This window comes from Gemmatimonadaceae bacterium, from assembly GCA_036273715.1.
Lineage (GTDB): Bacteria > Gemmatimonadota > Gemmatimonadetes > Gemmatimonadales > Gemmatimonadaceae > JADGGM01.
Map to the genome: position 1 here is coordinate 114,535 of DASUHB010000072.1, position 100,097 is coordinate 214,631.

A 100,097-nucleotide genomic window follows, 5' to 3' on the forward strand; every position below is an offset into this window, starting at 1 on the left:
CGACTTGAACCTGTGCGCGATTCGAGGTCGACAGCGAGCGATCGACCGCGTACAAGCCAGCAAGCGCAAAGATGAGCGCGAGTGACAACGCGATCGACGACGCGCGAAGACGAACGGCTCGAGTCGACAGGTACATGAGAAGCGCGCCAGAAGAGCGAAGTCGCTCGCGGCGCAGTGTTCTCGCACGTCGATTGACGTCGAAGATACGCGCCGGTAAGCTACGGCCATGACCGACCAAGAACGACTGGTTGCTCTGCTCGCGACACGATCGGCGAGACGTGGGCAGTTCGTTCTTGCTTCGGGCCGCTCGTCAACACTGTATATCGACGCCCGGCTGACGACAATGAGCCCGGAGGGTTTGGTGCTCATCGGGTCGCTTGGGCTTGCCTTGCTCGACGACCGCGGTTGGGATGTCGACAGCATCGGTGGCTTGACGCTTGGCGCTGATCCGATTTCATACGCGATCAGCTATGCAAGCGCGTGCTCCGCGCATCCTCGACGCGCTTTCTCTGTGCGCAAGGAAGCCAAAGCGCATGGCACCGGGAAGCTCATCGAGGGGCCGTTTGCATCGGGGGATCGCGTTGCCGTCATCGAGGACGTGATCACGACCGGTAGCTCTGCGCTGCGCGCAATCGATGCGGTGCAGGCCGCAGGAGGGACCGTGGTTGGCGTGTTGGCGTTGGTCGATCGTGAGGAAGGCGGACGCGAGACGATCGAAGCGCGCGGCGTGCCGGTTGCTCCACTCGTTCGTGCTCACGACATCGTAGCGCGACTGGGCCCCGTTTCGCCGTAGTCGTCCGACGAGTTTGCTCGTTCCTGCTGCGCGCCCGCGGGCACGAGCGCGCGCGAGGCGAGCGGGTCGAACGTTCTCAGCGTCGCCAAATGCGGTCGCACGAGCTCATCGCGAAACCGCAGCAGCATGCCTTCACCGTTGTATCGCTCGCGGAACTCGAGTGCGGTGAGTCCGATGAGCATGCGCACATGTCGACCGAAGCTCTGCGGCGACGAGTAGTCCATCCGATCTGACACGCTCGCCACGGACAGTCCGGGATTCTCGAAAGCTCGGGCGGCGCGCACCAAGCGCGCCATGGCCAGGTATCGTTTTGGTGATGGGAGGCCGGCGCGGAAGAAGCGGCTCATGAGGGTGGTGGGCAGTACGAGTAGACGCGTCGCAAGCGCGCGGACACTCGAGGTGCTCGTAGCGCCATCGAACAGCGACGCAAAGAATCGCCAGCATCCGTCGGGCACACCGATGAGATCGAGCGAGAGCTGACCGATAGCGAGTTGATCGATGTCACTGAAGAATTGGTTAGACAGCAAGTCCCGCAGTTGGCCCCAGCCTTCGGGTTGTCGAACGTCGACCAACGACTTGACTCCTGAGTGACCGAGTCCGAGGACGGCGCGCGGAGTGTCGCGATGCTCGAGGGAGAGGAGCGCGACGGCGGTGATGCGCGGGAACTCGCGGACGAGCCGAGCGACGGCGCACAATTCTTCTTCACCGCAACGGGCAACGGAGAGCACCACGGCGCCGGCACGCTGATCGCGAAGGTCCTCGAACACGTCATCGAGCGAATCGCGGTGTAGCGCTCGGTAGCGGCCCTCGCCTGCAGCGTCGACTCGCGTGCGTTCGACCGGGAGCAAGACGGTCGTGACGGGTTCCAATGGCGTCGGCGTGAAGGCGGTGGGATGCACGGCAACCTCCGGTGGCGAATCGTGGTGTGTGCGAATGAGGCACGGGCACACGATCGTTCCCCGCGTCAGCGAGGCGTCACATGGTCAATGGCGTGGTCATTCGGGGGACGGTATCTTTCGTGAGGTGCGAGGCCGGCCGGACGGTCGCGCGGGGCGTGAGCTTCGCGAGGAAAGTCCGGGCTCCGTAGGGCGGACCGCCAGCTAACGGCTGGGCGCTGCGCAGCAGCGACGGAAAGTGCCACAGAAAACAGACCGCCGGCGGATGATTGCCGGTAAGGGTGAAACGGCGGGGTAAGAGCCCACCGCGCATCTGGCAACAGGTGCGGCACGGTAAACCCCGGTCGGAGCAAGGCCGAATAGGCGGCGAGAGATGGCCCGTCTCGTCAAAGACGCCGCGGGTAGGCTGCTCGAGGTCGTGAGCGATCACGATCCTAGAGGAATGACCGTCCGGACGACATCGTCCGACAGAACCCGGCTTACAGGCCGGTCTCGCTCCATGCAGCCTCTCGTGAGTTCGTCGGCGCGGGAGGCTGCGTTTTTTTTGGCGAACGACGAGGGTTGAACGTGGCCGCGTGTCACATCGGGGGGTCCGTGGAACGTCAGATCGGATTGGCGGGCGGCGCGCTGGCTGTGATGTGCGTCGCGTGCTCGACGACGCCTAACGTGGCCAAGGCACCCGCGCCGGCTCCGACGCCGGCGAAGCGTGAATCAACCACCGTTCGACCGGCGGTGCGCGAATGGACGATTCGGCGCGCGACGGGCACCTGGCGGTACAGGCTCGAGGGAAACGCGACGGTGGTGTTGGCGAGCGACTCTTCGACTCCGGCGGCGCCGATTCACACGATGGCGGAGTATTCGTTGACGGTCGATTCGACCGGCGGCGGATCGGCGTACAGCATCACGGGTCGGGTCGACTCGTCGACACTGACCGCGGGCGGGCGCGTCCCCCCGCGGCCGGCCGACTCCACGCTCACCACGTTCTCAGCGCGGCTCGATTCGGCGACCGGCCTAACGGACGTCGCACTGGGCGGCGGTGCGCGCGCGACGTGTGCTGGAGGCGTGACGCCGACGGTGGCAGCGGGGTTGACGCTGCTCGTGTCCACGCCATCGCATCTGCAACAGGGCACGGTCTGGCACGACTCGACGTCGACGACGACGTGTCGCGGAACCGTGGCGGTGGTGTCGAAAGTGTCGCGAACGTTTCAGTTGGTCGACACGGCCACGTGGAACGGGCAGTCGGTGCTACGTGTGAACGTGACGTCGACGTCGACCGTCGACGGACAAGGTCTTGCCTCCGCGGCGGGCGACAGCATCTGGGTGACCGGCACCGGCACATCGTCGGGCACGCTGCTGCTCGATCCGTTGGGGATGATGCCGGTGTGGTCGACGATGACGGGCAACTCCGGGATTGCCGTGCGAAGTCACGAGACCACGCTGCCGTTCAAGCAGCAGGTGACCGATACGACGACGATGCTCGATTATCGGCCGGGCACCGGCCGGCCATGACGCGCGTTTGCGTTAGTCAATGAGACGCAGCGGCATGATGAGGCACATGTACTGTGCCGGGTCATTCCAGCCGACGGGTTCGACGGTTGCGGCTCTTTCTGGTGCTTTGAACGTCAGTCGCACTTCATCGGTCGGCATGTTGCGCAGGATTTCGAGCAGATAGCTGGCATTGAAGCCGATGTCGAGCGCGTCACCTTCGTAGGTGACGGGCAGCTCGTCTTGCGCTTCTCCCAAGTCCGGCGTCTGGACGCTGAATTTGGCCATTCCTGCGTTGAACGACATGCGGATCCGATGCGTCTGATCGGAGGCAACCACCGACATGCGCTTGAGCGCTTGTGAGAGCGCGTTCTTGTCGGCAAGCGCGATGCGGTCGTTATCGCGCGGAATCACCTGCTCGTACGGCGGGTACGGGCCTTCGATGAGGCGGGTGAAGACCGCGGTGAGCGGCGATCGGAATCCGAGATGGTTCTCTCCGCGCGCGATCTCCAGATCTTCTTCTGCGGGAAAGAGTCGTCGCAGCTGCTCGAGCGCTTTGGGCGGAATGATCAGATCTTCGGAGTGGCCATTTTGCCCCGCGACAGGGACGTCGATTTTCGCGAGGCGGTGACCGTTGGTCGCGACCATGCGCATGCGGTCTCCGCGCAATTCCCACAGCACGCCATTGAGAATCGGTCTGCTCTCTTCGGTGGAGACGGCGAACGCGGTGTGCGCGATGAGCTTTTGGAGCTCTCCGGATTTGATTCTCCAGCTTTCCGAGAACTTGACTGCCGGAAAGGTCGGGAATTCGTCGCGGGGCAAGCCGAGTAGACGGAAGCGAGACCGTCCGCACTCGAGCGTGATTTTCTGTTCGCCGACTGCGCTGATCTTCACCGGCGCAGAGGGAAGCTCGCGCACGATTTCGGCGAGTTTCTTGGCGGGAACGGTGATGGCTCCCTGGCTTTCGACGTCGGCGATGACTTCGGTGGAGACGGCCATGTCGAGATCCGTGCCGGACAAGCGGATCCCGCGCTCGTTGGTCTCGAGCAAGATGTTGGACAAAACCGGCAGTGTTGTTTTCGCCGGCACTGTCGCAATCACTGCCGACAATCCGTCCTGAAGTTTTTCGCGCGCGATAGTGAAGCGCATTCCGATCCTCTGGTCCCGGATGTTCGCGGGGCTTGGAGTGAAAACGTGAACTCGCGGTGTTTTTTCTACTACTTCTTTACTGTTGGATCAAGAGTAGTAGAAGTAGTAGGGGGTGTGGAACTTGGGAAAACCAGGCGAAAGCATGAAGCGCGCAGCAGTTATCGTACTGAGAAAGCTGTGGGAAACCAAGTTGCTTTCCTGGGAGCGTTGGAAAACGTGCGATGCGATGTGGAGACGCCATCGATTTCCCACGGCGTGCACATCACGTGTGAAGATCCGAAATGCTTTTCCGCAGTGATTCCACACGAGCATTGAACGGAGCGTCGCCGGCCAGCAGCGATTGGACCCGCTCGAGGCTATGGATAACGGTGGAGTGATCGCGTCCACCGAAGGCGTTGCCGATTTCGACGAGTTGGAGGCCGAGGAATTCGCGGATGAGGAACATCGCGACCTGGCGCGGCACGGTGAGCTGTTTGGTGCGGCTCTTGGAGCGCAGGCCTTCGACGTTGATGCTGAACTCTCGAGCAACCAGGTGCTGGATGGACTGAACGCTCAGCGCGTGTTTTTCATCGGCTGTGTTGTCGCCATTTAGCCGCAGTTTGTCACGAAGTGCTTCTCGCGCCAGGCTGACCGACACGTCGCGGTGTTTGAGCGAGGCGTAGGCGAGGAGTCGGATGAGCGAGCCTTCGAGCTCGCGGACGCTGGAGCGGACGTGTTCGGCAATGAAGCGGATGACATCTTCCGGAATGGTGAGCTCGAGGTGATCGAGGCGCGCCTTGTTCTGGAGGATGGCGATGCGGTGTTCGAGGTCGGGCTGTTCGATATCGGCGACCATGCCCCATTGGAACCGGCTGACGAGGCGTGCCTCGAGTCCCGGGATTTCGGATGGTGGGCGGTCGCTGGTGAGGATGATTTGTCGTCCCGCTTCGTAGAGCGCGTTGAACGTGTGGAAGAACTCTTCCTGGGTGGCTTCGGTGCGTTTGAGAAAGTGGACGTCGTCGAGCAGGAGGAGATCCGTTTCGCGGTAGCGCCGGCGGAATTCGGGGGTGGACCGTTTTTGGATGGCGGTGACGAGCTCGTTGGTGAACTGTTCGGTGCCGACGAAGCAGACGCGCGTTGACGGTGCGCGCTGCATGATCTCGTGGGCAACGGCTTGCATGAGGTGCGTTTTGCCCAGCCCGGTATCGCCGTAGATGAAGAGCGGGTTGTAGACTTTTCCTGGCGCGGCGGCGACGGCTTGTGCGGCAGCGGCGGCGAGCTCGTTGGATTTTCCGATGACGAAATTGTGGAACGTGTAGCGAGCGCTGAGTTGGACGCCGGGCGCATCGCCAGGCGCTGTTTGGCGAGCCTGGTCGGGCGGCGGGGCGACGAACAAGTCCATTTGGGGCCGAGTCTTTCGTTCTTCGTCGACGCGAAAGACGATGGTGATGGGGTGGCCTAACGCCAGTGGCGCGAGACTGGCGAGATACTGCGAGTGCTTGGATTCATTCCAATCGGCGGCGAATCGATCGGGTGCCGCGACGACGATCGTATCGCCTTCCAGTTCCAGTGCTTCGGTCGGCTCCAGCCATGTTCGGTACGTTTGCTCGGGCAGCTCGAGGCGAGCGCGATCGAGCAAGCGGGACCATGTTTCTGTTGCCGTAAGCGTCATGCTGGGGAACAACTCGGAAGGGGACGCGAAGCTAGATTCGGCGTGTGGAAAAGTCAATCCGATGAAAACACGGCAGTAGCGTGAGTGGCGGCAACTCGAATTGCGGAGCGGCGCGCGAAAAGTGTGGCGTTGACCGGTGTGCGTGTGGTTGGTAGGTTTCATGTTCTGTCTGTTGTGAACGGAACACGCATTGGAGTAAGGACATGGGCAAGCCAACGTATCGTCCTCGGAACAAACGCCGCATTCGCACGCACGGATTTATGGAGCGGATGTCGACGCGTTGGGGGCGTGAGGTATTGAGTCGGCGTCGCAAGAAGGGTCGGAAGCGGTTGACCGTTCGGCTTCCGTCGAAGTACGCAGGCGCCTGAGCGTCGGCGGTTCACGCGCCCGCATCGGTTGACGCGGCGCGCGGAGTTGGAGCGAGTTACGCGCGAGGGGAAGCGCATCCGAACCGACAGCCTCGAGCTGCGGTGGATCGCTTCCCCTCTTGGACATCCGGGTGGGACGGGCGGGGGTGGGGGTGGGGGTGGGGGACGCGTCGGATTCATTGTGCCGAGGTATGCGGAGACTGCTGTGGCGCGCAATCGGCTCAAGCGGCGGCTGCGAGAGATCGCGCGCGTGGAGATTCTGCCTCGGATGGGCTCGTTGGACGCCATCATTCGAGCGCGGCCGGTAGCATATCGTGTCACGTTTGCCGAACTTCGGCGCGAGATGACACGTATGGGCGATGGATTGGTCGCCGAAGCGGAGCGCGAGTGATGCGGTGGGTGTTGATTTTTCTGGTGCGCGGCTATCAGGTCGCGCTCTCGCCGCTTCTGCCGTCGGCGTGCCGGTTCATGCCGAGTTGTTCGGCGTACGCCGTGGAGGCTTTGGAACGACATGGAGCGCTGCGCGGCGGATGGCTAACCATCCGCAGACTTGCGCGTTGCCACCCATTCTGTGTGGGCGGCTATGATCCGGTGCCTTGAGCCCGGCTGCGAATTGAAATGGAAAAACGATTCTGGATTTTTCTCGCGGTGGCGTTTGTCGTGTTGTACGGGACAATGCTGCTATTTCCGTCACCGCAGCAACCGAAACCGCAGGCAGGAGACTCGTCGGCGGTGCGCGATACCACGCACCGTGCGGTTGAGCCATCGAGGGTCGCGACGTCCGCGCCTGTTGTGCCGAGCCCCGCGAGAGTCGATACCACTGCGGTGTCGAACGCGCGGGTCGATACCATCGTGGTACACACATCGAACGCGACGTACCGAATCAGCACGCGCGGTGCGGCGCCGATCGGCGCCCGCATGGACGAGTTCCGTGCCTACTCGAAGGGCGATGGCAAGGTAGAGTTGGCGCGAAGCGGCTCGCCTCTGCTGTCGTATGCCGTGGTCTCGGAGAGTCGGGACACGATCTCGCTGGACCGCACTTCGTTCACCGTGGATTCATCGGCGCGCGGCGCGGGCGGGCTGCCAATCCTGCGGTTCCGCGGTGCGTTAGGCGCCGACACGGCGATGATCTCGTACACGTTCTCGCCGGACAGCTATCTGGTGCGGGTGAGCGGGTCCGTGCATTCCACCGGGGCCGCTTCGGGCGCACCGCGGGTGCTGGTCGTTTCGCTGCCCTCGTGGTTTCGATCATCGGAGGCGGACTCGGCCGAGGATGACCGGCACCTCGCGTTCGTGGTGAAGACGATGCGGGACGACCCCGAGAGCATCGACTTCTCGAAGCTCGACTCGACGGCCGCCCGGGTCCAGAACGGACCGCTCAACTGGGTGGCGAGCAAGAACAAGTACTTTCTGGTCGCGATGATGTCCGACACGGCGCGGTCACCGTTTGCGGGCGCCGTGTTCGAGGGCGTGCCGCGTCCGGCGAAGACGATGGCCGTTCGCGCATCCGGGCGCGTCATTCAGCAGCTGCCGGCGGATGGCACGTTCGCGTTCACGCTCTACATCGGGCCGCAGGAATGGCGGCGACTGCTCGCGTTAGGCCGCGAGATGCAGAACGTGAATCCGCACGGTTGGATTTTCCGGCCGATCGTCCAGCCGTTCATCACGCTGCTCATGCGGCTGTTGCTGTGGGCGCACGACATATCGCGGATCAACTACGGCTGGCTCGTCGTGATCTTCGGTGTCGCCATCCGCCTGCTGCTCTGGCCTCTGAACCAGAGCGCCATGCGCGCGCAGCTCAAGCTGCAGCGCATTCAGCCCGAGCTGCAGGTGATTCAGAAGAAGTTCAAGAATACGCCGGACAAGCTGAACGCGGAGATGATGAAGCTGTACCGCGAGCACGACATGAGTCCGTTCAGTCCGTTGGCGGGCTGCGTGCCGATGCTGATTCCGATGCCGGTGCTGTATGCGCTGTACTTCGTGTTCCAGGACACGATCGAATTTCGCGGCGTGTCGTTCTTGTGGATGGCGGACATCTCGCAGCGGGATCCGTACTACATCCTGCCGATTCTGATGGCCGTGTCGATGTTCTTCCTCTCGTGGATCGGCTTGCGGGCGTCGCCGCAGAACTCGCAGGCGAAGATGATGGCGTACACGATGCCGGTCGTCATGGGCGTGTTCTTCTATCGCTTGGCGGCGGGGCTCAATCTGTACTATGCGGTGCAGAACCTGGCGGCGATTCCGCAGCAGTGGTTGATTGCGCGCGAGCGAGCGAAGGCGGGGGTGCCGGCGACGTCGGCGGGGCCGGCCGGGGCGCGAGCCACGTAGCGTCGATGCGCATCGACGCCCGTTAGGCAGTGAGCGCGGTGCTTCCCGGCGCTGAAGACACGATCGCGGCGCTGGCGACACCGCCGGGGCGGAGCGCGATCGCTGTTGTGCGCCTCAGCGGTCCACTGGCCCACGACATCGCGAGGCGCCTCCTCGAACCGTGGCGGGCGACGCCCCGCGCGGCGTATCGCGCGACGCTCCGGGATCCATCGACGGGCCGCGTCATCGAGCGGCCGGTGGTGACGGTCTATCGCGCGCCACGCTCCTACACGGGCGACGACCTCGTCGAGCTGAGCGTGCACGGCGGGCACGTGGGGCCGGCGCGCGCGTTAGGCGCCTGCTTGGCGGCCGGCGCGCGCCTCGCGCTCCCGGGCGAGTTCACGCGCCGGGCGGTGGCAGCCGGCAAACTCGACGTGCTCCAGGCGGAAGCGATCGGGGACCTCATCGACGCCGAGTCGCAGGCGATGCACGATTCGGCTCTCGAGCAGCTGGAGGGGCGGCTGTCGCGCCGGGTCGCGGAGCTGCGCGAGTCGGTTCTGCGGGTGGAAGCGATGATCGCGTACGACATCGACTTCCCCGAGGAGGACAGCGGGCCGATCGAGCCCGCGCGCGTCGCGGAAGCGATCGCGGCGCTCGAGGACGCGCTCGAGCGTCTCCTCGGCACCGCGGCGGCGGGCGAGATGGTGCGGCGCGGCGCGCGGGTTGTATTGGCCGGCGCGCCGAACGTGGGCAAGTCGTCGTTGTTCAATGCGCTCGTGGGTCGGGAGCGGGCGATCGTGACGCCGATCCCGGGAACGACGCGGGATGCGATCGAGGCTGTCGTGGACCTGGGTGCGTGGCCGATCCGGTTGATCGATACGGCGGGTCTCCGCGCGTCGGCGGATCCGATCGAGCAGTTAGGCGTGGCGATGACCGAGCGAGCGCTGGCCGAGGCCGACGTGGTGCTGGCGTGCGGCGATAGCGCCTCGTCGTTAGGCGCGGCGGGCGCGGCGGCGCGCGCCCGGACGGCGGCGCCGGTGGTGCCGGTGCGGACGAAGGCCGATCTCCTGGCCCCGGCCGATTTAGTATCTGTGCGATACCAAAGCGAGTCGACGGTGGCGGTGAGTGCCGTCACCGGCGCCGGCCTGGCCGAGCTCAGGGAGCGGCTCGAGGCGATGATCGCGGGGCGTGTCGGCGAGGAGTGGCGCGACGCGCCGCTCTTGACGCGCGAGCGGCACCGCGCCGCGATCGCGTTGGCGCGCGCGGAGGTCGCCGCGTTCAAGCAGGCGTGGAGCGACGGCGAGGTCGGCGTGCCCATCGTGGTGGCCGCGGTTCACCTGCGAGCCGCGGCGATGGCGCTGGAATCGCTCATCGGCGCGATCGACGTCGAAGACGTGCTGGATCGCGTCTTCAGCACGTTCTGCGTGGGGAAATGAGCCGGCGCCGAGCCGGGGCCGCCCCGCGACTCCGTTAGGCGGTGGCCGCCGTCTCGTCGCCGGCGAGCATCTCCGTCGCCTCGGCGCGGAGACACCAGGGGAGGCCGCGCGCCGACACGGCGTTCTCCACCATCCTGCTCCCCACGTAATACCCCGACCGCTCGGGCAACACGTAGCCACCCGGCATCGTCCGCGCGTCGACCGGGAGTCCGTCGGCGAGGTATCGCAGGCGAAGGCCGAGCGCAGCCCGATCGAGTTCAGCGGCGACGTCGGCGGTGATCGTGTGCTCGAGGTCGCGGATGCGGGCATACTGGCGACGGTCGTAGCCGAAGTATTCCCATTCGGCGTGACCCGGGCTCACGGCGCGCGCGGCTTCGACAGCGAGTCCTTCGTTCACGAGCAGCTCGCGCAGCGATGCTCGACGGGCGGTGTCCCAGTACGAGTAATAGCCGCCGGCGGCATGCACGAGCCGACGCAATTCACTGCGTCCGTGCGGCGACGTGTAGCGGATCACATGCGCGACCTCGTGTGCGAGCCACGGACGAATGAGCTCGGGATCTAGTCCGAGCCCGTGCGTTTCTTCGCTTGCGACTGCAGTGAAATGTTCCAAGCAAATGACCGCGATGCCTTTACCATCGGTGACAAGCTCGCCGGCGTTCGCAGCGCCTACGCCAACCATGAGGACGACGTCGATGTCAACGTCTATGTCAAGCAGTTTGGAGCAGGCGGAGATTGTGTCTCGCGCGAGCGACAGGACGTCGGTGCGCTCCAACATCCCCACGAGGTCGTGCCGATTGGCCAGCACGGTGTTTCGTACCACCTCGTAGAAGTGTTCGCTCTCTGGATCGAGCACGTAGTTATGCCAATACGGTTCCAACACTCGGCGATTGGCATTGAAGTAGTTCTGGTAGGCAGCGATGGGATCGCTGTTGTCGACAACGGCAAAGAAATCGGGAACCAGGTCAATCAGCATGGCACCGGAGGAGGGAACCGGACTGGACGTGTGCGACCGATGTCGTCAGGACGCGGGAAGATACCGGCGAGCGGAAACTGCTACAAGAGGAAACACATCTGTGGCACGCAACTTTCCTTGATCATTCGGGCGAGAGGAGGCAGGAGCGAGAGGATGACCACGCTGAAGCAAATTGACCTGACGTGTCCCATCTGCGAGACCCGCTTTACGTCGCACGCGGTGCTGTCGACGAATTCGTTCGGCGGCAAGCGTACCGACTTTCATGAGCGGGCCGCGGGCGCCCAACCGTTGCCGTATCTGATTCACATTTGCGGGCGGTGCGGATACGCCGGTGGCGAGCGCGACTTCAGCGATGAAGCGGACGTCAGTCCCGTGTTGCGCGAGCACGTGTTGGACGAGCTCGCGCCCAGGCTGCCGGAAGTGGGCGGCACGATTCCGGGTTCGGCAAAGTACGAGTTTGCGGCGAAGGTCGCGGCGTGGCAGGGCGCGGAACCGCGGCGCATTGCCGATCTGTATTTGCGCGCGGCGTGGTGCTGCGTGGATGAGGGCGACGTCGAGGCGGAGCGATACTTCCGCCGACACGCGGCGTGGCAGTTCGAGGCGGCGCTCTCGAGCTACGATGGCGCAGAGCGAGAGGAGCGGGCGGTGCTCACGTATCTTGTCGGTGAGCTCTGGCGCCGCATCGGCGACCTCGCGTTAGCCGGCGAGTGGTTCGATCGCGTGGAATCCGAAGTCATGGATCCCGCTGCCCAACGCTGGGTGTTGGACGCCGCATGGCAACAGCGGAGCTGCCCCCGCGATTGGTTCGAGTGAGCGCGACTCGGCGCGCACCGGGCGGCTGTCAGCGCGTTCCAAAAATGCGATCGCCGGCGTCGCCGAGGCCCGGCAGAATGTATCCCTGCGCGTTGAGCTCGCGGTCGAGCGCGGCTGCGTAGATCGGAACGTCGGGGTGCGCACGCTGCATGCGCTCGATACCTGGGGGCGCCGCGACGATGCAGAGAAACCGGACGCGCGTGGCGCCGGCTCGTTTGAGCGATGACACTGCGGCAACGGCGCTTCCTCCCGTCGCCAACATCGGATCGAGCACGAAAAAGTGCCGTTCGGCCACGTCGCCGGGCACCTTGAAATAGTAGTCCACCGGTTCGAGTGTATCGTGATCGCGATACATTCCGATGTGCCCAACACGTGCCGATGGAACCAGCCGCAACACACCTTCCACCATGCCGAGTCCTGCGCGCAGCACCGGGACGAGCGTGAGCTTCTTTCCGCTCACACGGCGTCCGCGCATCGACTCGAGCGGTGTATTGACGTCCACCGTCTCGAGCGAGAGATCGCTCGTCGCCTCGTAGGCCATGAGCATCGCGATCTCCTCGACCAGCTCCTTGAACAACTTCGTCGTCGTCGTGCGGTCTCGCGCGATCGAGAGCTTGTGCTCGATCAGCGGGTGGCGGCTGACGATCAAGTTGCCCAGCGCAGGGGTGGTGTGCATGGGCCGCAAACTAGTATCTTCGGCCGAATGAAAGAATATCAGGCGGTGATCCTTCGGCTCACGCGACGATCGCAGGAGGACGAAGATGCGCTCACCGATTTGCTCAACGAGCGAAGCCGTGGTGGATGGGAGCCCGCGCTGATGACGCAGGACGGCCAGCGGCTGACGGTCGTGTTCCAACGGACATCGCCGGGAGAGTCGCGTGTCGCCGGCTGACGGGGCAGAATTCAGAGTGACGAACACGGAACACCGGCCGCGTCTCGAGGCGGCCGAACGGATTTTGCGCGCTGCCGTGCGGTGCATCGTGTCATCGGGCGCTGCGGCGCTCACGATGCACGACGTGGCCGAAGAAGCAGAAGTGAGCAAGGGGCTCATTCACTATCATTTTCACGACAAGGACACGCTGCTCGCGCGCGTCGTGGAATGGATGGGCCAGAACCTGGTGTCACGAGAGCGCGCAGCGCTCGAGAACTCCACACCGCGCCACGCAATCGATGATCTGTGGGCGTGGCTTGCCGCCGAGCTGGATCGCGGACATCTGCGGGTGCTGCTCGAGCTGGCGCAGTGGCGAAATCCGCTCGTGCGGAGAGCGATTCACTCGGCGAACCTCGCTCGCCGCGAGGCGTCCGCCTCTTCGATCGAACGACTCTTCGCCTTACTGGCGCTGCGCCCCCGCATCCCGGCGAGACTTCTGGCCGATGTGGTCGTGCCGTTCGTCGATGGACTGGCGATGACCATGGGCGTGGATGCGGAGTTCAATCCGCGCGCGGCATTCGATGTTCTCTGGCTCTCGCTGCTGACGCTCACGGACTAACGCGACCGCCACGCGCAGGACAGTGCGGTCTCTTGCCACAACCGGTCGCTTGCGGCCAGGTTCGCCGCCATGAAGCGCCGAAGATCTCTGAAAGCGCGCATCCTCGGCGCGGTCGCAGTCGCCGTGTTTCTGGGTTGGGTCGCGATGGTGATCGCCGTGATCGTGGTGGGCGCGCGCGATCAAGCGGCTCCGGCGAACGCGATCGTCGTGTTGGGCGCGGCCCAATACGAAGGGCATCCATCGCCGGTGCTCCGCGCACGGTTAGACCATGCGCTGGACTTGTATCAGCGATCGCTGGCGCCACTCGTGATCGTGACAGGAGGAACCGGCGCCCGCGACACGACGAGCGAAGCGCAGGTGAGCCGGCGGTTCCTGCTCGAGCGGGGCGTTCCGGACAGCTCGATCGTGATGGAGACCCACGGACTGACCACGAGCCAGTCCATCCATGCGGTTGCTGCGATCGTGTCGGCACTGCCGGGGCAGCGGGTGATTCTCGTGAGCGACCCATTTCACATGTTGCGTCTCTCGATTCTCGCGCACGCATTAGGTCTGACGCCGTTGACGTCACCGACCCGGACGAGTCCGATTTCGAATCGGGCGAGCGCGCGTTGGAAGTATGTGTTTGCGGAATCGCTCAAGGCGCCGCTGGCATTTGTGATCGAGCGAATCTCGGACTAACAGGCCGCGCTGGCGCAAATAAGAGTCGTTACTGTCGGAAGCCTGGCGCGACTTTATGCGCTCCAACCGGGCGCGAACACGCGGCGCGAGTCGACTAACGGCTCTCTGCGAGGCGTCTCCGAAGCCGGCTGTCTGGTGCCATACTCTGGCGGGAGGCGCGGAGGATGGGGCCTTTTCTGCCCCGTGGGACGGGACCAGGGACGATGCATTGAACTGCCTTACGTAAGCGTGTAGGTGGCGTAGCCTCTTGCGTATCTGCCAAGAAACACATCACATTGTCGCCGCCGGCTGTCTTTACACCAGCGCGGCATCTTTTCGCCGCGGGAGATCCCTGATGGCGAGGGGAGCTCCGGACCGGTAGGCCCCAGTCGCGGCGTCGGGCCGCAGGCGGCTACCTATTTTGTCGTACCGTTTGAGCTCTTGTCGTCGAGTGTTTTCTCCTCGTGAGGCGCTGTGCGGTGCTGACGGTTTCGCACCCGCCCTACAGCATTTGTTTCCGCTTTCGCATCGGAGCCATTTTTTCGTGGGCTACTATCGGTGCGTGTCTCATCGGTCGCATCCTGTCGACGAATATTTTCTCGCCGCAACGGGTCGAGAGCTGGTTGGCGTGTAAGGGGTCGGCTCTGGTCGGGTCGCTGTCGCTCGAGCGCGGGCTGTTGTCGGGTGCGGAGCGGCCGGGTGGGTGGTGTGGCGGGTCGAGAGGCGATGAATGGAGCTCGCAGTTGGCCGGTTATTGAAGCGTCGCAGTAACTCTCTCATGGGAGGTTCGTGCATGCGAATCCCAAGGCTACTCGTCGCCGTCGCCGCTGCGGCGCTGTGTGTCGGACGCGTCGCCGCGCAGGAGCAAGTGGAGACGACGAAGGGGAAGGCGTCGCAGGAGCCGAGCTTTACCAGCGTGACCGACCAGATGCTGCTGGATGCGCGGCAGCATCCCAACAGCTGGGTGACGTACGGGCACGACTACTGGAATCAGCGTTGGTCGACGCTCAATCAAATCAACACGTCTAACGTTGGGACGTTGCACGTGGCGTGGATGTACCAGACCGGGATATCGCGGTTAGGCTCTTTCGAGACGAGTCCGATCGTGATCGACGGCGTGATGTATCTGACGACGCCGTACAACACCGCCATGGCGGTGAACGCGCGGACGGGGAAGGAGATCTGGCGGTACGAGCACAAGCAGAGCATCGCGTCGCCGATCTACTGCTGCGGTCCGAACAATCGCGGGGTTGCGATTTCCGAGGGCACGGTGTTCATGGCGACGCTCGACGCGCATCTGGTGGCGCTCGATGCGAAGACGGGGGCCGTGCAGTGGGATGTGCAGGTGGAGGATCCCGAAGCGGGGTACAGCGAGACGATGGCGCCGCTGATCGTGGGCGACAAAGTGATCGTCGGCATCTCCGGCGGGGAGTACGGCATTCGCGGATTCGTTCGCGCGTACAACAAGAGCAACGGCCAGCCGCTGTGGACGGCGTACACGGTGTTCGACAAGGGATGGGAAGGAAAATTTACGCCGACGACTAACGAGGGCGAGCCGTTGCATCGCAACATCGACGCGGAAAAGGCGGCGATGGCGCAATACGGCGACGCGTGGCAGCGGGGCGGGGGCGGCGTGTGGATGACGCCGACCTATGATCCGGCATCGCATCTTCTATTCTTCGCGGTGGGAAATCCCTCGCCGGATCTCGACGGGTCGGTACGGCCGGGCGATAATCTCTGTACTGACTGTATCATGGCGGTGGACGCCAACGACGGCACGGTGAAGTGGTACTACCAGGAAGTGCCGCACGACGTTTGGGATCTGGATGCGGTGAGTCCGCCGGTGCTGGTCAAGCTGAAGGATGGGACGACGGCGGTGGCGCAGGCGGGGAAGACGGCGTGGGTCTACGTGTTGAACGCGGCGACGGGGAAGCTGATCCGGAAGTCGGCGCCGTTCAACCGGCTGGAGAACATGTTCGCGCAGCCGACGCCCGAGGGGACGCGGATGCTGCCGGGCGCGAACGGCGGCTCGGAGTGGTCGGCGCCGGCGGTGGATCCAACGTTAGGTTACATGTACGTGTTAGGCATCGAGCAGCCGATGCACTACATCACGCACAGCGCGCCGTTCGAGAAGGGCAAGCTGTGGCTGGGCTCGGCGTTCAAGGCGGTGCCGGGCGAGCGGCAGTACGGGACGTTCAGCGCGGTGAATCTGAATACGGGGAAGATCGCCTGGCAGGTGGAGACGGAGCAGCCGATGATCGGCGGGGCGATGGCGACGGCGGGGAACCTGGTGTTCGTCGGCGAGGGCAACGGGCACTTCAACGCCTTCGATGCGCGCACGGGCAAGAAGTTATGGATGTTCCAGGCGGGCGCGGGCTGCAATGCGCCGCCCGTGACCTACATGCAGGATGGCAAGCAGTACATCGCGGTCGCGTGCGGCGGAAACTTTCAAATGGGCTATCCGTTAGGCGATGCGGTCATGGTGTTCACCCTCCCGGGGGCGGCGCCCAAGTCGTCGAAGTAGCCGAGGGGGGCAGGCCGGTGCGGGCGGGGCGAAGGATGCCGCCCGCGCGGGCGCGAGGTGGATGCGGCCGTCACGGAGGGCACGCGATGCGGCGATTGGCGGTTGGCCTGACCGGCGGGTTGATCTGTGTGCTGGGGGCGTTTGCCGCGGGTCGTCGGAGTGACGGGGCGGCGATGCAGCCGCGGCGTGCGGCGCTGCTGAACGGCGCCGATTGGGCGGCGTATGGCCCGAAGGAGAAGGATGCGTACCTGAGTGGATTCATCGCGGGGGCGGGGGCGGAGCAAGCTCGCGCGCTTGCGGCCTTGGCTGGTGACTCGCTCGACAGCAGCGCGGTCTCGAGCAGTGCGATCACGCGGCTCGCGGACGAGAAGCAGCTTCGATTTTCGTATGCGCCGTCGGTGTATGCGGCACAGGTCGACGACTTCTACTGGTGGGTTGACCATCGGGAGATTCCGATCGTGGACGTGATGGTCACGATCAATCGTCAGATGAAGGATCGATAGCGATCCACGGCCGGTGACGGCACTACGATCACGTTCACCGTATTGGGAGGTGGGGCCACAGAGGTGATTTCTCTTCGCGCCGCTACGCCCGCAGCGGCGGGGCCTTTGAGCAAAAAAAGGTAGGTCGACGATTCAGCGATTCCGTGGATGCGAGCTCTTCACGGTTTGGTTGGACACTCAAACTCGACTGGGAGAAGTAACCATGAAACGATCCGCACTCTGGTGTATCGCCCTGATGCTGGCCGGCGTTAGCACGGCACGGGCGCAGGGTCTCACGATGCAGATGAGTAACGGATGGTCGTTTACCTTCACGGGCAACGTCAATGCGTTTCTCGTGTACACGAATGGAAGCGTGGATTCGGCGCTCGGTCCGATCGACGGTGGTCTGGTTGGTCCGGAGCGCGTGACCCGCATTCGCACGGGCTTGCTGCCGGGCTTCGCGAATTTCGAGGCCGCCGGCAAGGAAGGCGACCTGGATCTCAAGGTGCACTTTGGATTCGCGCCGCAGATCAACAGCAACAGCCTGCACGACAACTTCGGCGCGCAGATCGACATGCGCGAGGTGTATCTCACGTTAGGCGGCTCGTGGGGCACCATTCTCGCCGGCCGCGAGCTGGGACTCTTCCAGCGGCAGAACATCCTGACCGACATGACGTTGTTCGGAACGGGGGCCAGCGGCGGCACGTTAGGCGCGGGCGGCACGACGTTGGGCCGCATCGGGTTCGGGTACGTCTATCCGAACTTCAACGCGCAGATCACGTACAGCACGCCGGCGGGCCGGCCGACGCAGTTCGCGATCGGACTGTTCGATCCGAGCGTGGTGTGCGGACCGAGCCCGTGCGCGGCCGCAACCGATGCATCGTATCAAGGCACACGGCTGCCGCGCGTCGAAGCGGAGCTGAGCTGGACCGGCAACATGGGCGCGAGCAGCGCGAGCGGTCAGATGGCCAGCGCCAACAAGATCATGTTGTGGGTGAACGGCACGTGGCAAAACACGAATCTCTCGGCTGTCTCGACGCCTGATTCGAATCCGAGCATCAATTCGGCGGGTGTCGGCGGCGGCGCGAAGATCGATGTGAACGGGTTCTCGCTCGTTGGATCCGGGTACTACGGAAGCGGGATCGGAACCACGTTGATGTTCGGTCAGTTGGATGGAAGCGCAATCGATCCGGCGCTCCAGGCGCGCAAGTCATGGGGCTACCTCGGTCAGGTGCAATACAGCCAGCCCGGCACGCACTGGACGATTGGTGGAAGCTGGGGTGAGAGCCATCTCGATGAGAGCGACGGCGACAAGGCCTTCCTGGATGGCGATCCTGATCCGCTCGTGAAGTACAACCGCGCTGCGGACGTCATGCTGACGTACCAGTGGACGAAGTCGCTCCGCTGGGTGCTCGAGTACACGTGGGCGCGTGCGGCGTCGTACGCCGGCTCGCAGAACACGTCGAACCAGGGCGCAACGGGATTCATGCTGTTCTTTTAAAGGCGGACAAGTCCGGACAAGACGGACAAGGCCGGACGGTTTAAAGGCGGACAAGTCCGGACAAGACGGACAAGGCCGGACGGTTTAAAGGCGGACAAAGCCGGACAAGCCTGACAAGGCCGGACGGTTTAAAGGCGGACAAGGCCGGACAAGCCTGACAAGGCCGGACGGTTTAAAGGCGGACAGGCTACAAGTCTGACAAAGCCGGACGAGGCCGGTCTGAAGGCGGGAGAAGTAAGAGAGCGCGGGCGGGTCCTCGGGGATCCGTCCGCGTTGTCATCTGTGCGCCTGGTCAGTCGCGAGCGCAATTGCGGCACGGGAAGCGAGCGCGGCCTGCTTGACACGCTCTCCGGTGGTCTTCAGTTTCTTGCTCCGCCGAGGGACGGCTGATCGCGTTGTGGGAGAGAACCAGGAGTGAGGGGTTGCCGATTGCTCAGGCGCTGTGCAGGATATGTCGGATGGGTGTTCGGATGGGTGTAATGATTTGATTTGTCACACCACCGACACGAGGGACGCATCGGCGGGCAGCACCCGTGAGCCCGCCGGCATGACAGAGTGAGCGCGCGAGCACTGCGCGCGGCGTGACGAAATAGATCGCACAAGTTCGAGCGAAGACCGTTTTCAACTCACGTAGTGGTACGCGTCAGTGTGAGGTGCGATGGTCTGCAGCGAGAGAAGTCCTCCTCGATGTGGCACGCTGTTCCGCTGTTGCCCCAGCGGAACTAGCCCCAGTGCGGCCCCAACCGCGAGGCCTGGCGGCACAGCGTGCGGATGCGCGGTCATGCTCAATCCTCACTCTCCACAAGGGGCAGCATCATGAATCGCTTTACCCGCTTCTCTTCTTGGGCGGTCCTCGCAGGCACGTTGGCCGTTGGCGCATCAGCCGCCAGCGCCCAGCAACAGCTGATCGAGGCCTCCAAGAATCCGGGCCAGTGGGTCATGCCGGGGAGGACGTATGATCTGCAGCGGCATAGTCCGCTCAAGCAGATCACCACGGCGAACGTCAAAGACCTGCAGGTTGCCTGGACGTTCTCGACCGGCGTGCTTCGCGGGCACGAAGGTAATCCGTTAGTCATAGGCCATGTGATGTACGTGCACTCGGCGTTCCCGAACAAAGTGTTCGCGCTCGATCTTGCGAAGGCTGGCGCACCGCAGATCTGGCAGTTCACACCGGAACAGCCGGCCGACGTGATTCCGATCGCATGTTGCGACGTCGTGAATCGCGGTCTTGCGTACAGCCCGAAGTACGATCGCCTCTACATCGAATTGTTGTCCGGCGATCTGCTCGCGCTCGATGCGAAGACCGGCAAGCAGGTGTATCGGGTGAAGAGCGCGGACTACAAGAAGGGCGAGACGATGACTAACGCGCCGCTCGTGGTCGGCGACGTCGTCGTGACGGGCATCTCGGGCGGCGAGTTCGGTGTTCGTGGTCGTGTGACCGCGTTCAGCGCGGTGGACGGCAAGGAGCTGTGGCGGGGCTACAGCACGGGCCCCGACAAGGACGTGCTGATCACGGCGAACACCCTCAAGTCGCCGTATCCGAGCGACCAGGGCACCGACCTTGGCGTGTCGACGTGGCAGGGCGATCAATGGGAGCGCGGTGGCGGTACGACGTGGGGTTGGTACTCGTACGATCCCGATCTCAACCTGTTCTACTACGGCAGCGGAAATCCGGGCGTATGGAATCCGGATCAGCGTCCCGGCGACAACAAGTGGTCGATGTCGATTTGGGCGCGCAATCCGCAGACGGGTGAGGTGAAGTGGGTCTACCAGATGACGCCGCACGACGCGTGGGACTATGACGGCGTGAACGAGATGGTGCTGTTCGACAAGGACGGGAAGAAGCTGTTGGCGCACTTCGACCGCAACGGCTTCGGATACACGCTCGATCGCACCACCGGCAAAGTGCTCGTAGCGGAGCCTTACGGCCCGGTGAATTGGGCGACCAAGATCGACTTGACGACAGGTCGTCCCGTCGAGGATCCTGCAAAGCGCACGAACGCGAAGGGCAACACGCAGGGCATCTGCCCCGCCGCGATCGGGTTCAAGGATCAGCAGCCGTCGTCGTACGATCCTGAAACTGGTTTGTTCTTCGTGCCGACCAACAACATCTGCATGGACTACGAGGGCGTCGAGGTGAAGTACTCGGCCGGACAGCCGTACGTGGGAGCCATCGTGCGGATGTTCCCCGGTCCCGGCGGCAACCGTGGCGCCGTGATCGCGTGGGATCCGATGAAGGGCAAGATCGTGTGGAAGGACAAGGAGAATCTGGCGGCGTATGGTGGCACGATGAACACCGCCGGCGGCGTGGTCTTCTACGGCACGATGGAAGGCTGGCTCAAGGCGGTCGACGCCAAGACCGGCAAGCTGCTGTGGGAGTTCAAGACGCCTTCGGGAATCATCGGCAGCCCGATGACGTATGTCGGTCCTGATGGCAAGCAGTATGTGGCGGTGCTGTCGGGTATCGGCGGCTGGGCGGGCATCGGCGTGGCCGCGGGCATCGGCGCAGAGGATCCGACGGCTGGTCTCGGAGCACTCGGCGCATTTGGCGATGCCGGACACTATTCGAACCAGGGTGGTGTATTGACGGTGTTCGCACTGCCTGGCGCCGCAAAGCCGTAAGCGAACGAGACGTGCAGGAAGTGATCGAACCCGGTGTCGGAGCGATCGTGCTCCGGCACCGGGTTGATCGCGTTAGGCAGTGGCAGTCACTCTTTCGAAAGAAGGACACCATGCAGTACTTGCATCGCAGCTGGGTTCGTGGCGCCGCTGTCGCGCTGATCGGCATTCTGGCCGGCGCCGGGTCGAGCGCGCGGGCGCAGGGGGAGAAGGTCAAGCCCCAGGGGGCGGAGCCGCCGAGCGATTTTCCGATCACGCAGGCGTGGAAGGATTTCAAGATGCTGCGCGTGTGCGGCGATCCGGAGAACATGCCCTTCTCGGACCGGCAGCAACAGGGTTTCGAAAACAAGATCGCCGATGTCCTCGCCAGTGCGTTAGGCGACTCGGTGGTGTACACCTGGTGGCCGCATCGGCGCGGGTTCGTGCGCAACACGCTGAGCGCATCGGAGTGCGACGTGGTGATGGGCGTCCCGGCCGGATACGACCCGGTGCTGACCACGAGTCCGTACTACCGGTCGACGTACTACATCGTGACGCGCGCCGATCGCCATTTGAACATCCGGTCGCTGGACGATCCGCGGCTCAAGTCGTTGAAAGTCGGCGTCGGTCTGATCGGCGACGACTACACGAACACGCCGCCGGCGCAGGCGTTGGGCACTCATGGCGTGACGCAGAACGTGCGCGGATTCAGTCTGTTTTACGATGAAGACACCCATCCGCAGGACATCGTGAACGCGGTGGCGAATGGGACGATCGACGTGGCGCTGGTGTGGGGGCCGGTGGCTGGGTATTTCGCCAATGCGTCATCGGTGCCGCTGAGCCTGGCCGCGCTCCCGGACTCCGACAGCGCGAGCGGTGTGCGGTTTGCGTACGACGTTGCGATCGGGGTCCGTCACTCGGATCGCGAATTCAAGGCAACGCTCGACTCGTTGCTAACGGAGAAGCGGGATACGATTCAAGGGATCCTGCGGGCCTATCACGTGCCGACGCTGGAGCTCAAGCCCTGAGGCGGCCGGTCGGGCCAACCATTCACCTCAAGTCGGTTGAAACCACTCGAACCCGACGCCGACGCGATACAGAATCAATGAACCTGCCGAACGAACACTCTCCGATGCGTGGCCGGCGTACCTTCAGTCACCGGGCCGGCGGCCTGTGTTTCTTTGCCGTGTGCCTGGTGGCGGTGGCGGCCTTCGCGTGCTCGAAGGACAGCGCAACGGCGCGGGCATCGACCGCGACACCCGCCGGCTCGACCGCGACCGTCGCGGCAGCGAAGCCGGGGGACACGGTGACGGTGCCCACGGGGACGTACTGCGACAAGCCTAACGATTCGGCCGAGGTGTGGAACGAGGCGAATCATCATCGGTCGGATCCGCTGGCGGTCTCGCAGCAGGAGTACGATGGCTGGAAGATGTTCCACGTCTACTGCTATCGGTGCCACGGGACGGACGCGTTGGGCAGCGACATCGCGCCCAATCTTCGTCACTCGTTAGGCCCGGAAGGCGGCGTGAACAAGGCGTGTTTCATCACGACCGTCTGGAACGGGCGGCCGCCGAAGGGCATGCCGACGTGGAGCACGCTCCTCGATTCGACGCAGATCAACAACCTGTACGCCTACGTGACGGCCCGCAGCATGGGCGGGTTGGCGCCGGGGCGGCCCCACCTCGGGCAGGTATCGAAGTAGACCAACGGTCGGAGACGGGGAACGAGGGGAAGAGGGTGCGGTGCAGCACCCTCTTCGCGTTTGCCGGCTATGCGATGCGAGGTGTGCGGATGCGGAGACTCGCTGTGATGCTGGCCGGCGCGGCCGCGATGGCCGTGGCGTCGACGGTTGCGTTAGGCTGCGACCGGCCGGGCCGGTCCGGCGCGGCGCCAGAGACGGCGGGGACGGCGGTCGCCGACGCGGGGCGGCGGTTGACGCGCGATCAAGTGATCGCCGCGCTCGCGCGGGCGACGGACCAGCGGCCGGCGAATTTTGCGGGAGATGATCTCTCGGGCCTGGATCTGTCCGGCGTCGACTTCAAAGAGGCGAACCTCAGTCGCGCCCGGCTCGTGGGGACGCGCTTCGTGCACGCGAGAATGTTCGGCGTGACGCTGAGCGGCGCGGTGGCCCAGGGAGCGGACTTCTCGAACGCCGTGTTGGACGTATCGGTAATGCGCGGCACCGATCTCAGTCGCGCGTCGTTCCGCGACGCGAGCCTATACGCGGCGATCATGATCGGCGCCAACCTCACCGATGCGGATCTCACGCGGGCGCGTGTGATCGCCGCGCTCAACAACGCGACGTTGGTGCGGGCGAAGCTCGACAGCGCGAACCTCGGTGCGGACCGCGGCAATCAGCCGATGGGCCTCATGTTCACGAATCTCACCGACGCGGATCTTTCCGGCGCCGACCTCTCTCATGCGAATTTGCAGAAGGCGTCGTTGGTGCGGGCCACGCTGACTGGCGCGAATCTCGCCGGCGCCGACGTCTCGTACGCGGACTTCGATCAGGCCATCGTGACACGGGTGCGCGGCACGAGCGAGCTCGTCGGCCTGTCGAGAGCGCTCCATGTGCCTAACACATGGTGATCAGCCGAGCTTGGCCCACCAGCGATGGGGCCAGCGGGCGCGGATCGCGCCATCGAGGCCGAAGCAGCGGCCGGCGTGGCCGGCGACGAAGGAGATCATCATGGCGAGCAGCATGACGTGAAAGCCTTGCTGGCCCGAGCTCATGTGCTGCACGGCGAGCCCGTAGAAGATCACCTGGACCATCCCGCACACGGCGCCTACCGATGTGAACAGGCCGAGGGTGAGCGAGAGGCCGACCGCGGCTTCGCCGAGTCCGGTGAGGGGGGCGAAGATGTGTGCGTTAGGAATGACGGTGTGCAGGAGGAAATCGCGGTACCCGCCGAACGGATTGTCGGCGGCGTATTTGGAGAGCAGTTTCGGCATCACCGCGATCCAGCGGTGGTTGGCCGTTGGAACCGGCAGGAAGCCCCAGGCGAGCGCGATGGTCAGCTTGGTGAACAAGCTCCTGACGAACCAGATGCCGACGACAATCCGGGTGAATGCGAGCGCGCATTGCGGCGTACGCATGCCGGAACTGGATTCAACACTGGACGTCATCGCAGGTTCTCGGTGAGGGAAGTCCTTCGGATGTGAGCGATCTTCGTATGCGAGCGATGGCGGAAATGGTGGTGGCAGCGTTGTGCGCATCCGCGGTGTCTGCGAGCGCGCAGGGCGGTGGTTCGTCCGCGCCGAAGGCGCCGGTGAGCGACAGCGCGTTCCGGTTTGCGCCCGAAGCGCGGGGCCCGCTGCACGACTTGTGGGTCAAGAGTCTTGCGGTGAAGCAAGAGCGCGTGGCATGCCTGGGCGGCTATGTCGTTCATGACGTAGTCTACATCACGCACATCGAGGAGTTGGCGCCGTCGCGCGCCGATTCGGCGAACATCTCGGCGATAGCTTCGCTTCGTGAGTGCTCGGCGCCGGCGTGGCTCGGGACGGTGCACACCCACATCGCGCGATTTCATGGGCTGCCATACAGGATTTTCTCGGCGCCGGACCGTTACGTGATGATGTTGTGGCACGAGCGGTGGAAGGCGCCGGGCGTCTTCTGCATCTTGTATTCCGACGTGGATGCGACGTGCGAGCTGGGCAATTCGGTGAGCGGTCACGTGCAGTACGAGCATGCGAAGGGCAACGCAGTCGGTTCCTAACGGAGTGCGCGATCGGCGTCGGAGGGCGGCTCGCGCCATACACGGGCGGCAGCATTGGCGAACGGGCCGCAGAAGACCGCGGCGTCTGGAGCGTGTTCGCGAACGTGCGCGGCGAGCTGCGTTGCGGCGTTGTCGCCGTCGACGATGCCGTACACGGCTGGTCCCCAGGAGCTCTGCCCAACGCCGGCGGCGCCCCACTCCGTCATCTGTTCGATGAGTGCGGCCCCGGGTCCGGGGGAGAATGCCCCGCCCTGCGCCGGTGCGAACCAGCGGCCGTTGATGCACTGAATTTCGGTGAGGGCGTGGCCGAACGTGCGGAGATCGCCTTCGGCGAGCGCGGGCAGCAGCGCCATGAGCACCAGGTGCGAGACGCGCATCACGCTGCGCTCGGGCGGCGGCGGCAAATGCGCGAACGCCGCGTTTTCGGCCGTTCCGCTCATGCCGGCCTTTCCGGGTGGAATGGCGACGACACAGCGCCACGTTTCCGGCAGATCGAAGCGAGCGAGTCGAGGCGCGGGATCTTTGCTCCCGGTGCGGCGACCGCCCTCGAGTACGAACCCGCCCTCGGCGAACAGCCACGTGCCGATGGCCGAGCGTTGGGCGCGGCCCGTGATGCGGGCGAGATGATCGACGTCGGTGGGCAGCGCGTACAACTCGGCAAGCGCACGGGCGACCGCCAGCGCGAGCTGAGTGCCGGAGCCTAACCCTGAATGCGCGGGGATCGCGCTGTGGATGCGGATGTGCGCGCCGGTCTCGATGCCATGGTGCGCGAGCACGCGACGGCCGAACTGCACCGCGCGGTTTGCGGCCGGCGACGGGCCCTCGGCGGTGAGTGATGGCGCGGGCGCTGCTTCGAGGCGAAGCGACGGGTTCGGTACCGCGGCGCCGATGCCGCCGAATCGGCGGCCTAACGCGCCGCGAAGATCGAGCATGCCGAAGTGGAGGCGCGCCGGCGCCTCGACGAACACGGCGGCCGCCGGCGGCGACTCAGCGCGCACGGGACGCCGGCGCATGCAGCGTGTCGCGCACGTAGGTGTCGAGCAGTGCCATCGCTTCGCGCTCTCGCGGGCCGGCGGTTTTGTCGACGATCACCTGGAGCCGCTCGAAGCCGGCGAGGATCTCCTCGGCGGGCAGGAGGTGGGTGCGGGTCGACAGGATTGCCGCTTCGAGCACGGCGCCGCGGGCGCGGTTGAAGCCGATGAATTCGCGCTGGGTGCCGTGGTGCACGACGCGCGACTCGATGCGCGAGCGCGGCGGCGTGGCGTCGATGGACACGACTTCGATTTCGCGCCAGGAGCACGCGGCATCGAGGACGACTCCCCGGACGCGCGTCGCAGGGTGTGTCGGAAACTCCGCGGTGCCGATGGCGGTTCGCGCGAAGATCACGACATCATCGGTGGTGTTGATCACGGCGACTCGCGTCGCGCTGACGTTGTGGAACGTGGTCGTTTCGAGGAACGGCTTGAGGACCAGGTGTTCGTCGCCCCATTCGACGCCCATCGGGGCGATATTGACACGGCCTGCTTCATCGAGCGTGGTGAGGATCGATTCGATGATCATTGCCGGCACTCGCGGGCCACGAGGTCGTCGAGGGCCGCGGCGAGGCGCGCGGTAACGGGCCCGGGCGCTCCGTTAGGCAGTGATCGATCGTCGGCGCTCGCTATCGGCGCGATGCCGCGAATGGCGCTGGTGAGAAACGCTTCGTCCGCGTCCGCGAGGTCCCGCGTCTCGAGCACTTCTTCGCGGGCCGCGAGCTGGAGCGCGGCGGCGAGCTCGAGCACCGCGGCGCGGGTGACGCCCGGCAAGATGCCGCAGCTGCGCGGCGGGGTGCGAAGCATCGAGCCGCTGACGAGAAAAATGTTGCTGGCGGTCGCCTCCGAGAGGTGGCCTGCGGTGTCGAGGAAGAGGGCGTCGTCGGCGCCGGCGGCCCGCGCCTGGCTGAGCGCGACGATGTTATCGGCATACGACAGCGTTTTCACACCGGCGGTTGGCGCGAACTCGTTGCGGCGGCCCTCGGCGACGCGAACGCGGACTGCGCGAGCGGCGATCGGTGCCGCAGGCGGCATGTCGTGCACGGTGAGCACGGTGACCGGCTCGGAGGCGACGGGCGGCGCGACGCCGCGCGCACCGGCGCCGCGGGTGAGCGTAAGGCGGAGGGCCGCGTCGGCCCAACCGAGATCGAACGCGGTGTTCGCAGCTGCGGCGATGGTGTCGGGCACATCCTCCGGGATGGCCAGTCCCATGATCTTCGCGCCGGCGGCGAGCCGTTCGAGATGGCGATCGAGGCGGAACACGGCGCCGTGCGCGATGCGCATCGTCTCGAAGACGCCATCGCCGAGTGTGAAGCCGCGGTCGAACGCGGAAATCGCCGCGCGGGAGGGATCGGCGCGGCGGCCGTCCACCCAGAGGAGCGGGGCGGGATTTCCGTTAGGCGTCGCTTGCGCCGCGCCTGGGTCGTGCGCGCGACCCGGCGCCGTGCGCGCCGCCGTCATCGGACGAGCTCCACGGGAGGCGGCACGAATGCGTCGGGTTCGGGCGCGGCGAACGCGAGGTCGGCGCGATCGGGAAGCGATTCGCCCCGCGCCTGGTCGCCGTGGAGAAACCGGTCGAGCAGGCGATAGCCGTGTTCGGTGAGCGCCGACTCGGGGTGAAACTGCACGCCGACCACGAGATGCTCGCGGTGCTCGACGGCCATGATCTCGCCATCATCGGACGTCGCCGTCACCCGAAGGCTCGACGGCAGCGAGGCGGGCGCGATGACTAACGAATGATATCGCGTCGCGATGAACGGCGACGGCAGATCGGTAAAGACGCCGCTGCCATCGTGGTGGATGCGCGACGTCTTGCCGTGCATCGGGACGCGGGCCCGCACGATCTCGGCGCCGTAGGCGGCGCCGATGCATTGGTGTCCCAAGCAAACGCCGAGGATCGGAACGCGGCCGCCAAAGCAGCGGATCAGGTCGGTGGACATGCCGGCCTCGGCGGGCGAGCAGGGGCCTGGCGAGATGATGATCCGCTGCGGCGCGAGCGCCGCGACCTCATCGAGGGAAATGGCGTCGTTTCGACGAACGAGCGGCTCGCTGCCCAACTCGCGCACGTAGCGGGCGAGGTTGTAGACGAACGAGTCGTAGTTGTCGATGAGCAGAATCATGAGGACGCCGGGTGCGTTGGCTCGCGGGCTCAGCGGTGCGCCGGGGCAGTGAGCGCCAGGGCATCGATGAGTGCGCGCGCCTTGTCGAGAGTCTCGCGGTACTCCTGTTCGGGATCGGAGTCGGCGACGATGCCGCCACCTACACTAAAGTACACCGTGTCGCCGAGCGCCTGATAGGTGCGGATGACGATGCTCGTGTCCATGACGCCGGTGGTGGAGATGTAGCCGATGGAGCCGCAATAGACGCCGCGGCGCGACGGCTCGAGCTCGGCGATGATCTCCATGGCGCGGACTTTGGGTGCGCCGGTGATGGAACCACCGGGGAAGGTTGCAGTGAGCAGGTCCACGGCGTCGCGTCCGTCCTCGAGCTCACCGGTGATGGTGGACACGAGGTGGTGCACGGTTGAATAGTGTTCCAGTGCGAATAATTCAGGCACGCGCACGGTGCGCGGCGCGCACACGCGGGACAGGTCGTTGCGGAGCAGGTCGACGATCATGAGGTTTTCGGCGCGGTCCTTTGCGCTGTCGGCGAGGGCGCGGCCCAACGCGGCGTCGTGGGCCGGGTGGATGCCGCGGGGGCGTGTGCCTTTGATGGGGCGTGCTTCCACGCGGCGTGCCGCATCGAGGCGCAGAAAGCGCTCGGGCGATGCGCTGAGCACGTGGAGTTCCTCGAAGGCGAGGTACGCCGAGAACGGCGCGGGATTGAGCGCGCGCAGTCGTTGGTACAGCGACCACGTGGATTCGCGCAGCGGCGCCTCGAGGCGTTGCGAGACATTGGCCTGGAAGATGTCGCCGGCCACGATGTACTCGCGCACGCGTGTGACCGCGTCGAGGTAGCCGCGGTGTGTGAAGGAGGATCGAAGGCCGATGGTCTGCGGCGCGGCGACGTCGGTGACCGGGTACGCCGGCGCGCGGGCCGCTTCATGCCTAACTGGCATCCGGCCGCCGCGCGATACCTCGGGCTGCGCCAGGCGGCGCGCCAGTTCTGTTAGGCGGGCGCGCGCGCGGGCGGCGCGGGCCGGCCCCTCGTCTGGTAGGCCGGACGACATGATCCAGGCCCGGTGTTCGTCGTGGTCCCAGGCGACGACGCAGTCGTAGAGGGCGATGACGATATCGGGAATCGCCAGATCATCGTAGCGCGGCGCCGGGAGACGTTCGAGCACTGCGCCCCAGTCGTAGGCGATGTAGCCGGCCGCGCCTCCCTGAAACGGCGGCAGGCCGGGCACCGGCTCCGATTCGAAGGGCTGTAGCAGACGTCGGACTTCCGCGAGGCCATGGCCGGGCACCGCCGTGCGCGAACCATCGCGATAGTCAATGCGCTCGGCGCGGCCCGCTTTGCATCGCACGACGATCGCCGGATCGGCGGCGAGAAACGAGTATCGGTCGCGGGCGCCGGCGTCGCGGGCGCTGGTGTGGGCCGTAGCGCTGTCGAGGAACAACACGTACGGCAGTGCGGCGAGGGCGGCGCACGCGGATTCGGGGTCCGGCGGCGGGAGGAGCTCCTCGGCGAGCGGGAGGGTCATTCGGGCTCGGATCCGGTGTCGGGCGGCTCCCTTCCCTCGCGCGCGCGGGCAGCGCGCTCGGCGCGGCGCGACCGTTGCGTTAGGCGGACGTGCTCGGCGACCGCGTCGTCGGCGGGTGTGAGGTAGCCCCAGTCGAGCTGGCCTTCCTGCCGGTACGTCTTGCCGAGCGTGATGGCGAGCTTCGCTTTCGCCAGCTCCTTGCCGAGGTAGAAAGCATGGGCGGCCTCGGTCACGCCTAACTGTGAGAAGATCTGCTGGATGTCCGTGCCGCGCACGAACAGCTCGCGGTTGAGCACGACGATCGATTCGCGATCGGTGAAGATCCGGAAGTTGGGATCGGTAATGTGCGACTGCAGCTCGCGGAGCTCGTCGTCGCCGTACGACAGAATGCGCTGATCCTTGACCGTGACGAGCCGGTCATCGATGTGCTTCGGCGCGACCTTGTTGCGGATCGCGTAGTGCATGAGGCGTCGCGCGATGTCCACCTCCCGAACGGCGCCCCGCGCCCAGCCGATGACCTCCGTCGTCAGGACCATGCGCACGCCGAGCTCCTCGCACATTGCAATGAGGATCGCGTTGACGCCGGTAGTGTCGGCGGCGGTGAGCTCGGTGAGGTTGCCGATGCCCATCATCATCGGCGCCTCGGGATGGCGGCGCCGGGTGTCGATGAAGCGCTCGAGCGACGCGACGAAGCCGAAGCCGATCGGATCGATGACAGGATCGATGAGATACGGGATGCCTAACGATGACAGCTCGCGGATGGTCGGCTCGAGTGTGTCGAGCGAGGCGCCGAAGTCGGGCACGGCGACGACGCGTACGCCGCGGCCGGCGAGCTGCCGCGCGACTGCGAGGTTGGAGCCGTTGATGCTGAGGACGAGCGACGCGCCGGCGTCGACCGCTGTCATGATTTCGCCGGCGTCGAAGCTGTCGACGCTGACGTGCATGCCGGCCGCCACGAGCTCGCGCACGACGGGTGCCAGCTCGGGGAACGCGAGTCCGGGCGTGCAGCCGATGTCGATGACATCGGCGCCCGTCTCGTGCAGCCGGTGCGCTTCGGCGAGCAGCGCGTCGCGCGACCAGCGCGGCGCGTTGTTGATCTCGGCGAGGATCTCGATGTCGTAGTCGCCGTAGTCGCGCTGCAGCGCTTCCTGGCCGAAGTACTCGGGAATCTCGCGCAGGTCCTTCGGTCCCTTGGCGACGCGGACGCCCATGCGCTCGGCGATGACACCCGTGTCGCCCTCGCAGAGGCCGGGGATGAGGACGAGATCGGTATGGGATGCCGGCGGCGCAGGAAGGAAGCGCGCGATCCACGGTGTGGTCATGAGCGCGGCGACGGTGATGTGCATGACGGCGACGTCGAACGCGAACGGAGGCGTCATGCGATCGAGCGTGCGCCGGAGCGCCGGTTCTGCCAGCCGCCCAGTGACGAACAGCACGCGGGTGGGTGTGACCGCTCGGTCGCTCACGGCGTTAGGCGGCTACTTGGGATCGCCGCCGCGCACGAACTTGTTGGGTGTCCCCTCGAGCGGTGATCCCGACGGTCGCCAGAGCGAGCACTCCTCGATGCGTTTCGCGAGCGCGAAGTCCTTGTCGGTGATGCCGCCCGCGCTGTGCGTCTTGAGCTTGACCCACACCTTGGCCCACGTGACGGAGAGATCCGGGTGGTGGTATGCGGCCTCGGCGACGTAGCCGATGGCGTTGACGAGCATGAGGGTGGTCGGCCAGCCGTCGGTCTTGTACTGGCGGCGGATCCATCCGTCTTCGTAGTACCATCCCGGAAGATCGCGGAGCTTCTCGGCGATCTGGTCATCGGTGTAGGTGGTGTCTTTCGCGACCATTGTCGTGCTCCTTGCCGATTGAACGAGCCGCCACCGCGGCGTGTGGTCTGCCTAACTGAAAGCCGAGCTACATCACGGCGCCGCCGCCGATCAAGAGCGTCTGGCCCGTCAAATACGCGCTGTCGGGCGAGGCGAGAAACACGGCAGCGCGCGCGACGTCGGCCGGCGTGCCCCAGCGCGCGAGCGGAATCGTCCGCGCGATCTTGCGTCGCCTAACGGCGTCGAGCCCGCCGCCGAACTCCGTGTCGATCCATCCCGGAGCGAGGACGTTGACCCGGATGTGCGGCGCCACCGTGCGGGCGAGCGACTTGCTGAATGCCATCACGCCGCCTTTGACCGCCGAGAACATCTCCGGATTGCGTCCCGACATGCCGGTGAGGACGTGGTCCCAGCTCATGTTCAGAATAACGCCGCCGGACGATTGTTCGCGCATCACCCGCGTGGCTTCCCAGGACGCGAGGATGGTGCCCCGAAGGTCGACTGACAGAAGCAGGTCGAGCTTCTTCGCGTCGGGAAGATTGGCGGTGCGACCGGTAAGGATGTCGGCGCCGGCGTTGTTGACCCACACGTCGAGGCGGCCGAGGGCCCGCTGCGCGTCCGCGGCCAGATCGGTAATCGACGCGGCGTCGGCCAGGTCGAGCTTGAACACATGCGCCTGACGTCCCAGGCGCCCGATTTCGGCCGCCGTGGATCTGGCTTCGCGTTCTTCGCTGCGATAGGTGATCGCGACATCTGCACCGGCCTGGGCGACGGCAAGCGCGATGGCGCGGCCGATCCCTGTCGAGGCGCCGGTCACGACCACGCTGGTACCTGCCAGCGCCTGGCCGGCGCTGCCGGATCGCGTGGCGCCAGCGTGTCGATCGGTCAACCGGTTGCCTCCGTACCGCGGGTTCCGTAGAGTAGCCGGGAGCGCAAACATGACCGGCGCGGCGACGCGTCACAAGGGGACTCGAGGGCGAGGGCAAGGGAGAACATCGATGCGGCTTCTCATCAGTGTGTCGAGCGGGGCCGAGGCGGAGGCGGCGCTCGAGGGCGGGGCGGACATCATCGACGCGAAGGATCCTGCCGCGGGTCCGCTCGGCGCCGTGAGTGGGCGCGCATTGGGCGAAATCGTGAGGGCCGTGGATGGCCGGCTGCCAGTGAGCGCGGCGCTTGGCGACGCGAGCGACGAGGTGGCGGTCGCGTTGGCCGCACGACGGGTGGCCACTCACCGCCTGGCGTACTTGAAGATCGGCTTTGCGGGTATTTCAGATCAGGAGCGGGTGGAGTCGCTGGTCGCGGCTGCAGTGCATGGCGCGTGTTTGGTCAGCGCGAGCATCGGGGTCATTGCGGTGGGATACGCGGACTATTTGCATCCGGATGTTGCTAGTCTGTCGCCATGGTGGCTCGTTGAAGCTGCAGAACGTGCCGGCGCGTTAGGCGTTCTCCTCGACACCGCCGTGAAGCATACGGACCGCGCGGCTCGCGGGGTGTTCGGAGCGATGTCGGAGACGCAACTGGCGGCATGGGTGCGCCACGCTCACGGTGCCGAGTTGACGGTGGCAGTGGCAGGTGGTCTCGCCGGGTCGCAGCTCTCGGAATTGCGCGCCCTCGGCGTGGATGTCGCGGGCGTCCGCGGCGCTGCGTGCGAGGATGGCGACCGGCTTGGACGGGTGTCACGCGCTCGAGTCGCCGCGCTGGCCCGGTGCGCCGGCCGGCGGAGCTGGGCGCAGGGGCCGGCGCCGGCTTCGCGACTGCGGCGCGGCGGCGAGGAGCGGCTCGAGCCGTCTACGTCGCCCGCAGCGCTTCAGTGAGTCCGGCGGCATCGGCGATGACGACTTCCAATCCGTTAGGCAGGGCCCGCTCGAAGTAGGCATCGACGAGCGCGGACTGCTCGTCGACCACCGGTTTGACGAGCACGAGGCGCCGTGCGCCTAACTCGCCCGCGACCCACGCGGCGATCGAGTCGCTCGTGACGTCCCAGCTGTGCGGCAGCGGATCGCGGGCGCGCAGCCAGCGGTAGGGCGCGAGCACTGGGAGCCGGCCATGCACGAGCGCGCCGGTGATTTCGGCCGGGTGTTCGACGAGCCGGGCGCGCGTCGTGCGCGAGGCGATGAGCAAGGCATGCTGGTCCATGGCGAGGACCGCCATCCAGTGGGAGGCATCGGCGCCGATGCGCAGCTTCGTGTCGACGTTCCGGACGACATCGGCGAATGGTCCGCCGCCTGGGACGACGGCCAAACCGTCGGCGTGGGCGATGGCGCTCTCGAGCGCGCGCACGACTGCATCGAGTGGTCCTGGCGTCGCGAGCAGGGCACCGCCCACCTTTACGACGGTATCCACTCGCGAGGTCATGCCTGGATGCGTGCGCGGAGGACGGCGACGGCGGCGGCGGGCGCCGCGCGCGAGGCGGCGCTGCCTAACGTTTCGGCGAGGCTCACGCAGGAGACCATGAGCCGTCGCGCCGCGCGCTCGGCGATGAAGGCGCCGAGTCCTGCGGCGACCACGGGAGCCTCCGGTGCGGTGTCCGCGCGGACGCGCGCGAGCGCGGCCGACGTGCGCGCGATCTGGGCGTCGGCGACGTGAGCCGCAATGTGGTCGACGGCGCGATCGTCGAGGCTCTCGCGGTCGGCGCACACGATGCGGGCGAGTCGTTCTCGCACGAACTCGCGCGCGACGGGCCGGCCGTCGGACGTGCCGGTATCGTAGTCGGCGGGCAGGAGGTCACCGTTCCACACATGCACATCGCCGGACAGGGCGAACGCTTCGGCAGACACGCCGGCCGCCGAGCCGCCGAGCGGCACTTCGTGGACGATGGCTTCAACGGGCGTCCGCAGGACGCCAAGATAGAGCAGCTCTCCGTTAGACAGGCGCTCGGCGTCGGTGCGGCCGGCCGCGACGACCGCGCCGGCGGCGATGGGAATGATGTCGGTGGTCGTGGACCCGATATCGACGAGCGTTGCGTCAGGCCACGTGAGCGCGATGACGGATGCCGTGGCGCGCCAGTTTGCGGCGGCGGCCCGAAGCGGGGTGTGGCGCGCTTCGTCCGGGCTCACAAAGCATCCGTCCACCGTGTAAACCGAGATTTCGTCGTTGCGGAACGCCGCGGAGAAGGCGTCGAGAACGAAGGTCACGCCCTCGCGCTTGGTGCGGAAGAGCTGCGAGAGCTCGGCCGTCATGGTGAGCGCGTGGGGGCAGCCGGGCGGCAGCGCCGCCGCGCGCGCCGCGGCGTGGAGCGCGTCGACGAGCTCCGCTGGTGTCCGTTGGATCTCGAACGGGCGCGTGCGCGCATGCACGACGCGTCCGTCCTCGACGACGGCGATTTTGAGGTTGACGCCGCCGATGTCCCACCCGGCCACGACCGTCGGCGTCACAAGGCTCTTCCGTTAGGCGGTGGATGCAGCTGATTCCGGTGCTCGATCTGCAAGGCGGGCGCGCGGTGCACGCTCGGGGCGGCGACCGGTCGCGTTACGCGCCTCTCATCTCGCGCGCCGCGCCCGATGCGGCGCCCGGCGACGCCGTCGCGATCACGGCGGCTTTCGCCGCGTTGGGCGCGCGACGCATCTACGTCGCGGATCTGGATGCGATCGAAGGACGCGCGCCGCAGGAATCGCTGGTGCACGAGTGCGCACGCGCGGGCCTCGACCACGGCGGCGCGCAGATCTGGCTCGACGCCGGTATCGCGCGGAGTGCAGACGCGGCGCGCTGGGGATCGGTCCCGGGCGTGGAGCGGATCATCGTGGGACTGGAGAGCATCGCGGGCATGGACGTCGTCGCCGATGTCGTGCGGTTGGTTCGACCACTGCGCGTCGCGTTCAGCCTGGATCTTCGGAATGGCGCGCCTCAGGCGCGGTCGACGACGCTGGCTCGCGAAGCGCCGCTCGCGCTGCAGCAGGCGGCGGTGCGTGCCGGAGTGAGCGCGGTGCTGCTGCTCGATCTCGCCCGCGTGGGCAGCGGCGCCGGTGTCGACGAAGCGCTGGCGGGGCGCATGGTCGCGAGGGCTGGGCCCGCGGAGTTGATCGTGGGGGGCGGCGTTGGGGATCTCGACGCCGTGCGCCGACTGGCGGTGTTGGGCGTACACGGTGTCCTCATCGGAAGCGCGCTGCACGACGGCCGGATCGATCCGCGTTTGCTCGCCGCCTTCGCCGCGTCCCCGGCGCCGGCCTAACGGGCCGGCGCACCGAGCGCTCGTGTCAGGGCGTGTGATCTGACCCCGTCGAGTCGGCCTTCGGCTGCGAGGGGCGGCCGGCCGGCATGTTGGGCATGTCGCTCATCGGCATGTCGCGCATCTTGGCGTCCCCCGACGCGCGCGCGTCATGTCCGGCGGCGCCTTTGTGTTGTTGCGATGCGGTTCCGGCCGGGTGCTCGTTCATGTCGGTCATGATCGGCAGCGTGGCGATATCGCGTTTCACCAGCGGGTCGTTGAGATCGAGCTTGGGCCAGGTTGCGCCATCGTCGGGGACGAAGGCCCCGTTGATGTGTCCCATGCCTCCGTCCTTGAACGTTTCGCTGGTCGGGTTGTCGTACTCGGCGACGACCCGGTATGGATGGTGCGCCTTGAGGGCGAGCGCGTCGCTGTTGAAGCCGAAGATGAAGCGGCCGACGCCCTGCACGTGGCCGTCGTGGTCGCGGCGCGCCTTGAGGCGGGCGAGCACCTTTCCGTTAGTCGCGTCCTGGAGCTCGAGGGTGCTGCCGTAGTCGTGCAGATGTCCGCCGATGCCGACGAGCTTTCCGCCGATCGGGAGCTCGAATTCATAGCTGTGGGTCGATTTTCCCGGTGGCACATCGAATGTGGTAACGCCGCCGATGTGGTTATTCACATCGACGTAGAACGGCATCACGGACAGCACGTCGTGTCCCGCGGCCGGCGTGTAGAGCAGCGTGACCTCGAGGTAGGCCGCATCGATGTCCTTGCCGGTTTCGTTGTGGAACATGGCGTACATACCGAGCTTTTCGCCTAACCGCATCGGGACGCCCATGGAGGCGGGGAGCTCGACGGGGTCGGTTTCGGCGCCCCAGCCGAAGAGGCGCTCGACGGCCGGGTAGACCAGCTGGCGGCGGTCGAAGTTGACGCCGATGAGATGGTGCAGGATCTCTCGGGGCAGCGCCTTACCGGCGGCATCGCGCATCCGGACGCTGAAGCCGCGCAGGTATCCATCGACGGGCCAGGTGAACGGCATCACATCGTTCGGCGTCATGTTCGACATGTCCATCTGCGCATTCATCGCCGGCAGACGGAACGGTCCCGCGGTGACGATGATACGGGAGTGCGCCGAGTCGACGCGGACTTCGATCTTGGGCGGCGTGACCGGAAGCACGGCCGCGGGATGCGGGGCCGGGCCGGCGAGCAGCGTCGTGACAGCAAGCAGTAAAGTCACCATGATGTCTATCCTTGACCGTTAGGCATTGAGCAAGCTCAGCCGAGCGTTCCGCGATACGTGGCGGATTGGCCGAAACTTTCTTCCACTTCCATCTCGATGGCCGTGAGATGCGCCACGGTGCCTGCGCCTAACTCGGTAAGGAACCGGGTGGCCAGGTGGCGCGCGAGCATCTCGACGGTGGTATTCGGGATGGGCAGCAGCGCGCAGTCCCGCGCCGGGAACACGTAGCGCAGCGCGCCCTCGTAATCGACGGACACCGTTTGGTCCCTGGTGACGATGCCCAGCTTCGGGTTCTCGAGCGGCAGCAGCACTTTATGGTCGATCTCGTCGCAGAGTTGGCGCATGAGCCGTTTGACCAACGAAAAATCGAGCACGTACCAACCGTCTTCATCGATCGCACCGTCGAGCGCCACGCCGACGCGATAATTGTGGCCGTGCAGCGACTCACAGCGGTGGCCGGCGAACGTGATGAAGTGCGCCGACGAGAAAACGGTGTAGTCCTTCTTGACCCGTATCCTAAACTCGCCGTGGGTTCGCATCTGTTCCATCCGGAGCGCTAGCTCCAGCCTCCCTCGAGAAGAACGGCGAAAATTGCGGCGGCGGTAAGATCGGCGGTGGTCCCGGGGTTCCGGGAATTGGATGGGTCGCGGAGCGCGCGATCGAACGCAGCCGCCCGCAGGCGGCCGGCTGCGCTCCGCACGCCGCCGGCAGCGAGCACCGCGCGGCTGCGCCGAGAGATGGCAGCCGCTTCCGCGTTGCCCACCTTGCGAGCCACGTGCGTGTCGGGCGCCGCGGCCAGCAGCGTCAGGTAGGTCTCGACAATGGCGTCGTCCCATGAAAGTCCATCGCCTCGCGCGCGTCGCAACGTGGGCGCGCCCAACTCGAACGTGACGGCAAAGTCCGTGGCGTACTCGCGCGCGATACCGTCGTGATCCGCGGCGAGCACCATGACGGCGCGCAGGCCGCGGGTTGGCGCAGCCGCGACATCCTGCGACGTCGCGCGGCCGAGTCCCCCGGGATGCGCGAGGCGAATGGCGGCATACACATGGGCCGCATCGCGCACCGTGGTTCGCCGCAACACGCGCGCCACGCGGCCGCGCAGCGTCCCGCCGCGCGGATCGAGAGCGGCCCGCGCAAGCGGCGCGAGCAGCAGGATGATACCGAGATTCGTATTGGCGCGCGTCCAACCCGCGGTCGCGAGGCAGGCTCCGTAGATGGTGGCACCGAGCGTGCGGCGTCGCGCGAGCAGGAACGCAGGCCCAATCGCGGCGGCGCTGGCGAGGAAGTGCTCGTAGCGCGTGTCGTGAAAATGCGTGCGGGCGGGTGGCGCAACGTTACCGGGTTTTTGTGCGCTGGCCTCGAGCAAGCACGCCAGTTGGGCAGCGCTCGCGACATCTGCGGCCGTGGCTGGTCGTACGGGCGTGCGACGGTTTGGCGTCAGCGTCTGGCGCGATACGCGTCGAGCAAATGATCGACGATCGCTTGGGCGACGTCGATGGAGGTAGCTGTCTGAAGCCCGTGCCATCCAGGGATGCCGTTCACCTCGAGTACATAGACTGATCCGTCTCGAGCGGGCAGGAGATCGACGCCGGCGTACGCCGCGCCGACGGTGCGTGCGGCACACAGCGCCATGGCGTGCCACTCGGCGGGCAGTGTGATCGCGCGTGCGTGTCCGCCACGAGCCAGATTGGTGCGCCAACCCGCCGCCGAGCGTTCGATGGCGCCCACGACACGGTCGCCGACGACGAAGACGCGGACGTCGCGACCTTCGTGCTCGATCGTGCGCTGAAGATAATACACCCCGTGAATGGCTTCCAGCGCGCGAAACACGCGCCACGCGATTTCCTCGTCATTCACGCGCACCATGCCGAGCCCCATGGAGCCGACGAGCGGTTTGACGATGACATCGCGCAGTGCATGGAACGCATCCATCGCCTGGTCGGAACGCTCGCACACGATCGTTTCCGGCGTGGGAAGACCAGCCCGCGCGAGCAGCGCCGACGTGTAGAACTTGTCGACGGTTCGCTCGATCGCGCGCGGCGGGTTCATGACGGGGACACCGGCGTCCTCGAGGGCGTGGAGCGCATCGACACGAAACACGATCTGCTCGAGCGACCCATTGGGGATGATGCGCGCGAGGACCGCGTCGGCCGAGAGGAGGTCGGTGTCCTGCGCCTGCATGCGCGTGCGACTGCCGAGGGATGCGACGAGGGTCTCGTACGGGAACACGGCTGCGCGCGCGCCGCGGACCGCCAGCGCGCGCGCGAGCTCTTCGGTGTGCCATCCGGTGCGCGCGGCGAGGATGGCGACGAACATGATCTCAGCCTTCCTGGCCGGTGAGCGCGGTGAACCCGCCGGTGGCGAAGTTAGGCAAGTCGCCGGCAACGGCGCCGAATCCCGGCGTGGCCGTGCCGCGCGTGAGCGCCGCTTCCGAATCGAACCAGAGTTCGGCCTTGCGATAGAACGAAGGCTTCGAGCCGTCGAGGTTGCGGGGAAATTTCATGAGCACCGCGCGCGAGAATCCGATTTCCTTGGCGTGCTTGTTCACGAGCGGGAGGTGGGTGGCGGCGTAGTACTTCTCGAATGCCGCCGGGTCCTTCGGATGGTTGTAGATGACGACGACGCACCACATGGGGAACCTCGGGGAATGGGAATCGGGGAAACGCGGCGTGCGCGCGTTAGGCGCACAGGGACGGTCACTGCATCAGCGATGTGCGCAGCACTTCGGGATCCAGCTTGCCGCCGTGGAACGTGCGTCCGGAGGTGTCGCTGGTGAGCCAGACTTCGCCCGGGCTGAAGAGCATTTTATCGATCTTGTAGAAATCGCCACCGTAGCGCTTGAAGATGTCATAGAACGGTGTGCCGTAGTCGTGCGATGCGGAGGCGGGGAGTCGGCTGGCGAGCTGCGAGAGCTCATCGTCGTCGGCGCGAACGGTGAAGTGCGCCTGTCCGCCGTAGAGCACGCAGTCGTTGGTGCGGCCGATGGCGTGCAGGTCGTCGTGCGCCACGGGCGGGAGCGGGGCGACGCCGATCCCGCTGACCACGCGCCGGACGTCGAAGCCTAACGACTCCATCTTGTGGAGCGCCGTCTCGAGGATGCGGGCCACGACCTGCACGCCGCCGGCGAGCGACGCCGTCGGCGCGATGGCGATCGTGACCTGGCGCGGATCGAGTTTGGCGCGCGAGGCGATGTAATGGGCAACTTCGTCGGTGGGCGGCGTTCGTCCCTCGAGGACGAGCACGCCGCGCGTGGCCTGCTCGGCGTAGCCCAACCTGGTGAAGAGCTCGGTCTCGACGCGGGCATGCGCGCGCAGCGGGCCGGATGCCATCGCGAAATACTTGCCGACCTGGATCGACCAGCCGGCGTACTGCGATGCCATGCAGGCGAGCGCGGGATGATCGGTCCACAGGCGGACACCGGGGTACGAGTCGCTGCCAATTCGTAACCAAGTGAGACTAATGTCGGCCAATCCACTCGTGCAGAGCTGCGCGAGCGCGATGCCGGCGCCGAGACCGCCGGCGGCTTCGATGCCCGCATCCAGCAGGCGCGTGCCCGACGGCAGCAGGCTGCTCGCGACGCGGAGTTGGCTCGCGCGCGCGACCATGTCGTCCGCCAGCTCCCAGGCGCGCTCGTTCAAGTGGAGGGCGCTCACCGGCCGGCCCGCGTGAGAATTTCGCCGCGTCCCGTCTCGGACATGTCGCCGCTGTAACGCAAAAAGGCGGCGCCGCGGGCGTCATCGCCGAGCGAGAGATCGCGGCGGGAGCGCAGATGCACGAGGGTGACGGCGATGTGCGGCGGCACGTACGTACAATCGTAGAGGTAGGTGGGCGGGACGTCGACGCCGCCGAAGACGACGATGCTGCCGCGTTTGTTGAACCGGCCGGGATCGTGCCCTGCACTGCCGAAGACGATCACGTTGCCGGCGATCATGCCCACGCCGGCGCGCGGACCGGCGTTGCCGGCGACGACCACGGTGCCGCGCCGCATGGACGCGCCGATTTCAGCGCCGGCGTTGCCGCGCACGATGATCTCGCCGCCGGACATGCCGCGCGCCGCGGCCAGGCGGCCCGCGCCTAACCGATCGCCGGCATTGCCGGCGACGTCGAGCAGGCCGCCGGACATCTCGAGGCCCGCGCCGTAGCCGGCATCGCCGCCGACGCGCAGCGTGCCGCCGGACATGCGGGTGCCCACATAGCGCCCCACGGCGCCGTCCACGTGCAGGTCGCCGGTCGACATGCCGGCGCCGATGGCGTCGACGAGCGCCAGGTCGCCGGCGAGGCGCACGGTGCTCGACCGGCCGCCGCGCACCTGGAACACGTCGCCTAACGGAACGACGCATGCGCCATCCCACAGCGGCAGCCGCGCGATGCCGGCCTCGTCGAGGGCCGCGAACGCATCGGGCAGGATGGACTCCGCCTCGAGGCGGCGCCCGATCGCGCCGCGCAGCGTGAGCGTGACGGCGTCGCTCATGCCGCGGCGCCCGCGCCCATGATCTCGCGGAGATAAAAGTGGTGTGGTCCGAGCTTGCCGCCGTAATTGCCGGCGGAGATGCTGTGGATGCCGCTGCGGCAGGCGGCGTCGATCCCCGCGCGCATGGCGGCCGCGATCGAGGGCGCGTCCAGGCCGTCGAGCACGATCTCGAGCGCGGCGTTGACTCCGTTAGGCAACGACGATGGCGACCGCGAGCGAATGGTGGGCGAGAACGCGTCGTTGGTCGTCGCGATCATCGACGGATAGCGTTTGCTGCCCACCTTGCTGCCGCTGCGCACGATGCCGCCGGGAAACGGAAGCGCCACCCCCGGCGTTCCGCGCATGGCCTCGACTGCGGCCTCGGCTGCGTCGAGGGCAGCCGCATCGCTCTCGGCGAGGATGAGAAAGTTGCCGCCGCCGACACCCTTGATCCGTCCGAACGTCTCCTGCACCAGGAACTCGCCTTCCATCACCGGGATGCGCCAGTAGCGTTGGCCCCCGATCACCTTGCTGGATTGAAATCCGTCGCCGAACACGCGCAGGGATCGTCCGATCGGCATCCGGTCGGTCGCATCGAGGAGGCCGTCGAAGCACGCGGTGGTGACGCACGTGAGCACCGTCTGCCCGATGCGCTCGATCATGCGCTTGACGAGACTGTCCGAATCCATCGTGAAGAGCAGCACGCTGACGCCGGGACGACCATCGGGCGTCTCGGACGGCGAGAGCTCCCGTTCGATGCCTGCTTCGACCTTGCAGGCGATGACGGACGTCGCGAAGCCCGTCATCTCGCGTGCGGCTTCGGTCGCCCAACGCCGATCGCGCGCGGTGATGATGACCCGCGCCGCGCGCATGCCGAACGCTTCGGCGAACGTGTTTTCGATGGCCACACCGCGAATGTTCACGTTAGGCACCCGCGCCGACGGGAACCGGCGCGTCGCGCGGCGGCGCGACCGGATAGTTGGCGAGCGCGATCGTCGCGTAGCGCTCGAACCACGCCGAGAGGTCGCGCATCACCGCGTCGTCGTACGGCGGCCGCACGTACAGACGACGGGACGGCGGCGCCCGGCGCAGCTGCCCTTCCTCGACGACGAGCTCGCCCGCCTTGATGACGTATCGGGGCGTCGAGAACATCGCGGCGATGTTCGCGTCGCGCGCGTAAATCGTGATGTCGGCGTCCGCGCCCGCGCCCAGATGTCCCTTGTTCGCCAGGCCTAGCTGCCGCGCCGGACCGGCGCGCGTGATGATCGCGATCTCCCGCAGGGTGTACTCGCGCGCGAGCCCGTCGGCGAGCGCGCTCCCGGCGAGCAGCTTCTGATTCACGGCCTTGAGCCGGTCGTCCCGATAGGCGCGATCCATCAGCAGCCGAATCAATTCGGGGTAGCTCGTGAACGCGCCGCCGTTGGGATGGTCGGTGGACAGCACGACCCGCCACGGATCCTCGGAGAGCAGGAACAGCTCGAGACCGACGACCCACTGCAGCGCGGCGACGGCTGCGGCGTCCCGGTACTCGTACGGCACAATGCCGCATCCGGTCTCGAGTTCGACGTCCACGTTGACCCACCGCCGTCCGCTGCTCGCGTGCAGCAAATACTCCACGGCGCCATCGGCAGTGACCGTCGTCGCGTGTCCGAGCATCACCTGCCCAACGTCGATCGAGACCTCGTCGTGCGCATTGATGTAGGCAATGAGCTGCTTGGCACCGGACGCCCACGGCTTGCCGTTTCCTCCGGCATACGCATGGAACTGGGCGTGCGCGAAGTGCGCCCGGCGCCCGGACAGCGCCCGCATGCTGTCGAGGGTCGTGGAGACGTTGCCAGGGAGACCGAGGTTGTTGCAGTGGATGTGCACGGGGTGCGGAAGCGCCAGCGTCGCGGCGGCGTCCGCCAGCGTCTCCATGATCGCGCGTGGCGTGGCGCCCGGGACACCGCTCGTGTCATCGATGCTTTTCACCGTGCGGATGTTGCGCTTCCAGAGCTCGACCCCGCCCGGATTCACGATCTTGATCGCATAGGCGCCGGTCGCGCCTAACAGCCAGGCGGTATAATCGCGGGCGCGGTCGCGTTCACCGGCGGCCACCTGCTGGAGCAGATAGGCATCGTTGCCCATGAGGGCGAAGAAGCCGGCGTCGATGATGGGCGTATCGTCGAGCTGCGCGTGCGTGTCGCGCGCGCTCACGGGCGCCACCGCGGCGTCGAACACCGTGGTGTAGCCGAGCCCCGCGTAGCGGTAGCCGGTGGTGAACGTGCTCGGCACGGTGCCGCCGGTGCCGGAGCGCGGCACGGCATCGCGGAGCGCGGGCGCGGCTGTCGGATCGGCCGTGCGCTCGTCGGACAGGATGCGACGGGCGTGATTGACGCTCGAGCCGGCGATGTGCGCGTGGATGTCGATGCCGCCGGGCATCACGACCATTCCGTGCGCGTCGAGGCGCGGCGCGTCGGTCGGGAGTGCGTCAACGATGCGGCCATCCAGCACGCAGACGTCGCGTACGTCTCCATCAACGCCGTTTGCGGGATCGTAGACGGCGCCGCCGGTGATGCGCAGGCGGTCGCTCACGAGCGACGGGCGCGGCGGGCGCCGATGCGTTGGGCGAGCGTGCGCACGATGTCGGCGGCGACCGGCGGTCCGGGCAGGGGCGCGCTGAGTGGAAGCGGCAGGTCGTCCATGCGGAATGCGGTGCCGCCCTCGTGGACGCCGGCCACGCCGGTGTCGATCGCGATCTCGCACGCGGCGTCCGAGGCTGCTGGGCCGACGGCGACGGTGTGCACGGCGTCGATGGCGAACGGCAGGCCTAACGGGCGGCCGACCACCAGCGCCGCGTCGATCGCTCCGGCGTCGACGAGCGCCCGGGGCCCGTCGTCAGGCCTGAAGCGCGGGTGGCCGCGCGAGAAGTCGACGGTCATGGGATAGCCGGTCTGCCAGGTGAGCACGGCCTCGGCGCCGATGCGGTTGCCGCCGCCGCGCAACGGGGTCACGCACGCACGGGTGCCGGCGTTGAGTCCCTGGCCGAGCGCCGTCAGCGACTCGGCGCGCGCGGGTTGCGCCGGCAGGGCGCCGGGCTCGGCGTCGTAGACGATGGCCACATAGCGCGCCGCGGCGAGCCGGCGCGCGACATCGGCGAGCGCCGGCCCGAACCGCTCTGTGCCTAACGATCGACCCGCGACCGACGCGCGCAACGCCGCGATCGTATCGAGCTCCTGTTCCGGCGGGACCTCGAGCCGCACGTCGGCGTCGGCCGGACCGCGGGCGCCGCCGATGTCGACGGCGACGATGGTGCGGCTGCGCCGCCCGTTAGGCAGGAAGAGACCGGCCGGCTCGGGCGCGTAGCGCGACGCGTAGCGCGGGTACCGGGCCGAAGGATCCGTCCCCCAGAACACGATGCAGTCCGCGCGGTTGCGAATTTCTCCGAGCGTCGCGCTCACGCGACCGCGTCGCTGGGCGGCGAGTATTCCGGAGGCCACGCTCGACGAACTGATCCCGTCTACGACGCCGCGCACCGTGTCCGCCACTTCGACCGCGGCGCGCTGGGTCTCGCACGAGATGTCGGTGCCCAGAAATACCAGGACGCGACGAGCTTCGTCGAGCAGCGCCGCCGCCGCATCGATCGCCGCATCGATGGAGACGTTCGATCCGCCCGCGCGCGCGATCGCCGGCACCCGTCCATCGCCGAACCACGATGCGCCGAGCGCGCACGCGCCGCGCGCCTCCGCAATGCGCCCATCGCGCACTGCCACGACAATGTCATCGCAGGAGCAGCCGCATCCCAAGCAGGTGACATGCTCGACGAGGCCCGACATCTGGGTCATGCGCTTCTCCTCCCGCTGCCCCCGATTTTCTGATACAGCTTTCGCGCGCGCCGCACAAGCGCGGCGTGGCAGGCGGCGTCGCTCGCACCGCGCGCGAAGATCGTGCAGACGGGGCTGCCGCTCAGAATTCGCTCACCCGGATGCGGCACGTCGCGCAGCCATCGATCGTCCAACCATGAGCGCGTATCGCCCATTACCGTCGTCCGCCTGGCGAACAGTATCGCCTTGCCGAAAACCTCGACAGACGAGTCGCGTCGAACGGCGGCGAGATCGAAACGCGGGGCGACGCCAGCGCATCCGCGGACATGCGCGTCAAACACGGAGAATTCGAACGACCGTTCGGCAAGCTCCATCGAGGCGGAGTAGCGCGGGTTGACCTCCGTCACGAACGGCGTGCCGTCCCGCGCAATGAAGTCGATCCCGTTGACTCCCACAAGGCGGAGCTCTCGAGCGAGCAGGTCGGCGATGCTGCACGCGGTGTCGAACACTGCATCGGCTTTGGGAAACGACGTCGAGCCGGCCCGGACGAGGATGCTGCCGCAGTACGTGAAGCCGGCGGTGCCGAACTCGGCTTCACCCACGAGCTGCCGGCTGAACGCAAACGGCACGGCGTGCCGGCCGTCGGCGACGAAGACGAGGGAGCCCGGGACACCGCGAATGTGCTGCTGCAAGAAGTGGCTGCGGCGCAGTGTGTCGCCGCGGTGCCAGCGCGTGATGCCGTGGCCCCCGCCGGACGCGAAGGGCTTGGCGAGCCACGAACGGCTGCGAATCTGGCGACCGGCTCGCAACCGGATGTCGGGCGCGATGAATCCGTGCTCGCGCATCACGGCCGATACGAGCGACGGCGACCGCGCCCGCATCAGCACGCCGGGCGGGTTGCCGAGGAGGCGTCTCCCGCGCGCGAGAAGGCGGACGGCATTCGGGTGGTTCTCGAAGCTGGCGACGTAGGCGACCGATTGGCCCGCGATTCCCGCGGCGGCGCGGGCGATGCCTAACACGTCGTACCGTCGGGGGCCCGGGCCTTCCGGGCGGACGGCGACGGCGGGCGTTCCGCGGTTGTCGAGATCGGCGAACGCGTCCACCGACGCGGCGGTGAAACCCGCCGCGGTCGCTGATTCGACGAGCGCGCGCGTCGAAAAGCCGGCGATCAGGACGCTGCCTGCTCCTCGGGCGCCGGCGGCGGTGCGACCGGGGTTAGTCAACGCCGAGCCGGCGGCGCGCGGCATCCGGGGTGATGAAGAACAGGTGGTCGAGCACGGTGCCGGAGGACTCGCGCAACCCGAGGGCGTTCAGGAGGGCTTCATTCGGGCCGCCGGCCAGTCCGTCGGCAATGAGCGCGGCGCCCTGTGCGGCTTCTTTGGCCACGCGCGCGAATCCGGTGAGGCGATGCACGGGCGCGAACGGGCTCAGGCGCAGCCGCAGCTCGCGGGCGATCGCGTCGGCGTGCGTTAGGCGGCCGGACAGCAGGATCTCGTGCGGGCTCGGGACGACGGTGCACAGCGCGGCGACGGCCTTCACGGCGCTCTCGAGCAGCGCGTCGCGCGCGGTGCGCTCGGGTTCGGTGTTCGGCGCCGCGAGGTGCTCGGCCAGGTCGGCCGTCGCTCCGATGATGCTGGCCGCGCCGCCGGCGAAGAGCATGGTCTTGCCGATGGCGCCGGCGAGAAACGCCACTTCGCCGTCGAGGGCGCCCGCGGCGCGCGCGCCCATCGGGCCGGCGGTGCCGCCCATGCCGTCGACGATGCGTCCCTCGCGCACGGCGACGGCAGCCGAAAATGCGCCGCCTAACTCGAGCAGGATGAACGACACATCGCCGTACGGGCATCCGCGGCGTCGCGCCTGGTCGTGTACGCCGAGCGCGGCCGCGCAGACCTTGTCGGCGGTGCCCATGTCGACGCGATTGATTTTTCGCGCGGCCGGCACCGAGGCGAGGTGGATGACGCCCGGCGTGAAGAGCACGGGCAGCTGGGCGTCGCGCATGGCGCGCGCGAGGACGCGCAGGCCGCCGATACCTCCGTGGTCGTCGGTCGCCGCGAGGTATGCGAGGCGCAGGTCGGTTTCGGTGGCGCGTTCGACGGGGATGAGGGGCAGACCGTAGCCCGACGGGCCGGCAATGAGCGCGGCGCGCGCGTCGCGGAGCAGCGCGATGAACCCCGGCACATCGGCCAGCGCATCGGTGGTGGGCAGCGACCGGTCGAGGTAGACCGCGCCGTTGTCCAGCCCGCAGACGTCGATGGTGATCGTTCCCGGATCGATGCCGAGCGTGCGGGACATGCGGTCGCGACGCTCGCTCGTCCGTTAGGCCTGGAGGCCCGCGGCGAGCTCGGCGATGGTCTCGGCGTCGAGGACGGTGTCGTTCTGCTCGAACAGGCGCGCGATGCAGGCCTTGTGCACTTTCATCTTGAAGCCGCCCACGCCGATGGCGCCGAAGGCCGTCACGCCGCCGCGGTCCTTGCCGTCGTCGTTCACTTCGATGCCCTCGATTCCTAACGGCGGCACGGCGTTGAGGTCGCACGCCACCGTCAGGCCCCGGTGCGCGGACCACGCATCGCGCGGCACGAGCAGCACGCCCGCCGGTCCCGTGTTGAGGAGAATCTCCGGCTTGACGGCATCGAGGACGCGAGCGGCTTCGGACGCGTCGTGCATGCAGACCATCGCGACCGTGCCGCCGAACCGGGACGCGATGCCCGAGCGCGCTTTTTCGCCCTCCTCTTCGCGCCGCGATGTGATCGTGACTAACGCACCGGCCTTGGCGAGCAGTCCCGCCGCGCGCGCGCCCACGGGACCCGTGCCGGCGGTGACCAGCACTTTCTTTCCGCGCACGTCGCGCGCCGCGCGCGTGATCTTGATGACGGCGGCAACCGCAGTCGTGTTGGAGCCGTTCGAGTCGAGCATCATCGACACCTTGAACGGTCCGAAGAGCGATTTCTGCGCGGCGGCGAGCAAGGCTTCGCCGGCGGACATGTCGCTGCCGCCGATGAACACGGCGGTGTTGTGCAGATCCTTGGGGCCGCGGGTGAAGATGCACCCGTGAATGAGATCTCGAACATCGGCCGCCGCCACGCCGCCGCGCTGCATCACCGCATCCGCGCCCGCGTCGTAGGCGACAACTTCGTCGAACGCGCTGGGCAGCTGATTCGAATCGATCTGAAGCAGAAGTTTTTTCATGCGGGCACCCATCGATGAACACGGGGCGCCGCTGAGCGCCCCGTGTGTCGTGTTCGTACCAGCTCGCGAGGACCGCGTGCGCAGCGATGCGCGCGCGCGGCCCAGGCCTGCAATTAGCCTTCCGCGCCGCTGGCGAAGGGGTGACGGGCCGTCTTCTCGCCGGCGATCACGTCGTCGATCCGCGGCTGTCCTTTGAGCGCGCGCTCGAGCGCCTGCTTGGTCGCCCGGTAGTTGAAGTCGAAGATTTTCTTGTCGTCCTTCGCGTCCCAGTGGATGAACACGCCCACGAGGATGCAATAGTCATCGACCTTGTCGCGCGGAATGACACCTGACGATACGGAGTCGACCACGGCGCGGGCCACAGCGGCTTGCGCGGGTCCGAACATCTGCACCGCCTGCTTCGCGCCCTTGATCGTGACCTTGTTGAACAGGATGGTGTCGGGCTTGGCCGCGAGATTCGGCGTGACGACGGCGAGCAGGCTCGTGAACCCGTCCTTGTTGTTCGACAGCGCGTTGACAAACGCCTGCCCCGCATGTCCCGACTTGGAGCCGATGATGAGATCGATGTGCGCCACCTCGTTCCCGTCGCCGATCAGGGATTCACCGATATAGAATTCCGCTGCCATGGGACCCACCTCCGTACCAAAGTGGTTGAAGACCGCACACGCGACCGCGTGGAAGAAATCGCGACGGAGCCACGCACGTCCCCTCCACCGACACCATGAGGCGCGCCGCGGGGACGCGCCTCACACGGGGTCTAGGGGATCGTGAACATGACGCCCCCTCCAGATCATGTCAAGCAGGAGAGCGCGAGCGTGCGCGCGCGTCGGGGTTTCCCGTCTCCACCACGTCGTGCAAGTTTCGCATATGCGCATTCCGATCGAGAGCTATCGTCTGTCCAACGGCCTCGTCGTCACGCTGTCGGAGGATCATCGGGCGCCCATCGTCGCCGTGAACCTGTGGTACCGCGTCGGATCGGCCAATGAACGCCTCGGGCGAACGGGATTCGCCCACCTGTTCGAACACATGTTGTTCCAGGGCTCGGAGCACGTCGAGGCCAATGAGCACTTCGAGCTCATCCAGCGGGCGGGTGGCACGCTCAACGGTTCCACGTGGCTGGATCGAACGAACTACTACGAAACTGTTCCGTCAAACGAGCTCGCGCTGGCACTGTGGTTGGAAGCAGACCGCATGGGCGCGCTGCTGCCCGCAATGACGCAGCAGAAGCTCGACACGCAGCGCGACGTGGTGAAGAACGAGCGGCGCTGGAGCATGGACAACCAGCCGTACGGAACGTGGTCCGAGCGCCTTCCCGCTCTCACGTATCCGCCGACGCATCCGTTCCATCACTCGCTCATCGGCTCGATGGAAGATTTGTCGGCGGCGAGCCTCGAGGACATCGCGCAGTTCTTCTCAACGTTCTATCGGCCCGACAACGCGGTGTTGTCCATCGCCGGCGATTTCGAGCCGGCGCAGGCGCGTGCGCTGGTGGAGCAGTACTTCGGTGCGATCCCGCGCGGGGCGTCGCCCATTCCGCCGCTCGCGGACATGACGCTCCCGCCCCGCTTCGGTGCGACGCATCGCGAAGTGGTGCCGGACACGGTGATGGTGCCGCGGCTGTTCCTTGCGTTCCGGGCGCCGGTCTTCGGGAGCGATGAATACTACGCCGGCAGCGTGTTAGGCGCCATCCTGGGACTCGGCAAGTCGAGCCGGCTGGAACGCGTGTTGGTGCGCGAGCGCGAAATCGCGAGCGAGGCGACGGCGTTCACGTTCGATCTGTCGCAGGGCGCCGACTTGTTGGTGATCGATGCGACGGCGCGCCCCGAAGTGTCGAGCGATACGCTCGAAGCCGAGGTCACGCAGGTGGTCGACGCGGTGCGTCGCGACGGCGTGACGCGCGCCGAGGTCGAGCGCGCGATCGCGCTCATCGAGACGTCGTTCGTGACGTCGCTGCAATCGGCGGGTGAACGGGCCGACAAACTCTCGATGTTCGCGGCGATGTTCGACGACCCGCGCCTGCTCAACGAGCAGACGGACCGCTATCGCGCGGTGACGGCGGAGCGCGTAAACGCGTTCGCGCGCGAACGGTTAGGCACGGACAACCGCGCGGTCCTGCTCTACGTGCCGAGGCACGGCGAGGAAGGCGAGCCCGACGAAGCCGAGGCGGCCAGCGGAGCGGCGCGGTGAAGCACGCGTCGATTGCGTTAGGCGGAAAGGCCGCGGCCCCGCCGCGACCGGCCGCGGCGGCGCCCAAGCCCTACCGCTTTCCGCGCTTCGAAATCGTGACGCTCGACAACGGGCTCCGCGTGATCGTCGCGCCCGTGCGCACGCTGCCGGTCGTGACGGCGCTGCTGCTCGTCGACGCCGGCGCGTCCACCGAGCCGGCCGGCCGCGATGGCGTGGCGAATCTCACCGCGCGCGGGCTCCTCGAGGGAACCATGCACCGCGACGGCAACGCGCTCACCGAGCAATTCGAGCGGTTGGGCGCGAGCGTGTTCTCCGGCGCGGACTGGGACACCGCGAACGCCGGCGTGACGGTGCTGCGCGAACACGTCGAACCGGCCATCGCACTCCTCGGCGAGCTGGCGCTCACGCCGTCGTTTCCCGAGCGCGACATCGCGCGGCTGCGCGCCGAGCGACTCGCGGATCTGCTCCAGATGCGCACGGAGCCGCGCGGCCTGGCCGACGAGATGTTTGCCCGCTTCGTGTACGACCCGTTCTCCCGCTACGCGCGGCCGGAAGAAGGCGGATCCGACACCGTGTCCACGCTGACCCGGGATGATGTGCGGCGGTTCTACACCGAGCGCTATCGGCCGCGCGGATCGACGTTCGTGCTCGTCGGAGACGTGAGCGTCGATGAAGGTGTGTCGATCGCGACGCGCACGTTCGGCGGCTGGGACGGTGTCGTGTCGCCGATTGCGCCGCCTGCCGATGCGCCGGCGCGCCGGACCCGCGCCGTGCACCTCGTGCGCAAGGAGGATGCGCCGCAGTCGGAGCTCCGCGTTGGGCACGTCGGACTGCCGCGCCGGCACCCGGAATATTTTCGGGTGATGGTGATGAACGCTGTGTTAGGCGGGCTGTTCTCGTCGCGCATCAACCTGAACCTGCGCGAAGCGCACGCCTATACGTACGGAGCGTTCTCCGGCTTCGCCTGGCGGCGCGGCGCCGGGCCGTTCGTCGTGTCGACCGCCGTCGAGAACGATGTCACCGCGGACGCGGCGCGCGAAATACTGTTGGAGATCGATCGTATTCGCGCCGCACCCATTTCCGCCGACGAATTGTCGCTGGCCACGAGCTACCTGGGCGGCGTCTTTCCGATCAAATACGAAACGACGGACGCCATCGCCCGCGCGCTTGCCGCGCTCGCCGCCTATGACCTGCCCGTCGATTACTTCGACACGTATCGCGACGCGGTGCGCGCCGTGAGCACCGCCGACGTGCTGGACGCTGCCCAACGCTACCTGCATCCAGATGCGCTGCAGGTCGTGGTCGTCGGCGACGCGTCGCAAATCAGGGCGCCGCTCGCCGCGATGGAGCTGGGGCCAATGCTCGCGTACGGCGCCGACGGCGTGGAAATCTCCAAGGACTGACGCATGGCCGAACCCGGACAGGTCTCCACGACGCGACGCTACAGCGGCCACGTGGTCAACCTCGACGTCGACACGGTTCGCTTTCCCGATGGCTCGGTGGGCGAGCTCGAGATGGTTCGTCATCCCGGCGCGAGTCTCGTGCTGCCGTTCCTGAGCGATCCTGCCGGTGAAGACCCGCAGGTTCTGCTCATTCGCCAATACCGATATGCAGCCCGAGGCTTTGTCATCGAATGTCCGGCAGGACGGCTGGAGCCGGGCGAGTCGCCCGAAGCGTGTGCGCGCCGCGAGCTCCAGGAAGAAGCCGGGTGCACCGCCGAGCGGCTCGAGCACGTGTACACGTTCTACACGACGCCGGGCTTCACAGACGAGCGCATCCACGCGTTCATGGCGTCCGGTCTGTCGCGCGGCGAAGCGCGCCTGGAAGCCGATGAGTTCGTCGAGACGGTGTCCGTGTCACTCTCGCGAGCGCTCGCGATGGTGCGCGAAAGCGAGATCGTGGACGCCAAAACCGCGCTGACGCTGCTGTATGTGGCCGGTTTCCGTCTGGGCGCCTGACGGCAACTCTTCGCGGCGTTGGTTGGTCAAACCAAGCGTGCTCGTGCGGCGCACTACTACCCCACAGCCGGCGAACGTGTCCCATGGTATCGGGCTTTTCGTCTCAGAAAGTAGACACGACGACAGGGCACGACCTGTCTCACCACTCACGGCAGCGATCATGCAAGTCTTTGTATAAGAGTAACTTAGACGTTATTCAGTTGAAGCGGTTCGGCGGGCACGCGGCATGCTTTTTCGAGTGACGGACAGAATGTGTGCACGGCCGCTTGGCGCTTCGTCTCTCGGAGAGCGCGAACCCTTCAATGATTGGGGAGCAGCAATGGCTGACGTTGCACTGAGGCACGCGATCGAGTCGCCGGTTCCGGTTCGTGAGCGACTCCATGCTCTGGATGACTCGGCGCTGGTAACCGAGTTCCTGAGCGGCGAGGAGCGCGCCTTCCAGGTGCTGGTCGAACGCTACCAGACCCGGCTGCTCAACTTCATTTATCGCACCATCGGGGACCGCGAGCGCGCTGAAGATCTCGTCCAAGAGGTCTTCATCCGGGTGTACCGGCACCTACATCGGTTCGATCGCTCGAAGAAGTTCTCGACGTGGGTTTACACCATTGCGTCGAACCTGGCGAAGAACGAGTTGCGCAACCGCTCGCGGAGTCCGCTGGTGTTCTTCCAAACGATTCGGAAGAACTGGCAGGACGATGACCGGCCGCTGCAATTCGAGGATCACGTATCACGGCCCGACGACCTCTATCGCAAGCGGCATCTGCGTGAGCTGGTCGAGAGCTCGGTGGCGCAGCTGCCCGAGCATCATCGGCAGGTGTTCATTCTTCGCGAGCTCGAGGGCAAGTCCTACGAGGAGATTGCCGAAATCACGGGCTGCAATCTGGGGACGGTGAAGTCACGGTTGAATCGCGCGCGCAACGCATTTGCGGCGATCATCGAGCCGGCGCTGCGGTAGCGTTCGGAGTGGGTGGGGAGCGCAGCGGGCGGGGCCATCATCGGCTCCGCCCGTTGCGTTTGATGCTCAACTGACGAGGCCGAACAGCCGCGCCGCGATGGTCGACCCGTTGAGCAGCACCGCCGCGCCGATGCCCAACATCGCAATCAGGGTCAGCGTTTGCGGATTGTGGCCGCTCAGGCCCAGAATGCCTAACACGACGGCGCCGACGCCCACCAGGAGATCCGATCCCGTGGCGACGTAAGGCGCGTGTTCGAGCATGCCGCGCGAGCCGCTGACGACTTCCGACCGCATGAGCGATTCGACCCGTGCTGCCGAGCCGCCGACCATGAGCAGCGCGCCGCCGAGCACGATCGCCGCGACGGGCAGGAGCGTGAGCGCGCTCACGCCGATGAGCGCGAGGATGCCTAACACAACCCCGGCGACTGCGGCGAGCGCCTCCATCCGCATCCCGCGTTCGCCTTCGTGGCGCTCGTAGACGAGGTCGTTGGTGCGTAGCGTCTTTCCATAGTGGGTCGCCAGCGCGCTTCCGGCTACCGCCAGTGCGACGCCGACGGCAATCGTCGACACCGCGGCGAAGACGCCGGACAACACGCCGATCAGGCCCAGAATGGCCAGCACGACTGCGATCGCTCCGGTGATCGACTCGGTGGCCGCGGCACTCTCGGCCTCGTGAACGACTGCGTGTTCGTGCGACACGCCGATTGGGGTGCTCATACGATCCCTCCTTGCGCGCGCCCGCACGGTCGGGAGCTCGGCAGGAGATGTCGTTGGCAGCGGACATCGGGGCGACTGGGTTGCATCGCCAACTCCGGCCGAAATGGGGCCGTCGCGCATTGCATTTACAGTGTTCGCCGCGATCGCCACGGCTTCAGCGAGCGCGACGTTTCCCAGCAAGCGGCCTCAGTCACGCGGCCGCGCGGCTCGCCCTGTCGGCGGCGCGCCGCATTCTCATAGCGGCTGCATTTCTCGCACCCCGTAGATCCACAATTGGGGGTTTCCGCTGGAAGCCGAGGCTTCGGTTAGGGCCTCTTCCGGGGGCTCAATTCCGCCTCCATGCTTGGTGCCGGAACCCCGCTAGTGCACTCGGGTATCCCATGCCAGTCGTGAGGGAACGGGGAGGTTGGCCGCGTCTATGATGTGTCGCGAGTTTCGAGATTTACATCCGGCGTTTCTGGATGATACGCTGTCGGCGCACGACGTCGTCGAGATGCAATTGCATCTCACGGAATGTGCGCGGTGCTCGCGTTACGACACCGTGATGCGCCGTGGGTTGCTGGTGCTGCGCAATTTGCCCGCGGTCGAGCCGTCGGCGGATTTTCTCGATCGATTGAATAAAAAGCTGGTAGCGGCTCGAGAGGTCGACGCCCGAGCGGAGGTGTTCCGCGGTCCGGGCGTCGGATCGTTTTTGGCGACCGCGGCGAGCGTCGTCGTCGTGGGCTTTCTCGCGGCCATAGTGTTCGACGTCGCCAAACCTGCGCGCGATCTGCGTCTGCCACCCGTCGTTGCGGTGCGTCCGCCGATGGCGCCGAGCGCGCCGCCGGCCGGCGTCAACTCGGCGTTCGTTGCATCGGCATCGATGGGTCTTCCCGTCTGGCCTGCCGCGATGATGGCGGAACAAGCGCAAGAGCACTTCGCGGCGGAGGAACTGGGACGGTAGCAGGCCGCGCGCGTTATATTCGCCGCTATGCCGGACGATCGCGCGTTCTATAAGTCTCTCGCCTCGCGCTCCTTCGAGCGCGCATACAGCATTCACGGCGAGGAAGAGTTTCTGAAGGATGCCGCGGTGCGGCAGCTTCTGGCTGCGGCGCTCGATCCGGCAACCCGCGATTTCAATCTGGACATTCGAGACGCAGCATGGGTGGACGCCGAGGCGCTCGCGTCGCTGCTGGCGACTCCGCCGATGATGGCGGAGCGTCGCGTGGTGCTCATCCGCGATGCGGCATCGCTGCGCAAGGATGCGCGTGCGGTGGTGGACCGGTTTCTCGAGCAGGGCGCGTCCAAGGACGCTGCGTCCGACATCATCCTCGTGCTGGTCTTCGGTCCAGCGGACCGCGGCAAGCCGGATCGCGCGCTGGTGCAGCGGACGTTTTCTCTCGAGACGGAACCGTTGACGGGGAATCGCGTGCCGAAGTGGATCGTGCACCACGCGAGTTCCGTGTTAGGCGTGCTGGTCACCGACGCGGCGGCGGCGCTGCTGTTCGAGCACGCGGGCAACGATCTCGGTGCGCTGGCGGGGGAGCTCGACAAGCTGGCCAGCTATACCAACGGCGGCGCGATCGACGAGGCCGCGGTCTCGGCGGTGGTGGGCGTGCGGCGCGGCGAGACGTTAGGCGATCTCCTGGATTCGGTGGGGCGGCGCAATGCGCCGCGCGCCCTGGCGCTCCTGGGGCACGTGCTCGACCAGCCGAAGGTGTCCGCGGTGCAGATCGTCATGGCGCTGACCACACAGACGCAGGCGTTGGCGTGGGGGCGTGCGATGCGCGCCCGCGGCACGTCGGCGGGTCGGCTCTCGGGCGAATACTACGAGTTGCTCAAGAGCGCGGGCGGCGCGTACACGGGACGTCCGTGGGGCGAGGCGGTGAAATCGTGGGCATCATCCATCGACGCGTGGGACGATGCCGCGCTCGACCACGCCATGGAGGCATTGCTGGCTGCCGACATCGCGCTCAAAGAAACGCGGGTGTCGGCGGACGAAGAGATCCTGGCGCGACTCGTGTTGTCGATGTGCGCGGTGGACGAGCGTGCGGCGCGACGGCGCGCCGCCGTCGCCTAACTTCTGCTCCGAGCGTCATGACGATACGCTGGATCGTGGGTCTCATGCTGCTGGCGCCGGCGGCTCTGTGCGGGCAGAGCACTGATACGGTGCCCGCGGACTCGGTGCACGCGGATACCGCGGCGGTCGGCAGTACGCGTCCAACGTCCGTGCATGCCGATTCGGTGCCCGCGGACGCTGCGCGCAGCGACTCGACGGGCGGCGACACGATCTTCCGCGCCGCGCAGCGACTTGCCGCAGAAGGTCGCGGTGATTCCGCGCGCGCTCTCGTTGGCCAGAGGCTCGATTCGGCGCGACCCGGGTCGGCCGAGTACGTGAACGCGTTGTATTGGCGTGCCGTAGTAGCGGCGACGGCGGCGGACGCCGAGCGCGATCTTCGCACGATCATCGTGACCTACCCGGCCTCGGCGCGCAGCGCCGACGCCTTGATGCGGCTGGCCCAGCTCGAACTGGCGCGCGGTGACCGCGATCAGGCGGTGGCGCATCTGCAGCGGATCGTGGTCGAACACCCGGAGAGTCCCAATCGCGGGCGCGCGGAGTTCTGGGTGGCGCGCACGCTGCTGGACGAGGGGAATCTGGCCACCGGCTGCGCCCGGTTGGCGGACGCCTCGCGCCTAACGCCACCGAGCGAGGTAGAGCTGGCGAATCAGATCGGATATCTGGGCCAGCGGTGCCAGGGCGTGGACACGACGGCCAAGGCGCAGGCGGCGCCCGCGCAATCGGCCGGCCAGCCGGCGCCGCGGGAGCCTAACGCAGCGCCGGCGGCAGCGACGGCAACGTCGGCCCGCGGGCGGTATACGGTCCAGGTGGCTGCGTTCTCCACGCTCGCGTCGGCCAGCGGATTGCGCGACGTCCTCGTGACGCGAGGCTATCCGGCGCGGGTGGTGGGGACCGCGAAGCCGTTCCGCGTGCGCGTCGGGCGGTACGCCACGCGCGCCGAGGCCGAGGCCGCGGCGCGGGCGCTGCGGGCCAGGAAGCTCAGCGCGTACGTCACCAGCGCGGAGACGCCGTGAGCGGCGAGACGGCCACGCCGTTGATGCAGCAGTACCGGGAGATCAAGGCGCGTCACCAGGATGCGATCCTGCTCTTTCGGATGGGCGACTTCTACGAGATGTTCTACGAGGACGCCGAGCTCGGCTCCCGCGCCCTGGGCCTAACGCTGACGAGCCGCAACAACGGCGGTGCCGCCGAAGTGCCGCTGGCGGGTGTGCCGGTGAAGTCGCTCAACGAGTATCTGCGCCGGCTCGTCGAGCAGGGCCATCGGGTGGCGATCTGCGAACAGGTCGAAGATCCGAAGCTGGCGAAGGGCATCGTGCGCCGTGAGGTGGTGGAGACCATCACGCCGGGCGCCGCATTCTCGGATGATCTGCTCGACGGTGCGCTCAACAACTATCTGTGCGCCGTGTTCGACAGCAAGGGCGCGATCGGTATCGCGGCCGCGGATCTGTCGACGGGCGAGCTGCGACTCATCCGATCGAACGCCGCCGATGCGGCGGCGGTCCTGGCGCGGCTCGCGCCGAGCGAGATTCTCGTGCCGCGCGGATCGCCCGCGGCCGCGCTGCGCGCGGCGTCGTCGCGCGATGAAGATGCGTTAGTCACCGAGCGGGAGGCGTGGGAGTTCGAGCCGGCGCTCGCATCGAGCGACCTCGCGCGCCAGTACGGCGTCGCGTCGCTGGAGGGGTTCGGCATCGGCGTAGACGACGCGCCGGCGGTGGGCGCCGCCGGAGCGCTCGTGCGCTACCTCAGGGAGCTGCAGCCGTCGGGGCTGCCGCACCTCGCGGCGCCGATCGTCGAGCGCGACGGCGCCTCGATGCCGCTCGACGACATGACGCGCCGCAATCTCGAGTTGGTGGAATCGTTGCGCGGCGGCGGGGCCGCGGGCACGCTGCTCGCCGTGTTGGACCGCACGACGACGCCGATGGGCGCGCGGCTGCTGCGCCAGTGGCTGCTCGCGCCGCTGGCCCAACGCGACGCGATCGACGCACGACTGGATGCGGTGGCCGCGCTCGCATCGGACGCGCTGGCGCGCGCGGCGCTCCGCAGCGCGCTCGACGGCGTGCGCGACGTGGAGCGTCTGGCGGGGAAAGCCGCGGCGGCCCGCGCGACGCCGCGCGAGGTTGGTGCGTTAGGCGGATCGCTCGGTGCGCTGCCGGCCGTCGAGCAGGCCGCGCGGCGCGTCGCCGCCTCGGCGCTGGTGGCGGACATGCTCGCACGCTGGGATTCGTGCGCGGACCTCGCCTCGGACATCGCGGCCACGCTCGTCGATGACCCGCCTGCGGCCGTCGGCGAAGAGCGCGCCATTCGCGATGGGGTCGACCTCGAGCTCGATGAGCTGCGCGCGCTGCGCGACGGCAGCAAGGACGCCATCGCGCGCATCCAGACGGCCGAGCGCGAGCGCACCGGCATCGCGTCGCTCAAGGTCGGCTACAACAAAGTGTTCGGCTACTACATCGCGATCACGAACGCCAATCGGCACCTCGTTCCGGAGCATTATCAGCGGCGGCAGACGCTGGCCGGCGAAGAGCGCTACGTGACGCCTGAGCTCAAGGAATACGAGGAGAAAGTGTTGACGGCGTCGGAGCGGCTCGAGGTGCGGGAGCGCGCGCTGTTCGACGCCCTGCGTGCGCGGGCGGGCGCAGAGGTGTCGCGCCTGCAGCGCGCCGCGGGGCTCGTGGCCGCGCTCGACGTGCTTGCCGCGCTGGCGGAGGTCGCCGAGCGGGAAGGGTACGTTAGGCCGACGATGAGCGATGACTTCGGCCTCGAGATCGTGGCCGGCCGCCATCCGGTGGTCGAGCGGATGATGCCGCGCGACAAGTTCATTCCGAATGACCTGTCACTCGACGAACAGGCCCGCGTCATCATCCTCACCGGGCCGAACATGGCGGGCAAGTCCACCATTCTGCGGCAGATCGGCCTGATCGTGCTCATGGCACAGATGGGCAGCTTCGTGCCCGCGTCGCGCGCGCGGATCGGCATCGCCGACCGCGTGTTCACGCGCGTCGGAGCAAGCGACAACCTGGTGCGCGGGCAGTCGACGTTCATGGTCGAGATGGCCGAGACGAGCGCGATCCTGCACACGGCGACGCGCCGCAGTCTGGTGCTGCTGGACGAGATCGGTCGCGGCACGTCCACGTACGACGGCGTGTCGATCGCGTGGGCGGTGAGCGAGCACCTGCACGATCGCGTGGGTTGCAAGACGGTGTTCGCGACGCACTACCACGAGCTGACGCAGCTCGCCGAGGAATTAGTAGCAGTTCGTAACTATAACGTGCTGGTGCGCGAGATCGGCGACCAGGTGCTGTTTCTGCACACGCTGGCGCGGGGAGGCGCCGACCGGTCGTACGGCATCGAGGTCGGGCGGCTGGCGGGTTTGCCGCCGGTGGTGCTCGCCCGCGCGCGCGACGTGTTGCAGCGGCTCGAGGGAGGCCACCTCGTCGTCGCGCGCCGCGGTGCAGCGCCGGCCGAGCAGCTCGCGTTGTTCACCGAGGCGCCGCACCCCGCGCTCGAGATGTTGCGCGGCATCGAGCCCGACGACCTGACGCCGCGCCAGGCGCTCGACCGCCTGGCCGAGCTCGTCGAGGCGGTCCGCCGGCCCACGGCCTAACGGAGCGCCGTCAGGTGCGCTCCTCCACCACCAGCTCCACCGTGCCGCTCGCCGAGAGCAGGTCGACGTCGACGCGGTGCTTCTTCGTTCGCGTGAACCGGATCGAGAGCCGGGATCTGCCCACCGGAAGGTTGCGGACCTCGAGGCGATCGACGCCATCGGGCAGCGTGGGCCGCACGACGCGCAGATGTCCGGCGAATCCATCGGGCTCCAGGCCTAACAGAGTGCTCAACAGGTACGGGATGGATCCGGCGGCCCACGCCTGCGGATGGCACGCCACCGGAAACCGGACCGGCGTCTGAAACTCGGCCGTCGAAAATCCGGCGAACACTTCGGGCAGCCGGTACGACCGAAAGAACGCCGCGGTGCGGAGCAGCGCCGCGAATACGCGCCGTGCTTCGGCGTCGAGCCCGTAGTGACGAAAGCCCGTCGCGATGAGCGCGTTGTCGTGCGGCCACACCGTGCCCAGGTGATAGCCCACGGGATTGAATCGCCGCGCCTGCGCCGACAGCGTGCGAATGCCCCACCCCGAGAACATGTCGGGCTCCATCAAGCGCTTGGCGACGCGCCGCGCGCGCGCCGGCCTGGCGATGTGCGACCACAGCACCTGTCCGGCGTTGGACGTCACGACCGACAGCGGGCGGTCATCGCGCTCGAGCGCGAGTGCGTAGCAGCCTAACTTGGCCAGCCAGAAGTCGCGCTCGAACCGGCCGCGGAGCGCCTCTGCCTCGGCGCGCAGGGTGGTGGCCCGCGTCGGGTCGCCCGCTCGGTCGTACAGGTCCGCGATCAGCACGCGCGCGAGGAACGCATAGCCCTGCACCTCGGCCAGCGCGATGGGTGGAGATGCGAGCTTGCCGGACGCCGTCACGATCGCGTCGCCGGAATCCTTCCAGCCCTGGTTGATCAGGCCGTGCTCCGATGTGCTCAGGTAGTCGATGTATCCATCGCCGTTCGAGTCAGCGCCGTCGGTCATCCACGTGAGTGCGAGCTCGACGTGGTCGCGCAGCTCGCGGAACAGCGACAGGTCGCCGGTCCACATCGCGTGCCGCGCGATCAGGATGAGGAACAACGGCGTGGCGTCCACCGAGCCGTAGTATGGCGTGTGCGGGATGAGGCCGAGTCGCGCCATCTCGCCGATGCGAATCGAGTGCAGGATCTTGCCGGGCTGTTCATCGCGCCACTGATCCGTGTCGTGTGCCTGGTAGACGGCGAGGAGTCGCGCGGTCTGCTCGGCGATGCGCGGCTCGTACGCGAGCATCTGGATTGCGGTGATGGCGGCGTCGCGGCCGAACAGCGTCGCGAACCACGGGAGGCCGGCGGCGTAGTATTCCTCGCCGCTGATGCTGCTGCGGAGCAGGCGCAGGTCGGCGAACGAGCGCTCGAGCACGGCGTCGAGCAGCGGGTAGTCCGATGCAACGCTGGTGCGGGGCGTTTTCGCCAGTGCGCGGTGCGGCGCCGCCTGGTGGGTGCTGCGAGTGCGCGCGGAGACGCGTCCGGCGGTGGCGGTGGACGCGCGCTCGTCGATGCGCAGCGTCACGCCTAACGTCACCGCGCGGCGCGGCGCCAGGTGGATGTCGAACCGCGCCGTCTGCCGGCCGCGGCGCCGCGGCGCGCGCGAGAACGCGATGGACAGCGAGCGGCGGCAGTGGTCGCGTCCGTCGTAGGACAGCGTCAACGACCGGCCGCGCCACCGCGGCGCGTGCCGTTTGCCTAACGTTTGCTGGAAGAGCCCGCGCACGGCGAACACATCCTCGAACCGGGCGTCGAACATGAGCGTCAGCGGCAGCGTGATCGGTTCGAGGCCGAGGTTCCGGAGCTCGAGCACATCATCGAGGCCCGGCGTGTCGCCGTGCAGCGTGCGGGTCCACCGGATGCCCACCGTCTCGCGCGGGATCAACCGTCCGCGTCCGAGACGCAAATCGGGATTCGCCAGCTCGAGCACGGCGCCGCGGCCGATGTCGTCGGTGGTGGCGGCGAGCACCGTCGGCTGCTCTTTGCCTAACAGCATTTCGTAGCCGCGCAGGTAGCGGCAATCGTGGAAGTACAGCCCCAGCCCGTGGCCCGGTGCGATGGGGACGCAGCCCGATTGATCCGTCAGGAAGAAAACGTTCTCGACCTTGGCGACGATGGCGTCGGCAATGCCCGAGGTGACCGACGGCGTGCCGTGCGTGAGGATGCGCTGCTTGCGATCCGCGAGCTCTGCCTTGCGTCCGTTTTTTGTGCCCCGCCCCCGCCCCCGCCCCCGGCCCCGGCCCCGCCGCCCGTGACCGTCCCTCATCGCGCCATGAGGAATTGCAGAACGTCGGATCGCGTCACGATGCCCGCGATGCGCTCCTGGGTGCGCACGAGCACCGCCGGGTTGGACTTCGTGAGCAGCTTCACCACACTGTCGAGCGACTGGCCGGACTCGACTAACGGAAACGGCGCGTCCATCACATCGCCCACCGTCGCATCCAGGAGCTTCGTGTTCTCGAGCGCCTTGGCCGACACGACGCCCTCACTCACCGAGCCGACGCAGTTGTTGCCGTCGATCACCGGGAGCTGCGAGACGTCGTGCAGATTCATGAGGCGCAGCGCCTGGCGCACGGTGGCGCCTGTTCCCACCGACACCACGGTTGGCCCGTGGTCCGGCTTGGCCCCGAGGAGATCGGCGATGCGTACGCGATCGGGAGCGAGCAGCTGGTTCTCGCGCATCCAGTCATCGTTGTAGAGCTTGGACAGATATCGCTCGCCCGTGTCGCACAGGAAGGTCACCACCAACGCATGCGGGTCGTTCACCTCGCGTGCCACCTGCAGCGCGACGTGCGCGATGAGCCCGGACGATCCGCCCACGAACAAGCCCTCTTCGCGGGTCAGTCGACGCGCCATCGCGAACGCGTCGCGATCGCTCACGGTGCGGTAGTCGTCGATGAGGTCCAAGTCCAGAGTGCCCGGTACTTTGTCCTGACCGATGCCTTCCACCTTGTACGGCGATCCTTCGATGTGGTTCTTGCCCTTGCTCCGCCAGTACTCGGCGAGAATCGAGCCGGCGGGATCGCCGGCGATGATGCGAATAGCCGGGTTCTTCTCTTTCAGGTAGCGGCCTGTACCGGTGAGGGTGCCGCCCGTGCCCGCGGACGCGACGAAATGCGTGATGCGGCCGGCCGTCTGCTCCCAGAGCTCCGGGCCGGTCGTTTCGTAGTGCGCCTGCGGATTCGCGTCGTTGTAGAATTGATTGGCCAGGATTGCGTTAGGCAGCTCGGACGCGATGCGCTTGGCCATCATCACGTAGTTGTCCGGGTGGTCGGGCGGCACCGCGGTGGGCGTGACGATCACTTCGGCGCCGAACGCCTTGAGCAGCCGCACTTTTTCCTGCGACATCTTGTCGGGCATCGTGAAGATGCACTGGTATCCCTTGAGCGCCGCGGCGATCGCGAGCCCGATGCCCGTGTTTCCGCTCGTGCCTTCGACCACGGTGCCGCCGGGCTTGAGTTTCCCTTCCCGCTCGGCCCGTTCGATGATCGGCAGGCCGATGCGATCTTTCACGCTGCCGCCCGGATTGAAAAACTCGGCCTTGCCGTAGACGGGCGTCGCGATGCCGTGCGTCACCCGGTTGAGCCGGATGAGCGGCGTCCATCCAATGGTTTGCAGGACGTCGTCGTAAGGCAGCCGGTTGCGCTGGCTTGCGATCGAGGCCGCCGGGATCGAGGTGGACGCGGAGGTAGTGGTCATGGCGAACGGTGTTGGGCGGAATGCGCCGTGTCGTGCAGCACGGTGTCGCCGGGGAGCGGCGGCATGTCCGGCCGGCGGAAGAACACGGGCAGAAGAATCGAGATGCTCATCGGCTGGCCATGCAGCATTGCCGGTCGGAAGCGCAGCGATTGCGAGCCGCTCACAGCAGCCGAGTCGAGCGCCGGATATCCCGACGACTCGACGACGGTCGTGGACTCCGGCGCCACCCTGCCGGTGGAATCGATGCGAATACGCAACGTCACGTTGGCCTGCACGCGCTGTTTGTAGAGCGATGCCGGGTAAAGGAACGGTGACTTGTCGTTGAGCATCACCGGCATGCTGTCGGGCCGCACGCCTGCCGATTCCTGCACGCTCTCGATCGCCTTCTGCGCCGTGTCACGATCGATGCAGCCGGCGCCGGCGACGAGGAGCGTCGCAAGCACCGCGCCCGTGGCGGCGCGTCGCGCGCGAGAACCAGAGGCAGAATGGTCGAGGCAGCGAGCCGCGGTCCGCGTGACGTGCATGGCATCAATGTAGCCGCGCGGTCTACCTTGCCGCACCATCCGAGCGCGCCCATCCTTCCCCCATGAAGATCACGGTGCTGTTGGGTGGAACGTCGGCGGAGCGCGATGTGTCACTGGCCTCAGGGCTTCGCATTGCGCGGACGTTGCGAGACGGGGGACACGACGTCACGTCGCTCGATCCGGCGCGGGGCGTGATCGACGAGGGCGAAGAACGCGCGATGGAGAATGCCGGAGTGATGAAACCGGCGCCCCCATCGCTGTCTTCACTCGAGCAGATGACGCGGACGTCGCTCTCGCCCTCACTCGGCGCGCTGCCCGCGGTGCGCAAGGCCGACGTCGTCTTTCTCGCCTTGCACGGCGGTTTCGGCGAAGACGGAACGGTGCAGGCGCTGCTCGACATGGTCGGCGTTCGCTATACGGGAAGCGGTCACCTGGCGAGCGCGCTCGCGATGGACAAGGATCTGTCAAAGGTGTTGTTTCGCGCGGCCGGCGTGCCCACGGCGGACTGGCTGCTCGTTAGCCAAGCGTCCTGTTCTCGTCCAAAGGCCGAGCAGGTCGAGAAGAAGTTGGGCTGGCCGGTGATCGTGAAGCCGTCGAAGCAAGGGTCGACGGTTGGTCTTTCGTTGGTTCGTACTGGAGCTGATCTCGCGCCGGCGGTGACCGAGGCGCTGCAGTACGATGACGAGGTAATGATCGAGCGATTTGTTCCGGGAAGAGAACTGACGGTGAGCGTGCTCGGCGACCAGGCGCTGCCGGTGGGCGAAATTTTCCCGCGTCACGAGATCTACGATTACGAGTGCAAATACACGCCTGGCATGGCGCGCGAGGAGTTCCCGGCCAAGCTCTCGGCAAGCGAGACGGCGGAAGTTCAACGGCTGGCGCTGGCTGCATTCTGCGCGCTCAAGCTTGACGGCTACGCGCGCATCGACTTCCGTATGACGGACCGCGGTGAATTTTTCTGTCTCGAGGCGAACACACTGCCTGGGATGACACCATTGAGCTTGCTGCCTCAGGCCGCGGCGGCGATGGGACTCGATTTCGGTGCGCTGTGTGAGCGCATCGTGCAACTCGCGGTGACGAAAGCATCGCCGGCGAGCGGGGGGAGAGACGACACGTGACGGCGCGCACGACGGGACCGGCGGCGGCGATCGCAGGAATTTCGCCCGGGATTCAGAGCCAAGGCATCTGGATGGGGCGACGACAACTTTTTGTGCGATTTGCCGCGGAAGCGGAGACGGCGGTGCTGTACACGCCCGAGATGCTGGCGCGGCATATCCAGCGGGTCGTCGGGCAGTCGCCGCTGCATTCGATTTCCCTCGGCGGGCGCGATCCGTTGGCGAGTGAGGAACTTATCATCGACGCGCTTCAGCGGTGGCAATCGACCATTCCGGTGATGCTCGACTGCGACGGTGAGCGGCCCGACGCGGTGACGAAGGTGGCGCCGTACGTCGGGATGGTGCAGGTGACCGTCGAGTTCGTGAATACGGCGTCGAGTCTGGACCGCGCGTTGGCGTCGCTGGGTGCAGCCTCTGCCGCCGGTCGCGACCACGCTGCCGTATTGACGCCACACGAGGGGACGACCGACGGTCAGATGCTCTGGTTCATCGAGCAAGCACACCAGGTGGCGCCCGGCACGAAGATTGTTGTCCATCCGGTAGTTGGGTCGGAGCGCACGGGTGTGGACCGGCGGTACGCGTCGCTAGTGGAGCGGGGAATGGCGATCCATCACGACCTCGCGTTTTGGCTTCGGATCCCGGGCCCGGTCGGTGGTCGTTAGCGCTTTGAGCAGCTGCGGGCAGGGTGAGAGGAACCGCCCTGATTCGATCGTGTTATAACGACAAGGCCGTCCACGTACGCAGGTCCGCATGTCCTTCACGAGCGTCGACGAACAGGAAGCCCCGCGCCTTACTCCGGCCGTCCAGTGGCTGATCGCGCTCAACGTCGCGGTCTTTTTCATCCAACTGACGCTGGTGGGGCAGGCGGATGTACAGCGGGCGCTCGCGTTCGAAGTGCGCGACCTCACGACGCGTCCGTGGACGATCGTCACCTACATGTTCGTGCACGCGGGCTTCTGGCATCTCGCGCTCAACATGTGGATGCTGTGGATGTTCGGCCCGCGCGTGGAGCGCGCATGGAATGCCCGGAGCTTCACGTTCTTCTACGTGTTGTGCGGGTTAGGCGGATGGCTGTTCCACCTGATGATTGCGCGCGATGGCCAGTATCTGCTCGGCGCATCGGCGGCGATCTTCGGCGTGATGCTCGCCTATGCGATGCGTTGGCCGGACGAGGAAGTGACGCTCTTCCCGTTCGTGTTCATCTCGATCAAGGTGCGTTGGTACGTCGTGCTGCTGGTCGGGCTCACGCTGGTGCAGGGCATGGTGTCGCTGAACGGCGGTGACACCGGCGTGGCGTACATGGCGCACCTGGGCGGATTGTTCGTGGGCTATCTCTACCTGCGCGTCGCCGCGGCGCACAACGGTGCGGCTGGCGGCACGAGCGGCATCGACCGGCTTCGCCAACGGATGTCGCAGGTGCCGGACATCAACGACGAGACGCCGCGCGCGATACCGCGCGCTCAGCCGCGCTCGCGCGAGCGGACGAACGAAGTGGATGACATCGTGGCGCGCAGCAACGCGCTCATGGCCAAGCGCGAGACGCTGGGTCCATCGCTCGCCAGCAAAGTGGGCAAGAAGAAGACGGAGGAGCTCGATCTCGTGCTCGACAAGATTTCCGAGCGCGGCATCAGCAGCCTGACGCACGATGAGCGGCGGCTGCTCGAGGAGATGTCGAAGCGGTTGCGGAACGACTGAGCGCGCGCGTCGCGTTGCTCGTTCCTCGGCGGCGGTCTATTCTTGAGCATGCCGCGCCCAGAGCTGCTCGAAGCCTTTCCCAATCCGCATATCGGCCGCACTTACGAGATTCATCTCGAGTGCCCGGAGTTCACATCGCTCTGTCCTGTGGGCGGCATCGAGAGTGACGCCGCGGAGTTGTCGCTGTTGCAAGGCGGCGCTCCGGATTTCGGCACGATCCGGATCACGTACGTGCCCGCGGAAAAGTGCATCGAGCTCAAGAGTCTCAAGTTGTATCTCTGGAGCTTCCGCAACGACGGAATTTTTTACGAGCGAGCGGTGAATCGCATCCTCGACGATCTCGCCGCGTGCGCATCGCCCAGCTTCATGGAGGTCGTGGGCGACTTCAACGTCCGCGGCGGGATCAAGTCGGTGGTAACGGCTCGGTACGGGAGCCGGTAGGTCAGGTTCCCTTGACGGTGAAGTCCTGCATCATGCCGTGGGCGGCGTGCGGTTTTCCGTCCTTGCTGTCCGGCACGAAGCAGAGGAACGCGTAGTTGCCGGGGGTGAGATCGGCGGGGAAGTAGGCCGTGTCGCCCGGCGCGATGGCCGTGACGCCGCCTAACAGCGCACCCGGCGGCGGCCCCTTCATGCCGTCGGTCCACTGGACGAACTGTTTGGCGGTCTTGCCGGGCTCGAGACGGACGAGCACGATCTCGTGCGACTGCGGTCCGCTGTTGATGACGCGGAGCACGTGCTGGCCGGCGGTGAGCGGCGCGGAGGAGGTGAAGCTGTAGTCGGCGAGCGTGACGGTGGCATCTGCGTTCGGCGCAGGAGCGCTGGCCGACGACGGGGTGACGGTGAGCTCCCGCACCATGCCTTTGGCGACGTGCGGCGTGCCGTCGGGGCTCGGCACGAAGCACACGATGGCGTAGGTGCCCGGCGCGAGATATTCGGTGGCCTCCGACGTTCCGTTAGGCATCGGCGGATTGGGCCCGCCGGCGTCGACCGCCCACGCGGGCGGCGGGCCGGCCTGCTTGAGCGCGGCCTGGAAATCGGCGAACGACTTGCCCTGCTCGAGGCGCACGAGCGCGGCCTGATGGACTTCCTTGCCGTTCGACACCATGCGGATGGTCGTGTAGCCGGCGGGGATCGACGCCGGCGCATCGAACGCGTAATCGGTGGCGGTCACAGTGAGAACGTTGGGCGCAACCGGCGCCGGCGCAGCGGCGGTCGTGCTGTCACCGGATTTGGCGTCGGGAGTGGAATGACTGCACGCGGCGACGACGGCGGCCGCCAGCATCGGCGCGACGCAGGAACGCAATGAATGCGACATGGTCATGACTCGGGAAACGGGGGAGAAACGGCGATTGGCGTGAAACAATACTTGGTTGTCCCATAGATCGCGTCAAGCTACTGTCCTGCCCGCCACGACCTGGACATTTCGTATGACGTAGGCGACCGGCGCTTCTGCTCACGCCCTCGGGCGCCTCCGGGGTCCGCTTGAGGACGGCACGGTGACTGGCTACCTTTTTGTGCTCCGGCCAGGTAGCTCAGGTGGTAGAGCAGCGGACTGAAAATCCGCGTGTCGGCGGTTCGACTCCGTCCCTGGCCATCGAAAACGCGAACGAGGGGCGAAGCGCACATGCGGCGCTTCGCCCCTCGTTCATCTCGGCGAGCGAATCCGGGCTACTTCGACGTCGCCGTCGCCACGCGGCCGGCTGTTCCGTTCACACCCGACGTCGCATCGATGAACGACGCGATGTTCTCCTTCAGCTTGGCCAGCGACGGCTCGTACACATACATCATGTGTCCCGCGTCGTATTCGGCGAACTGCACGTGGCCGCGGAGATCCTTCGGCAGGTCCATCTGGTCAAACGTCCACTCGGCTGCGTAGTACGGCGTCGCCAGGTCGAACAATCCGGAGTTGAGCAGCACGTGCAGGTGCGGGTTGAGCTGCAAGGCCTGCGCGATGTCCACGGCGACGTTGGTGTGGCCCGGCCATCCGCCGCGGCGCCCGTGTTCCCAGTTCCACGGGTTCACGTTCCCGCTCACCGCGTACTGCTTGTCGCGCGGGAAGTTGAGATCCGTGTGCAGGTAGGTCTGGAACGTCGAAACGAACGCCGAGCTGATCGAGGATGACTGCGGGTCATACGGCGACCGCTGCGCGAGCATGTCGAAGGTCGGACCCGTGAAGCGCGCATCCAGTCGGCCAATCACTTCGCCGTGCTCGCGGAGCAGCTCCTTCTCGAACTCGGGTGCATCCACCTGCAAGTTCGCGCGGTCGATGTAGCCGGTGTCGAGTCCCGTGTACTTGTGCAGCTGCTCGATGATGCGCGCGCGCTCATCCGGCGCGAGCTCATCGCCCTGCATGAGCGCGTGCAGGTAGTCGGTGGTGGCAAAGTGCTCGACTTCCTTGAGGAACGGCCGGAGTTGCGCCGGCTGGTCGGGCAGGACTTTGTGATACCAGGCGACCGCGGCATACGACGGCAGATACATCACGTACGGCATCAAGTTGCCCGGGTCGAACGTGATGGTTTGGAAGTCGAGTACGGACGACATCAGGATGACGCCGTTGAAATCCATGTTGTCGGCCTGCTGCAGATAGTTCACGAGCGCAGCCGAGCGCGTGGTGCCGTAGCTCTCGCCCAGCAGATAGCGCGGCGAGTTCCACCGATCCTGCTCGGTGAGGTAGCGGCTGATGAATTGGGACAGCGAGCGGACATCTTCGTCCACGCCCCAGAACATCTTGCCCGTCGCCTTGCCTAACGGATGGCTGAAGCCCGTGCCGATCGGATCGATGAACACCAGGTCGGTCTTGTCGAGCGGGCTGTAGGCGTTGTCGACCAGCTGGTAGGGCGGCGGCGGTGCGTGCGTCGTGTCGGGCGTGACCACGCGTTTGGGGCCGAAGGCGCCCATGTGCACCCAGAGCGACGACGAGCCGGGGCCGCCGTTGTAGGCGAAGGTGATCGGCCGGTGCGACGGATCGGTGACGCCGCGCTTGATGTAGGCGGTGAAGTAGAGCGCGCCGATCGGTTCGTTGGCGGTGTCGCGGAGAATGATGTCGCCGACGGTCGCATCGTAATCGATGCGCTGTCCGCCGATGACCACCGAATGTTGCGTGGTGACGCGCTGGACGGTCGTGTCGGACGGCGACTCGCGGTTAGGCGCTGGCCGCGGCGTGGTGTCGCGGGCTTGCTCCGCGGCGCGCTGGGGTTGGCGGCGCTGCTGCGCCGGCGTCGTCGCCGGCAGGGCGGCGGCAACGAGAAACAGAGCAACGAAACGCGAAGGAGACATGGTCGGGCGAAGCGGCTGGAAGGTGAGCGGGAGACCGCGAACAACCGATGTGAATAAGGCGAAGATTCCCGCCACGCGCCACTCCCGCGACGGAGACCGGCGCGTTCGTTCGGCTACGGGTGCGACTCCTTGTCTTTGGACCCGCTCATGAGGCTGCCCATGATGCTGGTCACGCTCACCTTCTTGTAGCTCGGCGGCGGTGCGAACATCGATGCCGGCACGCTGCCTTCCTTGATGTTCCGGAGCTCCATGTGGTCGTCGCGGTCGTCGGCCTTGGATACCACCTGCAGGCGGTCGTCGATCCACACCGTTCCGGTTCCACCGTCCTTCGCGTCATCGATCCACTGCCATTTGTGCGCGGGGCGTCCGTCCACCTTGTCGCTGCCGAGGCTCTTGCACGTGAAGTGGGGCGGCGTGTGCGACTTGTCGTGCGAGACCGCGGCGAACGGCATGGCGGTGGTGTTCCACTCGGTGCACGGGTCGCCGGCGCCCGCGGGGCGGAAGAAGCGAAGCACGGGGCCGAAGGTCGCGGTGACGAGGGACGTGAACATGCCGGCGTCGAAGTATTCCTGCTTTCGATCGTTGATGAGCAGCGTGCTCTTGTGCGCCGGGTCGAGCACCAGCGCGCCTAACTGCGACGTGTCGGTCGACTCGATGCGCAGCTTGCCATCCGACAGATAGATGTGGGTCGTCGAATCGGTGGGCTGGCTGGGGTCCACGAGGTCCGCAGAAAAGGACGGTCCGGTCCAGACCGGTGCGCCGGCGTCGCCGCCGAAGCACGCCGCACCGAGCGGCGCTGCGCCTAACGCGGCGATCATGAACCAACGGGACGGGCGTGACGTGCGCATCGGGCCTCTCCTTCAGTCGGGGTCTGTCGCGAACGGGGTGCAGCGCCTCCTAGACATACCCGACGGCATCCGCGGCGCAAGAGTTTCAGCCGGGGGCGGCGCGGTCGGCCGCCCGTGCGCGCGATGCGGGCGCTCGACGGCCACGGCGGCCCGCCGCGTGCCTAACGAAACGCCAGCGTTAGCCGCGCGCGCGCACCAGGCGGCGCCGCGCCGCCTCGGCGAGCGCGGCCCGCCGGCGGAACGCCGGGTCTCCGTGCTGCCAGCTCCGGGCGACGATCGCATAGTGCGCGGCGGCGCTGTCCGGCTCACCCGCGGCCTCGAAGCTCCGCGCGAGCATCTCGTGGACCTCGGTGCGCGTCAGATAGAAGCTGGACGATTCCACGGGTCCCCGCAGCGCCGACGAAAGAATCGCCACCGCTGCGCGCGGCTGTCGCGCGGCCAGCCAGGCCCGGGCCAACTCGAGGTTCGCGCGCGTGTAGCCCTCGCTCGGCGAGAAGATCGCATGCGAGAACTCGCTCAACGCCCGCGCCGAATCGCCGCGCGCGCGCCAGAGCAGGCCGCGCAGATAGTGCGGCAGCGACCAGTCGCGGCCGTACGAGCTCAAGCGCGCCGATCCCTCCACCGAGTCGGCGAGCTGTGTGAGGCGCACCGTGTCGCCATCCGCCGCCCAGGCCGTGCCGGCGTGGGTGAGCATCCAACTGCGCTGCCGGGCGAGCGAGCCCGGTGCGTTAGGCGCCGCGTCAGGCGGGACGGCGGCCATGGAATCGAACATTCGCGCCGCGGCACGATAGTGTCGCTGCTCGAACAACACCTGCGCTTCCGCGTCGCCGCTCAGGTCGCGCTGCGACACGTTCGCGGCGAGCGCGCGGGCGGCCGTGAGCGCGTCGCCTAACCGTCCCTCGCTGCGGAACGCAATGACCTGCCACCACAGCACCGACGTCGCAGCGTCCGGCCCCGCCGTCTGCAGGCGCGCGGACAACAGCCGGTCGGCTGCCGCGTAGTCGTCGGCGTGTATCGCGATCACCGCCATCTCGACTGCCACGTCCGCCGAAGGATCGAGCGCGGCGGCAGTGCGCTCCGCCTCTTCCGCCTCGTGCTCGCGGCCCGACCGCGCGATGACACCGACGAGCGCGACCCACGCCGCCGCCGAGCGTGGCTGGCGCCGCACCCATTCGCGCGCCACGCGCTCGCCCGCGCCAAGCGAATCCGCCATGATGTACGCCTGGACGAGGTTGTCGAACGCGACACAGGCCGCGCACAACGGCTGCGCCGTGATTACCTCGCTCGAGTCCATGTCGATCACGTGTCGCAGGTGCGGCACCGCGCCCAGGAAGTCGCCGGCGGCGATGAGCGCGGTCGCGAGCGCGATGTGTCCTTCCGGTTCCGTTGGATAGCGTGTCGCGAGCGACTCGGCGATTTCCATCCGGTTCTGGTCGTAGGTCCCGGATGCCCACGCGGTTTCAATGATGAGGCGCTCTCGCTCACTGGCGCGCGGCGCAAGCCGTTTCGCGCGGATCATGAGGGAGGGTCCTTCCGGCGAGCCCAGATCGTATGCGCACTGCGCGGCGTAGTACGCGGCCATGGCGAACGACGTGTCCTCGTCTAACGCATCGAGGAAGAGCGACCGCGCCAACCGCGCGTCGCCGTGGTCGTAGAGCGCGCGAAGCCCGGCGGTGAAGAACCGGGCGGCGATCGGCGAGGCGGTGGTGACGACTTCGTGCGGCGCGCGCGAACGCCTAACGGAACCTGGCGCGCCGTCGACCGTGCCGGCGCTGGCGTCGGGCGGCTGCTCGCCGGACCGCACGGCCACTGCGCCGTAGGTCGCGCCGGCGGCCAGGAGCAGCGCCGCCGCCGGCGCGAGCCATCGGCGCGCACGCCTCCCCGTCGAGAGTCGCAGCATCGCGTCGGGCGGCACGCTCGACCCCTCGGGCGCTGCCTCTGCCGCCGCCGCTGCTTCCTCGCTCGGGCGAGGCGCCGGTGCGACCGGCGCGCGCGCCGGCATCGCGGGCGGTGCATCGGTTACCGTCGCTGAAGCCGTGGTCCGTGCGCGGATCGCCGTGACCAGCGCCTGTGTCTCCGCCGATGGCTCGGCGTCGAACTCGTCCCGCGCGCGTCGGACGAAATCCTCGTACGCGCGCAGTGCCCCGGTGCGATCGCCGAGCCGATCGAGCAGGGCGATGAGGCGACGGTGCGATCGCTCGTCGTCGGGCGCACGCGCAGCCGCCCAACGCGACCACCGGACTGCGTCTGTTCCCGACCCTGCTGCCTCGCACCGATCCGCGAGCGCCCACGCGGATGCGATAGCTTGCTGCCGACGGCTGGAGCGCTGGTGCGCGAGCCACTCGTCGAACTCGTTCGATGCGCCTGTGACGAAGAAGCCGTGCAGCAAATCGCCACCGTACAACTCGAGCGCCTCCGCGGCCTCGCCGCGAGCGAGCGCATCATCGAATGCGCGCGCGTCGCACCAGAATTGATCCGAGACGATGCCCAAATCTTCGGCGCCGTGTCCCTGCACCGTGTCTGCGCCCAGGGTCCTTCGCAGAAAGTGAACCGCCTGCCTGAGTGCGCTGCGCGCCCGATCGCCATCCATCTCGGGCCACAACAAGGCGAGGATGGTATCTCGGCGGTGATAGCCGGCAGGCGTGGCGATCGCGAGGTATGCGAGCAGCGCCAGACGCTTGGGCTGACGGAGGATCGAGAGAAGCTCGCGTCCGTCTTCATCGCGCAGATCGAGGCCGCCAAGCGTACGAAAACGAATCATTGAACCGGGTCCGCTTGGAGCACCTGGCCCTCTCGTGGGGGGCCGCCGCAAAGCGCAGAGGAGTGATGCCGCCGCTTCGCGTCCATAGTACTGGCAATGGCCCTGAGTCGGAAGCCGGGCGGCCGGTCAGAAAGCGGTCAGGCGGCTGCCCTGGATCTTCCCGCGTCGGCCAATTCGCGATGTGCGACGCGCTCATTTACCTTCATCGCAAACCCGTCGGACATCCGGACTCGCCTTTCGAGAGCAGCAATGACGCTTGATGCATCGACCAACTTGGCCACGGCCGCGGACACCGGTTCGGCCGCGCCGCCTTCTTCGAGCGCGACGCGCGATAAAGCGGCGTCACGCGTTTCGCGAGCTGCGGCGTCGTTGCGGGCCTCGGCGATTCTCCGCATCGCGGCCGACATTCGCGAGCTAACGGCGGCCGGTCGATCGATCTGCAATCTCACGGTCGGTGATTTCAGCCCGCGGGAATTTCCGGCGCCGGCGGAGCTCGTGTCCGGAATCCAGGAAGCGCTGCGCGCCGGCGAGACGAACTATCCGCCGTCGAGCGGGCTGCCCGAGCTGCGCGATGCCGTCGCCGCATTTTACGGCAGGCGGCTCGGTCTCGAGTTGAAGGCCGAGAACGTTGTGATCGCGTCCGGTGCGAGACCCGCGATCTACGCGGCCTATCGTACGATCCTCGATCCAGGCGATGCGGTGGTGTATTCCACGCCGTCGTGGAACAACGCCGACTACTGTCAGATCGTCGGCGCGACTCCCCGGCCAGTGGTGTGTCCGGTGGGCGATGCGTTCCTGCCCACGCGCGCCGCACTCGAGTCGCCCGTGCGCGGGGCGCGCATGCTCGTGCTCAACTCGCCGCTCAATCCGGCGGGCACGGCCTTCGATGCCGACACCTTGCGCGACATCTGCCAGCTCGTGGTCGCCGAGAACGCGACGCGAGGAGCCAACGAGCGTCCGCTGTTCCTGCTCTACGACCAGGTGTACTGGATGCTGACGCTGGGCGACACGCGCCACGTGCATCCGAGCATCCTGTGTCCGGAAGTCGCGCCCTACGTGATCACGGTGGACGCGATCTCGAAGGCGTTTGCGGCCACGGGAGTGCGCGTTGGTTGGGCGACGGGCCCCGCGGATGTGATGCGTCACATGGCGGATTTCCTGAGCCACGTCGGGGCCTGGGCGCCGCGTGCCGCGCAGATCGCGACGTCGGGATTGTTGGGCGACGACGAATCGATCGACACGTATCACCAGTCGATGCATGCGGCGATCGCCGCGCGACTCGGCGCCATCCACTCGGCGTGCAATGAGATGCGCGCGGCCGGCCTGCCGGTCGGTTCGCTGCCACCGATCGCGACCATCTATGGTAGTGTGCAGCTGGAATTGGACGGCCGCCTGACAAGAGACGGCCGGACGCTGCACGGCAGCGAGGATGCCCGCCGATATCTGTTGCAGGAAGCGGGCGTCGCGATCATCCCGTTTCAGGCGTTCGGTGTTCCGAACGACGGCGGATGGTTCCGCTGCTCAATTGGGGCCGTGTCGATGCCGGCTCTCCAGTCGGGTCTTGCGAGGGTGCGGGCAGCGATCGAGTAGGGCGAGGTCGCCAGGATTTCACCCCTTCATTGAAGTGCTGCGCAGGCGGATCGGGGCGTCTCACCCCGGATCGGTTGCGGTGTTCGTCTGGTTCATACACAATAACACAATGAGTTTCTTGTGAATTCTCTAATTCACATTGGCTCATCATGTTATGCGTTTGGGCTCGCGGATGTCTCTCGATCATGTGGGGTGAATCATGCACAAAATCTCGGATGCCGGCCGCCTCGGTCCGCGGCTCGCGCTCCTCGGCGCGCTGGCTCTCGCCGCCGTCACTGCGCCGATCGCGTGTGACTCGAGCTCGGCAACTCGGCCTTCTCGGCAGGTCATCGAGTCTGGCAAGGCAATTTTCCGGTTCGATACCTACGGAGACGAGAAGTTCTGGACCGATACCTTGCACATGAACACCGTCATCCAGACGGCGGTCGACCCCACGACCGCGCTGGCGGTGGGTCTCAAGGTCGACGCCGACACGTTGCCGCCGGCGGTGCTGCAGGCGATCGAGACGGGGCAGGTGGATCTCCACAGCCCGGCGACCACGGTCACGCTGCTCAAGTTAGGCGCGGTGGTCGGCGTCAAGGCGACGGTGGATTCCAACAACAACATCGTGAAGGTCGGCATCACGTGCGCGCTCTGCCACTCGACGGTAGACGACCGGATCGCACCGGGCATCGGCTCGCGGCTCGACGGCTGGCCTAACCGGGACTTGAATCCCGGGGCGATCATCGCGCTCTCGCCCGCGCTCAGCGCGGCGCAGAAGGCCGTCTACAACTCGTGGGGCGCCGGCAAGTACGATCCTCGATTCAACTTCGACGGGCAGAACGGGCCGACGGTGATTCCGCCCGCGTACGGCTTGGCCGGCATCCACAGCGAAACGTTCACCGGCGACGGGCAGCAAGTAGCCTATTGGAACCAATACGTCGCCGTGACCCAGATGCACGGCCAGGGCTCCTTCTCCGACCCGCGGCTCGGCATCGATGTCGTGCAGCTGCCCGACTCCGTCGCGCCCAAACTCCCCGCGCTCCAGGCGTACGAGCTCAGCCTTGCGGCGCCGGCGCCGCCCGCCGGCAGCTTCGACTCCGCGGCCGCCGCGCGAGGCAAGCTCGTCTTCCAGGGCCAGGGCAAGTGCTCCACCTGTCACGCCGGGTCGACCTTCACCGACGCAAACGAACGCTTGCATTTGCCGGCCGAAATCCCGACGGATTCGATGTACGCTTTGCGCAGCGCGACGAAAAAGTGGCGCACGTCGCCGCTCCGCGGCGTCTGGCAGCATCCGCCGTACTTCCACGACGGCAGCGCAGCGACGCTGCTCGATGTCGTGAACCGCTATGACACAGCAAAAGGACTCAATCTCACCGATCAACAAAAGGCCGACCTCGTGCAGTACCTCCTGTCGCTGTGATTTTCGTTCGCACGCATCGCCAGCCCGTGCGGTGACCGCGACGAACGAACATTTGACGTACTGCTGACCACGCACGGCCCTCATCCGAGGGCCGTTTTTTTTCCCGCCTGACAAGCGTGCTGCTGAGATCGGCGAGTGTTGACGAAGCGATGACATGTCTTTAACGTCGCCAGTTCGGGTCTACTCGCTGGGAGACGATGTAGGCTCACGTCTCTCCCTTCTCCCGCATGCAGGAGGTTACGTGCGAACCTGTCGTGTCTTTCGCTACGCGGCGCTGCTCTCGTTCCTGTGCAGTCCAGCCGCACTTGCGCAGCGGGCAATCCACGGAACGGTGACAGACATCGAGTCGAGCGCACCGATTCTCTCCGTGCGAGTGTCCGTGAGAGGCGCGCCCATCGGCGCTTACACTGATGCCGCGGGCAAGTTCACCATCTCCAACGCCCCTGCCGGCGCCATCACGCTCGACGTCAAACGCATCGGCTATCAGGCCAAGAGCGTCGCACTCGGTCCCGATCAGAATGAAATCACCATCCAGCTCAAGGCTGACGTGCTGCAACTCAGCCAGATGGTGATCACGGGGCAAGCGACGCAGGTCTCGAAAGCAAACGTCGCTAACGACGTCGGCACGGTGGGTGCGGAGGATCTCACGCGCACGCACGCACAGACGCTCGACGATGCACTCACCGGCAAAGTGGCCGGCGCCATGATCTCGTCGAATTCCGGCGCGCCTGGCGGTGGCATGCAGATCCAGATGCGTGGCGTCACGTCGATCTTCGGCAATTCCGAGCCGTTGTACGTCGTGGACGGGCTGCCGATCTCGAACACCACCATCAACAACGGCCTGAACGCGCTCACGCAGTCGGCCGGCGGGATGGGCCAGTCGAACCAGGATAACGGCGTGAACCGCATCGCCGACCTGAATCCCTCCGACATTGCGTCGATCGAAATTCTGAAAGGACCGTCTGCCGCCGCGATCTACGGATCCGAAGCGGCCAACGGCGTGGTCGTGATCACGACCAAGCGCGGACAGGCTGGCAAGCCGCGCTTCTCTGTCACGCAGCGCTTGGGCACCAACCGCCTCGCGCACACGATCGACCTGCGTCGCTTCTCCCTGGCGGACGCCGAGGCGTTCGTCGGGAAGGCAGTCGACACGGCGACGGTCGAGCAATGGTTCCAGGACAACGGCGGCTTCCACGACTTTCAGAATGAAGTGTACGGGGACAAGAGCCTCTCGTACGAGACGGATCTGAGCGTCAGCGGCGGAAGCGAGAACACGCAGTACTTCGTGTCCGGTCTCGAATCGCACGACAACGGCATCATGAAGAACACCGGCTACGACAAGCAGTCGCTGCGCGGCAACCTGACCCAGATGTTCGGTTCGAAGCTGCAGCTGCAGGTGAACACGAATCTCATTCACTCGTTGACGAAGCGTGGCATCAGCAACAACGACAACGTGAACGTGAGCCCGTACATCGTGTTCTCGGCTACGCCGACGTTCTTCGACTTCCAGCCGAAAAACGGCGTCTATCCGATCAATCCGTTCCTGTCTAACGGAAGCAACCCGCTGCAGACGATCGCGCTCGTACGCACGCCCGAAGACCTGTACCGGTTTCTCGGCTCGGTGAACGCGACGTACACCGTGTTCACCGCGGGGCCGCAGAGCTTGCAGGCGATCCTCGATTTAGGCATCGACCACTACGCGTACAACTCGAACCTGTATTCGCCGCCGCAGCTGTACTGGGAGCCGGCCGACGGGTTGGATGGCACGGCCACCGACGAGAACGCGAGCGAAACCCGCGCGCCGGTCGCGCTCACCCTCAAGCATCAGTTCTTGAACGGTGACAACGGCTTCTCGGCGACCACGTCGCTCGGACTCCGTCGCGGGTACGACGACATCACACAGACCAACGTCGTGACCCAGAACCTGCTGGGCTCGCAGTCGAACATCGACCGCGGCTCGGCGGTGAACGTGTTCGAGAATCGCTCGTCGGTTCGCACGCTGGCGCTGTTCGGCCAGGAAGAGGTGCTCCTCATGGACCAGAAGCTGTACCTGTCGGCTGGTCTGTTAGGCCAACGCAGCACGAACAACGCGTTCGTCAACCGGATGTACTATTTCCCGAAGTTCGCGGCGTCGTACCAGCTGCCGACGTTCGGCGCGTTCAATCAGTTCAAGATTCGCGCGGCCTTCGGCGAGACGGGCAACGAGCCCAACTACGGCGACAAGTTCACGTCGATCGCCAGCGGCACGAACGATGGCCAGATCGCCGGTGCGCTGGTCGGCACGGTTGCCGATCCGAATCTGCACCCGGAGCGCGAGCGTGAAATCGAAGGCGGCATCGATGCGGGTCTCTTCAACTCGCGTCTCTCGATTTCACTCACGGGATATCAGAAGGACAACACGGATCTGCTCCTGCAGGCCGCGTTGGCGCCGAGCACCGGTTTCGCCACGCGCATTTTCAACGGCGGATCGATTCGCAACCGCGGCGCGGAAGTGTCGATCAGCGGGTTCCCGCTGCAGATGAAGGACTTCTCCTGGAACGCGCGCGTGACGTTCAGCCGCAACGAAGGCACGGTGACCAACCTTCCGGTCCCGGCGTTCGAAGCGCCTAACGCATTCGCCGCGATCTTCGGCGAAGGATTCATCCAGCAGGGCCACTCGCCGTCGCAGCTCGTCGGCATCGACTCGGCGGGCAATCTGATCCAGATGGGCGATGCCTTGCCGAAGTACGTCATGACGTTCTCGAGCGACTTCGGCGTCGGACCTGTACACCTCTACGCGTTGGTGGACTGGCATCACGGGGGCAACGCCGTGAACCTGACGCAGGCGCTGTACGACCTGAACGGCACCGCCGGGGATACCGCGGCGGCCGCGATCCGCGCCAACAACTTCTTCAACGGGGTCACGGACTACATCGAGCCGGCGGGATTCGTCAAGCTACGCGAGATCACGCTGTCGTACGAGCTGCCTCCTTCGCTCGTGCATGGCGTGTTCGGTAGCGCGGCATCCGCGGTTCGCCTCGAGGCCAGCGGCCGGAATCTCTACACCTGGACCAAGTACCTCGGCCTCGATCCCGAGGTCAGCAACTTCGGCAACCAGAACATCAACCGTGGACAGGATGTCGCACCGTATCCTCCGTCTCGCAGCTTCTTCTTCACGATCGGGGTGGACTTCTAATGCGCGCGCCATCACTGACTCCAGCGGCTTTCCTCTCGCGCAGCAGGAGAGTTATGCAACTCCGCAATCTCGCGCTGATGCTCTGCGCGTTCGCGGTCGCGGCGTGTACCGACGTCAATCGCCCCGATCTGAACAACGCGAGTGTCAACAGCTTTTCCAAGATCACGTCGAGGGCGCAAGTCGCGGCGCTCGCCGTGGGCGTGCTGAGCAGAGACCGGGCGAACAACGAAACCGAGATTACCATCAACGAAATCATCGGGCGTGACGCCTATGTCCTCACCACGTCCGAACCGCGGTTCGTCACGCAGTTGCTCGGCACGAGCGTCGATCCCAGCGGCTTCCTCGGCACGGCGCTCTGGCCGTACGATGGGATCCGGCTGGCAAACATTGGCATCGACGGCATCGCCGCGGTCGATCCATCGGCCGGCGTCCTAACGGGCGATGAGATCAATTCGTCGCAGGGCTACCTTCGCACGATGAAGGCGCTGCTGTACCTGCGCGCAATCGAGTCGCGCGATACGGCTGGTATCCCGATCGCGGTGGATGTTCCGCCGACGGATCCGCCGGCGGCGATCGTCTGCAAGCCGGACGCGCTGCGGTTCATCGTCGCGCTGCTCGATTCCGCGCACGCCGAACTGCAAGCCGGCATCAACTCGCCGTTCCCGTTCTCGCTGCCGTCCGGCTTCGCGGGATTCGACGAGCCGGGAACGTTCGACAAGTTCAACCGAGCGCTCACGGCGAAGGTGAACGTCTACCTCGCCTACCGGGACTTTTCAACGAATGGGTCGATCGATCAGACCGCGCTCTCGGCGGCGGCGCTCGACCTGGATTCGTCGTTCGTCGACACGACGAACGCGCAAAATCTGAATCTCGGTCCGGTATACGTTTATACGACCAACACCGGCGATGCGACCAACGGCTTGTTCGGTGATCCGTCGAGTACGACGACGCGCGCCAATCCGCGCGTGTTGACGGAATCGGACCCTGGCGACCAGCGCGTCGCCCGCGACGTCGTTTCCACGAGCACGATCAAGGTCGCCGGCGTGTCGTCGGACATCACGTTCGACCTCTATCCGTCGCCGACGAGCACGACGCCGCTCATGCTCAACAAGGAGCTCATTCTCCTCAAGGCCGAGGTCGATTGGGGGCAGGGCAGCCTGCCGCAGGCGCTCGCACTGGCCAACTTCGTTCGGACTAACGACGGCGGCCTGCCGGCCAAGTCGTTGTCCTCGGCGACCGACATCCTGAATCAGATTCTCTACGAGAAGCGGTTCTCGCTGCTGTGGCAGAGCGGGGATCGGTGGCTGGATGCCCGGTTGTTCGGGAAGCTGAACGGCAGCAACCCGCCGGTCGGACTCGGGTTGGAGAACGGGAATCCGCCGCTGGAGAACGCTCCGCTTCCGCAGGGAGAGCTCGATGCCCGATCCGGCGACGTGACGCCCACGTGTTCTGGATCCTGACGTACCAAAGGAACCGACTCGGGCAGTGAAGCAGCCCCGGCCGATGCGGCCGGGGCTGCTTCGTTTGGTCCGTTGGGCCTGCCCGTTGCGCTCTGGACCCCGAGGCCGCATTGTCATGCTGGAGCCCGCTCGGAGTTCCGAATGTCTGCGGCCGGGTCAAAGGTGCCGGGTGCCTTGCGTCGCGCGTCCATCGCCGCGCTCGCGGGCGCGTGCCTAACGCTGAACGCCGGCTGTACGCATCACGAGCCGACGTCGGGCGTCGCCGTGCGGTCCAGCGACACGAGTCCCATCACATCCAAGGAGTTGCGGACCGTCGACGATCGTGACGCCTACACCGCCATCTCGCTGCTCCGCCCGTCGCTGCTCAAGAGCCGCGGCTACACGAGCATCCTGCTCGACACGCCCGACCAGCCCGAAGTCTTCGTCGACGGGATGTACTACGGCACGTTCGACACGCTGCGTCAGCTGCCGGTGCACGAGCTCGAGGAAATTCGTTTCCTCGACGTCGGCGACGCGACGATCCGTTACGGCATGGGGCATCCGTCGGGCATCATCGACATCACGTCGATCCACTGACCGTCGGTCAGCCCGAGATCCACGACGCGATGAGTGCGACGGCCGCGGCGGACATGAGCACCGCGACGAGGCCGCCGAGCGCATTCAGGCCCCAGCCGTTGCGATGCTCGCGCATCACCGCGCGGTTGTTGCAGATCATCAGAATCACGATGACGAGCGGCGGCGCGAGCAGGCCGTTCACCACGGCCGACCAGACCAGTAATCGCATCGCGTTCAAGCGCGCGAAGGCGAGCACCATGCCCAACAGCATCGCGGCGGCCATCACGGCGTAGAACGGGCCGGCGCTGCGCGGCGTCTCGTCCATCCCGGTCCGCCACAGGGCGGCTTCGCCTAACGCATACGCCGCCGATCCCGCGAGCACCGGGACGCCGAGCAGTCCGGTGCCGACGATGCCGGCGGCGAACAGCACGGCGGCGCCCGAGCCGGCGAACGGGCGCAGCGCCGCCGCCGCTTCCGACGCGGTGTTGATCACCGGATGCGTCGCGTGCAGCGTCGCGCCGGTGGTCAGGATGATGAAGTACATGATGGCCTGCGACACGAACATGCCGGCGCGGACATCGCGGGTGGCGCCCTCGAGCGACCGGTGCACCGCCCACCGCGGCCGGCGCCGCCCCACGTTAGGCGACGCGTGCTCCTCCTGCTCCGCGTTCTGCGCGGCCTGCCAGAAGAAGAGATACGGCGAGATGGTGGTGCCGAGGATCGCCACGATCATGAGCAGATAATCGTGGTCCAACGCGAACCGCGGCAGAAACGTGCCCGCCGCCACGGCGCTCCAATGCGGCCGCGCAAAAAACGCCGCTGCCACGTACGCGAACAACACTACCGTGAGCCACTTGAAGATCTGCGTCATGCGTGTGTACGACGCGAACACCAGCAGCGCGAGGATGAGCACCGTGAAGAGCGGCACGAACCACATCGCGCTCACGCCCGTCAGCAGCGCCGCCGATGCACCCATGCCGCCCAGATCCGCGGCGATGTTGATCGTGTTGCCGGCGAAGAGAAGCAGACACACCAGCCACAGGAGCCAGCGCGAGTAATGGGTGCGCAGCACGCTCGCCAGGCCGCGTTCGGCCACCACACCAACGCGCGCGCACATTGTCTGTACCGCCGCCATGAGCGGCATGCATAGAATGGCGGTCCATAGCAGGCCGTAGCCGAATGTGGCGCCGGCCTGTGAGTATGTCGCGATACCGGATGGATCGTCGTCGGCCGCGCCGGTAATCAGCCCGGGCCCGAGCTCGCGCACCCATCCCGCGAATCCCCGTTGCTTTCGTACGCGCGCATCCGCCGCGCGCGTCACCGCGATCGGTCGGTCGTGCGCGCGGCCACGCGACGCCACACGCACGACCGCTGGGTTAGACGACTGGCCGGCGGCCGGTCGCCAGGCGCACGATCAGGAGAATGACCGCGATCACGAGCAGGAGGTGAATCAGGCCGCCCGCCACGTGAAACACGCCGAAGCCGAGTATCCAGAGAATGAAGAGAATCACGATCAGCGTCCAAAGCATGGCATCCTCCAATGGCGAAGTGCCTCGCCTTGACCGCCGGCGAGTGCTCGGCAGAAAAGCAACTGTCGTGCCCGTGTCTGTGGTCAACAGAGTTGAACGTGACGCGAAGCGTGCGCGGCTGCACGCTGTCAGCGATTAGACGGTTCTGACCAGCGTCCGGAACACGATATGCAAACCCGGCCCCGCACTCTGGAATCGCGCCGACATCGCGTGCGCGACACCGGTGGCAGTTGGACGCGCGGACCGTCCGCGCATACGCGGAGGGATCGGGATGTCGAGGCAGGGCAATCGATGCGCCGGCTCGTGGATCGCAGTCGTTGCACTCGCAGCAGCCGTTGCCGCCTGCCGCGGCGAACATGCTCCGATGGCGATGGCCGCAACAGGTGCAGCACCTTCCGTTAGCTCGGGCGCATTGGCGCCCGACGCCCCTCCAGCCGGATCGTGGCCCCTCCCCGGACGCAACGCGCAAGGTTGGCGATACAGTCCGCTCGCACAAATCACAGCCGACAACGTCAAGAATCTCAAGGTCGCGTGGACGTTCTCCACGGGAACGGCGCGCGGATTCGAAGGACAACCGCTCGTCGTCGACAGCACGATGTATGTGGTGTCGCCGTACCCGAACCACGTGTTTGCGCTGGATCTGACCAGGACCGGCGGACCGGTGAAGTGGGACTACCTGCCGACGACCGCACCCGCGTCACAGGGCGAGGCGTGTTGCGACGTCGTCAATCGCGGCATGTCGTTCGCGGACGGCAAGGTCGTCTTCAATCGCCTGGACAATCACACCGTCGCACTCGATGCGAAGACGGGGAAGGTCGTCTGGGACACCAAGCTCGACTCGCTTCAGGAAGGATCGACGATGACGATGGCGCCGCTCATCGCGGGCAACGTCGTGCTCGTCGGCAACAGCGGCGCCGAGTTAGGCGTGCACGGTTGGGCCGCCGGCCTCGACCTGGGCTCCGGCAAGATTCTCTGGCGCGCGTATTCCACGGGCCCCGACAGCGAAGTGAAAATCGGGCCCGATTTCAAACCGTACTATCCGCAGTACAAAGGAAAGGACCTCGGCGTCTCCACGTGGCCGCCCGATCAATGGAAGTTAGGCGGCGGCACGGTGTGGGGATGGATGACCTACGACCCCGAGCTGAATCTCGTCTATTACGGCACCGCGAACCCCGGCGTGTGGAATCCGGACATGCGCCCCGGCGACAACCTCTTCAGCGCCGGCGTGTTCGCACGCGACCCCAAGACCGGGAACGCCCGGTGGTGGTACCAGTTCACGCCGCACGATTCCTGGGATTACGACGGAGTCAACGAAAACATTCCCGTCGATCTCACGGTCAACGGGCAGGCCCGGAAAGTCGTCGTGCACTTCGATCGCAACGGGTTCGCGTACACCATCGATCGGCAGACCGGCCAGGTGCTCGTCGCCCAACCGTATCAGTCGTTGAACTGGGCCACCGGTGTCGATCCGCAAACGGGGAAGCCGATCCGCGTGCCGTCCAAGGAAACGCACCAGGGCGTGAACACGACGGACATCTGCCCGTCGTCGACCGGCGCGCGCGACCAGCAGCCCGCCGCGTTTTCGCCGCGCACCTCGCTCTTCTACACGCCGAGTACCGACCTCTGTATGGACTACAAAGGACTCAAGGCGAGCTACATCGCGGGCACCCCGTACCTGGGCGCCGACGTGCGGATGTACGCGGGTCCGGGCGGTTGGAACGGCCGCGGTCAGATGATCGCGTGGAACGCGGCGACGGGCAAGAAAGTGTGGGCGATTACTGAGCGCTTTCCGGTCTGGAGCGGCCCGGTGGTCACCGGCAGCGACGTGTTGTTCTACGGCACGATGGACGGATGGTTCAAGGCGGTGAACGCGCGCACCGGCCAGGAGCTGTGGAAGTTCAAGGTGGGGTCGGGCATCGTCGGCAATCCGATGACCTACCAGGGGCCCGACGGCAAGCAATACGTGGCCGTGTACTCGGGCATCGGTGGCTGGTTAGGCGCGATCGCGCTCGGGTTGTCGGCCAGCGATCCGACGGCTGCGTTAGGCGCGACGGGCGCGATGCCCGACCTGCCCAAGTACACGGCGCCGGGCGGCATGCTCTACGTGTTCGCGCTGCCATGATCGCCGCTGCGCTGCGCCTGGCGGCGCCGGCCCTGGTCGCGGCGACCGTCGCGGCGGCGCCCTGGTCCGCGCACCACCCGGCGCGCCCGCGAGCGCTCCGCGTGTGCGCCGACCCGAACAACATGCCGTTCAGCGACAGCGCCGGCCACGGCTTCGAGAACCGCATCGCGTCGCTCGTTGCCCGCGACCTGCACGAGCCCGTCGCCTACACGTGGTGGGCCCAACGGCGCGGCTTCGTGCGCAACACCCTCGGCGCCCAACGCTGCGACGTCGTCATCGGCATCATCGCCGGCGACGAGCAGCTGAGCACCACCACACCGTACTATCGCTCGACGTACGTGTTCGTCACGCGCCGCTCGAGCAACCTGCACCTCGCATCGATGAACGATCCGCGCTTGCGCCGCGTGCGCATCGGCATCCACGTCATCGGCGACGATTACAACAGCCTGCCGCCCGGCGTGGCACTCGCCGGCCGCGGCATCGTGCGCAACGTGGTCGGCTACAGCATCTACGGCAATTATGCCAAGCCCAGTCCGCCGGCGACGCTCATCACAGCGGTGGCGGAGGGCAAGGTCGACGTCGCGATCGCGTGGGGTCCCCTCGCCGGGTACTACGCCGCGCGCTCGCGCGTGCCGCTGGACGTGTCGCCCGTCGGCGATGCGATGGCGGGCCACGGGATCCCGTTCGCGTACGCGATCGCGATGGGCGTTCGCAAAGGCGACACGACGCTGCTCCGAACGCTGCAGCACGAACTGGACACGCGCCGCGCGGCCATCCGGCACATCCTGGCCGAGTACCATGTTCCGTTAGTCACGGACGACGGAGCCCAGGCGCGCGCCGATACCGACCATCCCGCGGGCGACACCGCGCCGCACACCGCGTCAGGAGGAACACGGCCATGAAGGTTGCGCCGAACGTGCTCACGTCGATCGCCGTTGTCGGAGCGATGCTCGCTGTCATCGGCTGCAATCAACAGGCGGCGGAGCCGCGCAGTCGCAGCGGGAGCGTCAGCACGGCATCGGCGGGCACCGTCGCCTATCGCATCACGCCGACGCCGTCGAACGGCGTGGAGCCGGGCATTCATCCGACCGTCTTTTTCGGCGACGTGCACAATCCGTATGCGGGCGACGCAACGGCGGCGACCGAGGGTCGGCAGCTCTTCGTGCAGTACAACTGTTCGGGATGTCACGGCGGGCGCGCGGGCGGCGGCATGGGGCCGAGCCTCCGCGACAGCATCTGGATTTACGGCAGCAGCGATGCCCAACTGTTGGGCACGATCACCGAAGGGCGGCCGGCGGGGATGCCGACATGGGGCGGGCGCATTCCGCAGAACCAGATGTGGCAGATCATCACCTACATCCGCTCGTTAGGCACGCCACAGGAGCCGGACGCGCCGCCGCCGCCGGCGAACCCACCACTCGGCCAGTGAGGACGCCGATGCCACGCCTGTCGCGCCGTCTCGCGCCGAGCGCCGGTGCGTTAGGCAGTTGCGCGCTGGCCGGCTGCACGCCGCTGAACGTGCTCGCGCACGACGGCGTCACCGGCAGCCGCGAAACCGGGCTCGGGTGGTTCCTGGTCATCGTCTCCTGCGCCGTTGTCTGCATCATCACCATCCTGGTGCTCGCGGCATACGTCCGGTCCCGCAAACGGCGGACGCGCGACGATGCCGTCTTCGCGGGCCGCTCCGGCGTGCCCTGGGTGATGTGGGGCGGCGTCGTCATTCCAGGCATCGTGTTGCTCGTCACCTTCATATTCACCATCGGAACGCTCGATGCCGTCGCGGCGCCGACGCGCTCGCCCGCGGCAACGGTGAAAGTGATCGGCCACCAGTGGTGGTGGGAAGTGCGCTATGAGGGAACAGGGCCGTCGCACACCGTGGTCACCGCGAACGAGATTCACGTGCCGGTCGGCCAGCCGGTGAGGCTCGAGCTCACGACGAGCGATGTGATTCACAGCTTCTGGGTGCCGGCGCTCGCCGGCAAGACCGACATCATTCCCGGCCAGACGAACACGACGTGGATCGAGGCGCGGCACACCGGCGTGTTCGGCGGGACGTGCGGCGAATACTGCGGCGCCCAGCACGCGCACATGCAGATGCGCGTGATCGCGGACAGCCCCGGCGATTTTCAGAAGTGGCTCGCCGATGAGGCCGCGCCGGCGGCGAAGCCGGCGGATCCGACCGCCGCCGATGGTCTCCGCGTGTTCATGACGAGTGGATGCGCGAACTGCCATACGATTCGCGGCACCGGTTCGGGCGGCGGCGTGGGTCCCGATCTCACGCACATCGCGTCGCGCACGACGATCGCGGCGGGCGCGCTGCCTAACACACAGGCGAATCTCATGGGGTGGATCGTCGCGGCGCAGGCCATCAAGCCCGGCAGCGACATGCCGTCCATGCCGCTGCCATCGCGCGACCTGCAGTCGCTCGCCGCATACCTCGAGACTCTCAGATAGAGGAATCGCCGTGGCCACTCTCGCACCCATCGCGACCGCACCCCTCGAGCGGCTCCACGACACGTGGGAGGCGCGTCCCGGCCTGTACGGCATCCTTGCCACCGTCGATCACAAGACCATCGGCAAGCGCTATCTCGTGACGTCGTTGATCTTCCTGGTCCTGGGCGGCATCGAAGCGCTGATCATGCGCGCGCAGCTCACGCACGCCAACGCGCATCTCCTGTCGCCCGGAGCGTACGACCAGCTGTTCACGATGCACGGCATCACGATGATTTTCTGGTACGCGTCGCCGGTGCTGTCGGGCTTCAGCAACTACATCTGGCCGCTGATGCTCGGCTCGCGCGACATGGCGTACCCGCGCGTCAATGCGCTCAGCTATTGGACGTTCCTGGCCTCCGGCATTTTCATCTACACGGCGCTGTGCATCGGGCAGGCGCCTAACGCAGGCTGGTTCGCGTACGCGCCGATGACGCTGCGCCCGTTCGACCCGGGGCTCAACATGGATTTTTACGCCCTCGGGTTGATCTTCCTCACGGTCTCGACCACCATCGGCGCCATCAATTTCATCGGCACCGTGATGAAGATGCGCGCGCCCGGGATGTCGCTGAACCGCTTGCCCATCTTCGTCTACGGCACGATGACGGCGTCGTTCGCGGCCGTCTTCTCGCTGCCGGCGCTCACCGTCGCGACGACGTACCTGTACTTCGAGCGCCATTTTCACATGCACTTCTTCGATGCGGCGCAGGGCGGGAGTCCGCTCCTGTGGCAGCATCTGTTCTGGATGTTCGGACACCCGTGGGTATACATCATCGTGCTGCCGGCAATGGGCATGGTGTCGGAGATGGTTCCCACGTTCTGTCGACGGCCGCTGGTCGCCTATCCGTACGTGGCGATGTCCACGATCGCGACCGGCATCATCGGGTTCGGCGTGTGGGTGCACCACATGTTCGCCACCGGGCTGCCCGGCGTGTCGATGTCGTTCTTCAGCGGCGCCAGCATCATCATCGCGATTCCGAGCGCGATTGCGGTGTTCGCGTGGATCGCCACGATGTGGTTGGGCACGCCGGTGTGGAAGACGCCGATGATGTTCGTCGCCGGATTCGTCGTGCTGTTCGTGATCGGCGGCGTGTCGGGCGTGGTCACCGCCGCGGTGCCGTTCGACTGGCAGGTGACCGACACCTATTTCGTGGTCGCGCACATCCACTACGTGCTCATCGGCATCAACGTGTTCCCGGTGGTGGCCGCGTTCTACTACTGGATGCCGAAGATGACCGGGCGCATGATGAGCGAGACGTTAGGCAAGTGGAATTTCTGGACGATGTTCATCGGATTCAACCTCGGCTTCTTCCCGATGCACATCAGCGGCTTGTTGGGGATGCCGAGGCGGGTGTACACGTATCCGGCGAGCGCGGGATGGGGATCGGTGAATCTCATCACGACGATCGGGTCGGCGGTGTTCGCGGTCGGCGTGCTCCTGTTCGTGATCAACATCTTCGTGAGCCTGCGCCGCGGGGCGTTTGCCGGCTCGAATCCGTGGCATGCGGGCACGCTCGAGTGGGCCATGGAGTCGCCGCCGCCGCCGTACAACTTTGCCGTGATCCCGATCATCCGGAGCCGGCTCCCGTTGTGGGAGGATCAGTTAGGCGACGCGACGCCGGGCCTGATCTCCGGTGAAGGGCACAGCCACGTGTCGGAAGGCGTGGTGCTCGCCGAAGGACGCGAGACATTCGGCACGTCGCCGCTCGAGGCGCATCCGCTGCACGTGTTGCACATGCCGGAGGATTCGATGTTCCCGTTCCTGCTCGCGGTGGCGATGCTCGGCACGGCTTACGGTCTGGTGTTCTCGCTGTGGTGGCTGGCCATCCTTGGCGGCGTCGGCATGCTGGCGTGCCTCATCGGATGGCTGTGGCCGCGTCACCTCGTCACCGGAGAGCGCGCATGACGTCCGTCGCGTACGATCGCACGATTCAGTTAGGCGGCGAAGGCCGCGCGCCCGGCTGGTGGGCGATGGTCTGGACCATCGCGACCGAGGCGGCGTTGTTCGGCTTCCTGCTGTTCAGCTTCTTCTATCTGGGGTCGCAGTCGCGCTCGCCCTGGCCTCCAGACGGGCCGCTCAAGCTCACGCTCTCGCTGCCCAACACGATTCTGCTGATCCTGTCCAGTATCGCGTACATGTGGGGCGAGCGGGGCATCCGCGCCGGCAACCAGGCGCGCCTGCGTCTTGGCCTGTTCATCGCGTTCATCCTCGGACTGGCGTTCATCATCATCCAGGGCATCGAGTGGAGCAAGCAGCCGTTCGGCGCCGGCGATGGCGCGTTCGGATCGCTGTTCTACACGATCACGGGCTTTCACGGCGCGCACGTGATCATCGGCCTGTGCATGAACGTGCTGGTGCAGATCTGGGCGGCCCGCGGCACGTTCACGCGCGAGTCGCACCTCGCCGTGACCAACGCCGGCATGTACTGGCACTTCGTCGACATCGTCTGGTTGTTCGTGTTCGCGTCGCTCTATATCTCGCCGCGCCTTGGTTAGGCACCTGGGAGGGCTCGAGCCATGACCGTCGCACCCGCTGCGCAGACCCCGACGCACACGCATGCTGAAGGCTACGGCGCCGCATGGTTCGCCCTCCTCGGCGCGCCGGCCGCGTGGACGGTGTACGAGATCTGCGCGTACGCCATCACCGCGCACGCCTGCTATCCCATGGACCATCTGCTCGAGACGTCGTCGGCCGGCGGCGCCTGGACGGGATCGCTCATCATCATGGTCGTCACGCTGATCATCGCGCTGGTATCACTCGGTACCGCCGCGCGCCTGTGGGGCCAGACGAAGATGCGCACCGACGACGCGCGCCCGAGAGGCGACCCGGAGCGCAGCGCCGTGTTCCACTACATGGCGTTCATGGGCATCCCGTTCGGTGTGCTGTTCAGCGCACTCATTGTATTCGGGATCATTGCGCTCTTTGCCGTTCCGGCCTGCCGGTGATCACGGGCGGCTCGACGATCGTCGGGCCGGGCGACGTATGGTCGGCCTGGCAATGGACACCGTCGATCGCGGTGCCGCTCGCCCTGTGCGCGGCGTGGTACGCCATCGGCGTGCGAGCGCTCTGGCGCAGCGCCGGAGTGGGTCACGGCGTGAGTCGATCTCAGGCGGCGTGCTTCGCGGCTGGCCTCGTGACGCTCGCCATCGCGCTGCTGTCGCCGGTCGACGCGCTGGGCGAGACGCTCTTCTCGGTGCACATGGTGCAGCACCTGCTGCTGATCCTGGTCGCGGCGCCGCTGCTCGCGTTAGGCGAGCCGCTCTTGCCGGCGCTGTGGGCGCTGCCCTACCGGCGACGCCTCGCGCTCGGCCGGTGGTGGCGCGCGTCGCCCCGCGCCCGGCGCGCGGCGTGGGCGGGAGGCGATCCGTTAGGCGTATGGCTCGCGAACCTCGCGGTGCTATGGTTCTGGCACCTGCCGGGCCCGTACCTCGCCGCGTTGGGCGATGAGCGGCTGCACGCCCTCGAGCACCTGAGCTTTCTGGTGTCCGCCTTTCTCTTCTGGTGGGTCGTGTTCCAACCCATCGGCCGGCGGCGGCTCGCCCACGGCGGCGCCGTGGTCTATCTGGCCCTCACGCTCATGCAGAGCGGCGCGCTCGGCGCCATCCTCGCGTTCGCGCGCAGTGGATGGTACCCGCCGCACGCCCCCGGTGCTGCCGCGTGGCACATCACACTGCTCGAGGACCAGCAACTCGCGGGACTGATCATGTCCGTCCCGGCGTCGCTCGTGTACATCGGCGTTGCGCTCGCGCTCGCCGCTCAGTGGTTCATACTCGATCCGTCGCCGCGCCGGCGCCGCCGGCTCTCGCCAGGTTAGGCGACTACTTCCGCTTCTTCGGCACCTTGGCGCCCTTCTTCCGCGCCTCGGACAATCCGATCGCGATCGCCTGCTTGCGGCTCTTCACCTTTCCGCCGTGGCCCGACTTTCCGCGCTTCAGCGTCCCCTTCTTCCGGCGGTGCATCGCGCTCTTCACGCTCTTCGACGCGCCCTTACTGTACTTGCGCGAGCTGTGCTTTTTTCGCGAATGCTTTTTGCGCGCGGCCATGTCGCTCTCCTGTGTCGAAAGAATCGCATGTCCTTGCCTGCATGCACGCTGGCGCAAGCACCGGGCCATGAGCGGCCGCATGAGTGAACGCTGCCTGCGATAACGCCGAAATAGCGCCTGGATAACGCCACTCGGTTAGATCGCGCGTGTCGCGACCCGTGCACATGCGCTTCCCGCCTGGCACTGCCGGTCGCACCCCACTCCGATGGTCGTTCACTGCCAGCGCGACGAGGCGCCCATGTTCATCATGAAACGCGCAGCCCTGATGCTGCTTGCTGTCGCACCCTCGAGCAGACTCGCTGCCCAAAGCGGATCCGCTCCCCCCGAGACGCGCACGTATTTCATCGCCGCCGACAACGTGTCCTGGGATTACGTGCCCGGCGGCCGCGACGAGATCACCGGACAGCCGTACGCAGACACGGCCTTCTTCGCGAAGGGCAAGCCGCGTCCGGTTAGTACCATCTACAAGAAAGTCCTCTATCGCGAGTACACCGACAGCACGTTCCGCACGCTCAAGCCCAGGCCGGCCGAGTGGCAACATCTCGGATTCCTCGGGCCGCTCATCCGCGGCGTCGTGGGCGACACGATCCGCGTCGTGTTCCGGAACAATGCCCAACGTCCGTACAGCATCCACCCGCACGGCGTGTTCTACCAGAAAAGCGCGGAAGGCGTGCCGTACAATGATGGGACGAGCGGGAGCGACAAAGCCGATGATGGCGTCGCACCGGGCGCGACGTTCACCTACCTCTGGATCGTTCCCGATCGCGCGGGCCCTGGGCCGATGGACCCGAGCTCCGTGATGTGGATGTACCACTCGCACGTGGACGAAGTGCGCGACATCAACACCGGGCTCTTCGGTCCGATGATCATCACCGCGCGCGGCAAGGCACGTCCCGATGGTTCGCCTAACGACGTCGACCGCGAGATCGTCGCGTCGTTCATGCAGGTCGAAGAGCAGAGCAGTTGGATCGAGAACAAACCGTTCGGGCCCCGCTTCACGATGGACTCGCTCGGCGCCTTGGGCCCGATTGGCAACCCGCACCTGCAACAAGACATCTATCCATGGTTCGTGAAGTTCACGATCAACGGCTTCGTGCACGGCAGCATGCCGCTTGCCGATCTCACGATCAAGAAAGGGCAGCGCGTGCGGTGGTATCTCATGGCATCGACCAACGATTTCGACTTCCATGCGCCGCACTGGCACGGCAACACCGTCGTGTTGAACGGCATGCGCACCGACGTCGCGCAGCTCGCAATGATGCAGATGGTGAGTGCGGACATGATTCCCGATGACGTCGGCACGTGGCTCTTTCACTGCCACGTGTCCTTCCACAACGAGGAGGGAATGGCGGTCCGCTACCGCGTGACACCGTGAGAACGGACAAAAGACGGACAGGGCCAGGCAGCACCGGACAGGGACCCCGGTGGTGTCCGGGTTTGTGCCGCCCTGTCCGCCCTTGCGCTCCCCTCAAGTTTCCCTACCATCTGAACAGGGCCAGCCGAGCGCAGCAGATTGCAGTCACAACACATGCGGTCATGAGCGGCGACGCCGCGGCGCCAGTCAGCGAGATGCGATTTCGCAGACTGCTGGAGAAGCTTCCGGCGGCGGCACACGTGTGACGCGCAGGGACTGATCACGTACTACAATGAGCGCGCGGTCGAGTTGTGGGGCCGCGCGCCTGCATTGCACGATCCTGTCGACCGGTTCCGCGGGTCCTTCAAGCTGTTCTCGCCCGACGGTGCGCCGATTCCGCACGAGGAATGTTGGATCGCGCTCGCGCTGCGGAACGATCGCGCGTACGACGGCCGGGAGATTTTCATCGAGCGCCCAGACGGCAGCCGGCGTGTGGCGCTCGCCCATGCGAATCCCATTCACGACGATGATGGCCGCTTGGTAGGCGCGGTGAGCGTGTTGGTCGACATCACCGATCGGAAGCGCGCCGAGAATGCGGTGAACGATGCCAACCGCGCGAAGAGCGAGTTCCTCGCGGCGATGAGCCACGAGCTCCGCACGCCGCTCAACGCGATTGCCGGCTACGTCCAACTGCTCGCCCTCGAGGTGCACGGACCGCTTTCGCCGGAGCAGCACCTCGCGCTCAAGCGGGTGCAGCGCAGCCAGCGCTACCTGCTCTCGCTCATCAACGACATCCTGAACTTCGCGAAGCTCGAGGCCGGCCGCGTCGAGTACAGCACGCGCGACGTGCGGCTCGTCGATGCCGTGGCGGAAGTGAGTCCGATGATCGAGCCGCAGCTCGCGGCCAAGCGTCTGCGCTACGAGGTGCGCATCGATCCCGCGATCGTGGTGCGCGCCGACGCCGAAAAGCTGTGGCAGATCCTGCTCAACCTATTGTCGAACGCGGTGAAGTTCACCGAGTGCGACGGGCAGATCACGGTGGACACGGGCGCGCGCGGCGATGGCAGCGGCCCAACGGGCGTCGTGTTCCTGCGGGTGAGCGACACCGGGGCCGGCATTCCGAGCAATCGCCTCACGGCGATCTTCGAGCCCTTCGTGCAGATCCAGCGCAGTCTCACCAACAGCAGCGAGGGCACCGGACTCGGCCTCGCTATCAGCCGGGAATTGGCGTGCGGGATGGGCGGCGACCTGCGCGTGCGCAGCGTGGAGGGCGCCGGCGCCACCTTCACGCTCATGCTCCGGGCCGGCCGGCGCGCCGAACGGAGTTAGGCATCGAGCGGCGGCGCGCCGGTGAGTGCGGCGCTCAGATCCCAGAGGCGCCGGCGAGCGGTTGCGTCGTACGAGCGGCGCGAGGAGCGCGCCGGCCGGCAGCGCTCGAAGTATCCGCCCGTCACTGTTTTGAGCTCTGGAGCCGACGCAAGGTAGAGGGCCGAGCGTGAGCCGCGGTCTGCGTTAGGCAGGAAGGGGCGCCAGAGGGCGCGCATCCAGGCGGGCGACTCGCGCATGAGGCCCGTGTTCACGTAGCCCGGGTGCAGGCAATTCGCGGTGACGCCGGTCCCCGCGAGCCGCGCGGCGAGCTCGTAGGTGAAGAGAACGTTCGCGAGCTTGGACTGCGCGTACGCGCGCACCGGGCCGTAGCCGCGCTCGAGCTGGAGATCATCGAGGTGGATGCGGCCCATCCGTTCCACGCGCGATGCGACCGTTATCACGCGCGCCGGCTCGCTCGCGCGCAAGAGCGGTCCGAGCAGTGCGGTGAGGAGGAACGGAGCCAGGTGGTTCACGGCGAGCGTTTCCTCGAAACCATCGACGGTGACGCGTCGGCGACGCGCCTGGATGCCGGCGTTGTTGACGAGCACGTGGAGGTGCGCGTGGTCCCGCGCGATCTCGGCTGCTGCTCGGCGCACCTGGTCGAGCGAGGCGAGATCGGCGGTTACGACCGAGACATTCTCGTTGCCGGTCTCCGCGCGCACGCGGTCGCGCGCTGCGTTGCCGCGGTCGATATTTCGGCTGAGCATGATGACCGTTGCGCCCAGACGCGCAAGTCCGGCGGCCGTGGCGAAGCCGAGTCCCGAGCTCGCGCCGGTGACGAGGCAGACGCGACCGAGCATCGAGTTCGAGAAGGCGGGGGTGGCGGAAACCATCACGCCGTGAAGAATACGTGCATGGCTATCCAGTACGCGATCATCCGATGACTGATTCCGTCGTGCCTGCGCGGCTCCTCGCCGTGTTCCTGCTCGTGGGAACCGCGCTCCTTGGCGCCGGGTCCGTGATGCACCCCGTGCTCACCGGCGCGGGCGTCGGCTCGGCTGACTTGCGTGTGATTGCCGCGACGCCGGGCTGGCGTCTCATGCATCTCTCGATGCTCACGGGGTCCGCACTGGTGATGACGGGCGTGTGGGTCCGGTTGGGCGGGGCGAGCGAGGATGCGCGCGCCGCGCTCGTGGGCGCGCTTGCGCTCGTATGCATCGGGATGACGCTCAACGCGTTCGACATCCTGCTCATGGCCCGCTCCGGAACTCGCATGGCCGCTCTGTTCGCGGCCGGCCGCACGGACATGGCGCCCATCTTCGACGCCGTGCACGGGTTTGGGCTGATGGCCGCGCGCTTCGGGAACGGGCTCATTGCGTTAGGCGCACTCGTGTTGGGCATCGTCGAGTGGCGGGATGCGGCGCAGCCCAGGTGGCTGGCGTGGCTGGCATGGATCGCGGCGGCCGGCGGCTTGGTGGGCGTGTTGTGCTTCGACGAGTCGAGCCGGCTCGTGTTGGGCGCCGTGGCGTTGTTGTGCGGATGGGAAGTGGCCACGGCGTTGCGCCTGCTGCTCCGGCCCGTCGCCCTCACCCGTTGACTCGCGCTTGATCGCATGCCCGAGCTGCCGGACGTCACCATCTATGTCGAGTCCCTGGCGGCGCGGGTGATCGGCCAGCCGCTCGAGCACCTGACGATCAAGACGCCGTTCGTGTTGCGCAGCGTGTCGCCGCCCATCTCGGCCGCCCAAGGGCGGCGCGTGTCCGGCGTGCGCCGGTTAGGCAAGCGCATCGTGCTCGACATGGGCGACGAGATGTTCGTGGTGATCCACCTCATGATCGCGGGACGGCTGCGCTGGCGCGCGCCCGGCGCCAAGATGCCGGCGGGCAACCTGCTGGCGACGTTTCACTTCCCGACCGGCGTGCTCGCGCTCACGGAAGCAGGTAGCACGCGGCGCGCGTCCTTGCACATCGTGCAGGGTGAGGCGGCGTTGCGAGAGATGGACCGCGGCGGCATCGAGCCGCTCGAGATCGACCTCGCGACGTTCGCCGAGCAGCTCGGGCGGGAGAACCACACGCTCAAGCGTTCGCTCACCGATCCGCGAATTTTCAGTGGGATCGGCAACGCGTACTCCGATGAGATTCTGCACCGCGCGCGCCTCTCGCCGCTCGCCCTCAGCAGGAAGCTGAGCCCCGAAGAAGTGTCGCGGCTGTACGAGGCCGTGCAGGTGGTACTGCGCGAATGGACCGACCGGCTGCGTGCTCAGTTAGGCGGCGAGTTTCCCGAGAAGGTGACGGCGTTTCGCGACGAGATGAGCGTGCACGGGCGGTACGGCAAGCCCTGCCCGGTCTGCGGGACGACGGTGCAGCGGATTCGCTACGCGTCCAACGAGACGAACTATTGTGCGCGGTGTCAGACGGGCGGCCGGCTGCTGGCCGACCGCGCGATGTCGCGGCTGTTGCGCGAGGACTGGCCGAAGTCGATCGACGAATTGGAGTAGGGCACTATCACGGATCGAGGATCGAGCATGGCTCAATCGAGTGTGCAGCGCAGGCGCGCCGAGCGGACCCTCACGCCGGCAACGCCGCTCTTGCTGCGGTCGTTGCGGGAGAACTACTACCGGGGTGGCTGGCATGGTCCCGCAGCGGCGGTGCGTGAGGCGCTGCGAGGTGTGGATGCGAACGCGGCGAGTTGGCGGCCAGGTCCGGGCCGGCACACCATCTGGGAGCTCACGCTGCATCTCGCCTACGCGCGGCAGATGATGCTCAAGCGCATGGGCATCGAGGCCCCGGCATTTCCGCACCGCCTAACGAAGCCCTGGTGGCCGGAGGTGCCTCCGGCGTCGACCCCCGAGGCGTGGGCCGACGCTCTCGGCTTGCTCGAGTCGCTGCATCGGCGGCTTGTGGCCGCGGTGTCGGGTGCGAGCCGTCGTGTGCTCACGACGGTGCGACCCGGCCGCAGTCACACGATCGCCATGGAAGTGTTAGGCGTGGCGACGCACGATGCCTATCATGCCGGCCAGATGAATATGATCCGGCGGATGTGGGAGGACGGTGGGCGTCAGCCTCGCGAATAGCGCGCGCGCACGTCAGGCCTCCCCGTGCACGCCCGCGAAGAACTCGGCCAACGTTATACACAACGGCTCGAGAGCGCGCTTGGGATGCCACACGAGGCGATCCGCAAGTATCTCAGGGCGCGCATCGCCCGCCCGCCATCGTTCGACGACTCGCGAGTCGATATCCACGAGCCACAGTTCCTCGGTCGGCGAACGGAGATAGAATCGGCGCTTGAGTCCGCGGTCGAACCGCGCCGTGGACGGCGAAAGAACCTCCACCGCGAGCAGCAACTCTTTAATGATGGACCAGTCGCGTTTCGCGATTCCCTCCGCAGGAATCCGATAGATGAACAGATCGGGCTGGACCAGTGTACCCGGCTCGATCTCGATGTCGGCAGGTGACGGCAACAGCTCGCCAATGCGCTCGCGGCGCACGTATGGAGACAGACTGTCCCACAGCAGCGCGACCGCACGCTGATGGAGCGCGTTGGGCGCCGGCGTCACGATGAGCAACCCGTCGATGCATTCGTGACGGGTGCCGTCATCGGGCAGCGCGCGCACCTCCTCGGGCGTCCAATAGTGGTCGAGCGACTGGACCATGGCCATAGATTACGCTCGGCGGATGGCGTGAGGCAACGGGGCGAGCCTCGACATTTTACTCAGTACGCTGAGTATTTTTATTCAATGTTATGAGCAAAATGTTCTACACTCGACCCGGCCGCCGCGCTCGCCGCGCCGGCAGTACCTTTCACAATCTCCTCGGCGCGTCCATTGCGTGGCAGAGCCTCGTCACACTAACCCCGACGCTTGTCGCGTGACTGGCCGACGTGCATTTCATAATCTGTGAGAAACCTCCTGTCGCCAGTTTCGCTCGTGGGCCCTGAGTGGGCGCACTGGTACCGTCTGAGTCCCGCCGAGCGATGGTTGGAGAGCAGCCGCCTGTGGGCGACGTATTTGGCCTTTGGAGGCACTCTTGATTCCGAGCCCGATACACAAAGTCCTTTTGGTGATGCGGGAACACGGGGTGCGTTCCCTCCTGATGGGCGGCCAAGCGTGCGTCTTATACGGCGCAGCGGAGTTTAGCCGAGACGCGGACCTCGTCGTGCTGGCGGATATGGACAACCTACGCCGTCTAGCCGATGCGTTCGTGACCCTGGACGCGACCGTCGAGTATGTTCCCCCGTTTGAAGCCCAATATCTCGAGCGCGGCCACGCCGTGCACTTTCGGTGTGCGCGTCAGGACGTTCGCGATCTTCGCGTGGATGTGATGGCGAAGATGCGCGGCGTGGATCCGTTTCCCGCTTTATGGGAACGGCGTACGACCGTGACGCTTGGGGAGACGCCGGATCGGCTGGATGTGGATGTTCTGGCGCTCACCGATTTGGTGAAGGCCAAGAAGACGCAGCGAGACAAGGACTGGCCGATGATTCGGCGACTCATCGAAGCCAACTACTTCTCGTTTCGTGAAGACCCGACTGCGGCGCGGATCGATTTCTGGCTGCGGGAGCTCCGCTCGCCCGAGCTCCTCGTCGAATGCGTACGTTCGTTCCCCGAGGCTGCGCAGCCCGTGGGTCGCGAACGCGCGGCCGTGGCTGCGGCCATGCGTGATGAGCCGGAGGACATCGAGCGCGAGTTGCAGCATGAGCAGGACGTTGAACGAGCAAATGATCGAGCCTACTGGACGCCTCTACGGAAGGAGCTCGAGCGGCTCCGCCATGCAGAGGGCGGCCACGCTACGGACTAACCGCGAGCAAGAGCTACAGGTCAGAGAAACCGAGTGCGCTACGCAGGCCTCCGAGATCGATGCGTTCCTCCTCCGGCAATCGGGCCTCGTGCTGCACAAACTGTTTGAGGAGCGTCGCCAGCTTTGGTCGCGCCTTGGGCGACGCGGCTGCCTGGCGCGGCGTGAGACCTCCTAACGCTGGAATCGACTCGTCGATCCAGCCTGCCATCTGACGCTCGCGGAACTCCCGAACGGTCGCCGACATCTCGGGCGGTAACGGTTCGCGCTCCGTCGGCGGCGCATGCGATTCGCGCGCTTCCGCGATGAGTTGGGCGGTGTTCTCCTCCTTCCGAAGGCGGAACAGAACCAATCCCTGAAGGTGCGATTCCAGCGTGGCGCGGAGCGCATCGGCGCGCCGGGCAGAGTTGGTCTCCGCGCGAAGCCGAGTGGCCGACACGACGATGCGGCCCACGATGGTGTTGTCCCACGACGCGCGCATTGTGTTGCCGGGCTTCGTCACGACAAGGTCTGACCGTTGCAGCCGATTCGCAAAGCTTCAGCTACGACGCCATGAGCAACCTACTCACGGCGGACAATCGCGATGCACTCATTTCGCGCTCGTACGATCTCGCTAGTCGCCTAACCACCGACACACTGCGAATACGCACGTGGAATGGCAACGATTTTTCGAAGCATGTTTACGGCCTGGCGTACGGCTACGACTTGGACAGTC

At 66.5% G+C, this 100,097-nt stretch carries 96 protein-coding genes, 1 tRNA gene, 1 other RNA gene and 2 pseudogenes (1 of these 100 running past the window's edge); 55 read left to right on the forward strand and 45 right to left on the reverse strand.

Annotated features, from left to right (window positions below):
- Nucleotides 1–136: the start of a HAMP domain-containing sensor histidine kinase gene (locus VFW04_17520; protein HEX5181136.1), read on the reverse strand. Its footprint begins 1,685 nt before the window's first position; only the first 136 of its 1,821 coding nucleotides appear in the window; its start codon is at nt 134–136; the stop codon falls past the left edge of the window.
- Nucleotides 137–226: 90 nt separating this feature from the next.
- On the opposite strand from VFW04_17520, the gene pyrE reads away from it, so the two are divergent.
- The gene (gene pyrE / locus VFW04_17525; GenBank protein HEX5181137.1) at nt 227–793 is read left to right on the forward strand and encodes an orotate phosphoribosyltransferase; all 567 of its coding nucleotides are present in this window, start codon (nt 227–229) and stop codon (nt 791–793) included.
- Here the strand turns inward: pyrE and VFW04_17530 are convergent.
- Nucleotides 754–1,692 carry a helix-turn-helix domain-containing protein gene (locus VFW04_17530; GenBank protein ID HEX5181138.1) on the reverse strand — a complete coding sequence of 313 codons (939 nt, stop codon included), beginning with the start codon at nt 1,690–1,692 and terminating at the stop codon, nt 754–756. The genes pyrE and VFW04_17530 overlap by 40 nt on opposite strands.
- Before the next feature lie 128 nt (nt 1,693–1,820).
- Here VFW04_17530 and rnpB point away from each other — a divergent pair.
- Nucleotides 1,821–2,187: RNase P RNA component class A (rnpB, locus tag VFW04_17535), an RNA gene on the forward strand.
- Nucleotides 2,188–2,283: 96 nt separating this feature from the next.
- Nucleotides 2,284–3,198: a hypothetical protein gene (locus VFW04_17540; protein HEX5181139.1), complete on the forward strand. Its 915-nt coding sequence runs from the start codon at nt 2,284–2,286 to the stop codon at nt 3,196–3,198.
- A 12-nt stretch (nt 3,199–3,210) separates the two neighbouring features.
- Here the strand turns inward: VFW04_17540 and dnaN are convergent, their stop codons facing one another.
- Together dnaN and dnaA are read right to left on the reverse strand one after the other, a co-directional pair.
- Nucleotides 3,211–4,323, reverse strand: a complete 1,113-nt coding sequence (dnaN, locus tag VFW04_17545) for a DNA polymerase III subunit beta (protein HEX5181140.1) — start codon at nt 4,321–4,323, stop codon at nt 3,211–3,213.
- Nucleotides 4,324–4,585: 262 nt separating this feature from the next.
- Nucleotides 4,586–5,974, reverse strand: a complete 1,389-nt coding sequence (dnaA, locus tag VFW04_17550) for a chromosomal replication initiator protein DnaA (protein HEX5181141.1) — start codon at nt 5,972–5,974, stop codon at nt 4,586–4,588.
- A 203-nt stretch (nt 5,975–6,177) separates the two neighbouring features.
- Here dnaA and rpmH point away from each other — a divergent pair, with 203 nt between their 5' ends.
- From rpmH to mnmE, 5 genes and pseudogenes are all read left to right on the forward strand, one after another.
- On the forward strand, nt 6,178–6,342 hold the full coding sequence (gene rpmH / locus VFW04_17555; GenBank protein ID HEX5181142.1) for a 50S ribosomal protein L34: 165 nt from the start codon (nt 6,178–6,180) through the stop codon (nt 6,340–6,342).
- Between the two features lie 22 nt (nt 6,343–6,364).
- Nucleotides 6,365–6,733 (forward strand): annotated as a pseudogene (gene rnpA, locus VFW04_17560) (ribonuclease P protein component).
- Complete coding sequence (gene yidD / locus VFW04_17565; protein HEX5181143.1) at nt 6,733–6,942, forward strand: membrane protein insertion efficiency factor YidD; 210 nt, start codon at nt 6,733–6,735, stop codon at nt 6,940–6,942. Before rnpA ends, yidD begins: the two are co-directional and overlap by 1 nt.
- A 75-nt stretch (nt 6,943–7,017) precedes the next feature.
- The gene (yidC, locus tag VFW04_17570; GenBank protein HEX5181144.1) at nt 7,018–8,670 is read left to right on the forward strand and encodes a membrane protein insertase YidC; all 1,653 of its coding nucleotides are present in this window, start codon (nt 7,018–7,020) and stop codon (nt 8,668–8,670) included.
- 29 nt (nt 8,671–8,699) lie between these two features.
- Nucleotides 8,700–10,085 carry a tRNA uridine-5-carboxymethylaminomethyl(34) synthesis GTPase MnmE gene (gene mnmE / locus VFW04_17575; GenBank protein HEX5181145.1) on the forward strand — a complete coding sequence of 462 codons (1,386 nt, stop codon included), beginning with the start codon at nt 8,700–8,702 and terminating at the stop codon, nt 10,083–10,085.
- Nucleotides 10,086–10,119: 34 nt separating this feature from the next.
- Here mnmE and VFW04_17580 read toward each other — a convergent pair whose 3' ends face one another.
- Nucleotides 10,120–11,058, reverse strand: a complete 939-nt coding sequence (locus VFW04_17580; protein ID HEX5181146.1) for a hypothetical protein — start codon at nt 11,056–11,058, stop codon at nt 10,120–10,122.
- A 153-nt stretch (nt 11,059–11,211) separates the two neighbouring features.
- Here VFW04_17580 and VFW04_17585 point away from each other — a divergent pair, with 153 nt between their 5' ends.
- The gene (locus tag VFW04_17585) at nt 11,212–11,871 is read left to right on the forward strand and encodes a DUF2225 domain-containing protein (protein ID HEX5181147.1); all 660 of its coding nucleotides are present in this window, start codon (nt 11,212–11,214) and stop codon (nt 11,869–11,871) included.
- A 28-nt stretch (nt 11,872–11,899) separates the two neighbouring features.
- Here VFW04_17585 and upp read toward each other — a convergent pair whose 3' ends face one another.
- Nucleotides 11,900–12,547, reverse strand: coding sequence for a uracil phosphoribosyltransferase (gene upp, locus VFW04_17590; GenBank protein HEX5181148.1), 648 nt, complete (start codon nt 12,545–12,547; stop codon nt 11,900–11,902).
- A gap of 27 nt (nt 12,548–12,574) precedes the next feature.
- Between upp and VFW04_17595 the strand changes: the two genes are divergently transcribed.
- The 10 genes from VFW04_17595 to VFW04_17640 all read left to right on the forward strand — a co-directional run bounded on the left by VFW04_17595 (nt 12,575) and on the right by VFW04_17640 (nt 23,712).
- The gene (locus tag VFW04_17595) at nt 12,575–12,763 is read left to right on the forward strand and encodes a hypothetical protein (GenBank protein ID HEX5181149.1); all 189 of its coding nucleotides are present in this window, start codon (nt 12,575–12,577) and stop codon (nt 12,761–12,763) included.
- Between the two features lie 16 nt (nt 12,764–12,779).
- Nucleotides 12,780–13,361 (forward strand): TetR/AcrR family transcriptional regulator, encoded by a 582-nt coding sequence (locus tag VFW04_17600; GenBank protein HEX5181150.1) that lies wholly within the window; start codon nt 12,780–12,782, stop codon nt 13,359–13,361.
- A gap of 69 nt (nt 13,362–13,430) precedes the next feature.
- On the forward strand, nt 13,431–14,039 hold the full coding sequence (locus tag VFW04_17605) for a YdcF family protein (GenBank protein HEX5181151.1): 609 nt from the start codon (nt 13,431–13,433) through the stop codon (nt 14,037–14,039).
- 772 nt (nt 14,040–14,811) lie between these two features.
- Nucleotides 14,812–16,542 (forward strand): PQQ-dependent dehydrogenase, methanol/ethanol family, encoded by a 1,731-nt coding sequence (locus VFW04_17610; protein ID HEX5181152.1) that lies wholly within the window; start codon nt 14,812–14,814, stop codon nt 16,540–16,542.
- Nucleotides 16,543–16,628: 86 nt separating this feature from the next.
- Nucleotides 16,629–17,045, forward strand: coding sequence for a hypothetical protein (locus VFW04_17615; GenBank protein ID HEX5181153.1), 417 nt, complete (start codon nt 16,629–16,631; stop codon nt 17,043–17,045).
- A gap of 202 nt (nt 17,046–17,247) precedes the next feature.
- Entirely contained in the window at nt 17,248–18,525 is a 1,278-nt protein-coding gene (locus VFW04_17620; protein HEX5181154.1) for a porin, read from the forward strand.
- 816 nt (nt 18,526–19,341) lie between these two features.
- Complete coding sequence (locus VFW04_17625) at nt 19,342–21,147, forward strand: methanol/ethanol family PQQ-dependent dehydrogenase (protein HEX5181155.1); 1,806 nt, start codon at nt 19,342–19,344, stop codon at nt 21,145–21,147.
- Between the two features lie 20 nt (nt 21,148–21,167).
- Entirely contained in the window at nt 21,168–22,151 is a 984-nt protein-coding gene (locus VFW04_17630) for a substrate-binding domain-containing protein (protein HEX5181156.1), read from the forward strand.
- A gap of 104 nt (nt 22,152–22,255) precedes the next feature.
- Nucleotides 22,256–22,825 (forward strand): c-type cytochrome, encoded by a 570-nt coding sequence (locus VFW04_17635; GenBank protein ID HEX5181157.1) that lies wholly within the window; start codon nt 22,256–22,258, stop codon nt 22,823–22,825.
- A gap of 89 nt (nt 22,826–22,914) precedes the next feature.
- Nucleotides 22,915–23,712: a pentapeptide repeat-containing protein gene (locus tag VFW04_17640; protein HEX5181158.1), complete on the forward strand. Its 798-nt coding sequence runs from the start codon at nt 22,915–22,917 to the stop codon at nt 23,710–23,712.
- Here the strand turns inward: VFW04_17640 and VFW04_17645 are convergent, their stop codons facing one another.
- A complete protein-coding gene (locus tag VFW04_17645; GenBank protein ID HEX5181159.1) occupies nt 23,713–24,249 on the reverse strand; it encodes a hypothetical protein in 537 nt (178 codons plus the stop codon). It lies immediately after the preceding gene.
- A gap of 32 nt (nt 24,250–24,281) precedes the next feature.
- Between VFW04_17645 and VFW04_17650 the strand changes: the two genes are divergently transcribed.
- On the forward strand, nt 24,282–24,839 hold the full coding sequence (locus VFW04_17650; protein ID HEX5181160.1) for a hypothetical protein: 558 nt from the start codon (nt 24,282–24,284) through the stop codon (nt 24,837–24,839).
- Here the strand turns inward: VFW04_17650 and VFW04_17655 are convergent.
- From VFW04_17655 to VFW04_17690, 8 genes are all read right to left on the reverse strand, one after another.
- A complete protein-coding gene (locus VFW04_17655) occupies nt 24,836–25,837 on the reverse strand; it encodes a beta-ribofuranosylaminobenzene 5'-phosphate synthase family protein (GenBank protein HEX5181161.1) in 1,002 nt (333 codons plus the stop codon). The genes VFW04_17650 and VFW04_17655 overlap by 4 nt on opposite strands.
- Nucleotides 25,827–26,399: a DUF447 domain-containing protein gene (locus VFW04_17660; GenBank protein HEX5181162.1), complete on the reverse strand. Its 573-nt coding sequence runs from the start codon at nt 26,397–26,399 to the stop codon at nt 25,827–25,829. The genes VFW04_17655 and VFW04_17660 overlap by 11 nt, the downstream gene beginning before the upstream one ends.
- Nucleotides 26,396–27,331, reverse strand: a complete 936-nt coding sequence (locus VFW04_17665) for an aminotransferase class IV (protein HEX5181163.1) — start codon at nt 27,329–27,331, stop codon at nt 26,396–26,398. The genes VFW04_17660 and VFW04_17665 overlap by 4 nt, the downstream gene beginning before the upstream one ends.
- Nucleotides 27,328–27,990 (reverse strand): aminodeoxychorismate/anthranilate synthase component II, encoded by a 663-nt coding sequence (locus tag VFW04_17670; protein ID HEX5181164.1) that lies wholly within the window; start codon nt 27,988–27,990, stop codon nt 27,328–27,330. Before VFW04_17670 ends, VFW04_17665 begins: the two co-directional genes overlap by 4 nt.
- Before the next feature lie 29 nt (nt 27,991–28,019).
- Nucleotides 28,020–29,513: an aminodeoxychorismate synthase component I gene (gene pabB / locus VFW04_17675; GenBank protein ID HEX5181165.1), complete on the reverse strand. Its 1,494-nt coding sequence runs from the start codon at nt 29,511–29,513 to the stop codon at nt 28,020–28,022.
- The gene (locus VFW04_17680; protein ID HEX5181166.1) at nt 29,510–30,979 is read right to left on the reverse strand and encodes a DUF6513 domain-containing protein; all 1,470 of its coding nucleotides are present in this window, start codon (nt 30,977–30,979) and stop codon (nt 29,510–29,512) included. Before VFW04_17680 ends, pabB begins: the two co-directional genes overlap by 4 nt.
- Before the next feature lie 12 nt (nt 30,980–30,991).
- Nucleotides 30,992–31,351 carry a 4a-hydroxytetrahydrobiopterin dehydratase gene (locus VFW04_17685; GenBank protein HEX5181167.1) on the reverse strand — a complete coding sequence of 120 codons (360 nt, stop codon included), beginning with the start codon at nt 31,349–31,351 and terminating at the stop codon, nt 30,992–30,994.
- A gap of 67 nt (nt 31,352–31,418) precedes the next feature.
- Nucleotides 31,419–32,219, reverse strand: coding sequence for an SDR family oxidoreductase (locus VFW04_17690; protein ID HEX5181168.1), 801 nt, complete (start codon nt 32,217–32,219; stop codon nt 31,419–31,421).
- Between the two features lie 109 nt (nt 32,220–32,328).
- Here VFW04_17690 and VFW04_17695 point away from each other — a divergent pair, with 109 nt between their 5' ends.
- A complete protein-coding gene (locus VFW04_17695; GenBank protein HEX5181169.1) occupies nt 32,329–33,144 on the forward strand; it encodes a (5-formylfuran-3-yl)methyl phosphate synthase in 816 nt (271 codons plus the stop codon).
- Here VFW04_17695 and VFW04_17700 read toward each other — a convergent pair.
- Complete coding sequence (locus tag VFW04_17700) at nt 33,119–33,685, reverse strand: hypothetical protein (GenBank protein HEX5181170.1); 567 nt, start codon at nt 33,683–33,685, stop codon at nt 33,119–33,121. The two genes, VFW04_17695 and VFW04_17700, sit on opposite strands and share 26 nt — an antisense overlap.
- Entirely contained in the window at nt 33,682–34,704 is a 1,023-nt protein-coding gene (locus VFW04_17705; protein ID HEX5181171.1) for a hydantoinase/oxoprolinase family protein, read from the reverse strand. Before VFW04_17705 ends, VFW04_17700 begins: the two co-directional genes overlap by 4 nt.
- A 23-nt stretch (nt 34,705–34,727) precedes the next feature.
- On the opposite strand from VFW04_17705, the gene VFW04_17710 reads away from it, so the two are divergent.
- Complete coding sequence (locus tag VFW04_17710; protein HEX5181172.1) at nt 34,728–35,498, forward strand: HisA/HisF-related TIM barrel protein; 771 nt, start codon at nt 34,728–34,730, stop codon at nt 35,496–35,498.
- A gap of 25 nt (nt 35,499–35,523) precedes the next feature.
- Here the strand turns inward: VFW04_17710 and VFW04_17715 are convergent, their stop codons facing one another.
- The 14 genes from VFW04_17715 to fae form a co-directional block, all read right to left on the reverse strand.
- A complete protein-coding gene (locus tag VFW04_17715) occupies nt 35,524–36,711 on the reverse strand; it encodes a hypothetical protein (protein HEX5181173.1) in 1,188 nt (395 codons plus the stop codon).
- Between the two features lie 35 nt (nt 36,712–36,746).
- Entirely contained in the window at nt 36,747–37,250 is a 504-nt protein-coding gene (locus VFW04_17720; GenBank protein ID HEX5181174.1) for a 6-pyruvoyl tetrahydropterin synthase family protein, read from the reverse strand.
- Nucleotides 37,251–37,267: 17 nt separating this feature from the next.
- Nucleotides 37,268–38,236, reverse strand: coding sequence for a triphosphoribosyl-dephospho-CoA synthase (locus VFW04_17725; GenBank protein ID HEX5181175.1), 969 nt, complete (start codon nt 38,234–38,236; stop codon nt 37,268–37,270).
- Nucleotides 38,149–39,027, reverse strand: a complete 879-nt coding sequence (locus VFW04_17730) for a RimK family alpha-L-glutamate ligase (protein HEX5181176.1) — start codon at nt 39,025–39,027, stop codon at nt 38,149–38,151. Before VFW04_17730 ends, VFW04_17725 begins: the two co-directional genes overlap by 88 nt.
- Nucleotides 39,028–39,031: 4 nt before the next feature.
- Entirely contained in the window at nt 39,032–39,343 is a 312-nt protein-coding gene (locus tag VFW04_17735; GenBank protein HEX5181177.1) for an EthD family reductase, read from the reverse strand.
- A 64-nt stretch (nt 39,344–39,407) separates the two neighbouring features.
- Nucleotides 39,408–40,364 carry a methenyltetrahydromethanopterin cyclohydrolase gene (gene mch, locus VFW04_17740; GenBank protein HEX5181178.1) on the reverse strand — a complete coding sequence of 319 codons (957 nt, stop codon included), beginning with the start codon at nt 40,362–40,364 and terminating at the stop codon, nt 39,408–39,410.
- Entirely contained in the window at nt 40,361–41,182 is an 822-nt protein-coding gene (locus VFW04_17745) for a formylmethanofuran dehydrogenase subunit C (protein ID HEX5181179.1), read from the reverse strand. The genes mch and VFW04_17745 overlap by 4 nt, the downstream gene beginning before the upstream one ends.
- A complete protein-coding gene (gene fhcD / locus VFW04_17750) occupies nt 41,179–42,084 on the reverse strand; it encodes a formylmethanofuran--tetrahydromethanopterin N-formyltransferase (protein ID HEX5181180.1) in 906 nt (301 codons plus the stop codon). Before fhcD ends, VFW04_17745 begins: the two co-directional genes overlap by 4 nt.
- 1 nt (nt 42,085) lies before the next feature.
- A complete protein-coding gene (locus VFW04_17755; protein ID HEX5181181.1) occupies nt 42,086–43,735 on the reverse strand; it encodes a formylmethanofuran dehydrogenase subunit A in 1,650 nt (549 codons plus the stop codon).
- The gene (locus VFW04_17760; protein HEX5181182.1) at nt 43,732–44,985 is read right to left on the reverse strand and encodes a hypothetical protein; all 1,254 of its coding nucleotides are present in this window, start codon (nt 44,983–44,985) and stop codon (nt 43,732–43,734) included. The genes VFW04_17755 and VFW04_17760 overlap by 4 nt, the downstream gene beginning before the upstream one ends.
- Nucleotides 44,982–46,211 carry an ATP-grasp domain-containing protein gene (locus tag VFW04_17765; protein HEX5181183.1) on the reverse strand — a complete coding sequence of 410 codons (1,230 nt, stop codon included), beginning with the start codon at nt 46,209–46,211 and terminating at the stop codon, nt 44,982–44,984. The genes VFW04_17760 and VFW04_17765 overlap by 4 nt, the downstream gene beginning before the upstream one ends.
- Nucleotides 46,180–47,256 carry a DUF1464 family protein gene (locus tag VFW04_17770; GenBank protein HEX5181184.1) on the reverse strand — a complete coding sequence of 359 codons (1,077 nt, stop codon included), beginning with the start codon at nt 47,254–47,256 and terminating at the stop codon, nt 46,180–46,182. The genes VFW04_17765 and VFW04_17770 overlap by 32 nt, the downstream gene beginning before the upstream one ends.
- 24 nt (nt 47,257–47,280) lie before the next feature.
- A complete protein-coding gene (locus VFW04_17775) occupies nt 47,281–48,150 on the reverse strand; it encodes an NAD(P)-dependent methylenetetrahydromethanopterin dehydrogenase (protein ID HEX5181185.1) in 870 nt (289 codons plus the stop codon).
- Between the two features lie 113 nt (nt 48,151–48,263).
- Complete coding sequence (fae, locus tag VFW04_17780) at nt 48,264–48,776, reverse strand: formaldehyde-activating enzyme (GenBank protein ID HEX5181186.1); 513 nt, start codon at nt 48,774–48,776, stop codon at nt 48,264–48,266.
- Between the two features lie 241 nt (nt 48,777–49,017).
- On the opposite strand from fae, the gene VFW04_17785 reads away from it, so the two are divergent.
- From VFW04_17785 to VFW04_17800, 4 genes are all read left to right on the forward strand, one after another.
- The gene (locus tag VFW04_17785) at nt 49,018–50,337 is read left to right on the forward strand and encodes a pitrilysin family protein (protein HEX5181187.1); all 1,320 of its coding nucleotides are present in this window, start codon (nt 49,018–49,020) and stop codon (nt 50,335–50,337) included.
- Nucleotides 50,334–51,740, forward strand: a complete 1,407-nt coding sequence (locus VFW04_17790; protein HEX5181188.1) for a pitrilysin family protein — start codon at nt 50,334–50,336, stop codon at nt 51,738–51,740. Before VFW04_17785 ends, VFW04_17790 begins: the two co-directional genes overlap by 4 nt.
- A 3-nt stretch (nt 51,741–51,743) precedes the next feature.
- Nucleotides 51,744–52,295 carry an NUDIX hydrolase gene (locus VFW04_17795; GenBank protein HEX5181189.1) on the forward strand — a complete coding sequence of 184 codons (552 nt, stop codon included), beginning with the start codon at nt 51,744–51,746 and terminating at the stop codon, nt 52,293–52,295.
- Between the two features lie 319 nt (nt 52,296–52,614).
- Entirely contained in the window at nt 52,615–53,250 is a 636-nt protein-coding gene (locus VFW04_17800) for a sigma-70 family RNA polymerase sigma factor (GenBank protein ID HEX5181190.1), read from the forward strand.
- Nucleotides 53,251–53,316: 66 nt separating this feature from the next.
- Here VFW04_17800 and VFW04_17805 read toward each other — a convergent pair whose 3' ends face one another.
- The gene (locus VFW04_17805) at nt 53,317–53,967 is read right to left on the reverse strand and encodes a hypothetical protein (GenBank protein HEX5181191.1); all 651 of its coding nucleotides are present in this window, start codon (nt 53,965–53,967) and stop codon (nt 53,317–53,319) included.
- Between the two features lie 418 nt (nt 53,968–54,385).
- On the opposite strand from VFW04_17805, the gene VFW04_17810 reads away from it, so the two are divergent.
- The 4 genes from VFW04_17810 to mutS are packed head-to-tail and all read left to right on the forward strand — an operon-like array spanning nt 54,386 to nt 59,630.
- Entirely contained in the window at nt 54,386–54,910 is a 525-nt protein-coding gene (locus VFW04_17810) for a zf-HC2 domain-containing protein (GenBank protein HEX5181192.1), read from the forward strand.
- A 27-nt stretch (nt 54,911–54,937) separates the two neighbouring features.
- A complete protein-coding gene (gene holA / locus VFW04_17815) occupies nt 54,938–56,026 on the forward strand; it encodes a DNA polymerase III subunit delta (protein ID HEX5181193.1) in 1,089 nt (362 codons plus the stop codon).
- A 17-nt stretch (nt 56,027–56,043) separates the two neighbouring features.
- Nucleotides 56,044–57,039 carry an SPOR domain-containing protein gene (locus VFW04_17820; protein HEX5181194.1) on the forward strand — a complete coding sequence of 332 codons (996 nt, stop codon included), beginning with the start codon at nt 56,044–56,046 and terminating at the stop codon, nt 57,037–57,039.
- Nucleotides 57,036–59,630 (forward strand): DNA mismatch repair protein MutS, encoded by a 2,595-nt coding sequence (gene mutS / locus VFW04_17825; protein HEX5181195.1) that lies wholly within the window; start codon nt 57,036–57,038, stop codon nt 59,628–59,630. The genes VFW04_17820 and mutS overlap by 4 nt, the downstream gene beginning before the upstream one ends.
- Before the next feature lie 10 nt (nt 59,631–59,640).
- Here the strand turns inward: mutS and VFW04_17830 are convergent, their stop codons facing one another.
- Genes VFW04_17830 through VFW04_17840 form a run of 3 tightly spaced genes read right to left on the reverse strand, consistent with a single transcriptional unit; the run spans nt 59,641 to nt 63,865 of the window.
- Nucleotides 59,641–61,908 carry a glycogen debranching N-terminal domain-containing protein gene (locus tag VFW04_17830; protein HEX5181196.1) on the reverse strand — a complete coding sequence of 756 codons (2,268 nt, stop codon included), beginning with the start codon at nt 61,906–61,908 and terminating at the stop codon, nt 59,641–59,643.
- On the reverse strand, nt 61,905–63,341 hold the full coding sequence (locus VFW04_17835) for a cysteine synthase A (protein HEX5181197.1): 1,437 nt from the start codon (nt 63,339–63,341) through the stop codon (nt 61,905–61,907). The genes VFW04_17830 and VFW04_17835 overlap by 4 nt, the downstream gene beginning before the upstream one ends.
- On the reverse strand, nt 63,338–63,865 hold the full coding sequence (locus VFW04_17840) for a TonB family protein (GenBank protein HEX5181198.1): 528 nt from the start codon (nt 63,863–63,865) through the stop codon (nt 63,338–63,340). The genes VFW04_17835 and VFW04_17840 overlap by 4 nt, the downstream gene beginning before the upstream one ends.
- A 62-nt stretch (nt 63,866–63,927) precedes the next feature.
- Between VFW04_17840 and VFW04_17845 the strand changes: the two genes are divergently transcribed.
- The 4 genes from VFW04_17845 (at nt 63,928) to queF (ending at nt 67,116) form a co-directional block, all read left to right on the forward strand.
- Nucleotides 63,928–64,983, forward strand: a complete 1,056-nt coding sequence (locus tag VFW04_17845) for a D-alanine--D-alanine ligase (GenBank protein ID HEX5181199.1) — start codon at nt 63,928–63,930, stop codon at nt 64,981–64,983.
- Nucleotides 64,980–65,642, forward strand: a complete 663-nt coding sequence (locus VFW04_17850; GenBank protein ID HEX5181200.1) for a hypothetical protein — start codon at nt 64,980–64,982, stop codon at nt 65,640–65,642. The genes VFW04_17845 and VFW04_17850 overlap by 4 nt, the downstream gene beginning before the upstream one ends.
- A gap of 88 nt (nt 65,643–65,730) precedes the next feature.
- Nucleotides 65,731–66,675: a rhomboid family intramembrane serine protease gene (locus VFW04_17855; GenBank protein HEX5181201.1), complete on the forward strand. Its 945-nt coding sequence runs from the start codon at nt 65,731–65,733 to the stop codon at nt 66,673–66,675.
- 48 nt (nt 66,676–66,723) lie between these two features.
- The gene (queF, locus tag VFW04_17860) at nt 66,724–67,116 is read left to right on the forward strand and encodes a preQ(1) synthase (protein ID HEX5181202.1); all 393 of its coding nucleotides are present in this window, start codon (nt 66,724–66,726) and stop codon (nt 67,114–67,116) included.
- Between the two features lies 1 nt (nt 67,117).
- Here the strand turns inward: queF and VFW04_17865 are convergent, their stop codons facing one another.
- Entirely contained in the window at nt 67,118–67,990 is an 873-nt protein-coding gene (locus VFW04_17865) for a hypothetical protein (GenBank protein HEX5181203.1), read from the reverse strand.
- 206 nt (nt 67,991–68,196) lie between these two features.
- Between VFW04_17865 and VFW04_17870 the strand changes: the two genes are divergently transcribed.
- Nucleotides 68,197–68,269, forward strand: a tRNA-Phe gene (locus VFW04_17870).
- 74 nt (nt 68,270–68,343) lie between these two features.
- Here VFW04_17870 and VFW04_17875 read toward each other — a convergent pair.
- From VFW04_17875 to VFW04_17885, 3 genes are all read right to left on the reverse strand, one after another.
- A complete protein-coding gene (locus VFW04_17875) occupies nt 68,344–69,951 on the reverse strand; it encodes a hypothetical protein (protein HEX5181204.1) in 1,608 nt (535 codons plus the stop codon).
- Nucleotides 69,952–70,064: 113 nt separating this feature from the next.
- On the reverse strand, nt 70,065–70,799 hold the full coding sequence (locus VFW04_17880) for a hypothetical protein (GenBank protein ID HEX5181205.1): 735 nt from the start codon (nt 70,797–70,799) through the stop codon (nt 70,065–70,067).
- Nucleotides 70,800–70,977: 178 nt separating this feature from the next.
- The gene (locus VFW04_17885) at nt 70,978–73,560 is read right to left on the reverse strand and encodes a BTAD domain-containing putative transcriptional regulator (GenBank protein ID HEX5181206.1); all 2,583 of its coding nucleotides are present in this window, start codon (nt 73,558–73,560) and stop codon (nt 70,978–70,980) included.
- A 249-nt stretch (nt 73,561–73,809) separates the two neighbouring features.
- On the opposite strand from VFW04_17885, the gene VFW04_17890 reads away from it, so the two are divergent.
- The 5 genes from VFW04_17890 to VFW04_17910 all read left to right on the forward strand — a co-directional run bounded on the left by VFW04_17890 (nt 73,810) and on the right by VFW04_17910 (nt 81,763).
- Nucleotides 73,810–75,150: an aminotransferase class I/II-fold pyridoxal phosphate-dependent enzyme gene (locus VFW04_17890; GenBank protein HEX5181207.1), complete on the forward strand. Its 1,341-nt coding sequence runs from the start codon at nt 73,810–73,812 to the stop codon at nt 75,148–75,150.
- 199 nt (nt 75,151–75,349) lie between these two features.
- The gene (locus tag VFW04_17895) at nt 75,350–76,552 is read left to right on the forward strand and encodes a hypothetical protein (GenBank protein HEX5181208.1); all 1,203 of its coding nucleotides are present in this window, start codon (nt 75,350–75,352) and stop codon (nt 76,550–76,552) included.
- Between the two features lie 241 nt (nt 76,553–76,793).
- Nucleotides 76,794–79,727, forward strand: a complete 2,934-nt coding sequence (locus tag VFW04_17900) for a SusC/RagA family TonB-linked outer membrane protein (protein HEX5181209.1) — start codon at nt 76,794–76,796, stop codon at nt 79,725–79,727.
- Between the two features lie 53 nt (nt 79,728–79,780).
- Nucleotides 79,781–81,187, forward strand: coding sequence for a hypothetical protein (locus VFW04_17905; protein ID HEX5181210.1), 1,407 nt, complete (start codon nt 79,781–79,783; stop codon nt 81,185–81,187).
- 174 nt (nt 81,188–81,361) lie between these two features.
- Entirely contained in the window at nt 81,362–81,763 is a 402-nt protein-coding gene (locus tag VFW04_17910; protein HEX5181211.1) for a hypothetical protein, read from the forward strand.
- Between the two features lie 7 nt (nt 81,764–81,770).
- On the opposite strand, the gene VFW04_17915 is transcribed toward VFW04_17910, so the two are convergent.
- Together VFW04_17915 and VFW04_17920 are read right to left on the reverse strand one after the other, a co-directional pair.
- Nucleotides 81,771–83,063, reverse strand: a complete 1,293-nt coding sequence (locus VFW04_17915; GenBank protein HEX5181212.1) for a divalent metal cation transporter — start codon at nt 83,061–83,063, stop codon at nt 81,771–81,773.
- 55 nt (nt 83,064–83,118) lie between these two features.
- On the reverse strand, nt 83,119–83,271 hold the full coding sequence (locus VFW04_17920; protein HEX5181213.1) for a lmo0937 family membrane protein: 153 nt from the start codon (nt 83,269–83,271) through the stop codon (nt 83,119–83,121).
- Nucleotides 83,272–83,641: 370 nt separating this feature from the next.
- Here VFW04_17920 and VFW04_17925 point away from each other — a divergent pair, with 370 nt between their 5' ends.
- From VFW04_17925 to VFW04_17960, 8 genes are read left to right on the forward strand one after another with little or no spacing between them, the layout of a single operon-like run.
- Entirely contained in the window at nt 83,642–85,393 is a 1,752-nt protein-coding gene (locus VFW04_17925) for a methanol/ethanol family PQQ-dependent dehydrogenase (GenBank protein ID HEX5181214.1), read from the forward strand.
- Nucleotides 85,390–86,295 carry a substrate-binding domain-containing protein gene (locus VFW04_17930; GenBank protein ID HEX5181215.1) on the forward strand — a complete coding sequence of 302 codons (906 nt, stop codon included), beginning with the start codon at nt 85,390–85,392 and terminating at the stop codon, nt 86,293–86,295. The genes VFW04_17925 and VFW04_17930 overlap by 4 nt, the downstream gene beginning before the upstream one ends.
- Nucleotides 86,292–86,822 (forward strand): c-type cytochrome, encoded by a 531-nt coding sequence (locus VFW04_17935; GenBank protein ID HEX5181216.1) that lies wholly within the window; start codon nt 86,292–86,294, stop codon nt 86,820–86,822. The genes VFW04_17930 and VFW04_17935 overlap by 4 nt, the downstream gene beginning before the upstream one ends.
- 8 nt (nt 86,823–86,830) lie before the next feature.
- Nucleotides 86,831–87,847: a cytochrome c oxidase subunit II gene (coxB, locus tag VFW04_17940; GenBank protein HEX5181217.1), complete on the forward strand. Its 1,017-nt coding sequence runs from the start codon at nt 86,831–86,833 to the stop codon at nt 87,845–87,847.
- A 10-nt stretch (nt 87,848–87,857) separates the two neighbouring features.
- Nucleotides 87,858–89,789: a cytochrome c oxidase subunit I gene (gene ctaD / locus VFW04_17945; GenBank protein HEX5181218.1), complete on the forward strand. Its 1,932-nt coding sequence runs from the start codon at nt 87,858–87,860 to the stop codon at nt 89,787–89,789.
- Nucleotides 89,786–90,379, forward strand: a complete 594-nt coding sequence (locus VFW04_17950) for a cytochrome c oxidase subunit 3 (GenBank protein ID HEX5181219.1) — start codon at nt 89,786–89,788, stop codon at nt 90,377–90,379. The genes ctaD and VFW04_17950 overlap by 4 nt, the downstream gene beginning before the upstream one ends.
- A gap of 21 nt (nt 90,380–90,400) precedes the next feature.
- Nucleotides 90,401–90,829 carry a hypothetical protein gene (locus VFW04_17955; GenBank protein HEX5181220.1) on the forward strand — a complete coding sequence of 143 codons (429 nt, stop codon included), beginning with the start codon at nt 90,401–90,403 and terminating at the stop codon, nt 90,827–90,829.
- Nucleotides 90,826–91,698, forward strand: coding sequence for a cytochrome c oxidase assembly protein (locus VFW04_17960; GenBank protein HEX5181221.1), 873 nt, complete (start codon nt 90,826–90,828; stop codon nt 91,696–91,698). Before VFW04_17955 ends, VFW04_17960 begins: the two co-directional genes overlap by 4 nt.
- Before the next feature lie 4 nt (nt 91,699–91,702).
- Here the strand turns inward: VFW04_17960 and VFW04_17965 are convergent, their stop codons facing one another.
- Nucleotides 91,703–91,927: a DUF6496 domain-containing protein gene (locus VFW04_17965; protein ID HEX5181222.1), complete on the reverse strand. Its 225-nt coding sequence runs from the start codon at nt 91,925–91,927 to the stop codon at nt 91,703–91,705.
- 238 nt (nt 91,928–92,165) lie between these two features.
- Here VFW04_17965 and VFW04_17970 point away from each other — a divergent pair, with 238 nt between their 5' ends.
- The 3 genes and pseudogenes from VFW04_17970 to VFW04_17980 all read left to right on the forward strand — a co-directional run bounded on the left by VFW04_17970 (nt 92,166) and on the right by VFW04_17980 (nt 94,610).
- The gene (locus tag VFW04_17970) at nt 92,166–93,302 is read left to right on the forward strand and encodes a multicopper oxidase domain-containing protein (GenBank protein HEX5181223.1); all 1,137 of its coding nucleotides are present in this window, start codon (nt 92,166–92,168) and stop codon (nt 93,300–93,302) included.
- Between the two features lie 249 nt (nt 93,303–93,551).
- Nucleotides 93,552–94,091 (forward strand): annotated as a pseudogene (locus tag VFW04_17975) (histidine kinase dimerization/phospho-acceptor domain-containing protein).
- 72 nt (nt 94,092–94,163) lie between these two features.
- A complete protein-coding gene (locus VFW04_17980; protein HEX5181224.1) occupies nt 94,164–94,610 on the forward strand; it encodes an ATP-binding protein in 447 nt (148 codons plus the stop codon).
- On the opposite strand, the gene VFW04_17985 is transcribed toward VFW04_17980, so the two are convergent.
- On the reverse strand, nt 94,607–95,482 hold the full coding sequence (locus tag VFW04_17985; protein ID HEX5181225.1) for an SDR family oxidoreductase: 876 nt from the start codon (nt 95,480–95,482) through the stop codon (nt 94,607–94,609). The genes VFW04_17980 and VFW04_17985 overlap by 4 nt on opposite strands.
- A gap of 47 nt (nt 95,483–95,529) precedes the next feature.
- Between VFW04_17985 and VFW04_17990 the strand changes: the two genes are divergently transcribed.
- From VFW04_17990 to VFW04_18000, 3 genes are read left to right on the forward strand one after another with little or no spacing between them, the layout of a single operon-like run.
- A complete protein-coding gene (locus VFW04_17990; GenBank protein ID HEX5181226.1) occupies nt 95,530–96,186 on the forward strand; it encodes a hypothetical protein in 657 nt (218 codons plus the stop codon).
- Between the two features lie 15 nt (nt 96,187–96,201).
- Nucleotides 96,202–97,086, forward strand: a complete 885-nt coding sequence (locus tag VFW04_17995; GenBank protein HEX5181227.1) for a DNA-formamidopyrimidine glycosylase family protein — start codon at nt 96,202–96,204, stop codon at nt 97,084–97,086.
- Nucleotides 97,087–97,113: 27 nt separating this feature from the next.
- Nucleotides 97,114–97,662: a DinB family protein gene (locus tag VFW04_18000; GenBank protein ID HEX5181228.1), complete on the forward strand. Its 549-nt coding sequence runs from the start codon at nt 97,114–97,116 to the stop codon at nt 97,660–97,662.
- Between the two features lie 12 nt (nt 97,663–97,674).
- Here VFW04_18000 and VFW04_18005 read toward each other — a convergent pair whose 3' ends face one another.
- Nucleotides 97,675–98,247: a Uma2 family endonuclease gene (locus tag VFW04_18005; protein HEX5181229.1), complete on the reverse strand. Its 573-nt coding sequence runs from the start codon at nt 98,245–98,247 to the stop codon at nt 97,675–97,677.
- Between the two features lie 367 nt (nt 98,248–98,614).
- Between VFW04_18005 and VFW04_18010 the strand changes: the two genes are divergently transcribed.
- Nucleotides 98,615–99,385, forward strand: coding sequence for a hypothetical protein (locus VFW04_18010; GenBank protein ID HEX5181230.1), 771 nt, complete (start codon nt 98,615–98,617; stop codon nt 99,383–99,385).
- 13 nt (nt 99,386–99,398) lie between these two features.
- On the opposite strand, the gene VFW04_18015 is transcribed toward VFW04_18010, so the two are convergent.
- Nucleotides 99,399–99,863 (reverse strand): hypothetical protein, encoded by a 465-nt coding sequence (locus tag VFW04_18015; protein ID HEX5181231.1) that lies wholly within the window; start codon nt 99,861–99,863, stop codon nt 99,399–99,401.
- Nucleotides 99,864–100,097 lie beyond the last annotated feature (234 nt).

Bases quoted from the DNA above. Each gene is read 5' to 3' on its own strand.
- pyrE (HEX5181137.1), top strand. From the start codon at position 227: ATGACCGACCAAGAACGACTGGTTGCTCTGCTCGCGACACGATCGGCG.
- dnaN (HEX5181140.1), bottom strand. From the start codon at position 4,323: ATGCGCTTCACTATCGCGCGCGAAAAACTTCAGGACGGATTGTCGGCA.
- dnaA (HEX5181141.1), bottom strand. From the start codon at position 5,974: ATGACGCTTACGGCAACAGAAACATGGTCCCGCTTGCTCGATCGCGCT.
- rpmH (HEX5181142.1), top strand. From the start codon at position 6,178: ATGGGCAAGCCAACGTATCGTCCTCGGAACAAACGCCGCATTCGCACG.
- yidD (HEX5181143.1), top strand. From the start codon at position 6,733: ATGCGGTGGGTGTTGATTTTTCTGGTGCGCGGCTATCAGGTCGCGCTC.
- yidC (HEX5181144.1), top strand. From the start codon at position 7,018: ATGCTGCTATTTCCGTCACCGCAGCAACCGAAACCGCAGGCAGGAGAC.
- VFW04_17580 (HEX5181146.1), bottom strand. From the start codon at position 11,058: ATGCTGATTGACCTGGTTCCCGATTTCTTTGCCGTTGTCGACAACAGC.
- VFW04_17585 (HEX5181147.1), top strand. From the start codon at position 11,212: ATGACCACGCTGAAGCAAATTGACCTGACGTGTCCCATCTGCGAGACC.
- upp (HEX5181148.1), bottom strand. From the start codon at position 12,547: ATGCACACCACCCCTGCGCTGGGCAACTTGATCGTCAGCCGCCACCCG.
- VFW04_17595 (HEX5181149.1), top strand. From the start codon at position 12,575: ATGAAAGAATATCAGGCGGTGATCCTTCGGCTCACGCGACGATCGCAG.
- VFW04_17605 (HEX5181151.1), top strand. From the start codon at position 13,431: ATGAAGCGCCGAAGATCTCTGAAAGCGCGCATCCTCGGCGCGGTCGCA.
- VFW04_17610 (HEX5181152.1), top strand. From the start codon at position 14,812: ATGCGAATCCCAAGGCTACTCGTCGCCGTCGCCGCTGCGGCGCTGTGT.
- VFW04_17615 (HEX5181153.1), top strand. From the start codon at position 16,629: ATGCGGCGATTGGCGGTTGGCCTGACCGGCGGGTTGATCTGTGTGCTG.
- VFW04_17620 (HEX5181154.1), top strand. From the start codon at position 17,248: ATGAAACGATCCGCACTCTGGTGTATCGCCCTGATGCTGGCCGGCGTT.
- VFW04_17625 (HEX5181155.1), top strand. From the start codon at position 19,342: ATGAATCGCTTTACCCGCTTCTCTTCTTGGGCGGTCCTCGCAGGCACG.
- VFW04_17635 (HEX5181157.1), top strand. From the start codon at position 22,256: ATGCGTGGCCGGCGTACCTTCAGTCACCGGGCCGGCGGCCTGTGTTTC.
- VFW04_17640 (HEX5181158.1), top strand. From the start codon at position 22,915: ATGCGGAGACTCGCTGTGATGCTGGCCGGCGCGGCCGCGATGGCCGTG.
- VFW04_17645 (HEX5181159.1), bottom strand. From the start codon at position 24,249: ATGACGTCCAGTGTTGAATCCAGTTCCGGCATGCGTACGCCGCAATGC.
- VFW04_17660 (HEX5181162.1), bottom strand. From the start codon at position 26,399: ATGATCATCGAATCGATCCTCACCACGCTCGATGAAGCAGGCCGTGTC.
- VFW04_17665 (HEX5181163.1), bottom strand. From the start codon at position 27,331: ATGACGGCGGCGCGCACGGCGCCGGGTCGCGCGCACGACCCAGGCGCG.
- VFW04_17670 (HEX5181164.1), bottom strand. From the start codon at position 27,990: ATGATTCTGCTCATCGACAACTACGACTCGTTCGTCTACAACCTCGCC.
- pabB (HEX5181165.1), bottom strand. From the start codon at position 29,513: ATGACCCTCCCGCTCGCCGAGGAGCTCCTCCCGCCGCCGGACCCCGAA.
- VFW04_17685 (HEX5181167.1), bottom strand. From the start codon at position 31,351: ATGGTCGCGAAAGACACCACCTACACCGATGACCAGATCGCCGAGAAG.
- VFW04_17695 (HEX5181169.1), top strand. From the start codon at position 32,329: ATGCGGCTTCTCATCAGTGTGTCGAGCGGGGCCGAGGCGGAGGCGGCG.
- VFW04_17700 (HEX5181170.1), bottom strand. From the start codon at position 33,685: ATGACCTCGCGAGTGGATACCGTCGTAAAGGTGGGCGGTGCCCTGCTC.
- VFW04_17710 (HEX5181172.1), top strand. From the start codon at position 34,728: ATGCAGCTGATTCCGGTGCTCGATCTGCAAGGCGGGCGCGCGGTGCAC.
- VFW04_17715 (HEX5181173.1), bottom strand. From the start codon at position 36,711: ATGGTGACTTTACTGCTTGCTGTCACGACGCTGCTCGCCGGCCCGGCC.
- VFW04_17720 (HEX5181174.1), bottom strand. From the start codon at position 37,250: ATGCGAACCCACGGCGAGTTTAGGATACGGGTCAAGAAGGACTACACC.
- VFW04_17725 (HEX5181175.1), bottom strand. From the start codon at position 38,236: ATGGCACGGGCTTCAGACAGCTACCTCCATCGACGTCGCCCAAGCGAT.
- VFW04_17730 (HEX5181176.1), bottom strand. From the start codon at position 39,027: ATGTTCGTCGCCATCCTCGCCGCGCGCACCGGATGGCACACCGAAGAG.
- VFW04_17735 (HEX5181177.1), bottom strand. From the start codon at position 39,343: ATGTGGTGCGTCGTCGTCATCTACAACCATCCGAAGGACCCGGCGGCA.
- VFW04_17745 (HEX5181179.1), bottom strand. From the start codon at position 41,182: ATGAGCGACGCCGTCACGCTCACGCTGCGCGGCGCGATCGGGCGCCGC.
- VFW04_17760 (HEX5181182.1), bottom strand. From the start codon at position 44,985: ATGACCCAGATGTCGGGCCTCGTCGAGCATGTCACCTGCTTGGGATGC.
- VFW04_17765 (HEX5181183.1), bottom strand. From the start codon at position 46,211: ATGCCGCGCGCCGCCGGCTCGGCGTTGACTAACCCCGGTCGCACCGCC.
- VFW04_17770 (HEX5181184.1), bottom strand. From the start codon at position 47,256: ATGTCCCGCACGCTCGGCATCGATCCGGGAACGATCACCATCGACGTC.
- VFW04_17775 (HEX5181185.1), bottom strand. From the start codon at position 48,150: ATGAAAAAACTTCTGCTTCAGATCGATTCGAATCAGCTGCCCAGCGCG.
- fae (HEX5181186.1), bottom strand. From the start codon at position 48,776: ATGGCAGCGGAATTCTATATCGGTGAATCCCTGATCGGCGACGGGAAC.
- VFW04_17785 (HEX5181187.1), top strand. From the start codon at position 49,018: ATGCGCATTCCGATCGAGAGCTATCGTCTGTCCAACGGCCTCGTCGTC.
- VFW04_17795 (HEX5181189.1), top strand. From the start codon at position 51,744: ATGGCCGAACCCGGACAGGTCTCCACGACGCGACGCTACAGCGGCCAC.
- VFW04_17800 (HEX5181190.1), top strand. From the start codon at position 52,615: ATGGCTGACGTTGCACTGAGGCACGCGATCGAGTCGCCGGTTCCGGTT.
- VFW04_17805 (HEX5181191.1), bottom strand. From the start codon at position 53,967: ATGAGCACCCCAATCGGCGTGTCGCACGAACACGCAGTCGTTCACGAG.
- VFW04_17810 (HEX5181192.1), top strand. From the start codon at position 54,386: ATGATGTGTCGCGAGTTTCGAGATTTACATCCGGCGTTTCTGGATGAT.
- holA (HEX5181193.1), top strand. From the start codon at position 54,938: ATGCCGGACGATCGCGCGTTCTATAAGTCTCTCGCCTCGCGCTCCTTC.
- VFW04_17820 (HEX5181194.1), top strand. From the start codon at position 56,044: ATGACGATACGCTGGATCGTGGGTCTCATGCTGCTGGCGCCGGCGGCT.
- VFW04_17830 (HEX5181196.1), bottom strand. From the start codon at position 61,908: ATGAGGGACGGTCACGGGCGGCGGGGCCGGGGCCGGGGGCGGGGGCGG.
- VFW04_17835 (HEX5181197.1), bottom strand. From the start codon at position 63,341: ATGACCACTACCTCCGCGTCCACCTCGATCCCGGCGGCCTCGATCGCA.
- VFW04_17840 (HEX5181198.1), bottom strand. From the start codon at position 63,865: ATGCACGTCACGCGGACCGCGGCTCGCTGCCTCGACCATTCTGCCTCT.
- VFW04_17845 (HEX5181199.1), top strand. From the start codon at position 63,928: ATGAAGATCACGGTGCTGTTGGGTGGAACGTCGGCGGAGCGCGATGTG.
- VFW04_17855 (HEX5181201.1), top strand. From the start codon at position 65,731: ATGTCCTTCACGAGCGTCGACGAACAGGAAGCCCCGCGCCTTACTCCG.
- queF (HEX5181202.1), top strand. From the start codon at position 66,724: ATGCCGCGCCCAGAGCTGCTCGAAGCCTTTCCCAATCCGCATATCGGC.
- VFW04_17865 (HEX5181203.1), bottom strand. From the start codon at position 67,990: ATGTCGCATTCATTGCGTTCCTGCGTCGCGCCGATGCTGGCGGCCGCC.
- VFW04_17875 (HEX5181204.1), bottom strand. From the start codon at position 69,951: ATGTCTCCTTCGCGTTTCGTTGCTCTGTTTCTCGTTGCCGCCGCCCTG.
- VFW04_17880 (HEX5181205.1), bottom strand. From the start codon at position 70,799: ATGCGCACGTCACGCCCGTCCCGTTGGTTCATGATCGCCGCGTTAGGC.
- VFW04_17885 (HEX5181206.1), bottom strand. From the start codon at position 73,560: ATGATTCGTTTTCGTACGCTTGGCGGCCTCGATCTGCGCGATGAAGAC.
- VFW04_17890 (HEX5181207.1), top strand. From the start codon at position 73,810: ATGACGCTTGATGCATCGACCAACTTGGCCACGGCCGCGGACACCGGT.
- VFW04_17895 (HEX5181208.1), top strand. From the start codon at position 75,350: ATGCACAAAATCTCGGATGCCGGCCGCCTCGGTCCGCGGCTCGCGCTC.
- VFW04_17905 (HEX5181210.1), top strand. From the start codon at position 79,781: ATGCAACTCCGCAATCTCGCGCTGATGCTCTGCGCGTTCGCGGTCGCG.
- VFW04_17920 (HEX5181213.1), bottom strand. From the start codon at position 83,271: ATGCTTTGGACGCTGATCGTGATTCTCTTCATTCTCTGGATACTCGGC.
- VFW04_17925 (HEX5181214.1), top strand. From the start codon at position 83,642: ATGGCCGCAACAGGTGCAGCACCTTCCGTTAGCTCGGGCGCATTGGCG.
- VFW04_17930 (HEX5181215.1), top strand. From the start codon at position 85,390: ATGATCGCCGCTGCGCTGCGCCTGGCGGCGCCGGCCCTGGTCGCGGCG.
- VFW04_17935 (HEX5181216.1), top strand. From the start codon at position 86,292: ATGAAGGTTGCGCCGAACGTGCTCACGTCGATCGCCGTTGTCGGAGCG.
- coxB (HEX5181217.1), top strand. From the start codon at position 86,831: ATGCCACGCCTGTCGCGCCGTCTCGCGCCGAGCGCCGGTGCGTTAGGC.
- VFW04_17950 (HEX5181219.1), top strand. From the start codon at position 89,786: ATGACGTCCGTCGCGTACGATCGCACGATTCAGTTAGGCGGCGAAGGC.
- VFW04_17955 (HEX5181220.1), top strand. From the start codon at position 90,401: ATGACCGTCGCACCCGCTGCGCAGACCCCGACGCACACGCATGCTGAA.
- VFW04_17965 (HEX5181222.1), bottom strand. From the start codon at position 91,927: ATGGCCGCGCGCAAAAAGCATTCGCGAAAAAAGCACAGCTCGCGCAAG.
- VFW04_17970 (HEX5181223.1), top strand. From the start codon at position 92,166: ATGTTCATCATGAAACGCGCAGCCCTGATGCTGCTTGCTGTCGCACCC.
- VFW04_17980 (HEX5181224.1), top strand. From the start codon at position 94,164: ATGATCGAGCCGCAGCTCGCGGCCAAGCGTCTGCGCTACGAGGTGCGC.
- VFW04_17985 (HEX5181225.1), bottom strand. From the start codon at position 95,482: ATGGTTTCCGCCACCCCCGCCTTCTCGAACTCGATGCTCGGTCGCGTC.
- VFW04_17990 (HEX5181226.1), top strand. From the start codon at position 95,530: ATGACTGATTCCGTCGTGCCTGCGCGGCTCCTCGCCGTGTTCCTGCTC.
- VFW04_17995 (HEX5181227.1), top strand. From the start codon at position 96,202: ATGCCCGAGCTGCCGGACGTCACCATCTATGTCGAGTCCCTGGCGGCG.
- VFW04_18000 (HEX5181228.1), top strand. From the start codon at position 97,114: ATGGCTCAATCGAGTGTGCAGCGCAGGCGCGCCGAGCGGACCCTCACG.
- VFW04_18005 (HEX5181229.1), bottom strand. From the start codon at position 98,247: ATGGCCATGGTCCAGTCGCTCGACCACTATTGGACGCCCGAGGAGGTG.
- VFW04_18015 (HEX5181231.1), bottom strand. From the start codon at position 99,863: ATGCGCGCGTCGTGGGACAACACCATCGTGGGCCGCATCGTCGTGTCG.